Source organism: Chryseobacterium sp. PvR013, assembly GCF_017833095.1.
In the GTDB taxonomy this organism is placed as follows: Bacteria; Bacteroidota; Bacteroidia; order Flavobacteriales; family Weeksellaceae; genus Chryseobacterium; species Chryseobacterium culicis_A.
Genome location: NZ_JAFIBT010000001.1, coordinates 922,742 through 1,038,084, shown reverse-complemented (window position 1 = coordinate 1,038,084; position 115,343 = coordinate 922,742). Strand labels below are relative to the sequence as shown.

Below are 115,343 nucleotides of genomic sequence, written 5' to 3'. Positions count from 1 at the left end.
CTTGCACAGGGTGAAACGGTTACACTGGATGATCTTACTTATGAGATGATAAAAGATACAAAGGCTAAACATAAGTTCGTTACAGAAGATCTCTCTGCTGGAGATTCCATTATCATGTATGGGGTTTTGGTGGGAAAAGCCAGTCAACCCATCCAAAAAGGAGAGGTGATTACCACGGAAAATGTAAAACATCAGAGCGCAAAAGTAGAAGGCAAAACAGAAACTATTTCCTGGACAGCTCCGGATGTGGAGGAATGGAAGGATAAAACTTTCATGGGCTATCATAGGGAAGACGGGCAGGTAGGAACAGAAAATGTATGGCTGTTTTTTCCTTTGGTTTTTTGTGAAAACAGAAATGTAGAGATTTTAAAAGAGGTTTTTGAGAAAGAACTTTTATTTGAAAAAGTAACAAAACATCAGCTGTTGTTGAGATCTCTTATCAATAATTCAGAGGAAGAAGTTATCGCAGAAGAAGATCAGGACTCCAGGGTTTTTAAAAATATTGACGTTAAATTTATAACCCATCAGGGTGGTTGTGGCGGAATTCGTCAGGATGCAGAAGCATTGGGACGTTTGCTGGCAGGCTACGTTAATAATTCAAATGTGGCTGGAGCAACCGTTTTGAGCCTTGGTTGTCAGAATTTGCAGGTTCAGATTTTTAAAGATGCCCTTGAAAAGATCAGTCCCAACAATAAAAAACCGATTATCGTTTATGAACAGCAAAAATCGGGAACCGTGGATGAAATGCTGAGCGGGATCATTAAGGATTCCTATGAAGCCATTAAAAAAGCCAACGAAATCCAAAGAAAACCGGCATCTATTTCAAAGCTTATATTAGGATTGGAATGTGGTGGCTCAGACGGTTTTTCCGGAATTTCTGCCAATCCGGTTTTAGGCCGTCTGTCAGATTTAATGGCCGGAATTGGTGGTGCTACAATTCTTTCCGAATTCCCGGAATTATGCGGCGTAGAGCAGGAACTGGTAAACCGTTGTGTAAACGAGAAAGATGCAGAACGATTTTTACAATTGATGAAAGATTTTGAAGAATCAGTCGTTGCTGCAGGATCTGGCTTTGATATGAATCCGTCACCGGGGAATATTAAAGATGGGTTGATCACTGATGCCATGAAATCTGCAGGAGCGGCTAAAAAAGGAGGCTCATCTCCCATTAATGACGTCCTTGATTTCACCGAATATATTCAGAAACCCGGATTGAACTTACTATGTACTCCCGGAAACGATGTAGAATGCACCACTGCTTTGGTAGGTTCAGGCTCTAATGTCGTGTTGTTTACAACGGGTCTTGGAACTCCTACTGGAAATCCTGTCGTTCCTGTGGTAAAAATATCCTCCAATACTTCACTTTCCGAGAGAATGCCTGATATCATCGACTTCAATACCGGAGACGTGATTACAGGAGAAAAGACAATTGATGAGAAAGCAGAAGAACTGCTGGAGTTTATTATTAAAATAGCCAGTGGAGAAGTAAAAACAAAAGCTGCCATTTTAAATCAAAACGACTTTATTGCCTGGAGAAGAGGCGTTAGTTTATAAAATGTTTTTTGACTATAAATATTAATTAGGGATGAAAATGCTTTCTACTTTGTAGGAGGCATTTTCTTTTTATAATAATGAAATATCAGAGCGAGGAATATTTAGAGAAGTGAAACTTTCTCACGAGTAAAATGATCAAGTAATAGTAAAAATGTGATTCAATTGAAACAGGCTTTAGCCCGTTTAATAAAACAGAGATACGATCATTGGCTTTAGCCAAAACTTATAAATAGAGTGTAATTTAGATTTGTCCTTCTTCAGAATGACAAACAGGCTTTTGATGACTTCTGTCACGTAGTAATCTCAAGAGAAAAACTATTTTTTCTTTGACGACTTCCTGATATAAAGTTGCGGCGTAAGCACCACCTTTTTCTCAATAGAAACCCCGGAACCGTTTTCTTTTACACTTTCTAAAAATACCTGTCCTGCCATTTTCCCCATCAATACAGGAGTCTGATCTACCGAACTAATCGGAAGCTCCATAAACTGAGTGAATGGTTCATTGGAAAAACCGATAATGGCAACTTCCTCAGGAATTTTTATTTTTCTCTTTTTTAATTCCTGGCAGGCACCTAAAGCAGCAAAGTCACTGGATGAAAATATAGCATCCGGAACAGATTTTTTGCTCCAAAGCTTTTTGATGGCTTCTGTTCCTTCTTCAATAGAACTGCCCGTAAAGATAATATTGTCCTCTTTTACAGGAAGGTGATGATCTGCCAAAGCTTGTTTATAGCCATTAAGACGGTTCTGGTAAATTTCAAGATTAAGATCTCCTGCAAAATGGCAGATATTCTTATATCCCTCTTTGATAAGATGTTTCGTAGCCATGTAACCACCACGATAATCATCAATAGTCACCGTGCTGATTCCTGAGATATCTTTTTTACGGTCAAAGAAAATAACCGGTGTATTCGAAGTATCTATAATGCTTTGGATATGACTGATATCCGTTGTTGTTTTGGAAACAGACATAAAAATACCGTCTACCTGAGCATTCAGCAACGTGTTCAGCTGTCTTTTTTCAATATTCACATCTTCGTGGCTCTGGCAGATAATCACATGATAACCCAGTGGGGAAAGCTCTTCCTCAATTCCTCGGATTACTGACGAGAAAAAGTTGGTATTGATATACGGAACAATGATACCTACATTTTTGGTTTCACCGCTTTTTAAAGCTTTGGCAAGGTTATTTTGCTTGTAATTCATTTCCTTGGCCGTTTTACGAACCAGCTCTTTGGTAGCTTCACTTATTCGCGGGTGGTCATTCAATGCTCTCGAAACAGTTGCCACACTTACGTTGAGCTTATTGGAAATGTCATAAATAGTGGCATTTTTTTTATTCATACCTTTTTTTCTGAGCGTTTTTTAAGATGCCTGAATAAACAGACGTTATTGACGTAAATTTAATCAAATTATAGCTATTTAAAAGTAAAATGACTGTGTTTTACATTATTTATGAAGATATTAATTAAATAATTTGTTTTGAATCCCCTTAAATTGTTGTTTTTATATTAATTACCTTTTTTGGAGGTGCGGAAAAACTTTAAATTTATAAGGTAATAAAGGTATCTTATATCATTTTTTATTATAGCTATCTTGCCGTTTCAAACTACATTTGAGACTTAAAAAAGATTTTAAACAGTAATGATTTATTACAATGTCCTCAATAGAACTTTTACACATAGCTGATTAAAGGGATTACTTTTTCGGAAAAAATTAAAAGGCATATTCTTTTTTTCTATTTTAATTACTTAAATTTTCAATTAATTTTTATTAATTCTAATTAAAACTTCATGAGTTTGGACGGTATGCAATGGCATTTGTCAGCTTTTTATTCTTTCTGTATCGATCAGGTTTTCTTTTAAGAATATAGTTTGTAAACCTCCTCTCTTTATTGTAAATTATTCCTATTTCAACAGTAATGAATAAATCTGTCGCAAGTATTCTGATGATTTGCGGAGCTGTTCTCATCAATGGCCAAACTTCATCAGCCGAAAAAAAAGACTCTACAAATGTGCAATCGATTGCGGAAGTTGTTGTGACTTCTTCCTATGGAACCAAAAAGCTTAAAGAAGAAGTTGTGGGATCCATCGTAACACTTATAGAAAAAGATATTAATGTTTCCCAAGCTTATGAAAGTATAGATAAGATGATTGCAGGGATGGCTCCCGGAGTACAGATTGTAAATAATACAGAACTGGGAAAGCCTGTAAATATAAATATTAGAGGACTAGGCTCTCTGGTTCCGCTTTCAGCAGTTTTCGGAACTTCTACACAGCCACTCATCATATAGATGGTGTCATCATGAGAGAAGACAATCCCTTTGCTCAGACTTACTTTAATGGTGCAGAATCCAATTCCGAGATGAACATTAATCCACTGGCAAGGCTCAATACAGATAATATTGAAAGTATTAATATTCTGAAAGATGCAGCAGCAGTAGCACTTTACGGAGCTGAATCTGCCAATGGAGTGATCCTGATTACCACTAAAAAAGGACATAAAGGAAAACCGACTTATTCATTTACTACCCAATATGGAGTTTCTCAGAGTATTAATAAAATTAAATATCTGAGCGGACAGCAGTATGCTCAGCTTTATAATGATTATTCTAAAAACCTTCCCAAGCCTGTAGCTTATCCATGGAATGGCGTAGATGTCAACTGGTTTGATGTAATGAACAGGAATGGTGATTTTTACAGGACCAATTTTACCACCAGTGGTGGTGGACAATATTTCACTTACCGGGTAGGGTTGGATTATTCAAAAAATAATAATACATGGAAATATACAATTAGATTCTCAGAAATCTTCAATGTTGAAACCATTGGATCTTACCAATGAAGAAATAGCTCAACTGGAAGCATTCCTGGGAACACTCAATACTAAAAATCAAAGGATAACTCCGCCTAAATTACCAGAATAATCATTTACATGTTTTTTCAATGTATGGACTTTTAATTGGATGATCTTGCTTAGGTAGTTTTATTCATGTTCCTGACGATATGGTCTTCTGCAAAGGATATTAATATCTTTTATTTTGACTACCCTGTTAATCATAACAATTAAAAAGTAGAAGTCTTTATGGTCATTCTGCCATCAACAAACAATTTATAAAAATCATTTTGGTTTATTAATTTACTATTTAATAGTTTACTTATTACTGTTTATTTAAAGATCATATTGATTTTCTACCTCTTTTAAAGCACTTTTTTATCATTTCGGTTTAATTATCAAATAAAAACAAAATAAAGGTATATTTATATTCTAAAATTAGTACATTTGTGTACTAAATGTTTTATATGAATTTTGATCTTATAAAATCGGTTATAGAACTTGTTCAGCAATTCATGAAACAAAATGAGGGTAAATCCTTCTATAGTAATGACCTTAAAGGATTTATAAAATGGATTAATGTGTCCTGTAAAGATGGTTTTGAATCTCAAGACCCTGATTGGATAGGAAAAGAATTGGGACGAAGTTCTGATAGTGTTATCACTACTTTATTGATAAGAATGAATAGATATGCAAAATCTTACTCACGCTCTGTAATTAGCCATTCTACCTTTTCAAGTCAGGATGATTTCATATATCTTATAAACCTTAAGGTATTGGGAACCATGTCTAAAATGGAACTGATCAAACGCAATCTTCATGAAAAATCTTCGGGGATACTTATCATTAACCGTTTACTTCGTAATGGCTGGGCTGAACAGACTGTTGTTCAAAAAGACAAAAGAAGTAAGATGATTCAAATAACAGAGAAAGGACTGGCTGTATTAGCTGATAGCATGGAAGAGATCCGTATGGCTTCAAAGGTGGTGGCAGGAAACCTTACTCATTCTGAACAGATGTTGCTCATTGCTATACTTTCTAAACTGGATGAATTTCATCATTCTTTTTACCGGATGAATCTCGATGCAAGAGATCTTTTGGATGCTGCGTATAAAAAACTGAATTGAATAAATCGTAAAAAGTGTTGAATAAAACGACTCAATAACAATGAATGCCGATAACATAAGAAAGAGAATTGCGGTAATAGGTTCCGGCTTTTCCGGGCTTTCTGCAGCTGCATATGCTGCAAAGTCAGGACATGAAGTACATGTATTTGAAAAGCATGATCAGCCCGGAGGACGTGCAAGGCAATTTAAAACAGAGGAAGGATTTGTTTTTGATATGGGACCCAGCTGGTACTGGATGCCTGATATTATCGAAGGCTTTTTCAATGACTTTGGGTATAAAGCATCTGATTTCTTTACACTGATTTCCTTAGACCCACAGTTTGAAATGGTTTTTGCAAAAGAAAAAGTTTCAATACCTGAAAACAATGATGAAATCCGGGAGTTATTTGAAAAAACAGAGCCGGGAGCGGGTAATAGGTATGATCAGTTTATGAAATCAGCTCAGTTTAAATATGAGGTAGGAATGAAAGATTTTGTGACAAAGCCTTGTTATAACTGGTTAGAATTTGCTTCTTTAAAAATAGCAGGCAGCGCAATGAAACTTAATCTTTTGAGTGATTTCAGGAAATATGTTTCTGGCTATTTTTCTGATTCAAAACTCAGATCGCTAATGGAATTTCCGGTTATATTTCTTGGTGCTTCTCCTCAAAATATTCCTGCTCTATATAGTCTCATGAATTATGGAGGTTATGTTTTGGGAACAAAGTACCCAATGGGAGGGTTTTATCAGCTGGTTCTCGCCATGAAAGAAGTTGCAGAGAAACAAGGGGTAACTTTTCATTTTAGCCGTGAAGTACAGAAAATAAATACAGAAAAAGGAAGAGTAGTTTCAATCACAATAGACGGTGAAAATTATGAATTTGATGCCATAATTGCTTCATCAGATTATCATCATACAGAAACATTACTCCCTAAATCACTCAGAAATTACAAGGAAGAATATTGGAAAACAAGAACCTTTGCGCCCTCGTGCCTTATTTATTATCTTGGAATCAAGGGAAGAATTCCGCATTTAAAACATCATACCCTTTTTTTCGAAAATGAACTTGACAATCATATAGATTGTATTTATAAAAATAAGAAATGGCCTTCAAAACCTCTTTTTTATACGTGTTGTCCTTCAAAAACAGATTCGGATGTTGCTCCGGAAGGCTGTGAGAATCTTTTTCTGTTGCTGCCTCTTGCGCCTGGAATACATGATGAAGAAGCGGTAAGGGAAGAATACCTTATAAAAATGCTTCATAGAATTGAAATGCACACAGGAGAAAGCGATCTTGTTTCAAGAATTGAGTATAAAAAGAGTTATTGTGTAAGTGATTTTATTTCAGACTATAATGCTTATCAGGGTAATGCTTATGGATTGTCTAACACTTTGTCACAAACAGCTGTCCTGAAACCTAAAATCAAAAATAAACAAATCAAAAACCTTTTTTATACGGGACAGCTAACTGTTCCGGGACCGGGTGTTCCTCCTTCAATAATTTCCGGGAAAATAGTAGCAACTGAAGTCAGTAAACTAAAAATAAAATAATATGAAAAAATTGTTTGATGAATTGTCTTACGAAGTCAGTAAGTACACGACACAAAAATACAGCACCAGTTTTTCATTGGGGATACTGGCACTGAAGCCTTCCATCAGACCTGCTGTTTACGCTGTTTATGGTTATGTACGCCTGGCGGATGAAATTGTAGACAGCTTTCATGGTTATGATAAAGAAAAGCTCTTGAATAGATTAAAAACAGAAACCTATGAGGCGCTGGAAGATGGTATATCACTCAATCCCATTTTACAATCATTTCAGGAAACAGTGCGTCAGTATAATATTGATATACAATTGATCAGTCAGTTTTTGTACAGTATGGAGATGGATCTTCATACCATTGATTATAACTCGGAATTATATAAAGAATATATCTATGGGTCTGCTGAAGTGGTAGGTCTTATGTGTCTGCAGATATTTACTGAAGGTAATAAACAGCAATATGAAAAACTGAAACCCTTCGCTATGAAACTGGGATCTGCTTTTCAGAAAGTTAATTTTTTGAGAGATCTCAAAGATGACTTTCAGATTCTGGGCAGAACCTATTTCCCGTCTATGAATATGTCAGTATTTGATAATACATTAAAAGCCTGTATTGAAAAAGAGATTGAAGAAGAGTTTAAAGAAGCATTACTGGGAATTAAAAAATTACCGAATTCATCTATTTTCGGAGTTTATCTGGCATACAGATACTACTTGTCGCTGTTTGAAAAAATAAAAAAAACAAGTTCTCAAAAAATGCTGCAGCAAAGGATAAGAATTGCAAACTCGCAAAAACTGTTGGTAGCATTCAAGAGTTATATACGCTACAAATCTGCTTATTTCTAATGCTTAAATTGTAGTAGTGATTAATTTTTTTAAGGTTGTGAAACTATTCAAAAAAGAATAAATAATGTACAGATTATACAGAGAGCAACAGCTTAATTGCAATATTGAGGCAGCGTGGAATTTTTTTTCATCTCCTCATAACTTATCTGAAATAACCCCTAAAAGTATGAATTTTGTGGTTCTTTCAGAGATTAATGATGAACCTATCTTCGAAGGAATGGAGATTGATTACACAGTTTCTCCCGTATTGGGAATTCCAATGAAGTGGAAAACAGTGATCAATCAGGTAGAAAGCTATAAAAGCTTCACTGATTTTCAAAAAGAAGGTCCGTATAAATACTGGAATCATTTTCATGAATTTATTCCCAACGGTTCCGGAGTACTTATGAAAGATACTGTAGATTATGAACTTCCAATGGGAGTTTTAGGTAAAATAGCCCATCAGTTATTTGTAAAAGAAAAGCTCAGAAGCATTTTTGATTTCAGATACAGGGTTCTCAATGATCTTTTTAACAATAAACATAATTAAAATGAATATTCTGATCGTTTTGGGAGTATTTATTTCAATGGAAGGAGCAACATGGCTGATCCATCGGTATATTATGCACGGCTTTCTGTGGTTCCTGCACCGGGATCATCATGATCATAGCAATGATGGCAAGCTTGAAAGGAATGATTGGTTCTTTTTCATTTTTGCCAGCCCGGCTATTGCTTTATTATATCTGGGAGTAAAGCAGAATTTTAGTTATTGGTTTTTTATCGGTCTGGGAATAAGTCTTTACGGAATGGCTTATTTCTTTGTTCATGATATTTTTATCCATCAAAGAGCGAAAGTTTTTACCAAAACAAATAATCCGTATTTACTTGCAATAAGACGAGCACATAAACAACATCATAAGTATTTGGGGAAAGAAGATGGAGAATGTTTTGGATTTCTATGGGTTCCTGTAAAATATTTTAAAATGTATTTCAATAAAAAATGATGCACTACACTTATTTACTGATTAATTTTTTCACTGTCATTATCTGCTTTTTGGCTTCTTTTGACAGAAGGATACAATTCAATAAGCTTTTCGGAAAATTTTTGTTGTCATCTACTATTGTAGCCATTCCATTTATTCTCTGGGATATATGGTTTACGGCAAAAGGAGTATGGTGGTTTGATCTTCATTATACCCTTGGGATTAAAATTGCAGAACTTCCCATTGAAGAATGGCTGTTTTTTTACTGTATTCCATTTGCCTGTGTTTTTACTTACTACTGTCTGGAAAAGTTTTTTAAGATGGAATGGGTGGGTGTTTTTAATAATCTTATTGTTTTTACAGCAGTTATTGTTCTTAGTGTGGCAGGGCTTCTTTATTATGAGAAAATATATACTTTATTAACAGTAGTGGTAACGATCCTCACGCTTTGCTATCTGCATTTTATCGCTAAAAAAGACTGGATAGCCAAGGCTAGTTTTGTATATCTGATTCTGATGCCGGGCTTTTTTGCAGTAAATGGAATCCTGACAGGATCTTTAATTCCTTCGCCGGTTGTTAACTACAATCCTGATGAATTTTTAGGAGTAAGAATGGGAACAATTCCTATTGAGGATGCTGTTTATGGATACAGTCAGTTTTTATTAAATATTTATTTCTTTAAAAAAATAACTAAAAATGAAAAATAGAATAACTTTTATCTTGTTAATGAGCTTCGGATTATTAAATAGTCTGTCCTCTTGTACGTCTATGCCTGAAAATACTCAGCCTGTCAATCAGTTTGATGTCAACAGATATTTAGGAACATGGTATGAAATAGCAAGATTTGATTATCGGTTTGAAAAAGATCTTGATAATGCAATGGCTCAGTACAGTCTTAATGAGGACGGAAGCGTGAATGTCATGAACAGCGGGTATAATTTTAAAAAGAATAAATGGGTTTCAGTAAATGGTAAAGCTAAATTTAGAGGAGAAAAAAATATCGCAGCTCTGAAAGTGAGTTTTTTCTGGCCTTTTTATGCCGGATATAATGTAGTTGCCCTTGAGGATTATAAATATGCATTGGTTGCCGGAAAAAATTTAGACTATCTGTGGATTCTTTCCCGCGAAAAAAATATTCCTGAAAATATCAAACAACGTTTCATCAGCAAGGCTCAGGAGATCGGTTACGATACCTCAAAGCTCATATGGGTAAAACAGGATAAAAAAAGCCCGTTTGATAAATAGATGATCAATTAATTTTAAATTAAACTTATGCTTAAAATACAGGCGCAATCAAAAATCCCCACAGACTACGGAATCTTCAATGTATATGCATTTTCGGAAAGTGAAGAAGACTGGTCTCCTCATTTGGTTTGGGTGGCAGAGAATACAAATTTTACGAAAGTCGTAAACGTACGTTTTCATTCAGAATGTATTACAGGAGAAATTTTTCACTCCAGAAAATGTGAATGTGGACAACAGCTGGATACTGCCATGAAATATATCTCTAAAAATGGAGGAGTAATTGTCTATCTGCGTCAGGAAGGAAGAAATATCGGAATCATCAACAAACTGAGGGCTTATGAGCTTCAGGAACAGGGCTGGGATACCGTTGAAGCTAATTTAAAACTGGGGTTTCCTGCTGACGGAAGAAACTTTGATATCGCAGTTGAAATGTTGGATATCTTACATATAAAAGAGATCAACTTATTAACGAATAATCCCGATAAAATCAAATCTGTAGAGAATAGCGATATCATTCTCAACAGCAGAATTCCTTTGGAAATTGATTCTAATGAAGTGAATGAAAGTTATCTCGTTAAGAAAAAGAACTATTTCGGCCATCTCTTTGAAAAAATATAACAGGCTTAATAGCTGTAAAACAGGGATCTATGTATTGAAGTATTTTTTTTAAGATTTTTTTAACAGAATAATTGTTTTTTAGGCATGGTGATTGTTTATTTATATACCAATTACTAAAATATTATATTATGAACAATTCAGATTACAACAAAGCGGAAAATGCAGTAGACCAAACAAAAAATTCTTTAAAAAATGCAGCTGATGAGGCAAAATGGAAGATCAGCGACTTAGCGGATAAAGCTAAAGATTATATCAATGAAAAAAGAGATAACGATCAGGAAGCAACTCATGAAGACTGGCTGGATCGAGTAAAATCTAATGTTTCCGATGCTTGGGAAGATATTAAAGATAAGGCTGATGAAGCTTGGGAGAAGACGAAAGATGCCGCTGAAGATGTGAAAGCAGAATGGAAAAAGAAAACCAATTAAAGTTAGTTTAAAAAATGACCAGACCTTTTAAAGTTCTGGTCATTTTTTTATGATCACAAATGGATTTTGGTTTACTAATATTCTATATGGTTGATTTTACATAGATAATGTTCATATCAGAATGAATAGAGAATGTTTTCATCGGTATTCATCCGGTATATTGTTTTTTACAGGGTGTTTTTTCTGAAATTTTGAACGTTTTTCCTAAAATATGATCAACAATCCCAATCCCTGTGCAAGGGATTTTTTTTCATGTAAAATGTGGTATGGAATTCTTAAGGATTATCCTTTAAAAATTACTGCTTTTCGAAATATTGTGAGTATTTTTGAAGCTAAAGTATCCGTAACTAATTATTGATTTTAATTCCTATGATTTTAATTGTTGATGACAACCAAAGTAACCTTTATTCACTTCAAAAATTACTTGAATCTAAAGATTTTCAGGTAGAAACAGCCGGCTCTGGTGAAGAGGCTCTTGGTAAAGCACTGAAGAATGACTATGCCTTAATTATTTTAGATGTTCAGATGCCGGATATGGATGGCTTTGAAGTTGCGGAAACACTTGCAGATTACAGCAAAACTAAAGATGTTCCTATTATATTTTTATCCGCTGTCAATACAGATAAAAAATTTATAACCCAGGGTTACGCTTCGGGGGGTAAAGATTATGTAACCAAGCCGGTAGATCCTGAAATTCTTTTGCTTAAAGTAAAAACATTCTATAATCTTCAGGAGAAAAATCTTGAGATGAAAAAAACACAGCAGAATCTTGAACTTGAAGTGAAAGGAAGACGCGAATCTCAGGTTACTATGAAATCTCAGATAGATCATTTTCATCTGATGCTGGAGTCACTTCCTCAGATTGCATTTACACTTAATGAAGACGGAATCGTTGATTTTGTTAATGGTAAATGGTATCAGTATTCTGAAGAGGAAAAGGTTTTTCCTGAAACGCATCCTGATGATCATGATATCATAGAAGAATTGCAGCGATGTAGAAAAAAAGGAAAAGCTCTCGAATTAGAGATCAGAATTAAAAATATATTTTCAGGTAATTACCGTTATCATTTGCTGAGAATAACTCCGGTATATGATGAAAATCGTATCAAAAACTGGGTAGGAACCTTTACTGATATTGATGATCAGAAAAAAGTGGAAAAGGAAAAAGATGAATTTTTAAGCATTGCAAGCCATGAATTAAAAACTCCTTTAACCAGTATTAAAGCGTACGTTCAGCTATTGGAAAGAAAGCTGAAATTAGATAAAGAAAGTCCGGAAGCAGGATTTGTTACAAAAGTTCAGGGCCAGATTGAAAAGTTAAATACCCTTATCACTGATCTCCTGGACGTATCGAAGATTGAAAATGGAAAACTGAAGATTAATAAAAAGCCGGTTAATCTTGAAAGTGTAATCAGTAATGCGGTTGAAACAATATTACAGACCCATGATGAACGTGAGGTTAGAATTGATCGTCACGGAACAAAACCAGATATTTTAATTCCGTTGGATGAGATCCGTATCGAGCAGGTACTGATTAACTTTCTCACGAATGCTATTAAATATTCCCCGAAGAATAACCAGGTGATTGTGACCACCTTTGTAGATGATGAAGCCCAGGAAGTAAGAGTAAATGTGACTGATTTTGGAATTGGAATCCCCGATTTTAAACAGGATGCAGTATTCAAAAAATTCTATCGTGTAGAAGAATCTTCATTGCAGTTCCAGGGAATGGGAATCGGCCTGTTTATTTGCGCTGAAATCATTAAGCAGCATCATGGAAATGTTGGCGTTTCAAGTATTGTAGATGAGGGATCTACATTTTATTTTACCCTACCTTTAAATTAATTTTCATGCCGAAAAAAATTATACGAAATCTTCAATTTGGAATAGGTCTTTCACTTCTGATTTTAATAGCCAGCTCAGTGGCCTCATACTGGAGTATTCAGAATCAGATGAGCCATCGTGAAAGCCTTTCCCAAAGCAGACGTTCTGTAACAGCAGTTAAAGATGTCCTGGTAGCCCTGCTGGATGCGGAAACAGGAAACAGAGGGTATCAGCTTACCGGGAGGGAAGACTTTCTGGAGCCATACAAGCGTGGACTAAGAGAATATTCTAAAGCTTTGGTCCTGGCAGAATCACTTGTAGTAAAGGATAAGAACCAACAGGAAAGACTGACAGGATTAAAAATAGCAGTCGGCCAAGTGATTGATAATCTGGAAAATTTGGTGGAAAACAGACGAAGAGGAATTGTGATGACCCAGCAGCAGATTGTTACAGGTAAAGCTTATATGGACGAGTGCCGTAAAATTGTAAGAGATTTTGTACAATATGAAGAGAATCAGGTTGAAATCAAAAATAAAGATTTAGCACGTTCATCAGAAACAACAGTCTTGTTCATTGTTTTTTCTGCACTGGCAGCAGTGGTGGTAACTGCATTCTTCTATTTTAAAATGCGTGCAGATCTCATCCGGAGAGATGAACTTGAGAAAATGCTGAGAGATAAAGATCAGGAAATGACAAGGCGTGTAAGTGCTATTCAAAAAATAGCAAACAGAGTGGCCAATGGTGATTATAGTGAAAAAGCAGTAGATAATGCAGAGGATGATCTCGGAGACCTTGTGGAATCTCTTAATCACATGACCGAATCCCTTAAAATATCTTTTGATAAAATTAATAAAAGCGACTGGCGTCAGAAAGGACTTGCTTTAATGAATGAATCCCTTGTAGGAAATAAATCGGTAAAGGAAGTTTCTGATAAAGCTTTACATCAGTTGATTGAATATGGAAATTGCATCAATGGTTCATTATATCTTTTTGATGAAGGTGTTCTAAGGCTTAATAAAGCATTTGGGTTAGAAGCCAATATGAAAAGAACCTTTGATCCCGGAGAGGGAATGGTAGGGCAGGCTTTCATGAATGCTAAAACGCAGGTATACAATAATCTTCATGAAGATGATTTTGTAGTAACTTTTGCCAGCAGTACCATTAAGATCTATGGAATAGTTCTGATACCGGTTTTCGCAGACGGACATGCAATAGGAGTTATTGAACTGGGATCTACCTCTAATTTTGATGAAGACCGAATCAGCTATTTTGAAGATTGTTCTGTGAATATAGGAATTGCTCTGAATTCTGCGAAAGGAAGAGAAAAAGAACAACAGCTCCTGGAAGAAACCCAGGCACAGTCTGAAGAATTACAGGTACAGCACTCTGAACTTGAAAATCTCAATACTGAACTGGAAGCTCAGACCCAAAAACTTCAGGCCTCTGAAGAAGAATTAAAAGTACAGCAGGAAGAATTAATGCAGGCCAATGCGGAACTGGAAGAACGTTCACGATTGCTGGAAGAAAAAAATCATTTAATTGCAGAACGGAATAATGAGATTCAGAAAAAAGTAGAAGAGCTGGCACTCAGCACCAAGTACAAATCTGAATTTCTGGCCAATATGTCCCATGAATTACGTACCCCTCTTAATTCAATCCTTCTTTTATCAAGGTTAATGGCAGAAAATCCGGAGGAAAACCTTAATGAAGATCAGGTGGAATCTGCTAAAGTTATTCAAAGTTCAGGAACAAGTTTATTGACGTTAATAGATGAAATTCTTGACCTCGCAAAAATAGAATCCGGCAAAATGACCCTGGAATATCAGGAGGTGGTTGTTGAAGACATCGTAAAAGACCTGAAAAACCTTTTCAGTCCCGTATTTCAGGAGAAAATGCTGCCATTCAATATTCAGATAGATTCGAACGTTCAGAAAGTGATTGAAAGTGACCGTCTCCGAATTGATCAGGTTTTAAGAAATCTATTGTCTAATGCTTTAAAATTTACAACAAAAGGAAGCATCGATCTTCATATCAAAAAGCATTTGGAAAAGCCTGAATTTATTATATTTTCAGTAAAAGATACAGGTATCGGAATTGCAGAAGATAAACAAAAAATTATCTTTGAAGCTTTTCAGCAGGCTGATGGATCTACAAAAAGGAAATTTGGAGGTACCGGACTCGGACTTTCAATAAGTCGTGAAATTGCAAGGCTTTTAGGAGGTGAATTGGCTCTGAAAAGTGAAGTGAATAAAGGCAGTGAATTCAGTTTTACTATTCCTGTACTTCCAGTAACGGAAATTGCTCATTCCGAAACCGATCAGGATCTGGTAGAGATTATCCGTGAAGATGTTGAAGAAATTCAGAACATTCTTGATGAGGGGGAAGTTGTTCCGTTGAACACGCTGAAAATTCCTGATGATGTAGAGGATGACAGAGAGAATATTCAGGATGGGGATAAGGTTATCCTTATTATTGAAGATGATACTAATTTTGCAAAAGCTTTATTAAAATATGCTCATTTACAAGACTATAAAGGTATTGTGGTGGTAAGAGGAGATTATGCTCTTTCAGCAGCTCAGCAATATCACCCTCATGCCATTTTATTGGATGTTCAGCTTCCTGTAAAAGATGGTTGGGCAGTAATGGATGAATTGAAGTCGGATCCTTATGTGAAGCATATTCCGGTCCACATGATGTCTGCCCTGCATGTGAAAAAAGAAAGTCTTATGAAAGGAGCTGTTGATTTTATCAATAAGCCGGTAGCGATTGATAGAATGACAGATGTGTTCAGGAAAATTGAAGAAGCATTACAAAAAGGGCCTCAAAAAGTTTTGATTGTTGAAGAAAATGCCAAACATGCCAATGCATTATCCTATTTTCTGAGTAATTTTAATATTTCTTTATCCGTGGAACATACTGTTGAAGATAGTGTAAAAGCATTGACTTCAAACCTGGTTGATTGTGTAATTCTGGATGTTGGAAGTGCAAAAGGAAATGATTACCATATCATTGAGTCCATTAAAAGTTATGAAGGACTGGAGAATCTTCCGATCATTATCTTTACTGAACACCATTTATCTAAAGAAGAAGAGCTTAAAATAAAACAGTATGCCGATTCCATTGTCGTAAAAACAGCACATTCTTATCAGAGAGTGTTGGATGAAGTAGGGTTATTCTTACATCTGGTAGAAGAGAAAAATGGTTCAGCTGAAAATAACAGAGGCCGAATGCTGGGTTCTTTAACGGAAGTTTTGAGTGGTAAAAAAATATTGATTACTGATGATGATGTACGCAATATTTTTTCTTTAACCAAAGCCCTGGAAAAGTATAAAGTTGAAGTAATTGTGGCGATGGATGGGAAACACGCTCTGGAACAAATAAACCAGAATCCAGATGTAGATGTGGTTTTGATGGATATGATGATGCCGGAAATGGATGGTTATGAAACCATTAAGGAATTAAGAAAAATGCAGGCATTTAAAAAGCTGCCTATTATAGCCATTACTGCCAAATCTATGATTGGAGAACGTGAAAAATGCATTACAGCAGGAGCTTCAGACTATATCTCAAAACCAGTAGATATTGATCAGTTATTATCACTTCTTCGTGTTTGGTTGTATGAAAGTTAAACAGATAAAATTCTGATGAATAAGAAAATCTTAATCGTGGATGATGATCCACGCAATATATTTGCATTGAAATTAACTCTTAAAGCGCGTGGGTATACAGTTGAATCCTGTACAATGGCTCAGGAGGCTTTAGAAACCCTGAAATCTGGTCCCCAGTCTTATATTGTTCTGATGGACATGATGATGCCGGGAATAGATGGCTATGAAGCAGTCAGGATGATAAGAAATACTTCAGAAATCAAACATGTCCCTGTAATTGCGGTCACTGCACAGGCAATGCCTGAAGACCGTCAGAAATGCTTGGAAGCAGGAGCAGATGATTATATTTCAAAACCGATTGATGTAGATCTTTTAATAATGGCAATAGAAAAAATTTCATAGATGCTGGAACCAAGTATCGTAAAAGATGAAGAAATAGAATATCTCATCAGAGATGTTTATGATCTGTATGGCTATGACTTTTCTGGCTACAGCAGAGCTTCTTTTAAAAGAAGAGTTAACCGTATATGCCTCTTGGACAGGTTTACAAGCTTTGCAGAGCTCAGATACACCATTATAAATGATGTTGAATATTTAAAACGCTTTGTAGAGGAAGTTACAGTGAATGTTACGGAAATGTTCAGAGATCCCTCTTTTTTTAAAACCTTACGGGAGAAAATATTACCTCAGTTAGGCACTTATCCGTTAATCAGAATCTGGATTGCAGGCTGCTCAACTGGAGAGGAGGCTTATTCTATTGCTATTCTGCTCAAAGAAGCAGGTCTTTATAATAAGTCTTTGATTTATGGTACTGACCTTAATCCCGCAGTTCTTGAAACAGCAAGAGCAGGTATTTTTCCTTTACAGCAAATGAAACTTTATTCGGAAAACTATATGCTTTCCGGAGGTATAAAAGATTTTTCCGATTATTATACAGCCAATTACGATAGCGTAAGGTTTGATAAAAGCCTGCAGGAAAAATTAATTTTATCAACTCACAATCTTGTATCAGACAGTTCTTTTAATAGCTTTCAACTGATTGTATGCAGAAATGTCCTGATTTATTTTGACAGAGATCTTCAGGAAAGAGTATTCAGGCTTTTTGATAATAGCCTGGAGAATTTGGGCTTTCTTGCGCTGGGAGCAAAAGAGACCCTTCGGTTTTCTACTATTGACAAAAATTATCATCAGATGGAAGACCAGAAGATCTGGAAGAAAATTGACCACCATTAATTTACTGCGATGAACTCACAAACCAATATGAAATTAATTGTTATCGGAGGATCTGCGGGAAGTCTGCAGGTTATTATTGAAATGATTAAAAATCTGGATAATAAAATTCATATTCCCATAATATTGGTGATTCACCGTAAGGCACAATCTGGAGATATTCTTAGGACATTACTGCAGCAGTTTACCAGAATAGCTGTTGTGGAGGTTGAAGATAAAACAGAACTGGAAGAAAATAAAGTATATATTGTTCCTGCTGATTATCATTTATTGTTTGAGAATAATAAAAATATGTCATTAGATAGCTCCGAAAAAATGAATTATTCCCGTCCTTCTATAGATGTGACATTCAGATCTGCAGCAGAGATCTATGGCGAAAATGTGATTGGTATCCTTTTATCAGGGGCTAATGCTGATGGAGTGGAAGGGTTAGGATATATCAAAAAGCATAACGGAAAAGTCTGGATTCAGGATCCAAAAACCGCAGAAGTAGACTATATGCCCAGACATGCTATAGAAGAAATTGATTATGATTTAATTATCACGCCTGATACTTTAGCGAGTTATATAAAACAGTTATAATGTAAGAATATAAATAATATGAGTAAAAAGAAAATTTTAATTTTTGATGATGATACAGCTATTTTAGAAGTAATCACCATTATATTTGAAGAAAACGGATATGAAGTCAGAATTTCCGAAACATCACATGATATTCTTGAGAAAGTAGAAGATTATCAGCCAGATGTTATTTTGATGGATAACTGGATTCCAAAAATTGGAGGTGTAGAAGCTACAAAACTTCTTAAAAGTACAGAAGCATTTAAACACATTCCGGTAATTTATGTTACAGCGAATAATGATATTGTGGCTTTGGCATCAGAAGCCCGTGCCGATGATTATGTTTCAAAACCATTTAACCTGGATGATCTTGAAGCAATGGTAGCAAAACATATACAAGAACCTGCATAACAGATACCCAATAGTTCATCAATAAAATCTCTCAAAACAAAACGTTGAGAGATTTTTTATTTTTTTTCTAGTACTGTAATAATCTGTCTTTTCGTTAACGAACAGGTGTTGATTTGCTGAATTAAAGAAGATAATAAAAGATACAATGATGGATTTTCTATGGTGCTGTCCGAAAATGTTTTGACAAGAATTAATTTTTTTGAAACAATATTCTGAACCACTACATATTCAGTGCTGGCATTGACATCAATATTCAATTCCTTTTTAATAACCAAATTGAAATATTTATCAATTATTTTTTTATCGTTTTTTAAATGTAATGGTTGGCTTTCTATTCGGTCCATAACAATTATTATAATTATTTATTCTCAACAAGTTTTATGCCGTATAAAAGATTTTAAGAATTCAGAATAAGGAAATTATCATTCTGAATTCGTTGCAAAATTGTTCTTATTTTATATGATCAGGGAACAATTATAATCTAAAATTAGGTATATTTGTAAACTATTTTAATTAAAATGGATTACAAGCTTATTAAAGATTCTATTGACTTGCTGCAGGAATTTGAAACAGAAATTCGTACCTCTCCCGGTTTGTATCCGGAAACTATTCAGGGGTTTAAGGATTGGATTTCTAACAAGGAGAATGTTCATCGTGAAGAACATTTCGAAGAACCTTATTGGGAAGGTAAAGAGAACGGAAGAACAGCAGAAAGTGCCATAAGTACATTGCTTGTTCATCTTAACCGATATGCAAAAACCTACTCGAAATCAGCTATCTCAGATTCTGAATTTTCTACGCAGGAAGACTTTATTTATCTGATAAATCTTAAGGCTTTTGGAGAGATGACAAAAATGGCTCTTATCAAAAGAAATATCCATGATAAGCCTGTAGGTATGCTTATTATAGCCAGGCTTTTACGGCAGGGACTTGTGGAACAGACAGATTCTGAGTTAGACAAACGCAGTAAATTAATCCGTATTACCGGAAGAGGATTGCAGATCTTAGAAAATCAAATGGAAAAAATCCGGCAAGCTACCAATATCGTTGCAGGAAATCTCACTTATTATGAGAAGATGGATCTTATACGTATTCTTAATAAACTGGATCGTTTTCATTATCCCATTTTTTCAAGGAATATTAATTCTGACCAGCTTATCGATACGGTAAATGATGAGTATGTATTTATGGATTCTTAGTATTTAAATTAAGACATTCATGAAAGGTATCTCTATCTTTAAACGACTTAAATTATACCCATTTTTCAATATCTGCTGACAAATTTTTAAATTAATTTGTTAATATTATAAAATGACCTATTTTTAGTATTTTATTACAAAAATACTATTCAATGCCGAAAAAAATTATAAGAAATCTTCAAATAGGGGTAGTGATTTCTTTGATACTTCTGATTGCTAGTTCCATAGCATCTTACATAAGCATACATAAGCAGATGGAGAATAGGGAAGACTTCTTAAAAAGTAAGGAATCTATAAGCTTAGCAAAAGATATTTTAAACATTCTTCTAGATGCTGAAACGGGAAATCGGGGATATCAGCTTACCGGACGGGAAGATTTTCTTGAACCTTTCAATAAAAGTAGGGAGGAATATCCGCTGCTTGTTTCTGATAAAGATCGACTGAATCTTAGAAATAAAGATCAGATTAATGTCCTCAATGAATTGCTACATACTTCAGAAATGGTGATGAAGGAATATGTTTTATTTATTGAGAATCGGAAAAAGGGAATAGTAATGAGTCCGGAAGAACTTGTACAAAACAAGGAGGCTATGGACAGATGCCGTATGCTCGTTCAGAAATTTGTAAAACATGAGGAAGTTCAACTTGCCATAAAAAATGAAGATTTGAACAAGTCTTCCAATAGCACCGTGTTGTTCATCGTCTTTTCTGCCATTGCTGCTATTGGTGTAACTATTTTTGTTTATATACAACTAAAATCTGACCTTATCCGGCGCGGCAGGTTAGAAAAAGATCTGTTTTATACGAAGGAAATGCTTGAGGAAACAAGCTCAGTTGCCCAGGTGGGAGGATGGGAAGCCAATATGAAGACAGGAAAGCTCTTCTGGTCTCAAAGTACAAGAGAAATTCACAAACTAAAAGATGATCTCCAGCCTACTTTCGAAAGCGCCTTTGAATTTTACAAAGGAAAAAGCAGGGAGAGAATAAAATATCTTTTTAACAAGGCAATACAACAGGGAATTCCTTTTGATGAGGAGCTTCAGCTTCTGCGTAATGATGGGGTTACGATTTGGGTAAGAGTAAAAGGCATTCCCGAATTTGAAGATGATACCTGTAAAAGGGTTTTCGGAATCATTCAGGACATTGATGCCTTCAAAAAAATGTTTCTGGAGGCTACCCGGAAGGAGGCTATAATGAAGTCTTTTGCCACTGATGTGCCTGTTCCTTTGGCGATGTTTGATAAAGATCTTAACTATGTTGCTGTAAGCAGCAGATGGAGAGAGGAATTTAGTATGAATAATGTAGATCTTATCGGTAATAACCTTTTTGCGATATCACCTAGTATTCCCAAAGAACGACAAGATATCTATGACAATGCGCTTTTGGGAAAAACGTACATCAACAGTGACTTTATGCTAAAGGTGGAAGGAAAAGAAGAAATTCAGCATTACGATCTTAAAGTAGGTCCCTGGTATCTTACAAAAGATGAAGTAGGAGGTGTAATTATTTCCATCCAGAATATTACAAATGCTGTGCAGATAAATGAAGAACTGAAAAATGCCAAGGAAGCAGCAGATACAGCCAGCAAAGCAAAATCTGAATTTCTGGCCAATATGAGTCACGAGATCAGAACTCCTTTAAATGGAGTTATTGGTTTTTCAGATCTTCTCCTCACCACACCACTGAATGAAACACAGAAGCAATATCTGAATTACATCAATGAGTCAGGGGAAAACCTGCTTAGCATCATCAATGATATTTTGGATTTTTCTAAAATAGAATCCGGAAAATTGGAGCTTTTAATTGAAAAATGCGATGTTTATGATATGTTGAGCCAGGTAATCAATGTTATTATTTATCAATCTCAGAAAAAAGATATCGAACTTCTTCTCAATATCGAACTGGGTCTTCCAAAAATACTTTTTATGGATGAAGGAAGGTTAAAACAGATCCTGATCAATCTTCTGGGGAATGCTGTGAAATTCACAGAAAAAGGAGAGATCGAGCTAAAGGTGGAGAAATTGCGCATGGATGATAATACTATTGCTTTGCGCTTCTCGGTAAGAGATACGGGGATCGGTATCCCTGTTGAGAAACAAAAGTATATTTTTGATGCCTTTACTCAGGAAAACAGTTCAATCAGTAAACAATATGGTGGTACAGGTCTGGGCCTTACGATCTCGAACAATATCCTGGGATATATGGGAAGCCATTTGTCGCTGAGCAGCACAAAGGAAATAGGTTCTGTATTTTTCTTTGACATTGAGATTCCTTACGAGATCCCTCAATTGAGAGAGGAAGAGGAAATTAGTATTCAAACGGCCTTAGTGGTTGATGATAATGAAACCAACAGAATCATTCTTGAGCATATGCTTACCTATAAAAATATAAAGTCTACCTTGGCTTCTAATGGAATGGAAGCCTTAGAGATCCTGTTGAAAGGTGAGCGGTTCGATGTGATCCTGATGGATTATCATATGCCTCTTATGTCCGGATTGGAAACAATAGATAAAATAACAGGGTTGTTTAATGAGCGAAAAGAGACTTCCCCGTTTATAGTACTTTCTTCTTCTTCCGAAGAACTTAGCATCCTTAATTCAGTCAGGAAAATAGAAAATGCACATTTACTGTTGAAACCCATCAAATCACATGATCTATACAAAACTTTAAAAAAGGTAGACCAAAGTTTTGCAGTAGAAATTAATAAGGATCAGTCTGAGAAAGTTTCGCATTCATTTGCCTCAGAATTAGAAGTGCTTCTGGTTGATGATAACGTAGTGAATATGGTTCTGAATAATAGAATGATGAAGTCTCTTGCTCCCAATATACTTTTAACGGAAGCGGTCAATGGGCTGCAGGCTTTGGAGGAATGTAAGAAAAAGCAGTTTTCCATTATCATGATGGATGTGCAGATGCCGATAATGAGTGGTATTGATGCAACCCGAAATATCAGATTGCTGCCGGGATACGAACATATCCCTATCATAGGCGTTACAGCAGGAAATGTCCTGGGCGAAAAAGAAAAGTGCCTTGAAGCCGGAATGAATGATTTCCTTCCCAAACCTTTAAGAAAGACAGACCTTGTTGAAGTACTCAAAAAATATATTAGTATTTAGGACTCATGAAAAAAATAGGGCTCGATTTCTTCTGTTAATAATAGAGACAATATATTTTAAATGTATCAGATATAACCTTTATCTATATCAATACTATCCAAGTGGCCCAAAAGCTTCATCCAGAAATGAAAATTAAAGTTTACGAATTTATTTGAAAAATCTGAATTTTCTCGTTCAAAAAAATCCTGCAAAAATCTAATTTTGCAGGATTAATCAATTTTTAGCGCATTTTGAAGACTTTTCAAATACACCTAGTGGAGAATATCCTTCCTTTTGGATGACAAAAAGTTTACCTAAGGAGTAGGTCGTGGTTTTAAAAAAGGGCTTGAAGGAACATGGAAATTTCTTACCAGCGACATGTGGAAAGGTGAGACCTGGGAGGGACTGGGTATAGTGCCCATGAAAGAGCGGATTAATCTGACAATTAGATTAGTTCTTGATTCTTAGGAGTGTGGGGATGTTTTTTGTATAAGATAATAACCTGTTTTTCAGAAATTTACTAAAATATTGAAAATGTCTGGAAATATGTATTTGAAAAACAGGTTATTAATTTTTTTATGGCTCAAGTCCTGGGCCGCCACATGAACTGTACGGAACGCATGTTAATTTATCATTGATAAAACATAACCTGGTACAATCTGATCCGCCAACGATTGTTTTTAATTCTGCTTTTTTAAGCTTTTTTAAATTTTTCATATTAATATATTTTATTTTCATAACAAATCTCACAAATAATTATTATATACTAGTTGAAATTAACGAATTTTAACTTTCTGGTTGATTGGGTTTCAAAAGTGGGATGCTGTTGCAATGAATAGTTTAAATACTATGTATGATGTGATTTTTTATATGATAAAATAGCAATAACTTTGATGTCATTTAATTTGAAGAAGAACATGCAGGGAAGTGAACCTACTTATCAAATTTATTCTCCAGGATCGGTACTTAGGCTGTTTAGCAATGCATTAAAACTTAATGCAACCGTTAATCTTATTTATCTTAAGGGAAGATACTCTTTGGTGGTGGGAAGCGTATGGAAATTATTACTATAATAATTTGTTTTCAGAATCAGATACAATTTCTATTAGAGTCCGGGTTTCTGCATTACTGAGAAGTAAGATTGAAAACAATAAGATCTATACCTCAAAGTACTTATAGTCTTACATTTAAAAATTGGATACAGTCCTTCTATGGAAGCCTAATTTAGTTATAACACTCGTAGAAACGTTTTTTTCAATCAGTCAAAGTAATATTTTTATCCAAACGGCTTAATTTTTGCAATTTTTTTAACCGAATGAATGTTAATCATATGATGTAGTTAATGAATTAAAAAGATAGAGAATGGAAATATCTCTATTGTCAAAGTTCGGAATATAGTTTTTTTGAACCTCATCTTACAGTTTACCTGAATACCTGAAAACTGTTTTGAGGCTGTGTTGATAATCTAAAAGATATTGACTCAATTAACTGATTATAGAATACTATTATTTAACATCAAAAAATTACTGTTATGAACGTTAAACGCACATTTGGAACAATACTGACTGTTTTAGGAATCGCAGGTTTAATTTATACAGGATATGAATTGATTAATAAAAGCTCGGCTTATACAACATTAGGTGTAATCGGGGTTCTCGGACTGATATTCTTTTTTTCTGGGATAGGTCTTGTCAAAAATACCAAAGACGAAGCATAATTATTTTGTTATAAAGAAGATGAAAAGTAGCAGGTCAAAAAAATATTTTGACAGGAATATTTGTGCAATTTTTTAAAAAATGCAGACATGGATTTAAAAATATTATCAATCGTTTGGGGTGTAGTAGATCTGGATAGGGCAATTGCCTTTTGGAGTGAGGCATTAGATTATAAAATGAAATATGAACCCGAAGCAGACTTTGCCATTCTAGTACCGAAAGACGGTGATGGAATCCAGTTATCCATTAAAAGTAACAAGCTCTGAAGAACCCAAGAGACACCATATAGATCTGATAACCGATAACCAGAATAAGGAGGTGGAACGGCTTCTTGGTATTGGTGCTTCAAAGGTAAAAGGATGGAATTATGAACAGGATGCAGACTATGTTGTTCTTCTGGATCCTGAAGGTAATTCATTTTGTATTGTACAACGGAATCTAGCTGGAGGGTTTTAGTTTAATGTACTATCTTAGAAATCACTTATAGCTTTTATTTATAAGTAATTATTACAATGCCTTATTATATTAATCCCTATTTTTACAGTAGACTTTTAATTAAGTATATCTACATAGCAATCTTAAATCATTAAAATGATAAAGGAATTTTCATTCAAAAAATTTGGCAATTTAGAATTTAGCAAATCCTCCGCTCAAAACGATTCCCTCAGTAAAATTAACGAACATATCAAAGTCCTGTTTATTCCACAAAAAGCTATTATCCAAGTGGATTTCGAGGAGATTGAAATGAAAACAGACACCTTACTATTTATTAATCCCCATGTGATTTTAAAGCCCTGTGAAACTATTGGGGGGCAATTGATGCATTTTAACAAGGATTTTTATTGTGTGGAAATTCATGATCATGAAGTTGCATGCGATGGTATCCTGTATAACAATGTGTTTGAAATTCCATTCATAAATTTAAATAAAGAACAGTCTGCTGAGATCCAAAAGATCATCAGTGATATTCAGTTCGAATTGAAAAATGAAGATTCTGGCACAGAAGAAATGCTGAGGACATTGTTAAAACTGATCATTCTTAAATCTACGCGCATTTGGAAGCAGCATCATCACCTGGCGGACAATATACAGCAGGCCGATGTCCAATTTCTACGGAAATTCAGCAAATTGGTAGAACAGCATTTCAAGACTCTCCATACTGTAGCTGATTATGCTGATTTGCTTTGTATTACGCCAAAAAATCTAAGTAAAAAAATAAGTATGGTTAGTAAAGACACACCAAATGAAATTATAAAAAACCGTATTATACTTGAAAGTAAACGTCTTTTAGCACATACTACAATGAGTGTTAAAGAGATTGCCTACACATTGAATTACGAGGACGACGCCTATTTTGTCCGCTTTTTTACCAAACACACGGGAATGTCCCCAACCAGCTTTAGAAAGCAGTTTTAGAGCAGATATCTTTCTCATATCCAATACAAGCACAACCCCAATCGGTTGTGCTTTTTCATATTTACACCTTTATTATCCTAAAATATACTGTTCATAATGCTACTAATATCGGTTTGGGCAAAAAGTGCAATTCAAAGCGAAAACCATCCATTGATGTGCCTTCGAAATTACCCCAACTTTGCAACAACAAAAGAAAACAATAACAACAACAATTAAATAGTAAAGACATGAACAAGTTTACAGTAAAAGATGGAACAGAAATTTATTTCAAAGACTTAGGTGAAGGACAACCGATATTTTTTCACCATGGATGGCCATTGTCATCCGATGACTGGGATGCTCAGATGATGTTCTTTCTGGAAAAAGGATTTAGAGTTATTTCCCATGACAGAAGAGGGCACGGAAGATCGACTCAAACCTATAAGGGTAATGACATGGACACGTATGCAGCGGATGTTGCAGAATTGGTAGAGTACCTGGATCTAAAAGGTGTTATCCATGTAGGTCATTCAACTGGTGGTGGCGAAGCGATAAGATATGCTGCCCAATATGGGAAAAATCGCGTATCCAAAGTGGTTTTAATAAGTGCAATTACACCTTATATGATTGCAGATGTCAATAATCCTGACGGGGTACCGCTTGCAGTTTTTGACGATATCCGCTATAATACACTTCATAACAGACAGCAATTCTATCAGGATCTTACAGTGCCTTTCTACGGTTACAATAGAGAAGATGCTGTCATTAAAAAAGGAATACAGGGCAATTGGTGGAGACAGGGGATGATGGGTGGTATCAAGGCACAATATGACTGTATCAAAGTCTTTTCTGAAACCGATTTTACAGAAGACCTAAAAAGTATAGAAATACCTGTTTTGGTACTCCACGGTGATGATGATCAAATCGTGCCTTATCAAACGACGGCAGTAAAGGCTGCAGAACTTCTTAAAAATAGCCAACTGATCATTTATCCGGGTTATTCTCACGGTATGCCTACCATCAATGCTGACGTAATCAACCAGGACATTCTATCATTTATAAAAGAATAAAAATAACTGGGCAAAAAGTGCAATTCAAAGCGAAGAGTGTCCATTGTAAGGCCTGATGAATAAGAGCAACTTTGTACTATTAAAAAGAATAAACAATAATAATAAATATTTAAAAATTATGAAAAATTTAATTTTAGCAGTCGTATTATTTACAACATTAATTTCAAATACAGTTTTATCACAAACTAAAAGAACACCTGCATCCTTTGGGAGAGAAGAATATATTGAAGTAGAGAAAAATGTGAAACTTCACGTGACCGACCTTGGTGAGGGAGAGCCTATTGTTTTGATTCATGGGTGGCCATTGAGTGACGCCATGTATGAATATCAATATGCCGATTTTATTCAAAAAGGATATCGTGTGATTGGTATCACTTTAAGAGGATTCGGGTTATCTGATAAACCGGGAGGCAAATATAATTATGATGTATTCGCAGATGATATCAAGGTTGTTTTGGACAAATTGGATGTTAAAAATGCTACAATCGGTGGATTTTCAATGGGTGGGGCTACAGTGATTCACTATGTGGCCAAATACAATGCGGCCCACGTTTCAAAAATGGCTTTATTTGGGGCAGCAGCACCGATCTGGACAAAACGCGCAGACTTTAATTATGGTTTATGGACCAAGGAAGATGTCAATGGACTGATCAATCTAAACAACACCAACCGTCCGGAACTATTCGCCACATTTGGTAAGATATTTCCAGCCAATGAGACCAGCGTTTCCCAAGGCCATGGTGCATGGTTAGGAGGTATCCAGGCTCAGGCATCGCCTTATGCAATGGCTGAGGGATTGAAAACTCTGAGAGATAGCGATTTGCGTAACGATTTGAAAAAAATAACAATTCCTACTTTGATCTTGCACGGTAAGTTGGATAAAATCTGCTCTTACGATCTTGCGGAACAAATGAATATTTTGCTTAAAAACTCAACTTTAGTTCCTTTCGAAAAAAGCGGTCATGCGCTCTTTATCGAAGAATTGGAAAAATTTAATACCGAATTATTGAACTTCGTTAAAAAATAGATAATCATAGTATGAGGTTAGTCTAAAAAGCTAACCTCCTTTTATTTATATTAAATCAATTGAAATGCAGAGATTTATATTATTTTTTATAACCCTAACATTGTTTTCCTGTAGTACAACAAAACACATTGTAGCAGTAAAACATAACGGTTTACCAGAAGCAATAGGGCCATATAGTCATTCTACGAGTTATGGTAATTTGATTTTTGTTTCGGGGCAAATTGGCTTGGATCAAAAAACCAACACGTTAAAAAATGGAATTGAAGAACAAATGGTTCAGATCATGGAAAATCTAAAGATTATTTTAGAAAATAATCAATCCGATTTTCAGCATATTACCAAAACAACGATCTTTTTGGCAGATATAAAACAGTTTGAAACCGTCAATAAAATCTATAGCCAATATTTTCATACGAGTTTTCCATCTAGGAGTACAATTGAAGTAAGGTCTTTGCCACGGAATGCAGCTGTTGAGATTGAATGTATTGCTGTTAAAAGGTGACGAAAAATTACTGTCAAATGGGTGTTTCAAGCGTGAGAATGGATGAAAAGCTGTATTTATCCATCCATTGATCTATCAGTTGCAACTTTAACCGTAAAGAGTATATAAATTTTGTCTCAAAAAAACTGCAAATTCAGTTCACTAATCGCCTTTTTAATTGCTTAATTTTTCTATCAATATGGGATTAGTGTCATGGTTTTATGTTATTATCCATCCTAATTATTTTGCGCAGGGAAAATTTTTAATCATCGCAGATCAGTCAATTAAAAGATTGTCTAAACTCCAAAGGCGATATAGTTGTTTTTGACTTAAAAAGCTTACTGAACGATTGTGGATGCTCAAACCCCAACTCATAGGCAATTTCGCTTACGGAAAGGTTTGAGGTTGATAGCTTTTCTTTGGCTTTTTCTATAAGTTTTTCATGGATATGCTGTTGAGTGCTCTGTTTGGTTAAAATTTTTAATAAGCCGGTTAAATAGCTGGGGGAGACATTTAGCTTTTCAGCTACAAAGTGTACACTTGGTAATCCTTTGGTAATGAGATTTTCGTCGTTAAAATAATTGTTCAGAAGTTCTTCCAGGGCATCAAGAATTTTGTGATTTGAAATTTTTCGGGTGATAAACTGTCTTTGATAAAAACGTTCAGCATAATTTAATAAAGTTTCAATTTGTGAAATAATGATGTTTTGGCTGAATCTATCTATATTTGAATGATATTCCCGTTCAATATTTTCTGTGATCTGCTGAATGATTATTTCCTCCTTTTCCGATACAAATAAAGCTTCATTCACTGAATAGTCAAAAAAATCATAGGCCTTAATGTTTTTAGCTAAAGAAGTATTCCAAAGAAAATCCGGATGAATCAGCAAAATCCATCCCGCATGCTTTTCCCTTTTATTTTTGTCAGGATCTATAGTCACGCTAAAAACTTGCCCGGGAGCCATAAAAAACATCATTCCTTCGTCAAAATCATATTGTTGTTGGCCATATTTAATCTTAGAACCGGAAGTTCGCTTGATTGAAATTGAATAAAAATCAAGAATCCAGCTCAATTCATTCTGATCTACCTGATGATTGATCATGCCGTAATCAATCAGACTGACCAATGGATGTTGAGGTTTCGGAAGCCCTCTGAACTTATGGAATTCGCTTATGGTTTTTATTCTGACAGGCTGTTTCATGATACAACGAAGTTACTTATTTTACTGGAATAATTTATCTGCTCTGAAACAGCCTCTGGTTCCGCTCAGATTGAATATGACCGAAGTCAGAGGCTTTCTATTTTCAGAATGAATAAAAGTTAACTATTTTTATAAATTTCAGCGAAATCTTTCGCAAAATCCTGAACTTTAATTTTACCTAAAACTGGTCTGTTTCTATAATAATCTTCGTACAGGACATTTCCTCGCCTTGCCATATTCATCTCAACAAAACCTTTTGCAGTCTCAGGATTCATCCCGGCTTTCACTAAATTATTTAGTAGATCGTCATCAGAAATAACAATCCATTGTAAATCCGGTTTGCCTATGGCTTCGCCTAATGTCTGTGCTATTTTATTAGGAGAAATCTCTTCACTGGCAATGTAGCGGATTTCCCTTCCCATAAAAGGTTTCTCTACTTCCTCCACAATTACGGCTGCTATATCGAAAGGTGAAACCCATGGCTCTTTTTCATCTCCGCCATAGTTTTGGATGATGGCATTATCGGAATGTATAGTGGGAATAAATGCCAACATATTGTAATAAAACCCGACAGGACGCATAAATTTGATAGAAACATTTTCCGGCAGCGTATTTAGGATTTTCTCAACTTCATAATGGAAGGCGAGGATTCCATTTCCTTTGTCCATATGGGCTCCAATACTGCTAAGATGGACTATATTTTTAACATTTGATTTTTCAATGGCCTCTTTATAATTTTTAGCAATTTGAATATTAGTCTCAATAAAATCAATCTCATGATTAAAAAAAGCCTTACTATTGATGGCTTCCATTGCATAAATAACATCTGCTCCTTCGAAAGTCTCAGCAAGGAAATCTACATCTTCCAATGTTCCTATTGCTGCTTTTGCTCCTAAAGATTCGATTTCTGCTTGTCTTGCAAAACTGCTGCTGATAACCGTTACATCATGACCCTTACCGAGTAATTCTTCGGTTAATGGTCTACTGATATTTCCTAACGATCCTGTTACAATAATTTTCATTTTATTTAAATTTTTTATTGAAACAAATTTCAGTATTGCAAAAAAATCCTCTGTAGCCAAATCAACTTTTTGCGTAGCCAAAAATAGTTTGAAAGAGTAGAAAGAATGGTTTAACTGAAATACGAAATGGATACTGCGCCGTATGTCCTCTGAAAAGTTAGCTAATGCCAAAAGAACACTTGTTTGCCAGCAATAAATGCTTCTTATTTTAAAAGTGCCGATGTAATAATGACTATATGCAGAATCATAGTAAAAAAGCAGTTACTAGTCTTTAGAAAATATGGACAATGAGATTGTACTATTTGCAAATCCTCAATGAAATGAATACTGTTATAAACGGATAATTTATATACGACAGCTTTATAATAGAAATAACAGGAATTTATATACGCCCTTAACACTTCTAAGTGTTGAGGATTTTACTATTTAAGTCAAATCAATAAACCGTGTAGTGATTTTACTACATGAACTTCCGTTTTCCACTACAAAGAAACTTTTATGGCTGCTATAAATTTGCAGTATACAAAAGATAACAATTAAATAAAAATAACAATAAAATATTACTGCCATGACAAAACAAATTGTAATCACAGCCTTAACTTTTGGAGCAATCATATTAGGAACTAATAATGTTCAAGCCCAAAATACTACAGCAACCACAACGGTAAACATTACCCTGAACGATGTCATCTCTATCGACGCGGGAAGTACTGCCATTGGTAATACGGTTGATTTTAACTATGCTACTGCATCAGACTATAACTCTGATCAAACAATTACTAAAGCCAACTCCCTAAAAGTTACTTCAACGAAGAACTTTAATGTGAAAGTAAAAGCAGGAGGCGCTAATTTTATGAATGGAACCAACTTAATCCCTGTAAATGTTCTGACGATCAAAGCAGCTACAGCTGCTGGAACCATGGGTGGAACAAAAAGCGCAGTAGTTTTATCTGCAACGGATCAGACTTTAGTATCCAATGCTCCTCTTGGAAGTGCATTAACATTGAACCTGGACTACACTATTCCAGCGGCAAAATCCTCATCTTCTGATATTTTAGGTAAACCAGCCGGAACTTATACTCAAACAGTAACTTATACTGCAACAGCTTTATAGGTTATTTTTTCATATTAATATTTTGTGATTTGGTGTTTCGAAGGCTTCCTCAGGAGGCCTTTGATTTTATATGTATTGATAATGATAGAGAAAATTCATAATCCTGGAATAAGTATCTTTCAGCTGTTGGAGTTATTAACTTTGTTAGGACCACATGAAGCTTCAACCACATGAAAACCTGATAAATACACCGAAGAAACGCAAAAGTTCGATTTCCTAATTTCCTAATTACTTAATTTTATAAAATGACTGGGGAAATTATAAATTTTGAATTCGAAATAAAATATTTTAAATATATTATAGAACCTTTAAAACACAACATCGTAAAGAAGAATAGTTCTAATATGTGTGGATTCCGCATAAGGTAAAATTTTATAGATAATACCGCCTTTTTCTGTGTTCAGCCGATAAAATTATAAAATAACTTAAATGCTATAATTAGATTTGAATTATGTAATTTGTATAATCATTTCGTATGATGATTCTTTGAAACAAGATAAAAATCCATATCGGGTACTCATAAAAAAGTACTGTACAAGTACGTTCAAATCGTTTGGGAGCGGTTGGTTCATATACCTCCCTCTCCCTTATCTATTATTTAATAAATTATCTTTAAAATAGAATTAAAATTATTCTGTCATAGTTAGGATAACATAAGACAATTGCAGATAATTTATTTATTATTTTCCCAACAGCAGTAAATCCATCGTTTTTTTGATCCATAAATTTTTGACTTATGGAAACAATTACAAAACAAGATCTTGACTTGCTGCGAGCTCAGATAGTCCAAGATATAGAAGTTTTAATAAGCACTAAGAATAATCAAAATGAACTAGACGAGGATTTTGATTGGATACGTAGTAAGAAAATTAGAAAGTTGATGGACATTTCTCCTGCAACGCTTCAGAATTTTAGAATTTCCGGGAAAATAAGACACAAAAAGATCTTGGGCTCATATTATTACAATAAGCAGGATCTGCTAAATCTTTTTAAAGATGAATAGCAATATCAGGGAATATTGGTTGCATTATATGTCGAATGTTACTAAGGATCCTCGTTTAAATGTATGGCATATATCCCTTATTTATGCGATTGTCCACTTGCCCATAAGCAGGATGAAAGAGAAATAATACGGGTCAGTCGTAGCAAATTAATGAAACTATCTCATATTGCAACTTTTCCAACATATCACAAATATTTTCAACAATTGCAAGACCTCGACTATATTACCTATGAACCCTCATACCATCCTGGATTTCGCAGTATCGTCAAAATAACGAAATTTAAAGTTGGCTGATAATATAAACCTCAATACACGTATTGAGGTTTATTGTTTATTATTATTAAATAGCAAGTTTATTTTATCTATAATAGATTGAACCTTGACTATATTAACTTGATAATTACTGTCTTTGTTTAAAGCATCTATATTAACTATTGAGTAGAGTCCAGACTCTAATTCTTCTACCATTTTCTTCAACTCTTCCCTTTGATCACTACTTTTACCATTTCTTAGCCTAAATTCCAGTTCTTTCATTTCTCTACCTATAACTTCCTGTTCGGTGATAGCATAGTCTTCAGTCTGCTTTACAGAATAGTGACCTAACATTTCTTTAACAACATGAATTGGAACGCCATTATTGAGAGTGACAGTACTTGCAAATGTTCTACGGGCTTTATGAGTGTTGAGATTTGTTGTTATTTCACAAATTTCGGCGATTTCCTTCAGGTATTCATTCATTTTTTGATTTGATCTAACGGGAAGCACACTTTTCCGTTGTATACAAATAGGATCATTTTTATATTTTGCCATAATTTCGACGGCCTTAGGTAACAGTGGAATATCAGTTTGAGATTTTGATTTCTGTCTGCTGCTCATAATCCATAAACCTCCATCATTACCATCCTTAATATCTTCCCATTTAAGCTGGTAAACATCAATATATGCCAATCCAGTATAACATTGAAAGATAAATATATCTCTAACAACATCTAGTCTCTCTGAATCAAAGCTAAACTCCTCTAGTTTTTTAAGTTTCAATCTACTTAATGGCTGTTTTCTTAACTTCGTTTTTTTTCCAACAAAAAGTTTGAAAGGATCTTTAGTGATTAGATCTTTAGCAACAGCCCTAAGAATTATTTTTTTGAAATTACTGATGTATTTAATTGCCGTATTATTTGAGCAATTTCTAACGGTTCTCAGATACATGTAGTAGTTCTGAGCAAATTCATAGTTTAATGCAGTAAATTCAATATCTTCTCGCTGGAACTTCTCTTTTATAAAATCCCTGACATGAGATCTTGCAGTATCATAACGAGTATGAGTTCCTTTGGAATACTCTTTCTTTCTAACTAAAGCCTTTATTTCCTCGTTATGTTCAAAGAACTCTTCAAGAACTTTATTACGCTTTATTGAACGACCATTTACAAAATTAATCAGGTCTACAGAAGAAACAGGAATCCCTTTGTTAAATAGTTCTGTTTTAAAACTGTTGACTTTGGTTGTCAATGATTCAAGGAAAGTATTTAAAGTTTTTGCGTCTTCCTTGGTTCCAATGGCTTTACCTTCTTTCTGATCCCATCTGTTGATGTCCCATTGCCTTCTTGTTGAAACTTCTTTTGGTATACCATCTACTGTAATCCTTACATACACTGTACGAATTGTCTTGTTCTTTGCACTCTTTAAGAAATAAAAGAGGCCATAACTTTGCTCTAACATAATTCAACATTTTAAAGTTTATAAAAGTCGAACTAAAGATCTTTTGAGTCAAGTTGTTAAAGATTTTTACTAGTTGATAATCAGGTGATTAATTTAAAAATCAAGTCTTTTTTTAGAATTTAACAATTGCCACGATTTTGCCACAAACTTTACGGGTTTATTTAAAAAATCTGAATTTTCTCGTTCAAAAAAAATCCTGCAAAAAATTAAATTTTGCAGGATTAATCAGCTTTTAGCACATTTTGAAGACTTTTCAAATACACTCAGTGGAGAATACGGGATTCGAACCCGTGACCTTTTGACTGCCAGTCAAACGCGCTAGCCAACTGCGCCAATCCCCCGTCTTTTATTTTAAAGCGGTACAAAAGTAAGTATTTAAATGATATTTGCAAATATTTTGTTGATTTTATTAGGTGAAAATTAAAAGATAATAAGAACAGTTTTTGGATTTTAAAATATAAATCTGCTCTTAAGCAAAAGAATTCCAACAGAATACCTAGATTTGAAAAAAATAAAACATGGAATTTTCTCCTTTTAATCCAGTAATTAAGCTTTGTTTGCAAGGAATGAGCTTTGAAGAGAAAGAAATGCCTGAAGAAGCGGCTCAACTATTTTTGCAAGCCTGGGAAGAAGCTTCGGATGACCATGAAAAGTTTCTGGCAGCTCATTATGCATCACGTCATCAGAAAAGGGTAGAAGATAAGTTAAAGTGGCTTGAAATTTCTTTAGATTTTGCCTTAAAAATTAATGATGATACTGTTAAAAGTGCCTTGCCTTCTCTTTATCTGAATATTTCCCAATGCTATCAGAACTTAGGCGATCGTGAAAATTCAAAAAAGAATGCTGAGTTGTCGGAACTGTTTAAAAACCATCCGTCTGACAAAGGTCCTTTTTACCACGGAACAAAAGCTGACTTGCAGATTGGAGATCTGTTGACCGCTGGCGGAAACTCAAATTATAAGTCAGAATTTAAAATGAATCATATTTACTTCACCGCTTTCACTCAAGGGGCAGGGCTTGCCGCAGCACTGGCAAAAGGGGATGGAGCAGAAAGGGTTTATATTGTAGAACCAACAGGGAATTTTGAAAATGATCCCAATGTAACAGATAAAAAATTTCCAGGAAATCCCACCCGTTCTTATCGTTCCGAAATGCCATTGAAAATCATAGGAGAGATCACAGAATGGAGCAGACCCAAGCCTGAAGATCTTCAGAAGTTTCGGGAAAAATTAGAAAATAGTAAGGGAGACATTATCAATTAATCTTTGTTTATCCGGTTAATTGGGAAAATGTTTCATTATGACTGTACTCATAAAACTCAGGATGAATATTTCATACATTTGGGAAAAGTTTTTCATTCATCCTATAGTTTTAGCCTCCGAATAGGGGGCGTTTCTGTTGGGTCATTTTAACTAAATGAGGTGACAGCGGATCGTTTGATATTGCCTAGAGAAAAGTTCCGGTGCGGCCTTCATTTCCAATAAGGATAAGATTCTATTGAAATTTCCTTTTAAATAAAAACCTCTATTGAGCTCCAGTGATTTTTTGCCATAATATACAGTACAGACTGGGGTTGAATATTTTCCAACGATTTTCATATCTATTCCTGTAATGTCAGTCCAGAGAAACTGATGCTGTTTCAAACCACCTGTAAAGCGGATTTCCGTATTTGAAATGATTAATTTTAGCCGGGTATACATCAGCATACTCACAGCAATCAGCAAAAGTAATGGCACCAAAAAAATAATCTCTTGTGGAAGATCTTTCTGCATGAGAAGACCGAATCCAGTCAAAACTAAGAGAGGACCGAAAAAATAACAGATTATTTTTAACCATTGTGGTGAGGAAAAAATTTCTTCAGTCAGTATCTGTTTCATAGTATAATAGTACGGTTTTTAAGTGATGTATTTCATTTTCATTCAAAAAAAACAGGATTGGTTGTTTACAGCTTAACATAAGAATTATTAAAGTCTTTGATTGAACATAGAAGTTAATACTCTTAAGTTAAATGGAAATCTTTAATTCTTAAATAAAAAACAGCCACAATTCAATTGTGGCTGCCTTTTTGAAATCAAATATCGACTATTATAAAGATCTGGAGCGGGCAATATTAATAAGGTACACAAGGTGTGCGTACATGCTTCGCTTTACAGACTCTATTTTTATATCTCCGGTCGTTTGGTTAATGGTGGTCACCAAATCGGTATTACATTGACCGGCAAAGTTTCCGCTTCCTAAATAGTTGACTGTATTAGTACTTGGATAAGAAATTCTGGGATAATCAGGAGCAGTCTGGTTAGCAACAGGAGCCGAGCCTGCAAATCCCTTATTATCAACATATCGGGCTGTCCATGTACCTAAAAACTGTCCGTTGCTGGTATTAATTCCTTGTCCTACAATAATCTGAGTATCTACAGGATTGCTGAACCCGGCGCAAGAGGTGTAATGATTGATGGAAACAGTGCAGGAAGAAGCATTGTCAACAGGCTGGAAACATTTTCCTTCATAAATAGTCAGCCTTTGCTCAGTAGCTGACATTGAAGTGTTTAATAATGCTTTCGGCGCAAAAATTTCTTCAGGAGAAATAAGCGTTAAAACTCCTTGTGCATCCGCTGCAACAATTTTTTTTTCAGCATTTGAAAGTCCTCTTATTCTTACTAGACCATTGACATCCAATGTATGAGAAGGAGTAGCTGTATTAATCCCAACCTGTGCTGTTAAACTCCCGCCAATAGCAAGTGCTGCCAAAAAGAATGTTTTTGTTTTCATGTTATTATTTGAAAAGGTTAAATTTTTCACTAATATAGGAAATAACTTTAAAATAGGGAGAAAAAACCTCTGAAATCTGATATAAAGTAATTGTAAACGAATATTGAATTTAATAATACCAAGTTTTACGTATATTTTTAAAATAACTCAAAATTTACACAGCTTGTATTTGTTTGAAAAATATTTGTATTTTAGCCGAAATATGTTGTTTTTTAATAAACATATTGGGTGCTAATTAAAATTCAGATAATTTGAATGAAAAAATTAGTAGATTTGCACGGAACAAAAAATAATACATATTAAAAAATATTCTCTGTGACTGGATTTTTAAGAGGAAAGTACATGAGAATAACAGGATTTTAGGTTATAAAACTACTGAAACTATGAAGAAACTTTTTTTACTTTTATTAACGGCGTTTTTATTTATCGGTTGCAGCTCTGATGATGATACTATTTATGATTATGTAGGAACATGGTCTGGTTCTTATGAAGGGAGTGATAAGGGAGTTTGGAACTTTGTGGTAGACGAGAGTGGTAAAGTAGTAGGAACAATGCATTCCGATGTGAATAATGAAAATTACAGCATTACCGGAAATTTAAGTGAGACAGGAGATCTGAACGCCAGAGTAGGACTTCCATCACAAGGAGATTTCAAAGGAACGTTAACGACAGAGAAAAAAGGAAACGGAAACTGGTCCAACTCACTTCCAACCCCTGCGATATCAGGAAGTTGGAAAGGAGAAAAGAAATAAAAACAAGAAAGTCTGCAGAATCTACTGCAGACTTTTTTATTTAAACAAATCCCATATGGGTAATCTCGTCTTTCTCATTCTTCAATACTACAAAATAAAGTAGAAAATCATCTTCGGAGAAATATTTTTTAAAAGACTTTTCCTGCTGCTGGCTCCAGCTTATTATTTCTTCATGAGTTTCTATGGTGTAACTTTCAGAATCTAATCGTAAGGTTAAGACGATTCCTTCATCTGTGGTACAACCTTTATTCTTATATAAAACCTGGTTTTGACTTCTGATACAATCTGAAACAGTATGGATTGTACCCAGCTGAAATGCTCTCAATAGCTTCCTTCCTTCTTCAGTCTTTAAACCGTTTTCAACCGTTCTTTTTCCTCTTTCGGAAATGATATCCAAATCCTTGATGGCTGTCATCACCTTTGCAAACTTCTGGTAGAGCAGGGGATCACCCGATTCTTTAATATACAGCTCAAGGCTCTTCCGGATAATCTTCCCGATTTTTGAACAGTGCCCGAATTCCGAACTGTTCTGTCTTACTTTCTCATATGACGGATTTTTTTTAAACGCAGCTTTATTGAACCCGCTTTTCTTCCGAACTACATTTTTGCCGTTCAGAGTATAAAATACCAGATCGCCCACTGCTCCTGTAATCTTAATTACACTTTCATATGTCGCCATATCTTCAAAATAGAAATCAAATATACCAATAAATAATGGAAAACAAAATTTTAACATATATTTATCATATAGTTGTAGTATAGTTATATTATAATTAAAATATAAAATGTATATTTGTCATGAATTAGTTAATTAAGTATAAATCAGATGAATATGGGATTGGGATTATTTGAACAAAGAATAAGGATAAAGCAGCTGTCTGTTTTACTGATGGCATCTGCTTTTGTAGTTTCCTGCGGATCTTCGAAAAGTGCTTCTGCCAGTAAGAAATCAAATACAAAGAACGTAGCGAAAGCTGAAAATCTCAGAAAGCTGGATTCAAAATTTAATGGGAATGTTTCCAGATCAATCAATGATATTCTGAAAGATGCAGAAAAATACATCGGGACACCCTATAAATTCGGAGGAAATACTTCTTCAGGTTTTGACTGTTCCGGATTTACAGTAAAAGTATTCGAAGAAAATGACTTCAGTCTTCCCAGACGATCTTCTGATCAGGCTGATGCAGGAAAGAATATTGATATCAAAGATGTGAAGCCCGGAGATCTTTTATTTTTCGCAACAGCAGGGGGAAGCAGAGTATCCCACGTAGGAATAGTTCATGATATTGGTCCTGACGGAGAAGTGAAATTTATTCATGCTTCTACTTCAAAAGGTGTAATCATTTCTTCCCTGAACGAAAAATACTGGAATAAGGCCTACCTTCATGCCCAAAGGGTTCTGTAAAAATAGTAAAATGATAGAGAACCCTACATTTGCCTTCATTAAAACAGATAAGAAGCTGATTAAGATTTTCTTAAAAGATATCAGTATGATCAAAGGGCTCGGAAATTATGTGGAAGTTCACACTATCGACAACAAGAGATATATTTACTACAAAACACTTAAAGATCTGATTGAAAGCCTGCCGGACGAATTTATGCGGGTTCATAATTCATATATTATCAATCTGATGAATATTGAATCTTTCGAAGACAATCACTTAATTTGTGGTGACTTAAAAATTACTGTAGCCAAAAGCTATAAAGAATGTCTGCAAACCGCTCTCGGTAAAATGATGCTTTAAAAACTCGTCTGCATCAGAAAATGATCCAACGACATCAGATTTTTGATCTCATGTATAAATAAATTTTCATTCCTCTTTTCATGTTTTAGTTTTACTGAAAAATTAAAACAATGAACAAAGACACTGCATTAGATTACATTCAAAACAATACGATTATCGGAATAAAAGCCGGAAATCAAAGACCTGAATTCCTGGAAATATGGATGGTTGTGGTACAGAACAGAATATTTGCAAGATCCTGGGGACTCGCCAGAAGAAGTTGGTATAATACCTTTTTAGAAAACTCAGCAGGTGAAATCCTATGTGGCGAAACAACATATGCGATAAAAGCTCTCGTTCCGGAAGATATCAGTGACCTTACTGAAGAAATTAATCAGGCGTATCTGACAAAATATAATACCGGCCATAATATTAAGTATTCACAGGGAATTGTTCAGGAAAAGCATATTGCCAGAACAATGGAGTTTATTATTTGGGATTAAAAATTCAATAGGAACGGGCTTTAGCCCGTTTATCGAAAAATAAAAACTTCAACCGGCTTTAGCCAAAACTTATAATTAACCACCCCGTCAAAAATTCTTTGAATTTTTGCCACCCCTCCGGAGAAGGGGAATTTCTGGAATCCCGATAAAATCTCTGTCATTGCAATAGTATTGCATCATGAAAATCAGGAAATTTGCCCAAAACTATTATCATATGGCAGATTTCATCAGATTCTTTATTCCTTTATATTTCATCGTATTCTTTACCATTTCCTTTGTCGGAATCAGTTATAAAGTGGCAAAACAGATCGGTAAAAACCCAAATGTTCTTCCCAAAGACGATTCTGTCTACGGACTTGTAGGATTCTATTTTAAGATGACTTTGTGTGTCCTTTTTATTTATACAATGCTTTTACTCTTTTTACCAGAAAAGATTTTTAATGCTTTTAAAATTACCATGCTGGAATATATTCCATTGCAATATACTGGAGTGGTGATCATGATTTCAGCACTGATTTGGGTTATAATAGCTCAGCTGCAAATGAAAAATTCATGGCGGATCGGGGTTGATAGCACAACAAAAACAGAACTTATTACTCATGGATTATTCAGGTTCTCAAGAAATCCCATATTTCTGGGGATGACCATCAGTCTTGCAGGATTTTTTCTTGTTTTTCCAACGGTAATTACTTTTTCTTTTCTTTTGATTGGAAGTATTTTGATGCAGATTCAAATCCGGATTGAAGAAGACTATCTGTTAAAACAGCATGGACCAATATATCTTACATATAAAAAGAGGGTTGCAAGGATGTTTGGCCTTCATTAAAAGCATCATCTTAAAAACCATTTTGCTGAACTTTTTTGTATCTTTGGCTGGTATAATTTTTCAAACTAATTTAAATAAGAAACATGTCGTTACAACAAACTATTGAAAATATTTGGGATAATAGAGAACTATTACAAAATGAAGACAGCCAGAAGGCGATCAGAGAGGTTATTTCTTTAGTTGATAAAGGTGAACTTCGTACTGCTGAACCTACTGAAAACGGGTGGCAGGTAAATGAATGGGTGAAAAAAGCTGTCGTAATGTATTTCCCGATCCAAAAAATGGAAACGATTGAAGTCGGCCCGTTTGAATTTCATGATAAAATGCCTTTGAAGAGAGGTTATGCTGAAAAAGGGGTGAGAGTTGTACCACATGCAGTAGCGAGAGAAGGAGCTTATATTGCTCCGGGAGTTATTTTAATGCCATCTTATGTAAATATTGGAGCTTATGTAGATTCCGGAACAATGGTAGATACTTGGGCGACCGTAGGAAGCTGTGCGCAGATCGGTAAAAACGTTCACCTGAGTGGTGGTGTAGGTATCGGTGGAGTATTGGAGCCTTTACAAGCTGCTCCGGTAATCATTGAAGATGATTGCTTTATCGGTTCAAGATGTATCGTTGTAGAAGGAGTTCACGTGGAAAAAGAAGCTGTATTAGGTGCAAACGTAGTATTGACCGCTTCTACAAAAATTATCGATGTTACAGGAGATACTCCTATCGAAATTAAAGGAAGAGTTCCTGCCCGTTCAGTAGTCATTCCTGGAAGCTATACAAAACAGTATCCGGCTGGAGAATATCAGGTTCCATGTGCACTGATCATTGGTCAGAGAAAGGAATCTACAGATAAGAAAACGTCTCTGAATGATGCATTGAGAGATAATAATGTAGCTGTTTAAGATTAATACTTTAAGCTAATATCACAATCTTGAAAGAAAAATTTCTTAAAATATTATTAAACCCTAAATATATATTTGGGGTTTATCTTATTATATCCGTTGTTACAGCTATTTCAAAATATCTGAGAGGAGATTATGCGATCAATAATTATCTGATTTTTAAAAACGTATTCTTTAATACCATTCATCAGAAAAATCTGTTTATCCATTATCCGGATCTCTATTTTGACCTGAATCATTATGGCGTATTTTTCAGTGCATTGATTGCTCCTTTTGCCATGATGCCGGATTGGCTGGGAATTTCACTTTGGAATATTGCCAACACCTTTATCTTTATCTACGGAATTTATAAACTGCCGTTTTCAGACAGCAAGAAAGCTATTTTCGGATTGCTTTGCCTTCAGGAATATATTACAGCAGCTTTAAGTCTGCAGTTCAATGTAGCACTGACAGGACTTTTGCTGTTATCTGCAGTATACATTTACGAAAGAAAAGAAGTGAAATCGGTAACTGCCATTTTAATCGGAATATTTGTAAAAATCTACGGAATAGTAGGATTAACGCAGTTTTTCTTTATTAAAAATAAGACTAAATTTATTCTTTCAGGAGTAGGCATTGCCATCCTATTTTTCGTACTTCCAATGGCCTATTCAAGTCCGCAGTTTGTGATTCAGTGTTACTCAGACTGGTTTCAGTCTATCGTAGAAAAAAATAATGAAAACCAGGTGCTGGGAAATATGCAGGATATCTCATTAATGGGCTTTGTAAGAAGAATTTTGGGGGATGCCTCCATTTCCAATCTTGTATTTTTAGCAGGCGGATTACCGCTTTTTGCGTTGCCTTATATCAGAATTAAGCAATACAAGCACTATGCTTTTCAACTGATGATTCTGGCTTCAACATTACTGTTTCTGGTCCTGTTCAGCTCCAGTTCAGAATCTCCAACATACATTATTGCTGTGGTAGGAGTGCTGATATGGTTTTTCCTTCAGAAAGAAAGAACACCGCTTATTATTGGATTGCTAGTTTTTGTCATTATTTTCACTTGTTTCTCCACTTCGGATCTATTCCCGAAATTTGTAAAAGAAAATTATATCATCAAATATTCATTAAAAGCAGTACCTTGTATTGTGATCTGGTTGAGAGTAACTTATGAACTCCTGACTAAAGATTTTGAGAAAAATTATAGCTTGAATTAATAAATATGAAGAAAATTTCAATTGTAATTCCCGCCTATAACGAAGAAGGTAACGTTGCCATGATCCATCAGAAAATTAAAGAAGTTTTTGATGGTTTGAATAACTATGACTTTGAAATCATATTTGTGAATGATGGCAGCAGAGACAATACGCAACAAAAATTAGAAGAACTTTCCAGTCAGTATGATGAAGTAAAATTCATTGAATTCTCCCGTAATTTTGGACATCAGCCCGCTGTAAAAGCAGGAATAGATAATGCCCACGGAAATGCAGTCATTTCTATGGACGGAGACCTTCAGCATCCGCCGGAGCTTATCCCGGAGATGATTAAGAAATGGGAAGAAGGTAATGATGTCGTTTTTACCTTTAGAACGTATCCCAAAGAGATTTCTTTTTTTAAAAGAAAAACATCAGACTTATTTTACAAGCTTTTATCAAGCCTGTCAGATGTTAATTTAACGAAAGGTGGTGGCTCAGATTTCAGACTGTTGGATGCAGGCGCTGTTGAAGTCATGAGAAATTTTAATGAAGACGATCTGTTTCTGAGAGGATTAACGAGTTGGATGGGCTTCAAACAAACGGGAATCGACTTTACAGCAGCAGAAAGGCTTTCAGGAAAAAGCAGTTACAATCTTAAGAAAATGTTTACTTTTGCCTTCACGGGAATCACAGCTTTCAGTGTAAAACCTCTTTATTTAGCCGCATATCTTGGGTTCTTATTTTCAGCACTTTCAGTAATCGGATACGGTACCTATGTGATTCATTCTTTCATTGCAAAGACGGAGATATCAGGTTGGGCATCATTAATTATGACCATTGTTTTCTTCGGAGGGCTTCAGTTAATCATCCTCGGAATCATGGGGATTTATTTAGGAAAAATATTTAAACAGGTGAAAGACAGACCTAATTATATTATTAAAAACAAAAATTTTTAAAATGGTTTTATTGAGTTTTGATATTGAAGAATTTGATATGCCATTAGAATATAAGGGTGAAATTCCCTTTGAAAAGCAGATTTCAATTTCACAAACAGGATTAGAGAGAATTCTTGATATCCTTAAAAAACATAATGCCAAAGCTACTTTCTTTTCTACAGTAGTTTTTGCAGAAAACAGCAAACCTCTTATTGAAAGGTTATTAAACGAAGGTCATGAACTGGCTTCTCATACATGGTTTCATTCAGAATTTGAAGACAAACACCTGAAGGAATCAAGGGAAAAGCTGGAAGAACTATTTTCCACAAAGGTAACAGGGTTGAGAATGCCAAGAATGATGCCTGTAGACGACAAAGAAGTGGAAAAAGCAGGCTATTCATACAATTCATCTATTAATCCCACATTTTTGCCGGGAAGATATAATAATTTAAAAGTATCCAGAACTTATTTTAAAGAAGGAAATGTAACCCAGGTTCCGGCTTCGGTTTCTCCTAATTTCAGGGTTCCTTTGTTTTGGTTGAGCTTTCACAATTTTCCCTTATTTTTCTACAAAAAACTGGCTTCGGACTGCTTAAAAAAAGATCAATATCTGAATATTTATTTCCATCCGTGGGAATTTGGAGAGATCAAAGACGAAGCATTTAAACTGCCTGGATTTACGGTAAAGAACTCCGGAAAAGATATGGTGGAAAGATTTGATGCGTTTGTAAGCTGGCTGAAAGAAAAAGGACATACATTCGGTACATTCCAGGAATTTCAAAAACAGATACAACGATGAAGATTGCCTTTGATGCAAAACGGTTTTTCCATAATACATCCGGATTAGGAAATTACTCGAGAGATCTTGTAAGGATACTTTCCGAGTATGAACCGGAAAACGAATATCTGTTACTCAACAAAAATAAATCGGAGAGAGGAAAAGATATCCTGGAGCACCCGAATGTTCATTTTATTGAAACTTCAAAAGGAAACTTTTCCCGTCAGCTTAAAATGGGTAAAGATGCCCAGAAGCAAAACGCTGATATTTTTCATGGATTGTCCGGTGAACTTCCCTTAAAATGGGACTCAAAACCTATTAAAAAGGTCGTTACCATTCATGATCTGATCTTTGTAAGATATCCGCAGTATTATTCTTTTTTTGACAGGAGAATTCACTTCTGGAAATTTAAAAAAGCTGCTGAAATGGCCGATAAGATCATTGCTATTTCAGAACAGACCAAAAGAGATATCATCCAATATTTAAAAGTTCCTGAGACTAAGATTGAAGTCATTTATCAGGGATGTCATCAGGCTTTTAAAGAACAGCAGTCTCCGGAACTGATGCAGGAGGTAAAAGAGAAGTTCAGGCTTCCGGAAAGGTTTATACTCAACGTAGGAACTATCGAAGACCGAAAAAATCTTTTGAACATTGTAAAAGCAGTCAATGGTACAGAAATCCCATTGGTGGTAGTAGGAAGGAAGACCAAATATTTCCAGAAAATAGAAAGATTTCTGAAAAAGAACAAAATGGAAAAGCAGGTGCTATTCCTTGAAGGTGTTTCCATGGATGAACTGGCCTGTCTTTATAAACTGGCAGATATTTTTGTTTATCCAAGTTTCTTTGAAGGCTTTGGAATCCCTGTCATAGAAGCGCTTTTCTCCAAAACAGTTGTGGTTACCAGCAATACAAGCTGCCTGCCGGAAGCGGGAGGAAAAGACTCCGTTTACATCAATCCGGATAATGATCTTGATATCCGGGCCAAAATCAAATTTCTCTGGGAAAATGAATCCGAGAGAAAACGACGTGAGGAAAGGGGTTTCGAGTTTGTTCAGAAGTTTAATGACGAACCTATTGCAAAGCAGCTGATGAATTTTTATCAAAAATTAATCTGAAAAAACTTTGCATTTTAAAAATAAATCCTACATTTGCATCATAATTCAAACAATGAAACCAATATTTTTAGCATTACATCATTATCATCATCATCTCTGTTAGGCGGAATTGATTGATATAAGTATGTGCTAAAATCAAAAATAATTAAAACCGTCTGAGTAAATAGACGGTTTTTTTGTTTTCAGGATTCTCCTCAGAAATTTCATTAGATCAGTTTTATTTGCTCAGACCTCAAAAAAGGCAAAATGAGTAAATTAAAAATTGCAATCCAAAAAAGCGGCCGGTTGTACGAAGAATCCCTTCAGCTTCTCAAAGACTGTGGAATCTATGTCAATAACGGCAAAGACCAGCTCAAAGTTCCAGTAGATAACTTTCCGATGGAAATCATGTACCTTCGGAACTCAGATATCCCACAATACCTGGAAGACGGAGTGGTGGATATTGCCATTGTTGGCGAAAATCTTCTGATTGAAAAAAGTAAAAATATCAAAACAATTCAGAAGCTTGGGTTTTCAAAATGCCGTGTGTCACTGGCTGTTCCCAAAGAAGTTGAAACGGATGAACTCTCTTTTTTCCAGGGTAAAAAAATTGCAACCTCTTACCCTAATACCCTCAAAAATTTTTTAGAAAAAGAAGGAATTACATCAGATATTCACGTGATTTCAGGATCTGTTGAAATAGCTCCTAATATCGGTCTTGCAGATGGGATATGTGATATTGTCAGTTCCGGAAGTACCTTATTCAAAAACGGATTGCGCGAGACTGTCACTTTGCTGAAATCAGAGGCTGTTTTAGCTCAAACTCCTCAATTATCATCTGAAAAAGAAGCTATTCTTGAGAAATTTGTGTTCAGAATCAAGGCAGTTTTAAAAGCAAAAAATTCAAAATACATTCTGATGAATGTTCCCAACGAAAAAATTCAAAAAGTATCTGAAGTTCTTCCCGTGTTGAAAAGCCCTACGGTTATTCCTCTTGCAGAAAAAGGCTGGAGCAGTATTCATTCTGTTATTGATGAAGTGCGTTTCTGGGAAGTGATTGATGAACTGAAAGACAATGGAGCCCAGGATATTTTAATCATCCCGATTGATAAAATGGTTATTTAATATATTGACTATTAAGATGGTTAATATTGGTTAACGCAAAGGCGCAATGAAAATGAAATTAATACTGTTTTAAGGCGCAAGGATTTTATCTCCGATAAAATTGAATGCTGCTTTAAGTAAAAAAATATAATTCAAACACTTGCTGAAAATCTTCGATTTTCTTGCGCCCTAAAAAAGTAAAAGATTAGAAAAAACTTTGCGTCTTTGCGTTTATCAAAAAAAATAGCAATTAAGATAGCTGAATAATATAGCTTCAGCTATGATCTTAATGAAACTTAACAACTTAAAAGAATCTTAATGGTTCAAAAAAAACTTTCAAAATAATACAATGAAAATATACAGATATCCCACAAAAAATACCTGGAAAGAGCTAGTAAAACGCCCGGTTCTTGAGCAGAAAGAGATTTCAGGTCTGATTACAGAAATATTCACGGAAGTTGAAAAAAACGGAGATAAAGCTTTAATAGAATTCAACAGGAAATTTGATAAAGCCGAAACGGTGAGTATTAAAGTATCTGATGTAGAAATTCAAGAGGCAGAAAAGCAGATTGATGATGAATTGAAACAGGCAATTCAGCAGGCAAAAGAAAATATTTCTACATTTCACGCTTCTCAAAAGCAGGAGATTCAAAAAATAGAGACGACAAAAGGAGTGGTTTGCTGGCGTGAAAACCGTGCTGTAGAGAGAGTTGGGATTTATATTCCCGGAGGAACGGCTCCTTTATTTTCCACAGTACTGATGCTTGCTGTTCCTGCAAATCTGGCAGGTTGTAAAGAAATTGTATTGTGTACTCCGCCGGATAAGAATGGGAATATCAATCCTGCGATTCTGTATGCTGCTAAACTTTGTGGAGTTTCGGAAATCTTTAAAATTGGTGGAGCACAAGCTGTTGCCGCTATGGCTTTAGGGACAAAAAGTATTCCTGGAGTGAATAAGATTTTTGGCCCCGGAAATCAGTTTGTAGTAGCAGCCAAAGAATATGCACAACGTTACGGAGTTGCCATTGATATGCCTGCCGGACCAAGTGAAGTTCTTGTCATAGCAGATGAGCAGGCTGTTCCTGAATTTTGTGCTGCAGATCTTCTTTCACAGGCAGAGCACGGCAGTGACAGTCAGGTTGTTTTTATTACCACAGAACTTAAAGTGTTTGACGAAACTATAGAGGCTGTTGAGCAGCAGCTCAGAGACTTACCCAGAAATGAGTTTGCTGGTCAGGCTTTGGAGAACAGCTCTTTTATTTTAGTGAACTCCCTGGATGAAGCCCTGGAGTTTAGTAACCTTTATGCTCCTGAACACCTTATTCTGGCGATCAAGGATTTTGAAAAATATATTCCTGAGATTCAGAATGCAGGCTCGGTTTTCCTCGGAAACTATTCCTGTGAGAGCGCAGGAGATTATGCCAGCGGAACCAATCACACGCTTCCTACCAATGCTTATGCAAAGAATTACAGTGGAGTATCGCTGGATAGTTTTGTAAAGAAAATAACATTTCAGCATCTTTCAAAGGAAGGTCTTCAGAATTTAGGAAAAACGATAGAGCTTATGGCAGAAGCAGAAGGTCTGTTTGCTCACAAAAATGCAGTATCCATCAGATTAAAATAATAAACGTTGGAAAACGCAAAGACGCAAAATAATATTGTAAAATAAATTTTTTAGGACGCAAAGATTTTATCTCCGATAAAATTGATTAATGTAGATAAAACCACAAAACAAAGCCCATACCCTTGCTGAAAATCTTCGATTTTCTTGCGCCTTAAAAAAGTGTTACAGAATTAAAAAACTTTGCGCCCTCGCGTTTATCAAAAAACTTGAACCATTAAGAAAATGAAGCTTTTAAGTAATGTTAAGATTTAATTCATTTGAATTTAGCTTACTGCTTAATGAAGATCTGAAGATATTTTCTTCACTATTCTTAATAACTCAATTCATCTTAATGGTTTAAAAACAATTTTTATATTGAATCATTTTTTAAGAAAATCAATACAATGAAAAATAACAGTATCAATACTTTAGTAAGAAAAAATATATTAGAACTACAGCCTTATGTAAGTTTCAGGGATCACAATGAATTTAATGCTCCGGTAATGCTGGATGCCAATGAAAGTCCTTTCGGGGAATGCAACCGTTACCCTGATTCTACCCAGAAAACGCTTAGAAAAAGGCTTGCGGAACTTAAAAATGTTTCTCCCTCACAGATTGCCATAGGAAACGGAAGTGATGAACTGATAGACCTTATCATTAAAATCTTCTGTGAGCCTAAAAAAGATGCCATTCTGATGATGAATCCGTCATTTGCCATGTATGGTTTCTATGCGGCAATCAATGAAAATAAGGTTTTGAAACTGGATTTGGATGACAATTTTGAAATTATTAAAAATGATTTTTTAGAAACTGCTGCAGATCCGTCCCTGAAAGTTTTCTTTTTATGCTCACCTAACAACCCTACAGGAAACAGTATTGACGATATTGAGTTTTATCTTCAGAACTTCAATGGAATTGTTGTTGTTGACGAAGCTTATATTGAATTTTCGGGTAAAAAATCAAGTTTGGAGCTATTGGATCAATATTCTAACTTAATTGTACTGCAAACTTTTTCCAAAGCTTGGGGATTTGCCGGAGCAAGAGTAGGTATGGCATATGCATCATCAGAGATTATCGGCTTTATCAACACGGTAAAAGCACCTTATAATGTGAATGTTTTAAGCCAGGAATTGATCATAAAGACATTGAATGATGAAAAGAGGCTTCAGGAAAATGTAAGCCGAATTCTGGAAGAAAGGACATGGCTGCAGCAGCAGTTTGAAGGAATTGCATGTATTTCGAAAGTGTTTTCAACAGATGCCAATTTCTTTCTGATTAAAATGGAAAATGTTGATTCAGTGTATACAAGAATGCTCGAGGAAGAAATTTTAACCAGCAGAAGAGATCCTGCCATTCCCGGATGCATCAGAATCAATGTAGGAAACCGTGAAGAGAATGAAAAATTAATTAACCTTTTAAAAGGAATATAATATAGCTTGTTAAAATATAAACCATTAAGAGAAACGAAGATAATAAGCAAAGTTAAGATTCATCAGGATGAATAAAATGCAAAGCTAAATTAATAGCTTCAACTATGTTCTTACTACTTCTTAATCACTTAAAAAAAGCATAATGGTTAAAAACAATTTGATAAAAACATATGAAAAAAGTACTCTTTATAGACCGTGACGGAACCCTTATTATTGAACCGCCAACTGATTTTCAGGTTGATTCTCTTGAAAAACTTGAGTTTTATCCCGGAGTCTTCCAAAATCTATCAAAAATTGTCAATGAACTGGATTATGAACTGGTTATGGTGACGAATCAGGATGGTTTGGGGACTGAAAGTTTTCCTGAAGAAGATTTCATAAAACCCCACGCAAAAATGCTCCAGGCGTTTGAAAATGAAGGGATCGTTTTTAGTGAAATTTTAATTGATAAAAGTTTTGAATCTGAGAATCTTCCCACCAGAAAACCAGGAATCGGAATGCTGGGAAAATACATCTATGGCAATTATGATCTGGAAAATTCCTATGTAATTGGTGATCGAAATACCGACGTTCAACTCGCTAAAAACCTTAAGTCTAAAGCTATTTATCTTAATCAAAACTTAAATAGCGAAGCTGAGCTTTCTGCAACAAGCTGGTCAGAGATTTATCAGTTTTTAAAATCCGGAATGAGGAAAGCTAAAGTCTCCCGCAAAACCAATGAAACAGCTATAGAAATTGAAGTGAATCTTGACGGAAACGGTCGGTCAGATATTTCAACCGGACTTCATTTTTTTGATCACATGCTGGATCAGATTGCAAGACACGGAAATATGGATCTTACCATAAAAGTAAACGGAGATCTTGCTGTAGATGAACACCACACCATTGAAGATACCGGGATTGTATTGGGAGAAGCTATTTTAAAAGCTTTAGGAAAGAAAAAAGGGATTGAAAGATATGGTTTCCTGCTTCCAATGGATGATTGTCTTTCTCAGGTGGCTATTGACTTTGGCGGCAGACCCTGGTTAGTATGGGATGCTCCGTTTAAAAGAGAAAAGATAGGGGATATGCCTACCGAAATGTTTTATCACTTTTTTAAGTCCTTTACGGATGCCTCAAAATCCAATCTGAATATCAAAGCAGAAGGAGATAATGAACACCACAAAATTGAATCTATCTTTAAAGCATTTGCAAAAGCCGTTAAAATGGCGGTAAACCAAACAGATACTAACTTCAGCCTGCCTTCCACAAAAGGAAGTTTATAAATATGATTGCCATAATAAAATACAACGGAGGAAATGTAAACTCTGTTCAGAATGCCCTCAACAGGCTGAATATTGATTCTGTGATTACGGATGATCCTGAACAGATCTTAAAAGCAGATAAAGTTATCTTTCCGGGCGTAGGAGAAGCCTCATCCACCATGAAACTGCTGAAAGAAAAAGAACTCGATCTATTGATTCCAGCTCTAAAACAGCCTGTTTTGGGAATATGCCTGGGGATGCAGCTGATGTGTAAAGGAAATGAAGAGGGCGATACTGAAGGAATGGGAATTTTTGATATTAAGGTCAGAAAATTTCCATCCAGAGATATTGTTCCGCATATGGGCTGGAATACGGTTTCAGGACAGACCTCACCACTGTTTGCTGGAATTGAAAAGAGTAGTGACGTTTATTTTGTTCACAGTTATTATTGTGAGCTTTCAGACTTTACAACGTCTGTTTGTGATTATATACTGCCTTTCAGTGCTTCCTTGCAGAAAGATAATTTTTATGCAGTACAGTTTCACCCTGAAAAATCAGGAATCGTGGGAAGCCAGATCGTTAAAAACTTTATAAATTTATAATGATGAAAATAATTCCGGCTATTGATATTATCGACGGGAAATGTGTCCGTTTGTCAAAAGGAGATTACAATACAAAGAAAATATACAATGAAGATCCTGTGGAAGTGGCTAAAGAATTTGAAAGCTTTGGTATTCAGTTTCTTCATTTGGTAGATCTTGATGGAGCGAAATCAAAACATATTGTCAATCAAAAAGTTCTTGAAAACACTGCGGCATCTACTTCGTTACACATTGACTTTGGTGGCGGATTAAAAACTCAGGAAGATATTGAAACAGCTTTTAATTCAGGTGCGAAGCAGATTACTTTAGGAAGTATTGCGGTTCAGAATCCTGAGTTCTGTTTTGAAATGATCAGCAAATATGGCCCTGAGAAAATTATTTTGGGAGCAGACTGTGAAAACCGGAAAATTAAAACCTCCGGCTGGCTCGAAGAAAGTGATAATGACATCATAGACTTTATTATTCAGTATCAGGAAAAAGGAATACAAAATACGATATGTACTGATATTGCAAAAGATGGAATGCTGGAAGGCCCATCAACAGGACTGTATATTGAAATTTTATATAAAACGTCGGTTCAGCTGGTAGCAAGCGGAGGGATTTCAGGGATTGCTGATGTCTATAAAATGAAAGATATAGGATGCTCAGGAACAATCATCGGAAAGGCAATTTATGAGGGAAAAATAAGCTTACAACAACTTCAAAATTTTATTGAAAATGCTTAAGAAAAGAATTATTCCATGTTTGGATATTAAAGATGGAGCTACGGTGAAAGGGATCAATTTTGAAGATCTTAAAAATGCAGGAGATCCTGTAGAGCTTGCTAAAAAATATGAGAAAGAAGGAGCTGATGAACTTGTTTTTCTGGATATTACCGCCACTATTGAAAACAGAAAGACGTTTATAGAACTGGTAAAAGATATTGCAAAAGAACTCAGTATTCCCTTTACTGTAGGAGGAGGAATTTCTTCGGTAGAAGATGTGAGAAAGCTTTTGGAAGCAGGGGCAGATAAAATCAGTATCAATTCTTCAGCGGTGAAAAATCCCACTCTTATTTCCGATTTGGCCAAAGAATTTGGAAGTCAGTGTATTGTGGTAGCGATTGACACAAGACAAGTTGGAGATCTGGATCTCGTCCATATTAAAGGTGGAAGAGAAGCAACTGAACTTCTTACCGTAGAATGGGCGAAACAAGCAGAGTCTCTGGGCGCAGGAGAAATTCTGCTGACTTCCATGGATGGTGATGGCACAAAAAACGGTTTTGATCTCCGTATTACAAAGCTGGTTTCAGAAAATATAAGCATTCCGGTCATTGCTTCCGGAGGAGCAGGTAAGGTAGATGACTTTGTTAAAGTATTTAATGAAACAAAAGCTACAGGAGGATTGGCTGCCAGTATTTTCCATTTTAATGAAATAGGCGTTCAGGATTTAAAACAACAATTAAAAACTCAAAAAATAGAAGTACGATGAAAATAGATTTTAATAAAGATAATGGACTTGTTCCCGTGGTGATTCAGGATAACAGAACACTACAGGTACTGATGTTGGGTTATATGAATGAAGAAGCTTTTGAAAAAACAGAAAAGGAGGGAATCGTTACTTTTTTCAGTCGTTCCAAAAACAGACTCTGGACAAAAGGGGAAGAATCGGGTAATTTTTTAACGGTAAAAAGCATTGATATAGACTGTGATCAGGATACGCTATTAATTAAAGTTATTCCTAAAAATGTGGTGTGCCACACAGGAAGTTTCAGCTGTTTCGGAGAAAAGAATGCCAAGGGGTTTTTATATGAGCTGGAACAGAAAATAGCTCAGAGAATAGATAACAAAACAGAGGATTCTTATACTTATTCGCTCTACCAAAGAGGAATTAATAAAATGGCTCAAAAAGTAGGTGAAGAAGCCGTAGAATTGGTGATAGAAGCAAAAGACAATAACGAAGAACTTTTTAAAAATGAAGCTGCAGACCTGCTGTACCACTTTTTGATATTATTAAAAGCAAAAGGATTTACGCTGGAAGAAATTGAAGAAATTCTTAAAAACAGGAATAAATAAAACCTTTGAAAGAATTCAAAGGTCTTCTTGTTTAAAAGGTATGCTTACTTCAAAGAAAGATATTAAAAATAAACAATTGTTATTATGTTGGTTTTTTTTAGTATTGGTTGATATTGTGTAAATATGATAAATTAGTACGGTATTAAAAACTAATTGTGAAAAATAAAGAAATATGTATGAGAAAATCAGTATCATATTGCCTGTTGTTTTTTTTCTGTTTTAAACTGTGAATACTTTATATTTAATGATGTCAGCTAAAAACAAACATTAAAATGCCTATGAGAATAAGAGTTATATACTTTCTATTAATGCTTTTTGTTACTATATCTTGTAGCAATCAGAATGTCAAGTTATTTTACTATAATGGTTTAGATTATAATCAAAATGATACATTGGGATCATCACTGCATATTTTCTTTGAGAAAGACAATGATATGAATAGTGTTTTAATACAGAACAAAGAACTGAAAAATAATTTATTAATAATTAAAGAAAAAATTGTTTCAACTCATCATATAATAGTCCCTGATGATGGAAATTATACATTCGCATTTATCAGTAAGAAAGATACATTATTTGCTGATAACAGATTGGAATTCTGGAGATATGGAAATTTAGGTGTTTATTTTAAAATAAAAGATGATGTCAAGAAAAGTGTGCTGGAACATTACAAATTAAATCCCAATCAATTCTAATAAGTTCTTGTTTTATGAACCAGATTTACATTATATGATTAATGAATTACAGGAAGCTAAAACGCTAATCTTCTACAAATAAAAACAGCAGGAAAATTACTCCTGCTGTTTCTTATTATGAATCTATTGATCTTTTATCTTTCAATCATAATATTCTTCACAAGTGTCTCTTCACCCACTTTCAAAACTCCAATATACACTCCGTTCTGAAGCCCTGAAACATTAATTTTCCTTTCATTATTCACTTTCAGCATGGATCTTCCCATAGTATTGCTGATTTCAAAACTGAAATTCAACTCTTTAGACTCTGGTAAATCAATATTGAGAATATTATTGGCAGGGTTAGGGTATATTTTTATGGCTTCCATTGCGTTTTTAGAAGCAGGCTTGCTCATGGTAGTAGAAGCGGTTGCAAAATGCTGTAATGCTCCCACAGTTGCTTTTCCAATCTTGTATACATACACAGGATCCATATTGGTGAAAGTATCCTTAGAGCTGTGAGGGTAGCTGCTTCTTATCCTTTCAAAAAAACCGGTAATCACTTCACCTTTCTGTTCAAAAGGGATATAATCCGTATCTGCAGCAGGATCTACGGCAGTCAGAAGAGGAGAGTAGAGTGCTGTACAGTTTCTCAACTGCTGGGTAACCGCTGCGGAAGCTGCATTATTGCTGGAAACTCCTCCCTGATCTTCATCACAATATACGGTTGTGTTGTTATTTCCTTTCACACCACCCACCTGATCCAGATTGAAGACCAGTTTGATATCCAATTTACGGACACCTCCCTGATACACTACATTATTTACATAATGGCTGCTTCCTTTTAATCCCTGTTCCTCCCCGGAAAAATGGATGAATTTTATAGAGTATTCAGTGGGAACATTTCTAAGTATTCTCGCTGCTTCAAGAATAATGGAAGTTCCGCTGCCGTTATCATTCACGCCCGGACCATAAATGGTGTCGAAATGCCCGCAAATAATGACAAATTTGTTAGGATAAAGGGTTCCTGTTTTGGTAATGATTAAATTTTTGGAACTGGTGCTTCCGAAAGTAAAAGGGCTTTCTTCTATCTGACTGGCCGTATAGCCGTAAGAAAGATATTTATTCTTAATCCAGTTCAGGGTATTGGTATTGGCTACTGAACCAGTAGTTTTTACTCCCAGATTACTAAACTCTTGAAGATTTGCAGTGATATTGGTTTGAGTAACCATATCCGCTCTGTCTTTGTAAGCCTGAATAAAAGTTTGAGCTCCAATGGACTGCATCATAAAGGCAGCACATAAAAGTGTTGTGATTTTTTTCATATTAAAATATTATTTTGGTAACACGAATGTAGTAAATAAATCACAATAATGTGTTTAATATTTTAAAACAAATGTAAATTTATTATGAATATCATATCAATATACTACAGGGCTTTGTAAATATTATAATTCTTTTAATGCTGTGAAAAATAAAACCTTTGAACTGCTTCAAAGGTTTTTATATCAATAAGGTCTTATGATAATGTAAATTATTTTTCAATCATAACTTTTCTTACGACCTTTTGGTCTCCAACTTTTAAAATTCCAATATAAGCTCCGTTTTCAAGCCCGGAAACATTGATTTTTGTTTCATTGGTTCTCTTGAATAGAGAACGCCCCTGAAAATCCGTAATTTCAAAAGTAAAATTTTTAATTCTGGAATCAGGAAGCTCAATATTGAGGATGTCTTTTGCTGGGTTAGGATAGATTTTTACCGTTTCCAAAGTGTTTTTTACATCAGTTTCATGAGTTCCCAATGTACCGGTAGCAACCGCAAAATGCTGCAGCGCTCCAACAGATGCTTTTCCTATCTTGTAAATATATACAGGATCGGTATTGGCAAAAGTATCATTAACGGTATGTGGGTAGGTACTTCTGATTCTTTCAAAGAAACCTGTGATCACTTCACCTTTCTGTTCAAAAGGAATATAATCTGTATCTGCAGCCGGATCTACTGCGGTTAAAAGAGGAGAGTAAAGTGCTGTACAGTTTCTCAGCTCCTGGGTTACAGCAGCGGAAGCCGCATTATTTGAAGAAAGTCCACCTTGATCTTCATCACAGTAAACCGTATTATTATTGTTTCCCATTACACCACCTACCTGATCCAGATTAAAGACCAGTTTAATATCCAGAACACGGGTTCCACTCTGATAAGCTACATTGTTTACATAATGTTTGCTTCCCAAAAGTCCCTGTTCTTCCCCGGAAAAATGGATGAATTTTATAGAATATTCTGTAGGGACATCTTTCAGAATCCTCGCTGCTTCAAGGATAATAGATGTTCCGCTCCCGTTATCATTGATTCCCAGGCCGGTAATACTATCGAAGTGCCCACAGATGATTACATATTTATTAGGATATACTGTCCCGGTTTTGGTAATTACCAGATTTTTAGAATTATAACTGCCTGCTGTAAAAGGATCTTCTACAATTTGACTGGCTGTATATCCATAGGAAATGTATTTATTTTTAAGCCAGGTCAGCGCATTGGCATTAGCAGGTGAGCCTGTAGTTTTTACCCCTAAATTGGCAAATTCCTGAAGGTAGGTTGTAATATTGGTCTGGTTCACCATATTTGCTCTGTCCTGATAAGCTTGAATAAAACTTTGGGCTCCAATATTTTGAATGATAACAGAGGCAAATAAAAAAGTAGCGATTTTCTTCATTTTATAGTAGTAATATCGGATATCCCTTGAATACAAACCTAATTCTGAATATCCAGCCTGACATTATTTATTAATGATTATTTTTTTGGTTGTATTTCCTTTATCAGTTTTAATCGTAAAGGTATAGAGTCCGTTTTCTAACGCTGAGGTATTTATTTTTTCCTGATTTTCAAGACTTAAAACAGTGTTTCCCGCCATATCATTTACTTCAACTTTGAATTCTTTTACTTTTTGCTGAAATTCCACTGTTACAAGATCTTTCGCCGGATTGGGATAAATTCTGATGGTTTCACCGGATTTTTGTAAAGAGGTATCGTTTGTACTTAACAGGTTACTGGCTGTAGAGGCAACAGCAAAATGTTGCAAAGCTCCCACAGCTGCTTTTCCTACATTGAAAATATATACAGGATCCAGATTGGCAAAAGTGTCATTTACCGTATGTTCGTTTTCACTTCTCAGGTATTCATAGAAACCGGTAATGGTATATCCTTTGGCTTCAAAAGGCATATAATCGGAGCTGTAGGCGTAAGAAAGATGAGTCTGAAGAGGAGAATAAAGAGTTGTACAGTTCATCAGTTCCTGTGTTACAGCGTTAGAGGCTGTATTATTGGATGATACACCGCCTGTGTCTCTTTCGCAGGTAATGGTATTGTTATTATTTCCAAGAAGTCCACCCACCTGGTCAATATTTAAAACCAGTTTTATATCCAGAACCTGGCTGCCATTCTGATAAGCTACATTATTTACATAATGGCTGCTTCCCACAAGGCCTTGTTCTTCACCGGAAAAATGAATAAACTTGATGGAGTATTCTGTCGGAATATTTTTCAATATTCTTGCTGCTTCCAGAATAATGGAAGTTCCGCTGCCATTGTCACTTACTCCGGGGCCTACAATGGTATCATAATGTCCGCAGATGATAACATATTTGTTGGGGTATACCGTTCCTGTCTTGGTAATGATTAAATTTTTTGAAGTGCTGCTCCCATAGGTGAAAGTATCTTCAGACATATTACTTGCAGTATATCCATAGGACAGGTATTTGTTTTTAAGCCAGTCTAATGCATTGGTGTTTGCTGTTGTACCTGTTTTTTTTACCCCAAACCCTGCAAATTCCTGAAGGTTGGTCGTAATATTGGCTTGGGTAACCATATCTGCCCGGTCTTTATACGCTTGAATAAAACTCTGTGCACCCATATTCTGCAGGGCAATGGAAGTGAGCAATAAAGCTGCAACTTTTTTCATTTTGATACTTTCTTTAGAGATTGCTAATATAATAATAAATCATCATTTATTATTAATAATCATAAGTATCAATGTTTATTTGCTTAATTTTTTGATAAAAATATGTCTTTTTATGTAATTTATCATTATGTTATATTAAAATTCATTTAATGAATGAGATATATTTATATTTTTCGTTTGTTTTGCGTGTTTTGATTTAAATATTTTACACGCTGAGAATTTCTATCCACCAAGTAGGGCTGTTGATATGGTAATTACCCTGAAATGTATATGCTGCCAGCTGGATTTTGAACAGCAATCAAAAAAATGAAAAGTATCTAACAAAAAAATCCCGGGAAATCCCGGGACTATATTGATAACAAAATCTATTCTACATTATTTTACTTGATCTACAACAGCTTTGAAAGCTTCAGGGTGATTCATTGCTAAATCTGCTAAAACTTTTCTGTTAAGTTCGATGTTGTTCTTTTTAAGAGCTCCCATAAATTGAGAGTAAGACATTCCGTGCTCTCTAGTTCCCGCATTGATACGAGTGATCCAAAGTGCTCTGAAATTTCTCTTTTTCTCTTTTCTACCACGGTAAGCATATTGCATTGCTTTTTCTACCGCGTTTTTAGCTACCGTCCAAACGTTCTTTCTTCTTCCGAAGAAACCTTTAGCTTGCTTAAAAATTTTCTTTCTGCGAGCTCTTGAAGCTACGGCATTTACTGATCTTGGCATAATTTAAATTGTTTTTTTGAAAAGGGCGGCAACGGATGTTACTCTTATTTGCACCGTTTCAGGGTTAAATTGTTGAATTTGTTTTGAATTCTTATAAACCGAATATAGATTTATAAAAACTACTTAATTGCTAATTGACGTTGAACGCTTTTCTCGTCCACTTTAGCTACGTAAGAAGTAGTAGTAAGATTTCTCTTCTGCTTAGTTTCTTTCTTAGTTAAGATGTGGCTTTTGTAAGCATTTTTTCTTTTGATCTTACCAGAACCGGTAAGAGCAAAACGCTTTTTAGCACCTGATTTCGTTTTTAATTTTGGCATTGTTTTGCTTTTTTATTGTTTTTGTTATCAATATCTGTTTTGGTTACCCCTAAGGACATTAGGAATAATAGTCTGCAAAATTAAGAAAAAAAAGTGAGACATGAAAGGATTTTTTAATATGCTTAAACAGGATGAACAATGATCTGTAAATTGAAAAGGCAGACCTGCATGGAAACAGGTCTGCCTTTTATAAGTAAGCGCTTTACAATAAGCCTGATCTGTTAAGATTTGAAGAATGCCAAAAGGTCTCTGTTGATCGTTTCTGCTTCTGTTGTCGGCATACCATGAGGGAAACCTGGATAAGAGATGAGTTGCCCGTTTTTAAGCAGGGTAGCAGCCACTTTACCAGTGGTTTCAAAAGGAACAATCTGATCATCTTCACCATGCATTACCAATACCGGTACATCCACGCTTTTAAGATCTTCTGTAAAATCTGTTTCAGAGAAAGCCTTTACACAATCATAATGAGCTTTAATAGAACCACTCATTCCTTGTCTCCACCAGTTTCTCTGGATTCCTTCAGATACTTTAGCCCCCTCTCTGTTGTAGCCGTAAAAAGGGAAGGTAATATCAATGAAGAATTGTTGTCTGTGTTTCGCTGTATTATTTCGGATATCATCAAAAACAGAAATAGGAACTCCATTCGGATTATTCTCATTTTGTACCATAATAGGAGTTACAGCACTTACCAGAACAGCTTTTGCTACTCTTCCGTTACCATGTTTCGCTACATATCGGATCACTTCGCCACCTCCTGTAGAATGTCCTACATGGATGACATCTTTTAAATCCAATGCTGAAACAATTTCCGCAACATCAGAAGCGTAAGTGTCCATATCGTGTCCGTAAGGAGTCTGTTCTGATCTTCCGTGTCCTCTTCTGTCATGAGCAATTACTCTGTAGCCTTGTTCTAAAAAGAAGAACATTTGGGCATCCCAGTCGTCACTTGATAATGGCCATCCGTGGTGAAAGAAAATTGGTTGGCCTTTTCCCCAGTCTTTGTAATAAATTTCTGTTCCGTCTTTTAATGTAAGTGTGCTCATTGTTTCTCTTTTAATGATTAATAATTAGTGAATTTGTCTTTTCTGCATTCACAAATGTAGATAGAAAATCTTTATTATACATTGATCTAAGATAATATTTGATTAATAATTTTTAAATAATAATAAGATATAAATAACATTAATTAAAAGACAAATGAGCTGAAAATCTTTATTTTATGACGAGCTACTCGTAAAAAAGCTCAGCATTACTTTTAAACAGTCTCTGAATGATGACGTATATGATGAAATATAGCTGATAACAGGGATTGCAGTAGTGTTCAATTCTCTCTACTATTGATGGATGATTTTTTAAATTTCTTTCTTAGAGAATCTCCACTTAATGTATTCACACTTAAAGTTTTAATTTAAAATATGCTTTCATCTGCAGATTTACATATAGAACGAGCCTTGTTTCTTGCTGTTTTGATTTTATTTTTCGGAGCAGGATTTTTAGTTACGCTCATTACTTTTATAATTAACTCATTGCTAAAGAAAAATAAAAAAGCGCGGTATTATTTTTTTGTATTTCTGATTTCGGGCATCATCGGAGTGGCTTTGGCAGTGTTCTATTGTTATATGATATTTTTATGACAGGTTGAATACAATATTCCCTAACTATAAATAATTTAAAAAACCACCAGTATCAGGGATATTTTTATGGAACCTCTTTTATTACCTTCGTTCCGGAATTCATTAAAAATAATATTGTGAAAAATTGATGAATTATCAGCAATAGAGAACAATAGTTAATGATAATGACTGACAGACATTTCTCTTAGATAGATATTGATTTTATGACTTTTATAGCTTTCTTTTTCACCCATAATTAAATGATAAATTCTTATTTCGAACTAAGATTACAATCACAAAGCGTGGGTAAAAACAATAACAAAATGGAGTGAAGGAGAAGCTGTAAAAGGAATGAATGTCTCAAAATGAAGTATTCCTGAAGCGGAAAAATGGGAAAGACGAAAAACAAATAGTAATTTTAAAGAATGGCACACCGGATTTATTTATATAATTACGATCAGAAAACGAATCAATCATTTAATACTCATCTGGGAGAGTGGAACTATGAAATACCGCTATTGCTGTATCCTCTCATTGCGGAAAATAGTAAAGTGGAGGGTGTTGAGTTTATTTCTGACAAAGAACAGGGAATCGTCCAGCTGCGTTATTTTTTTAATTTACTGGCAGACACCTATCAGCTGCATTACAAAAAAGCCTACTACGAACCAGTCAACACTATGTTTGAGTTCCTGGAAGCGCTGCCCTACGATTCTTTCGTATTGAATGCTACAGATGTTTTCTATATGAACGAAGAAAAGCACAAAGTTCAGGCAAAAGAATGGTTAGTCGAGATTCAGCAGAAAAGAAAGTTATACAAGAAGGCTGTTGAAACCCAAAATCTCTCTTTGCTGGATTCTTTATTTTCATACACAGGTTACTCCTCATTTCTTGAGATTTTACAAACCGACTGGATTAATTACGGACTGGGATATTTTGAAGAACTTGCCTATAAAAAGGTAGCATCTTCAATATTTGAAAAGGATGGGAAATTTGGACTGAAGGATGCAAAGGGGGTTATTTTGGCGCCACCTGTTTATGACGAGATTTTTGAGGCGGACTATCATCATAATATATCAGTGATTCAAAAAGACGGATTGTTCGGTTACCTGCAAAGTGATGGGAAAGAACTGATTCCTCCCGTTTATGAAGAGGCCTTTGATGTGTTTGACTTTGCTCTGGAGCCATTTGGTGAAGTAAAAGTGAATGGAAAGTCGGGTATTTTAAAAATTTACTCAAATACCTGGTTGGTTCCTCCTGATTATGATGCCGTTGAAAGGCTAGCGTATGGATTTTTAGGTGTAGAAATCGCCGGAAGATTTGGCGTTTACTGCGATGAAAACGGATTGATTATTCCTGTGGAAAGCGAAAATACCTATGAATATGATTATTTTCCGGAGCTGTTTTTTAGCAGACAGAAAGGAACCGGTAAGCGTAGATATTATACAAAAGAAGGGAATTATCTGGGCGATTTTGTGGAAGACAGCCTTTTAAAAACCAGCACCTGTTTCTGGGTGAAACCCAATAAATTCAATAAAAAAGGAAAACTGATAGATGAAAATGGTAATATTATAATAGACGAAGCAGATCAGTTGATTTTAATAGATAATTTTGATACACTGGCAGTTCGTAAAGATAAAAGCTGGAAGCTCTATGACACTTCAAAACACCAGTTCTTATTAGAAAATGAAAGGATTACTAAAGTGAAAGCAATATCCAATGTCGGATATAAAAGCAATGTCTTTACTCTGGAAACTCAAAATGGATCAGGACTTTTCGATGCAGAACATGATATCTGGCTCATTGCTCCTCAATTTGAAATTAAGCAGATTCATTATTTGGAAAATGGATTTTTATCGGTTCAAAAAAATAACGGTTATCAATTGTATGATTTCGAAAAGGGTTTATCAGCTGAAAAGTATGAATACATCTCTAATCCTTTGAATTATAGAACAGAAGAAGGTCTTTTGTTTTTGTATAAAGGAGAAAGCATGTTGAGAATGAATGAAGATAAATCTATTCAGCAGGTAGAAACTTCCGGGTATGGGACGATTTATTTGGATAGGTATTCCTTTAGAGGAAAAGATCTGGAACACTTTATTTCCTTTTATAATCGATGGAAAAATCAGGCAGGTAGAAATTCTGAACAATTTCTGGAGACAGAAGTCATTAAAAAACTGGCTTTTGATGCAAAGGAAAATCAAAATTATGAGGAGGCATTGCGTCTGTTTCAGCTTTCTGCTCAAAAAAATGATGTGGATAGTTGGGTAGAATTGGGCATTTTACATACAGATCCTGACATTGAAATGCTGTTTGATCCGCAAAAAGGCATTATGTATTATGAAAAAGCTGCCCAGTACAACCATCCTGTGGCATGGAACAATATCGGAACCTTATATCATAATGGAATAGGATATTCTTTTAATATCAAAAAAGCCATTCAGGCATATGAAAAAGGCGCTGAACTAGGAGATGGAATGGCTCTTACCAATTTAGGTGATTTGTATTATTTTGGAGAACATGTAATACAGGATTATGATAAAGCTTTGGCTTTTTATCAGAAGGCAGAGAAAAAGTATTACTACAATTACGATAAAATTTCAGAAATCTATTATCAGTTAAGAGATTATAAAAATCTTTTAGAGTATTTAAAGAAGGACTATGATCAATCTTATTCAGGCATCTATTATGGGATTATCTATGAACACGGGATGGGAGTGAAAATTGATTTGAAGAAAGCGGTTAAATACTACGAACAGGCCAATGCTTACAATGCCTACGAATATGCTACCCAACGTTTGCTGTATTACTATGGTAATGATTCCACCTTTAAAAATGAAAAGAAATTCCAGAAATGGAAATCTTTTGCTGAAGAAAATGGCTTTGAAACCAATTAACCGTATTTACCTATATTTGCGTTCTTTAGAATATGACAACTTAATAAAGATAAGGGTTTGATGCACAGGTTATTATTGATATTTACTTTACTTGTTTTTCCGTTTTTTGTTCAGGCACAGGATGTTTTAAGCAAGTTAGAAAGGGAATACGGCCATGCCTCAAACAATACGGCTGAACAGCTTAATCTGGCTCCCAAATATGCGACTGCCTTATTTTTTCATAACCTCAAACCTAAGTCTTACCAGATTTTAGCCACCAACATTTCCCTTGCTGCAAAGCAGGCAGATGGAAAATATGCTACCATTTTATACGCGGTACAAGCCATGAACTATCGGCTGGATAATAAAACAGCAGAGTCTTCAAAAAGTCTTGACATGGCAAAGGCATATAGTTTAAAAACGAATAATAATGAGGCTAAAGGCTATTTTAACTACGCTAAAGGCTGGATTCTGATCCGCAATAATAAAACAACTGATGCCGTTGCTGCTTATTTAAAAGCGATCGAATATTATGAAAATGCTCCTACAACCTCTACATTATATGGTAGATTTGGTAATGTAGCGAAAGAATTGTCCACTATTTATTCCAACCTCAATGAGTATCAGCTGGAAGAGAAATACAGCAAACAGTTTTTGTTGTTAGCATCGAAACAAAATGATCCCAACCTTATCTTCGATGCCTATATGAGAATGGGCTATGTGTATGAACAAAAATATACACAAAACCCGTCCAATACGGAGCTGAGAGATAAAACAGAACAATATTATTTGCAGGCTATCACGACTTTCAATAAAAATAAAGACAGGATGCTTAACAGGAGTAGTCTTTCTTATGCAGCGATCAATTTAGCCAATCTGTATACTGGTTTCGACAGTGATAAGGCAATGCATTATGCCCAGTTAGCTAATAAAGTGAGCCTGGAAACTGGCGATGCTATTCATATTGCTTCTTCATTCGGGATTCTGGCAGAGCTGGCCATACAGAATAAAAATTATGATTTAGCGAAGTCTTATTTTCTAAAAGCCTCTATGGAAATTGGGAAAAGTCCGGTGCGTGATCATAATATTGAACTATCTATTCTTGAATCATTATCCAGAATTAGTGAAGAGCAGGGGAATTACCAGGAAGCACTCACTTATTATAAAAGTTATGTGGATAAATACAAAAGTGTTTATGACCAGGAAAAACTGGATATTACCAAAAGATTAGAATCCCAGTTTGATAAAGAACGTCAGGAACAGAAATATATCAAGTTACAGCTGGAAAGCGACAAAAAAGCACAGGAAATTAAGTTGATCAACATTCTTCGTGCACAGCGCGAGCAGGTATATAACAACTTAAAACTGGTGGAAGAAAACCAACGTGAACGACTGAAGTTTTCAGAACTTGAATCCGAGAAAAAGGAACAGCAGCTTCGGTTGGCAAAACTGGAAACCCAACAGAAGAACAACGATATTAATACCTTTAAAAAGTTACTGGCATTCAAAGAGAAGATCAATACTTATTACATCTTCTTTATCATCTTCTTTATTATTTTGATCCTCTTATTGCTGTACGCTTATAAACAACGTGCAAAATCTATTAAGAGAAGAGATGAACTGCATGCTTTAGCTATGGAACAAGAGAAGCAAAACTCAAAAATATCTACGCTTACCGCATTGCTTGAAGGGCAGGAACAGGAGCGTGGCCGTCTTGCCCGTGATCTTCATGACGGATTAGGAGGCCTGCTTTCAGGAACGAAACATCAATTGTCTTATTTAAATCCTCATCAGTCCGAAAATATAGAGGAGGGAATTTCAAAATCAATTGATCAGATTGATGGCGCTGTAGAAGAGCTAAGAAGGGTTGCCCATAATTTAATGCCTGATTTATTAATGAAGTATGGTTTGGAAGTTGCGATTAAGGAATTTGCTTCCCGTATATCCAATAATGCATTAGACATTCACACTGAGTTTATCAATTACAGTAATTCCATTTCGAAGGAAAAGCAATTGATTATTTACAGGATCATTCAGGAATTGGTCAATAATGCTATAAAACATGCCAATACATCTGAAATTATTATTCAGATCAGCGAAGAAGAAAATCTATTAAACCTTACCGTAGAAGACAATGGTAAAGGTTTTGATCCTGCAGGATTAAATGCCAGAAAAACAGCTGGTTTTCATAATATAGAACTAAGAGTCCAATTTCTAAAAGGAACCATGAATATCACTTCTGAATTGAATATTGGTACCAGCATAGAACTTCAAATCCCTATTTATTAAACATGATAAAAGTAGCCATAACAGATGATCACCCACTTCTATTAGAAGGGTTGAAGAATATTTTAGGAAATAGTGATACAATAGATGTAGTAGATTGCTTCAGAAACGTTTCTGAGATGAATGCAGGTCTTGCAAAACAAAAGGTCGACATTTTATTGCTGGACATCAATCTGGTAGATACCAACAGCATTGAACTGATTAAACCCTTAAAGAAAAAGTACGGCAACCTCCAGATTATTATCCTGAGTGTTCATAATGAACTGCCCGTAATCAACAGTACCCTGGCTGAAGGAGCGTTGGGATATATTCAAAAGAATGCCTCAGTTTCCGAAATTCTGGAAGGAATTACTACTGTATATGCCGGGAACAGGTTTTTATGCTCTCAAACCAAGTCTGTTTTGGAGAAAAAATCAACGGATGGATTAAACCATGTTCCGAAATTAACGCGAAGAGAAAAAGAAATTCTGGCTGAAGCCTCAAAGGGCCTAACAACCAATCAAATGGCGGAAAAGCTTTTCATCAGTCCGCATACCGTAGAAAGCCACAGAAAGAATCTTATTGAAAAATTTCAGACTTCTAACCTGAGTTCAGCCATAAAATTAGCCATAGAATACGGCTTAATTATCGAATAAATATTCAACCAGCAAAAAGGTCTGCTTACATCGCAAAGCAGACCTTTTTTATATAAATTTAAAATTGGTGTAATCATTAATCTTTGAATTTGAGTGCAGCCTGGAACAGGTTTTTCTTTCCTATTAAATCATACTCATCATTATATTCGGGCTGATACATTAATAGGAAAACCCTGCCGTCAAAATCCTTCAGATTGATAGGTTGATCCACCATAATATCATAAAACCTTGTAATAGTGCGGGTAGCCGTCCATTGTTTTGCGTTGCCTTTAGGATTTTTATCAAATCTATGGTCTTTTGCATCTGTATAATACCAGTAAGAAGGCGCAGAATCCATTAAAAACATTTCTTTGTCCTTATTATACAATTCCTCCGCCATGCCTGTATTCTGAAACCACGGAACCTCAGTGTTCAAAAGTCCCAGAGCTCCGGCATAAATATCTTTATTTGTGGTAGCTCCCACTAAAAAACCTTCCAGATTGTTAGAGGTAATCTCGAACAGGAAAGGGGACTTTTTCAGTTCATAAACATCATTGACAGGCTGAATTACTTTTCCGTCCTGTTTAATCACAACTTTTAACGATTGTGCGAAAGTCATAAAACTTAATAAACTAAAAAGGAGGGTCAAACTTAATTTTTTCATTGTATCTCTTTAAATAATTGCAGCAAAGATATCGGACTTTATTTCCATATGCACTGGCTGATTTCAGGGGTTTTTGATCTTATTCCAAACTTCAGTTACATTCTTGTTTTTCAAAAAATATTTTCTAAAACAGATCAGCTTTCAACTGTATTTTTATATAAGCCGTTTTTTGCTTTTTACCATTGGCTGAAGCGGAATTAAGAGGATAGACTTAAAAAACTGTATAGAATCTAGCTTGGTGAATAATTGAAAGGGTACATCCAGAACATTATCAACGCCTTTTATTTTTTTGAAATCAGCGAGTATTATTTTTTTTGCTTAATTTCAGTTATTGTTTTATCTGTGTCCGATGTTTTTATTCTGTTGATTACATCCTGCAAGAACTAGCACGGATGATATAAAGATTGGAAAGATTTTCATTTTATATTTTTCCGCAAATGTATCTGTATTCAGGTCTGTAGCCAACAAAACCTTCTGATATAGGGAATAAATGGCTGAAAACAGGGATATATTGAACGGTAGATTTTGGAGAATTTTACAAAAATGATAACCCAGATAGTATTAATTATTTTAAAAAAAGATGAAAAACGTAATAACCAACTTTTCAATGGTGATGATGTTGTTAGTTTCCTGTTCACCTTCAACAGAAAAAAAAGTGAACAAGGCAGATTCTGCAAATGCAAAAATACATCAGATTTCTACAGTTGATCCGGCAAAGAATAAAGTCGTTGAATCAGAGATTCCCAATGATTTTTCAACATTAGTTCCTATTGATGTATTGAATAGCAAGAGTACAGAGGTGTATGAAAAATTTGGTATAGAGTTCTCGGGGAACTGTTACTCATGTGATTTGGCAAGCCTGTCCATCACAAAGAAGCAGATAATATGGACCAATGTTTGTGATGAAAAGGATATCTTTCAAATTAATGATTTCTCATTCTCCAGGGACGGAAATAAAGCCATTTTTAAAACATCAGAAAGAACTTATATTTTAACCCAAATAGATCAAGCACCTGTTTACGAACTGTCTGTAGAAGGGCAGAAACTGGATTTAAAAAACAAAAGAATATCCAAATATTTTACCACCCAAAAAGCTTTACCTCTTTTTACAGAGCATGATTGTGGTGATTTTGAAGGATAACAAAACTCTGTAAATTTCTTTCTTAAAAATGATTGTTGATCCAGCCAGTAGAGTAGTCTGAATCAACAATCATTAAATATTTTCCCCTAAAAATAAGAACACAAAAAAACCTCAAAGTAATTTGAGGTTTTATATGTAAAATAATGATTTAATTATTTTGCTGGTTTTTTAGGACTCATCATCATAATCATCCTTTTTCCTTCAAGTTTAGGAAGCTGGTCTACTTTACCAACGTGCTCTAATTCCTGAGCAAGTTTTAAAAGCAAAATTTCTCCCTGATCCTTAAAGATAATTGAACGTCCTTTAAAAAATACGTAGGTTTTTAATTTAGAACCTTCTTCAAGGAATTTTTCAGCATGCTTCTTCTTGAATTCGTAATCGTGGTCATCAGTCTGAGGTCCGAAACGGATCTCTTTTACTACCACTTTTACCTGTTTAGCTTTAAGTTCCTTTTGTTTTTTCTTTTGCTCGTATAAGAATTTTTTATATTCCAATACTCTCGCAATAAATGGTTCTGCCTTGTCAGAAATCACTACTAAATCCAATTCTTGTTCCGCAGCAATCTGTCTTGCTTTGTCAATTGGATAGATTCCTGGCTCTACGTTATCGCCCACTAAACGAAGCTCTCTCACACGAATTTTATCGTTGATCAAGTGTAAGTCCTCTTGTACCGGACGTCTCTGTGGGCCCCTGTTGTTAAATCTTTGTGCTATTGTATTATAATTTTATTGGTTAATTACTTAATTTAATTGATTCAAATATTTAAAAATTGAAGGATTCTGTTAATTTTTAAATCCTTCAATCTTTTAATTTTAAATTTATATGGCTGCTTCTTTTTTAAAGTAAGCAACGAAATCCTCCAGCTTCATCACTCCAAGATCTCCTTCTCCACGTCTTCTTACAGAAATCGTGCCTTCATTTTCTTCATTTTCTCCTACTACAAGCATGAAAGGAATTTTATTCAATTCAGCATCACGGATCTTTTTACCTGTCTTCTCGTTTCTGTCATCAATCTGACCGCTAATATCGTGATTTTCCAAAAATTGTGAAACTTTTTTTGAATAATCTACATATTTTTCACTGATCGGTAGAATAATAAACTGATCCGGGCTCAGCCATAATGGGAAATCTCCTGCTGTATTTTCTAACAAAATAGCAATGAAACGTTCCATAGAACCGAAAGGAGCTCTGTGAATCATTACCGGTCTGTGCTTTTCATTATCATTTCCAATATAATGAAGATCAAATCTTTCCGGTAAGTTATAATCCACCTGGATAGTTCCCAGCTGCCATTTTCTTCCTAAAGCATCTTTCACCATGAAGTCAAGTTTAGGACCATAGAATGCTGCTTCTCCGTATTCTACTACTGTTTTTAAGCCTTTCTTCTGAGCTGCATTGATGATTGCACTTTCTGCTTTCTCCCAGTTTTCATCAGAACCGATATATTTTTGTTTGTTTTCAGGATCTCTCAAGGATACCTGAGTTACAAAATCTTCAAAACCTAAAGATTTGAAAACATAAAGGGTAAGGTCAATTACATTTTCAAATTCTTCAGAAAGCTGATCCGGAGTACAGAAAAGGTGAGCATCATCCTGAGTAAATCCACGAACTCTGGTTAATCCGTGAAGCTCTCCACTTTGCTCATATCTGTAAACAGTACCGAATTCTGCATATCTCTTAGGCAAATCTCTGTAGCTCCATTGTGAAGTTTTGTAAATTTCACAGTGGTGAGGACAGTTCATTGGTTTCAGCAAGAATTCTTCTCCTTCATTAGGAGTTTTAATCGGCTGGAAGCTGTCTTCCCCATACTTATCCCAGTGTCCTGAAGTGACATATAATTCTTTCGCTCCGATGTGTGGAGACATTACAAATTCATAACCTCCTTTTTTCTGAGCATCAGAAAGGAAATTTTCCAGTTTTCTTCTTAAAGCAGTACCTTTTGGCAACCAAAGTGGTAACCCTGCACCTACTTTTTCAGAGAATGCGAAAATTCCAAGCTCTTTACCTAATTTTCTGTGGTCTCTTCTTTTAGCTTCTTCCAATCTTTCAAGATATTCAGTAAGATCTTTCTGTTTAGGGAAAGAAATACCATATACTCTTGTCAATTGAGGGTTCTTTTCATTACCTCTCCAGTAAGCTCCTGCTGCATTTAATATCTTAACCGCTTTTACGATTCCTGTATTTGGAATGTGACCACCACGGCATAAGTCTGTAAAGTTATCATGCGTTACAAAAGTGATTTCTCCATCATTAAGATTTGAGATCAATTCAACTTTGTAAGGGTTATCGGCATAGGTTTTTAAAGCATCTTCTTTTGAAACCGGATATAAAGAGAATGTAGAACCTTTCTTTGCATTTTCAAGGATCTTTTTCTCAATCTTTTCAAAATCTTTTTCAGATAAGCTTTCATCCCCGAAATCCACATCATAGTAGAATCCGCTTTCAATGGCAGGACCGATCGTCAACTTAGCATTAGGATAAAACTCAAGGATTGCCTGTGCCAAAAGGTGGGCAGAAGAGTGCCAGAAAGCCTTCTTTCCAAGATCATCATTCCAGGTCAAAAGCTGTACCGTAGAATCCGTGGTTATAGGTGTGGTTATTTCTACTTGTTGGTCATTAACGATTGCGGAAATGGTATTTCTAGCCAATCCCTCGCTTATAGATTTTGCCACATCTAGAGCAGTAACTGCTCCTTCGAATTCTTTGACACTATTGTCTGGAAGTGTAATTTTTATCATTGTTTACTAAGAAATTTTAAGAGGCAAAAATACGGAATTTTTAGATAAAATACTATATTAGCATATATTTAGAATGAGAATTAATATTAAAAATGAAAAAGATGAGGGTGGTTTTTGTCTCATTGAATTCCATATTCACTTTATCCCAGAAAAATACTTCAGAATTTTCGGGTATTTATTTTCTTAGTAGTAAAGCTCATTTTCTTTTCGAAAGTATTTAAAAACAAACCAATTACAATTCAATATGAATACTATAAATGTAGATTTGCACTGCGACTTATTATGTTATTTACTTGAGCCGGGCTCAGTAATTGATGATAAAGAACTTGGTTGCTCACTTCCTTATTTAAAAGAAGGAAATGTGAAGCTTCAGGTGATGGCTATATACTCAGCAACAGGTGAAAATAGTACTGTGTACGGCGCAAAACAGAGTGAAATATTTTCAAATCTTCTGCAAAATGAAAATTTTTTCTTGTTTGAAGGGGAGAACTATAAAAATACCGATAATACAGGCAAAGTAGGGGTTATTGCTTCTATTGAAAACGCATCTGGCTTTTGTAGTGAAGATGAAACCTTAGAATCTGGCTTTAAAAATCTGGAAGCGATCATTGAAAAAACACAGCGAATTCTTTATCTGGGAATAACCCATCATACTGAAAACCGCTTTGGAGGAGGAAATAATTCTGATGTTGGACTGAAAGAGGACGGAAAAGTTCTGCTTGATTACTTTTCAGAAAAAAATATTGCCATTGATCTGGCCCATACAAGTGATCAGCTTGCCTATGGAATTCTTAATTATATAGACCAAAAGAATTATAAGATCCCTATTATGGCAAGCCATTCTAACTACAGACCTATACATGACAAAAAAAGAAACCTTCCTGATGAACTGGCAAAAGAAGTTATTAAAAGAAAAGGATTAATAGGCCTCAATTTTATCCGTAACTGTATTGATGAGAAGAATCCTGAGGTACTATATGAACATATTCAGCATGGCCTTGATTTAGGTGGAGAAGATTTTATTGCCTATGGTGCTGATTTTTTCTTTTGCAAAAACCATCCGGACAAATCCCGTCATCCTTTCTTTTTTGAAGGATATGATGATGCATCCGCTTTCAATTCCATCAACAGAGAAATTGAAAAGCGCTTTTCTTCCGAATTGGTAAAAAAGATCAGCCATAAAAATGCTTTGAATTTTATAGAGAATATGTATAAATAAACTATTCTTGTTTGATTACATCAAAGCATAATTAACAGGTCGCTCCTCGGGAGCTTTATTTTCACGGGGCTTCATGATGTCTATTAACAGAAGATCCCGATGGGATCAACCAGCTCCAATAGGAGCTAACTGTTAATAGAAAGTATTTGGTTTTAAAATTAGAGCTCCGGAGGAGTGACCTGTTAATACCTAATGATAAGATAAAAAATGTTTTTTATACGTTTTATTTTAGATTAAATAAAGCATTTTAAAATATTATAATATAGTATATTACGTGTTTTTATTTAATGTTTTCTTTTGTACTTTACTTTCTGCTTGATAATCTCAATCACGTCAACATTTTGTACTTTAGATTTAATCCATCCATGGATATCAATATAGAATAACGAACGACGGTAATATTCATTATTGGAAAACTCTTCCAGCTTTTTATCAAAGCTTTCAAATGCTTTCTGTCTTTGATCCGGCACCTGATTATTAAGGTTCTTAAAAAACTGAATGCTTTCAAAATGGAACTCTTCCGGCTTTTTCATTTTCTTGGCAAACTTTAAAGTAGAAGCAATAAATTCATCATAGTCTTCATCATTTCCCGACTCATATTTGGCCATTAAAATCAGAATCCGCGTATGAAACAATAGATCTTCCTGTACATTTCCCTTAGATTCTATAACTCTCATGGAATATTCAATCGATTTGTCAAACATTTTACTGCCGAAGAACATAGCGGCCATTTTCAGATAGAGAATCATGAAATGGTGCTCATCAATCCTTTCTCTGAGTTTTTCCATTTTTAATTCTACCTCAGGAATAAGCTTTGTTCCGGTAAAAAATTCCCCTTTTACAAAGTGAATATTCATCAGCGTATTATAATGGGTAAGGAAAATAAGAGATTGAAGGTTTTCATTCTGTACAAAATTCTCTGCATGTACCATTGTATTAAAATTCTTAAAATGCTCTTCCAGAATATCAATATTTCCATACAGAAACAGAATCTTTAGCAGATAAGTATTTCCTTTAATATACCAGACAGGATGACTGTAGATCATCTCTGGCTTTTTATGAAAAAGATCTACCCATTGATAGGCATATTTCAGTGTGTATTTGTAGTCCTGTAAAAGTTGGTTTTTCCAGACATGGGCTTTGTAATACCATAGTTTTTCTGTGAAATTCAGTTTCTCAGGGTTTATATTTTTAATCTGGGCATTAAAAACATCCATCACTTCCTGCCGGTCTGCATCATTTTTTACATAACCGTGAGTCAGCATTTCACTGTATAATTTCAGCGAAAGATTAGATAGTTTTGTAGTATAGCGGTTTTGTTTACTAATCTCCTGAGACTGTTTGATTAATTCTTCGGCACGGCCTTCAATACTTCGTGTAATAAATTGTGATTCAATTACTTTTTCAAGGTCAATAATTTCAGAAGCAATACTTTTTTCATCCAGTTCCAGTGCGGATTGTTTGGTTTTGTCTAATATTTTTAAAGCCTGTTTGTAAAGTCCTTTCTGATAAAGGATATTGGCAAAATCTAATTGCTCCCGAAGCTGGATTCTGTAGTTCTGATGACTCGGGTTCATGCGGAGACTCACCAGGATTTGTTTATAAAGATGGGCTTTAAGGTTGGAAAGCTGCTGTTTTGTGGAAATTTTTTTCTCAATAATCACACTTTCATCATATTCCTTCATTTTATCCATCTCGGAAAATAATAAAAGAAATTTGGCATCTACATTAATTCCGAGACGGTTTACGTAGAGCTTAAACTGTCTTTTTTCAGAGGTGGTCAATGACTTTACCAATACAAACAAAAAATCTTTCTGCAATTCTGCCATTGTATATTTTTAGAAATTAAATTATTGATTAACAAATAAATACGGCTATTTTTTCAGCTATTGAATATTGTAATTTTCAGAAAAAGTGAAAATGAAAAAATATTGCAAGCTGTAGTTTTGAGCCAAAATTAAGTAAAAAACTTCACTTATGAATTCCGAAAAAATTGAAATTTTTGATACAACACTGAGAGATGGGGAGCAGGTTCCGGGGTGCAAACTGAATACGGAACAAAAGCTGATTATTGCTGAAAGGCTTGATGAATTAGGAATTGATATCATTGAAGCAGGATTTCCAATTTCCAGTCCTGGAGATTTTGAATCTGTTTCAGAAATTTCAAAACTGGTAAGAAATGCTAAGGTTTGCGGACTGACGAGAGCGAATAAAAAGGATATTGATACAGCAGCAGAGGCACTGAAGTTTGCAAAGAGACCAAGAATACATACCGGGATCGGTACTTCTGATTCTCATATTAAATACAAATTCAACTCAACAAGAGAGGATATTATTGAAAGAGCTGCCGAAGCGGTAAGATATGCCAAAACGTATGTGGAAGATGTAGAATTTTATGCGGAAGATGCCGGAAGAACAGACAATGAATATCTGGCGCAGGTTTGCGAGGCCGTTATCAAAGCAGGAGCAACCGTCTTAAATATTCCTGATACAACAGGGTATTGTCTGCCTGAAGAATATGGTCAGAAAATAAAATACCTGAGAGAAAATGTAAAAGGGATTGAAAAAGCAGTACTTTCTTGTCATTGTCATAATGACCTTGGGCTGGCTACTGCGAATTCCATTGCGGGAGCGATTAACGGAGCCCGCCAGATTGAATGTACGATCAATGGATTGGGAGAAAGAGCAGGTAATACGGCTTTGGAAGAAGTGGTTATGATTTTAAAACAGCATAAAGATTTGCATCTTCATACCGATGTGAATTCCAGAATGCTGAATGAAATGAGTACAATGGTGTCTGATCTGATGGGAATGTCTGTACAGCCAAACAAAGCTATTGTAGGAGCCAATGCCTTTGCTCACAGCTCAGGAATTCATCAGGATGGTGTGATTAAAAACAGAGAAACTTATGAAATCATTGATCCTGCAGAAGTAGGGGTAAATGCTTCTTCAATCATCCTTACTGCCAGAAGCGGCCGTTCAGCCTTGGCTTACCGTTTCAAACATATCGGATATGAGGTTACCAAAAATGAATTGGATTATCTGTATCAGGAGTTTTTAAAAATTGCAGATCTTAAAAAGGAAATAGGAAATGATGATCTGAGCATGATGATGGATTCTTTCAGCAGAAAAATAGGATAGGTTTGATTTAAATCAAGATAAAAGTAAAATGAACAACAGTAAAAAGACACTTTTTGATAAAGTATGGGACGCTCACGTGGTAGAAACCATTCCGGACGGGCCTCAGATCATTTATATAGACAAACATCTTATTCATGAGGTAACCAGCCCTCAGGCTTTTGCAGAACTTGAATCCAGAAATCTGGAAATTTTCAGACCGGAACAGATTGTAGCCACTGCGGATCACAATGTACCTACATTGCATCAGGAACAGCCTATTAAAGATGAACTTTCAAGAAATCAGGTAGAGCAGCTTACAGAAAACTGTAATAAAAACAATATTGAACTTTTCGGATTGGGACATCAATACCAGGGAATTGTTCATATCATCGCTCCGGAATTAGGGATTACCCAGCCGGGAATGAGTATTGTCTGCGGAGACAGCCATACCTCTACCCATGGAGCATTTGGATCTATTGCTTTTGGAATCGGAACAAGTCAGGTTGCTCAGGTATTTGCAAGCCAGTGTTTGTTGCTTAACAAGCCAAAATCCATGAGAATAACCGTTAATGGTACACTGAATGAAAATGTTCAGCCTAAAGATGTTATTCTTTATATCATTTCAAAAATAGGAACCGATGGCGGAACAGGATATTTCTGTGAATATGCAGGGAATGTGTTCGAAGAAATGTCGATGGAAGGAAGAATGACTGTTTGCAATATGAGTATTGAAATGGGTGCCAGAGGCGGAATGATTGCGCCTGATGAAACTACTTTTGAATATGTAAAAGGGAGAAAATTTGCTCCCAAAGGAGAAGACTGGAATGAAAAAGTAGCCTATTGGAGCACTCTGAAAACAGATGAAGGAGCTGCATTTGATGAGGAACTTAGCTTTGATGCTTCAGATATCTATCCAATGATTACTTATGGAACCAACCCGGGAATGGGAATTTCAATCCGTGAAGTGATTCCGGCTCCTCAAAACGAATCGGAAGAGAAAGCTTTGAAATATATGGGGCTGGAAGCCGGACAGGCTGTGAACAGCATCAAGGTTAATTATGTTTTCATAGGAAGCTGTACCAATGCGAGAATAGAGGATTTCCGTTCTGCGGCTCAATATATCAAAGGAAAAAGCAAATCTGAGGCTGTAAAAGCTCTGATTGTTCCCGGATCTCAGCAGGTTGTTAAACAGATTTATGAAGAAGGATTGGATAAAATATTCAATGAGGCAGGGTTTCAGATTCGTCAGCCGGGATGTTCAGCATGTCTGGCGATGAATGATGATAAAATTCCGGAAGGGGAATATTGTGTTTCCACTTCCAACAGAAACTTTGAAGGCAGGCAGGGACAAGGTGCGAGAACGATTCTTGCCAGTCCGCTTACTGCAGCAAAAGCAGCCATAGAAGGTAAAATTTCAGCTTTTGAAAGTGTAAACTAAAAGTAATTTTAAATTATGTTTAAGCCACAAAGACACAAAAGGTTGTAATGCGAATTTCTTATATGGGTTCTTTTTATCCTTTCTTAAGTAAACTGAAGTGAAAAAACTTTTGTGGTTCAAAGTCTAACAATGTAGAATACATGCAAAAATTAGTTGTTTTAAAATCCCGCGCAGTTCCGTTGCCGGCAGAAAATATAGATACAGACCAGATTATTCCGGCTAGATTCCTAAAAAGTATAGACAGAAAAGGTTTCGGAGAAAATCTGTTCAGAGACTGGAGGTTCAATATTCATACAGGAGAACCAAATCCTGATTTTGTTTTGAATAATCCTAAATTCAGTGGAGAAATTTTGGTGGCAGGAAACAATTTCGGATGTGGAAGCAGTCGTGAACATGCAGCATGGTCATTAACTGATTATGGTTTCAAAGTAATTATTTCCAGCTATTTTGCGGATATTTTTAAAGGGAATGCCTTAAATAATGGCCTTCTTCCTGTAAAGGTTTCCGAAGAATTTTTAAAAGAAATCCTGGAAGGAATCAATGAAAATCCAGACAATGAAATTGCCATTGATGTGGAATTGCAGTCTGTAAGCTTTAAAGATACCACTGAAACTTTCGAAATTGATTCTTACAAAAAAATATGCCTGTTAAACGGCTATGACGATATTGATTTTCTAATCAGCAGAAAACAAACCATCACAGAATTTGAATTAAAAACACAAAAAGCAAATGAGTAACAATTATTTTAAAATCGCAGTTCTTCCCGGAGATGGGATTGGCCCGGAAATTATCAGTGAAAGCATTAAAATATTAGATGTTATTGCGGAAGCTTTTCAATGTAAATTCCATTTTGACTATGGATTGATCGGGGCAGAAGCTATTTTTAAGACAGGAAATCCTTTACCTGAGGAGACGTTGAAAATATGTAAGGAATCTGATGCAGTACTTTTCGGAGCTATCGGGGATCCTGTTTTTGATAACAATCCGGAAGCAAAAGTGAGACCGGAACAAGGATTATTGAAACTACGTAAAGAATTGGGGTTGTTTGCTAATATCCGTCCTTTGAAAACGTATGCATCATTAATTGATAAAAGTCCGCTTAAAAGAGAAATTATCGAAGGAGCTGATATCCAGATTTTCAGAGAACTGGTAAGTGGAATTTATTTTGGTGAAAAATTTACAGACCCGGAAGGAGCGTATGCTTATGATGTCTGCAAATACAGCCGTGAAGATATTATTCCTATCACTCATATGGCATTTCAGGAAGCTCAGAAAAGAAAGAAAAAGCTTACCCTTATTGATAAAGCTAATGTTCTGGATACTTCAAGATTGTGGAGAAAAACATGTCAGGAAATTGCCCCTGAATATCCGGATGTACAGCTTGATTATATGTTTGTAGATAATGCAGCCATGCAGCTGATTCTTAATCCTAAACATTTTGATGTTATTTTGACCGAAAATATGTTTGGCGATATTATTTCTGATGAAGCCAGTGTGATTGGCGGTTCTATCGGACTGCTGCCATCTGCTTCAGTAGGAGAGAAGAATGCTTTATTTGAGCCTATCCATGGATCTTACCCGCAGGCCAAAGGGAAAGGAATAGCGAATCCTATTGCTTCTATTTTAAGTGTAGCCATGATGCTGGACCATCTGAATTTACAGGCAGCAGCAGATAAGTTGAGACAATCTGTAGAACATGCTATTGAAAACAAGTATGTTACCATTGATCTTAATACCAAACAATATTATTCAACGAGTGAAGTGGGAAGTTTTATTGCAGACCATATCAGATATTCCGAGAAATCATATTACAATTTTGAAAATATCAAGATCGGAAAATCTACCATTGTATAAAAACAAAAAGTTCAGTTAGATAGTTAGAAAGAAAAGTTCCGCCTCATATGAGACGGAACTTTTCAATTTTTTAAACCTGTAAGGGATATTATTCTTATTTTTTGGTATTATCCGTTTTTCCTGATTTATTTTTTGAAGACTTTTGAACATCTTCTTTATCAATATCAGGCGGATTGGTCTTTTTTGATGCCGCAGGAATATTGGGGAAATCCTGGTTTTGCTTTTGGGTTTCTGCGGTATTGGCAGATTCATTCTTTTTGGTGTTTCCTTTTGTATTCATGACTTTGAATTTTAAATTTCAACAATATGATGGTATCATTCAAAGGGTTTGCCAAACGGAAATATTTTACCTTAAAGTCCTAAAATACCAATTTTTCCTGTTTTATCTTCTATTTCATAATTTAAAGCCTTAGCTAAAACAAAGATATTATTAAGATTTTCTATCAGCTGTTTACGGCCTTCACTTCTCAGCTGATTCTGATCAATTGATTTTTCGGCTGTTTCTTTAGCTTTCTGGGTAACATTTTTAATATCTTTTTCTGAAATTCTGTTAATAAAAGAATCATCCAAAGACTGAATTTCAACGCTTGGCGTAATTCTTATGTCGGCATCAGGAAGCTCGGTGATAATCAATTTTTTATTGATAGAATCTACTTCGATCTTCATTTTGTTAAGGTCATAAGAAACCTGTGCATTGGTCTTTGTATAAGTTATAATGCTGTTGCTGGAGACTTCCTTCCCGAATACTTCATAGCCCATCTTGGTTTTCTGCATGCTGGAAGTATTCTGCTCCATCACCACCATTTTATTCATCTTGGAAATCTGATTGGTCAGGATATAATAATCAGACTTTTCAGTTTTATTTCCAAGGTTCAGGCAGGACTTCAGTCCAAAAAACAGAAGAAACATGGCACCGGCACCGGCTGCAAAGGATAATATTGTTCTATAATTTCTCAAAATCTATTTAAAAATTTCTTTGATGACAGACGAATCATTCTTTTTAAGAATTTCAACTAAATCCCTCTCGATATATCCTGTAGTAGGCATTTCTATAATTCTTCCCACTTCTTTTCCATATCTTTTCAGGATAATGGTAGGAACTTTTTGAAGATTGTAAAGACTTTCATCTCCGGTTGGAGATTCTTTCTTACGGTTTACTGCTATGATATTCAATTTATTTTCCGGATAGCTTACGGCTTCCAATATTTTCATCAGTCTTGGAAAATCTCTGTGGCTGTCTTCACACCAGGTTCCCATGAATACAATAATATCATAAGTCCCGATTTTCTCTTTTTTTAATTCACTGACGGCTTTTTGGTCAAGAACATACTCATCATGTTCTTTTACATACCAATCTGCATAAGGAGCTTTTAAAAACTGCTCTTTCAGTTGGTTTCCTAAAAGCATTTTGCCATCTTTCTGAGTTTCAACTTCACGGTTTACTACTACTTTTTGAGCATTAACCTGTTGTGCAGCTAAAAATAAACTTGAAAAGGCAATAATATTGGTAATAAATTTTTTCATATGTTATTTTTCAATAATTGATTTTAAATCAGCAGGAGAGTAGTATTTGTTTTTTAATACTTTATGATCTGCCTGTCTGTAAACATTGAATTTTTCTCCGGACTTTTCATAAAAAGATTCTACTTCCTTCTCTTTGTAAAATTCAACAGTTTCCTTTGCCTGTTCTTCATTGTCACATGCTTTCGACATATTGGAGCGCTGAACTTCGTTGAATAGCTCTACAAATTTGTTGCCAAGTCCGAATTCCAGTACAGCTCCACTCAAAACATACTGAAGATCACACAATGCATCTGCAATTTCTACAATATTATTATCTGCAATGGCTTGTTTCAGTTCGTTCAATTCTTCCTGTAAAAGCTCCACTCTAAGATTGCATCTTTCCGGAGAAGGAATTTGTGGGGTATCTAAAATAGGGGCTTTGAAAGTAGTATGGAATTCTGCTACTTGGTTCAGACTATCAATTTTATCCATGAATTTTTTTATTTTCCACAAAGATAGAAAAGGATTTGTAAAATGTGAAATGTACACGAGTAAAATATGAGACTCAAAAGCGCAGGCTGTCTATTGTTTTTATTTTATTCCTGCGAATTAAAGTTAATTGGCATTCTAAACCATGATTTTACTGGTGTTCCATTCTTTTTTGCTGGACTCCACTTCCCTTTTATTTTTTTCAGAGCAAATTTTACATCCTCAAGAAGAATTTTATTGTTTTCTACTTTGGGCTCAAGATCTACATTGGTGATGTCTCCATTTTCATCTATTGAAAAGGATATAAGAAATGTTCCTTTTGGGTTGTAAGTTTCCCAATCCAAATAATTATTTAAGCTTTCAAGAACATCTTTTCTAAATGCTTTCATCCCTCCGGGCATGGCAGCAGACTGATATGATTTAACAATATCGTAATCGGGTTTGTAATTTTCAAAAAAATCTTTGGGTTGAAACATAAAATCGAAATAAGCGGCAACTTTCTGTCCGTTTTGTTCTGCAGGCTGCCAGTTTTTTAAGCTTCCTAAAGATTTGACAACAAGAGTAAAAGCGCATTTGTTCTTTTCTATAATAGGATCATCGCTCTTTTTCTTTACTAAAGCAGGCTTACCATTCTCATCAATCTTTAGGCTTACAAAATACATCTCATTTTGATCACATGGTTTTGAGCCGCTTTTCAGGAAATAGTTCTGCATGTCTGAAAATAATTGGATGGAACCTCCTTGGTATGGAAACTGGCCGTCCGGATATTGAGCTAATGTTTTTTGTGAAAATGCTGAGCCAAAGTATAGGGTAAAAAGAAACAGTGTTATTTTTTTCATTTTTAGATGTGCTTCACGGGTTAAATTAGTTTGTTCGCTAAATTAAGAAAAAGTCTACAACTTTCAGGCTGTAGACTTTTATTGTATGGGTAGAAATGATTTCAGTTATTCATATTTCCAAACGCCGGATATATTTAATATCATCAATCCCGGCTGTTTCTCTCCAAAGCTGAATACACAGATGTATTTTGAATGACAGGAAGTACAGTCTGTGCCAAAATATAATGTTGGTTGATCATTGACGGTCAATTCTCCAAAGTGAAGCATTCTCTGAGAGGTTTTGTTTACTATTCCGTGTTTTAATAATTCTTCTCTTGAAAGTACTTTATTTTCATTATATACTTGAAAGATAGGAAATCCTGATTCATAGGGAACGATTTCAACTGTATTTTTGTGGCGGCAATGGCCGCAGCTGAAAGTTATTATGGCTGATGGAAGAGCTTCATCATTGATAAAGCTGTTTTTTTCAACAGAAGCTTTTTCGGTAATGTTTATTTTTTCTGATATTGAATACATCTGGGTAGATTTATGGCTGAATAACTGTGCCTACTAAGTTAGGATATTTTCCACTAGGGCTTTTCTTAATGGTAACTTTTATATAACCTTCTTCTGCCAGCTTATTCCAAGTTTTCTGGTATCCTGTATTGATATCAACAGGGATTTTCCACATGGTTTGTTTTCCTTTTCCTGCCTGGCCGAACCAAGGAATGATGTCTGCGGTCTGGGTTTTAAACTGCATGGAGTTATTCAAAACATCAATTTCATAATAGAAATCGTATTTGTCTTCAGGCTGATTTAACGCTCTTTGAGTAAATGTATAGGTATATCCATTGATAATTGGGCTTGTGAAACTTCCTCCTAATGTAGGAACCCCGGTACCGTTGTAGCTGCCTACAGCGCCGCTGTATCTGTCAAACTTTTGCCCAACCTGTAAAGCAACATCATCCACGATATTATACCCTCCGTTTGCAGGCGGCCAGCTGCCATTTAAATTATTTGCTTTAAAAAGAGATTCCAGTTCACTCCATTTGCCTCTTTTGTAAAGATCATATGCCTGATTTCTGATTGCCTGACTTACCGAATTATTGGGGTCATATGTTACCGCCAGTTCATCAGCGTTTTTGTAGAAGACAGAAGTAACGTCAGGATTGATATCTATTACGTCATCATTGTCCGAACTACAGGCAACCGAGAAAGAAGTGATTGCTAAAAAAAAAATGTACTTAAATAAATGTTTCATATAAAAAATTTTAAATTATTTTAAAATTATTGAGGTATTAGAGGGAGTACCTTTTTGAAACATTATTTTTACAGAAATCTTAAATGGAAATACTGATATGGTAGTATTACTATTTTTCCAGTCAATAACAGAATTTTTTGAGTGCCGGAATTTAATTTAATAATATACTTTTCTGGCTATAAATTGCTGGAAATACCAATTTATATCAAAATAGAGTCAAAAAAAGCAACTGCATCAGACGTCAAAAAACGGCTTGTAGCTCCCTTAAATACAATCTGGGTAAACGGCACAATGAAATATTGCTATGTGATAAATTTAAATTAAAAAACTTAAATATTAGTTATTTTGTTTTAAATAAAACATTATTGTAAAATTTAATTAAATAATAAACGTATTTGAATTTATATTTTCATTTTGACTAGTCCTAAATAAGCGTTACATATTAATAGGATAAAAATACTAATATTTATTATATAGTTGTTGGGTTTTCCCGACAACTATATTTGTTTTTATACGTTCTTATTTTTACACTATTTTGTTTGTGCATCTGCTCCGGTGTTTTCATATAACACGACCAATGTGGTCTTTTGGTATTATAAATGTGAACTGCATCTTCTACCAATAGCTTCATTGTCTGTATATTTACCTGATAATCTTCTAATAAGAACTCTTGCTTGAGTATTCCGTTTACTCTTTCTGCAATAGCATTTGCATAAGGATCATAGCTTTCAGTCATTGAGGGTCTGATATTTTTCTTTTTCAATATTTTTTGATAAACATGACTGCAATATTGTAAGCCTCTGTCGGAATGATGAATTAAGCTTTTTTTATAATTTCTTCTCTTTATAGCCATATTCAGGGCCCGCAGAGATCCCTCAGTTGCCAAACTATTAGAAAGGTCATATCCCATTATTTTCTTAGAATAAGCATCTGTAACCAAAGCCAGATAGCAATTCCTGTCTCGCCCTCCAATATAAGTGATATCTGAAACCCATACTTGTTCCGGCTGTTCCAATGGCATATTTTCTATTAGATTCTTATGCTTTCTGAATCGATGATGGGAATTGGTGGTTATTCGATAGTTTCTTTTGGGTTTTATGAGCATATGATTGGCTCTGAGTATGCTGAAAAGTTTATCTCGTCCCACATGTAATGTATGCAGAGAGTCCGCCAGCATATGATAGATCTTTCTTGTACCCACACGAGGCATCATCAAACGCAGGTTATTGACCAGTGTAATCACTTGGTCAGCCCGGGCTTGTTTTTGATCTCTAAGCCAAAAGCTTCGATAATAGTGCTGTCGGTTGATCCCGACCAATCTACAAAGATAACTTATCGTTTTTTTTGTTTCTTTGCTGAGATGCTGGATTGATCGGGAAAGGAGTTTTTTCTTACCGGAATCAAATATTCTTCCTCCGCCAGGTCTATCAATTTATCCAAAATAGCGGCTTTGTCTTCCGATTCCGTTAAACGGGTTTCAAGATATTCGTTATGACGTTCCAGACGTTTTAACTTCTCTTCCAGCTCTTTAATCTTTTGTTCAGGTGTTTGCATAGCTTTATGTTGGGAGCGGTTGTCTATATCAAAGGTACCATATTTTCTTCGCCATTCCGTTATAGTGCCGTGACCTTGAATACCATACTTACGCATTGCTGCACGATTGCCAATACTGCCACTCTCTACTTCTTTTACTACCGCCAATTTAAAGGAGACGCTGTAATCCTTTTGGCTACGTTTTACATACTGATTGTGAAATGATTCCATAAAATTACTTTTTTTGTGTAACGCTATGTTAGGACGAGACATTTTATCAAATAAAAAAAGCTACCCGAATGAGCAGCTTTCTGATTGAAATATATTTTTGTTACTTTTTAATGAATTGTTTTGCAAATCCTCCCACCTGGATTACATAGGTTCCATTGGTTAGTTTATTGACATTTACTGTTCCGCTTTCAAGATTCCCTGCGCTGACAAGTCTTCCGGACATGTCATAGATTTTATATTCTTCATTGCTTGTATTGGTAAGAGTAAGAATATCCTTTACGGGATTAGGATACATTTTGATTTCTGTAGATGATGAATTTGCATCTGTTGATTTGTCGTCAGAAGTTTTTACAGAAATATTGGCATTATTGATATCAAAGAAAATATGATTGCTTCCTTTGATCATTATTCTTCCAGAACTGGTTAAAGTATCAGGGATTGTAATGGCTTCTGACCCGTCATTAGGGGTTGCTGTCAATAATGTTGTCCACGTAATTCCATTATCTGTTGACCATAGAATATCTACATTGGCTGTATTCACTCCATTGGCTGTAGTTCCTGCTACATCCCATGTTACTGTTTGCGAGCTCCCTTTTACGTAGGAAACTGCTGTGTTTTGCGAGGTTATGGCAAATGGCCCTGCTACTGGATTAACAGTGATCTTAGTGTCATCCGAATTATTTCCACCACCTCCGGCTTTGTTATCGCGAACAGTGAGTCTGAAATTTAAAGTTCTGGCAACAGCGGGAAGAGCTTCAACATCTATTTCCGTCCCTGTTGTCTTAAGAGCGCCTGCTAAAATAGAAGACATTATTGGAAAATATCTTACAGGAGAACTTGAAGGAGTCCATGATCTGAATATAGGGCCTGCAATTTTTGTTTCTTTTGCTGCAGAATTAGCTCCTGTTTCAGAAGAAGTTCCTTTATCCATTTGTTCCCAGATATAGGTGAGCGGATCTCCGTCTGCATCAGTTCCGGATCCGGTAAGCATAAAAGGCGTGCTTTTAGGAATAATATAATCAAGCCCTGCATTTGCTGCAGGAATTGAGTTTCCTGTATTGGTATTTTCAGAACAGGTTTTTGTTTTGATATTATCGGTAATCTGTTCAATACTTAAAGCGTGAAAAAACGGATCTGAATTTTTCTGAACATCATAATTAGTGACCCCAGCGTATCCCATGATGGTAGATCCTGAACCTGGTTCTACGGGTTTTAATCCAGATTGTGGTTCGTATGACCATGTGTGGTTTCCTCCGAACTGATGTCCCATTTCATGAGCTACAAAATCAATGTCAAAAGTATCTCCTGAAGGATTGCCGTTTGCCGGAGAGGTGTATCCACTTCCTTTGTAGCTGCTGGGATAGGTTATCCCCTGATCCTGATAAGTGGACATATCATTATCACAAATACATCCGATACAACCTGCATTGCCACCGCCTCCATCTCTTCCGAAAAGGTGACCAATATCAAAATTATTATTTCCGATAGAAGTGTTTAAATTCTTCATGAGCTCCAAATTCCAATTCTTCATTTGTGAAGATGGAGAGTAGGGATCTGTGGATGCATTTGTATAAATGATATCGTCATTATTGGCAATAAGAACCATTCTTGCTGAAAAATCGTTTTCAAAAATACCATTTACGCGGGTCATTGTATTGTTCATAGCTGCTAAAGCCTGAGCTTTTGTTCCCCCAAAATAAGAGGTATATTCTCCTGTGCAAGAAAGAGCAAGCCTGAAAGTTCTTAATATGGCATCATCTGCATTTTTATTTGATACGGCCTTGAGATTTCCTTTTTGAGCTCCCTCTAAAACTTTACATTCAAGTTTATTCAGATTGTCTTTACTATCTGACTTTCTATAAATGATATAAGTTGAAAGATCTTTGGTATAAGGTTGAATAAAAACAGAGGACTTGTCACCATATACTTCCATAGAAGAAAGTCCCAGCGAAGAAATGCTGAAATAAACCTTTGATGCAGGATCTTCCACACCTACACCTATATAAGATTTGATATCTGGATATTTAGCAGCCAGCTCAGGTTCAAAATTAGAATTTTCTGCTACCTTGAAATTTTCCATTTTCCCAGCTGAATTGGGAAAAGAGATAATTGTTTCAGATTTCTGTGTTGATCTTTTTGGGGCTTTAGCCAATGCATTTTTTAATCCGCTTATATTCAGATGATAAAGCTGGGGATTTTCAAAACGTGACATGCTTTCTAAAATCGGTAAAGATACTTTTGAGGAACGCGAGGTCCATAAACGATCTGTCTGTGCGAATGTAATACCCGACAATGCGAGCATCGCTATCATCAATAATTGTTTTTTCACGCAAATGTATTTTTATCAAAAATAGTAAAAAAAATGCCTAAAAATATATTTTATCTGTATACTTTTTGTCAGTATTCCCTTAAACAGAAGGGGGTGTTAAAAATATTTTATAAAATTCAATAAAAAAGAAAAACTGTTCTATACAGAACAGTTTTTCACATCGTTTAATTTTAAAAGTCTATTAGTTGCTAATTTTTAATGAATCTCTTAGCTGATTCTCCGATTTGAATCATATAAGCCCCTTTGATAAGGTTGCTGACATTCACGGATCCTCTTTGAAGTTTTCCTGAGTCAATTAGTTTTCCACCCATATCGAAGATTCTGTAGTCTTCTGAAGTTGTATTTGAAATATAAAGGATATCTCTTACAGGGTTTGGATACAATTTCACATCTGTAATCAGGTCTTTTGTATTCTGAAGATCTCCTTTTCCTGAAGAAACAATATTAAGAGTATAGTCTTCAACCTGTCCATAAGTGAATGCTTCACATGAAGAAGTAGGGATTGAGCTATACTTCATCATGACTCTCATTCTTGTAGATCCAACTGTAGCAGTAGCCGGGATGGTAATAGATCCTGTAACCGGGCTGGTTGTAGAACCTGCTTTTGTCCAAGCTAATTCTCCGCTGTCTGTAAAGTCTCCATCGCCGTTGTAATCAATATAAACAGCATATGCTTCGCTATACTTTGTAGAAGTCCAAACCGGAGTAATGGAAATCGTATAAGCACTTCCTCTTGTAACATTTGTAGAAACTGAAGTGAAGTTTTCATACCCTGCAGTTCCTGTAGATGTATTGTTAATTGATCCAAATGTTACGTTTCCAATTCTTTCATCAGCAGTGTTGGAAGCCGAAGAAGAACAATAGGTAACGGTTCCACCGGAAAGAGTAGTAACACTTACAGTATTGCTGGAAACAGAAGCATTTCCTGCAGCATCTTTTGCTTTAACAGAGAAAGAATAAGTTGTTGCCGGAGTAAGCCCTGTTACAGTATAGGTAGCAGAAGCTGTAGAACCGATTAAGGAAGCACCTTGGTATACATCATATCCGGTTACCGCTACATTGTCTGTAGCACCTGACCATGAAAGATTGGTTGTAGTAGCAGTAGTTCCTGAAGCAGCAAGGGTAGGAGCTGTAGGAGCAACCGTGTCAGGAGTTCCGGAACCTGCATTTACAGAGATGTTGGCATTGTTGACATCAAAGAAAATGTGATTTGATCCTTTTACCATAATTCTTCCTGTAGTTGTAGTAGAATTAGGAATTGTCACAGCTTGTGAACCATCATTTGGAGTTCCTGCTAACAGGGTAGTCCAGGTATTTCCGCTGTCTGTTGACCAAAGGATATCTACATTGGCTGCATTCACTCCGTTTGCTGTAGTTCCTGCTACGTTCCATGTAATAGTTTGAGAACTTCCTCCAGCGTAAGTCGTTGCTGAATTTTGTGAAGTGATATTGAATGGTCCTGCAGTTCCATTAACTGTGATTACCGCATCGTCAGAATTGTTTCCTGAACCTCCTGCTTTATTGTCACGAACAGTAAATCTGAAATTTAATGTTCTCGCAACAGAAGAAAGAGCTTCTACGGTAATTTCAGAACCTGCAGTAGTGGTTGCACCTGTTAAAACAGAAGCCATTCTTGGGAAATATCTTACAGGTGCAGTGGTAGGAGTCCATGATCTGAAGTTAGGGCCTGAAGTTTTTGTAGCACTGGCCGCTGAGCTTGCTCCTGTCTGAGAAGAAGAAGCATTGTCCATTTGTTCCCAGATATAGGTTAAAGAATCTCCGTCGGCATCCGTTCCTGTTCCTGTCAGTACGAATGGAGTTCCTTTTGGAATGGTATAATCTAAGCCTGCGCTGGCTGTAGGAATTGAATTTCCTGTATTGGTATTAACAGAGCAGGTTTTAGCTTTAATATTATTAGTGATCTGCTGAATGCTTACCGCATGGAAGAAGGCATCAGAATGAGGTTGGATATCTTGGCTGGTAATTCCGGCATATCCCATAATTGTTGATCCAGATCCCGGTTCCATATTGACGCCTGTTCCTTCATTGCTCATAGAGAAAGTATGGTTTCCACCAAACTGATGTCCCATTTCGTGAGCCACATAGTCGATATCAAAATTATCTCCTGAAGGAATAGCATCTGCCGGAGAAGTATAACCGCTTCCTTTAGATCCGTTTGTACAGATACAGCCAATACATCCTGCATTTCCACCACCTCCGGAAGCTCCGAACAAGTGTCCGATGTCATAATTAGCTTCGCCAATTACCGAAGTTAAAGTACTTTGTAATTGAGAATTCCAGCTGCTCATTCCTGAAGCTGCAGAATAAGGGTCTGTAGAAGCATTGGTGTAGATAACAGCGTCATTATTGGCGATCAAAACCATTCTTGCTGCGAAATCTTTTTCAAAAACACCATTTACACGGGTCATTGTGGTATTCATTGCAGCTAAAGCCTGAGCTTTTGTACCTCCAAAATAAGTGGTGTATTCTCCGGTACAAGATAATGCCAGTCTGAATGTTCTTAGTTTAGCATCGTCAGCGTTAGGTCTTGCCGCAAGAGCAGAGTTGGAAACTCCTTTTTGAGCAGCGTCAACGACTGTACATTCAAACTTATTAAGATCATCTTTTTTGTCGGACTTTCTGTACACTACATAAGAAGAAAGATCTTTAGTGTAAGGTTCGATGAATACTGCAGATTTATCTCCGTAAATTTCCATAGATGACAGTCCTAGTGGAGAAACACTGAAATAGACTGTGGAATTAGGATCATCCAGACCTTGTCCTACATAGGATTTGATATCCGGATATTTTGCTGCCAATTCAGGGGCAAAATTGGAATTCTCCCTCACTTTGAAACTTTCCATTCTGCCTTCAGAATTCGGAAAAGAAATAATGAGTTCTGATTTTTCGCCTGCAGCCAGTCTTTTGGGAGCTTTTGCCAGCATGTTTTTCAATCCGTTGATATCCAGATTGTATACCTTAGGATTGCTGATGCTGGTTTTGTTTTCAAAGATCTCTGATGAAGTTTTTCTGGAACCTTCAGACCAAAGACGGTCAGTCTGTGCGAAAGAAATACCCGAAATAAGGAGCATTCCAATCAGCGTTAATTGTTTTTTCATATTAAATATTAAATTTGATTGTGGAATATCAAAGCTAATGAAAAATATATTATCAAAAACAAAATTTTTTAAGAGAAATTTGGAATATCGCCTTAAAATGTTATGCAATACATTAAGTATAATTGAAAAAGCTTATTAATAAAAGAAAAGTAAAAGTGAAGAAATGAAATTTAATTTCAAAAAAAATAAAATAGAGGTATTTTTTTTATTAATTTATTAAAATGAGACAATGAAAATTACTAATTATTTAATTATGTGTAAATAATATTAGTAAGTTGAATTTTGGCAACTGTTGTTAAATGCTCTGCATCCTGACTATAAAAAAGCTGTTTCATATTGAAACAGCTTCGTATATTTATATAATCCCTACTTACATTTTATCATCAGCAGTAGGACCGTAAAGTCCAGGGACTTTGTTCCCGGTAGATCTTAAATAAACCACCAGTTCACCTCTGTGATGGTACAAATGATTATAAAGAAAGCCTCTTACCACCTGGATTCTTGGAGATGGCGGGAAAAGTACATTTCCGTTCATTTCCATTTTCCACTCATTAAAATAAGTATTTTCATCCGAGTTTTCCAGAACTTTCTGTGCGTTGGCAACATTTTCTTCAAATTTCGCGAGGATATTTTCCGCTTTGGAAATATCTCCTTTATCATACTTGTACGCTCCCATATCAAAAGTATCCTGATTGAAAGTGGATTCGTACCAATTGTATACTTCGGCAATGTGTGAAGCCAGCTGACCGGTTGTCCAGTTTTTTTCTGAGGGTTTCCAGTCTAATGCGCTGTCAGGGATTGCCTGTAAAATTTTTCTGGTGTTTTCAGCTTCGTGCAGAAACTCACCTAAAAGTGCCTGTTTAATCATTTGTATATGTTTTTAAAATTAAGGTTATTTTGTAATATCTCTTCCAATAACCAGTCTCTGGATTTCAGAAGTACCTTCACCGATTGTACAAAGCTTAGAGTCTCTATAGAACTTTTCAGCTGGGAAATCTTTTGTATAACCGTATCCTCCGAAGATCTGAACAGCATTGTTCGAGATTCTTACACAAGCCTCAGAAGCATATAGTTTTGCCATAGCTCCTTCTTTTGTCATTTTTTGTTTTGCATTTTTAAGAGTAGAAGCTCTTTGGATAAGAAGTTCAGCAGCATCAATTTCTGTAGCCATATCTGCTAGCATAAAGTTGATTGCCTGGAAATCTGCAATAGGTTTTCCAAACTGATGTCTTTCTTTTGCATATTTTAAAGCCGCTTTGTAAGCTCCTCTTGCAGTACCTAAGCTTAGGGCTGCGATAGAAATTCTACCACCATCCAATACTTTCATTGCCTGCTTGAAACCTTCACCTACCTCTCCTAAACGGTGAGAATCCGGTACACGTACATTATCAAAAATTAATTCTGCTGTTTCAGAAGCACGCATTCCTAATTTATTCTCTTTTTTTCCGGAAGTAAATCCAGGCATTCCTTTTTCTAAAACAAAGGCTGTAGAGTTGTTCTTAGCACCTATTTCTCCTGTTCTTGTCATCACTACGGCAATGTCTCCAGAAATAGCATGAGTAATAAAGTTTTTAGCTCCGTTGATAATCCACTCATCACCATCTCTTACAGCGGTAGTAGACATTCCTCCTGAATCAGAACCTGTATTGTGTTCTGTAAGTCCCCAGGCTCCGATTACTTTTCCGGATGCCAGCTGAGGAAGCCATCTGTGTCTTTGTTCTTCATTTCCAAATTCATAAATATGGTTGGTGCAAAGTGAGTTGTGTGCTGCTACAGAAAGACCAATAGATGGGTCAACCTGAGAAATTTCATCCAGAATAGTAACATACTCATGATAACCTAAGCCAGAACCTCCATATTGTTCAGGTACTACAATTCCCATAAAACCCATCTCACCCAATTGGTGGAATAAGTCTTTTGGAAATGTTTGGCTTTCATCCCATTCCATAATGTTCGGTCTAATGTTCTTTTCTGCAAATTCTCTAGCCGTTTCCGCTATCATTTTGATGTTGTCAATAGTCTCTGTATTCATATAATAATAGTTAGTTCCCAAAGATAACCAAATTGATGGAATGCTAAAGAAAAATTATTTTATTGACAACAGTAAGCGCTAATACATTTAATTTTCAAATTTTTATATTTTGAAAATTAATACTTTCTTAATAAAATATACAGTCTTTTACGTTTTTTATTTCACTATTTTAGGTTCCAATTTTTAAGGTATGAAAAAAATTCTACTTCCTATTATTTTGATTTCCTCTTATATTTCTGCTCAGGCTCCTGCGGGATATTATAATGGAACAGCTGGGCTTACGGGGTATGCCCTGAAATCAAAACTCCACGATATTATTTCAGAAAAAATGGTCAACTGGCATTATAACGATCTTAAAGTGTTATATGGGCAGACTGATCTTGATAAATATTATGATCACGATGCATCGAATACTCAATATCTGCTGGATATCTATTCCGAGATTCCTTTGGGACCGGATGCTTATGAATATACAGTGGATCAGATGGTAGCAGGAGTGAGTATGGAAGGTCAGGGATACAACAGGGAACATATGATGCCGCAAAGTACCTTCAGTACAAGTTCTTCAATCAGTGATTATCCTATGTATTCGGATCTTAACTTTATTATTCCTGTTGACGGATTTATCAACCAACGAAGGAGCAATTATCCTTATGGAATAGGAAACAACACGAATCATTATATCTTCAGCAATACTTCAAGGATCTCCAATGCGGCCATTCCGAATTATCCTTATATAGGAAGAGTTTATGAACCTATTAATGAATTCAAAGGTGATATCGCCAGGAGTTTGTTATATTTTGCGGTACGATATGAAGGAAAGTTAGGCTCATTCAATACGGCATATACCACATCAGTGAATCTTACTCCTGCTACAGACCAATGTCCGCTGGATGGAACTGAAGAAAGAGCGGTTGATCTTGCTTATATTGCCATGCTGAAACAGTGGAGTACGGCAGATCCGGTTTCACAAAGGGAAATCGACAGAAATAATGCCATCTATACAATACAAAAAAACAGAAACCCATTTATCGATCATCCTGAGTGGATTGATATGATCTGGTCTGAAACGCCTGATAGTATTGCCCCTACAGCTCCGGGAACGCTGGTTTCAACACAGCAGAATGCTTATTTTGTTAATTTAAACTGGACTGCTGCACCTGATGCTGATGTTTTAGGATACAGGATTTATATGAACGGATCCACAACACCTGTTGCTGTTACAAAGGGAACTTCTATAAGCATTGACCATCTGAATCCTTCAACAACTTATACGTTTACAGTGAAAGCTTTTGATAAAGCCTATCTGGAATCCCCGTTCAGTAATACAATTACCACTTCAACGATTGCTTCTGATTCGTATGCTCCGGATCTTATGATTACAAAATATATTTCGGGAACGAATACGGAATTCATTAAGAATAATTCACTGGAAATTGTTAATAAAACGGGACATGAAGTTAATTTAAATAATTACAGAATCAATATTCAGTTTAAAAACAATACTTCCGGAGCGATCTATAATGGAGATACTTATGAGTTAGAGGGCAAAGTAGGAAACAATGAAACGTTTGTGATTTTGAATCCAAAAGGTACTTTGTCATGTTTTACCAGTAATCAGGCGAAATTTGTAACGGCTTCTGATCCTTTGATGTTTGCAGGAGAAAATTATGTAGAGCTTGCTTATAATAAGACCGTAACTGTGGATGCTATCGGGGTAAAATATACCCTCAATAATAACGGAAATGTATCTTTGTACAGAAAGAGTAGCGTCAATCAGCCCACTGATACATTTAGTATAGGTGAATGGGATTCTTATCCGTCCAATTACTGCCAGAACCTGGGCGAAACATTGTCTACTGCAAAATTGATTGCTGAAAACAATGAGTTTACGATTTATCCGAACCCTGTTTCTGATCATCTGTATGTAAATGGAGAAAAGGAAAAAGTAAAAATGGCTCAGATCATAGATCTTTCCGGAAAAGTGATCTATTCGGAGAAAGATCCGTTCAGAAATAAGACAAATATTTCGGTGCAGGGGATTCCTGCGGGTATCTATTTTTTAAAACTTGATGAAAAAGCCCATCAGTTTATTAAAAGATAATACTATTAAAAGAGGAACAAAAAGTACTCTTACCAGATCTGAGATTGCTTCGCTTTGCTCGCAATGACTGTTTTAGCCCTGATAGAAGCGGTTACCCCGGAGCATAGGTGGAAGAGTTGGAGGGTTAAGTGGCTGGGATAGCTTGGTGCGAGGAGTATGAGTGGATAGCAGGAATAGCTTCTTGCCTAAAAAAAAGGTAAAAAAGTAGAGTTAAACTTAATGTAATAATAAAATTTTCAACTGATTTTTGTTTTTTCTTAATTTTGCCGTTTACTATAAACCCTTCAAAACCTTATGTTTACTACATCATTGATATAAGCTGATTCACTAATAATCAATATCTATAAGTGTTTCTGCTTATATTTTTTATATATAAGTAATTATGCTTATATTTGCAGTATGATAGCGGTCATTACCGGTGATATTGTAAATTCACAGCATGCGGATACTGAAGTTTGGATTACCAGGCTTAAACATCTTCTCGAAAAATGGGGAAGCGCTCCTGACACATGGGAAATCTACAGAGGAGATGAGTTTCAGTTCAAATGCAAAATTGATGACGTTTTCTGGCGTTTTCTAGCCATAAAATCTCTTATTAAAAGCCTGGAAAATTTAGATGTAAGGATGGCCATAGGTATTGGTGAAGAAAGTTTCTCTTCTGAGAAAATCACTGAATCTAATGGTACAGCTTATGTAAATTCCGGAAGATTGCTTAATGATCTTAAAAATGACGGGCATACCGTTGCCATTAAAACCTCCAGTGACCCGGTGGACAGAGATCTTAATATTCTGTTGAAATGGTCGTCTAAGGACTTTGATAACTGGACCATGGCTACAGCAGAGATTATTCATGAGATGATCATGAATCAGGATATTACTCAGGAAGATCTTGCTAAGAGATTTGCTATTTCACAGTCTTCGGTAAGCCAGAGACTGAAGCGAGCCAACTATGAGCTCATCGTGGAGACCAATCAGTATTTCAGAAAGAAAATCTCAGAATTGTAAGCATGATCTTTATCAAACTCATATTGGCACATCTACTTGGAGATTTTATACTTCAGCCAAATTCATGGGTTGCGGATAAGGAGAACTATAAACTAAAAAGTAAGTTTTTATACTTTCACATTCTGATTCACACGGGTTTAAGCCTTCTCTTTCTTTGGGATCTTCAGCTTTGGTGGGTCGCCGTTTTAGTAGGAGTTACTCACTTCATTATTGATGCAGCAAAACTTACATTTCAGAATGTAAAGACTAAAAAAAGATGGTTTTTTATTGATCAGCTGCTGCATGTTTTGGTGATTGCCGGAGTTTCTTTTTATTTTCAGGAATTCAGCTTCAGCTTTTTACAGAATCAGGAATTTTTAAAAATAATTATGGCAACATTGTTTCTGACAACACCTGCTTCTATTTTTATTAAAATCTTACTGTCATCCTGGACCCCTGCTCCGGATGGCGCCAACACTATTCAAACCGAATCTTTATCAAGTGCCGGAAAATATATCGGAATTTTAGAACGTCTGCTGGTTTTCACTTTTATTATGGTGAATCACTGGGAAGGCGTAGGTTTCATGGTAGCTGCCAAATCTGTTTTCAGGTTCAGCGACCTTGCACAGGCAAAACAGAGAAAACTTACAGAATATGTATTAATTGGCACACTGCTAAGTTTTGGACTGGCTGTCTTAACAGGAATAATAATAAAATAAATCAATAAATCTAACTACAATTTAGAAAGTAAAATTATGAGTCAAAAGAAAGAAATGTTGTACGAGGGGAAAGCAAAACAGGTATTTGCAACTGATAATCCTGATGAAGTAGTAGTACGTTTCAAAGACGATGCTACAGCATTTAACGCTCAAAAGAAAGGTCAGGTTGATCTGAAGGGTGAAATGAACAACGCGATCACAACCCTTATTTTTGAATACTTAAATGAAAAAGGAATCAAAACTCATTTCATCAAACAATTGGACGAAAGAGAGCAGTTGGTAAGAAAAGTATCTATCATTCCTTTGGAAATGGTAGTAAGAAACTACTCTGCAGGAAGCATGGCACAAAGATTAGGAGTGGAAGAAGGAATTAAATCTCCGGTAACCATCTTCGATATCTGCTATAAAAAAGACGAGTTGGGAGATCCGCTTATCAATGACCACCATGCCGTTTTCTTAGGAGCAGCTACTTATGAAGAGCTTGACGAAATGTATGAGCTGACTTCAGATATCAACGAAATCCTTATCGACCTGTTTGACAAAATCAATATCATCCTGGTAGATTTCAAAATCGAATTGGGTAAAACTTCAGACGGTGAAATTATCCTTGCTGATGAAATCTCTCCTGATACTTGCAGACTTTGGGATAAAGATACCATGAAGAAATTAGACAAAGACAGATTCAGAAGAGACTTAGGAGAAGTTACTGAGGCTTATGTTGAAATCTACAACCGATTGAAGAACTTACTTGCAAAATAATTTCAGAAATTAGAAGTTAGATATTAGAAATTAGTATGAAATCGCACCGGATAGAGGATTTGAAGGTTTGGAACAAATCAATGGCTTTAGTTAAAGAGGTTTATTTGATCTCAGCTGAATTACCCATGGAAGAAAAATTTGGACTACAATCTCAAATCAGAAGATGTGCTGTTTCAATACCGTCTAATATTGTGGAAGGAGCCGGAAGAAATAATAAAAACGAATTTTACCAGTTTCTCGGAATTGCGTTTGGTTCTACCTATGAACTTCAAACCCAACTTCAGTTATTGATTGATTTGAATTTTATTTCGGAAACTAAAATAGCTCCCTTAAAAGAACTTTTATCTGAAATTCAGAAAATGATCTATTCATTAAAAGCAAGTTTAAAATTATAATTGAAGTTAACTTAGACTAATTTCTAACATCTAATATCTAACTTCTAATCATTAGAAAAAATAGAAATGAAAAGTTTAGACATTCATAAAAGTGAATATTTAAAACAGTTTGAGACCCAGACTTACGGAAGGAATCTTTTCAGAACTCAGGAAGAGGAAAGACTGGATGCTCCTAATGAAGAGTGTGGGATCTTCGGATTGTATTCGGATAATGATCTGGATACTTTCTCTCTTTCACAATTCGGGCTTTTTGCTTTACAGCACAGAGGTCAGGAGGCTTGTGGGATTTCCGTTTTAAAAGATGGAAGAATCACAAACATGAAAGATGAAGGACTGGTTTTAGATGTTTATAAAGACATTCAGGAACCTGAAACTTTTATGGGAAATTCTGCAATCGGGCATACCCGTTATACTACTGCAGGAGATAAAAAGAAATATAACTTCCAGCCATTTTTCGCGAAAAACGAATATGACCAGATTATACTTTCTATAGCACACAACGGTAACCTTACCAATGCAAAAGAATTAAAAACAGAATTAGAGGCTGAAGGTGTAGTTTTCAGAGCTACTTCCGATTCTGAGGTGATCCTGAGACTGATCCAGAAAAACCTTGATTTAGGTCTTCGTGGAGCCATCAAAGCTACCATGGAAAAAATCGAAGGAGCTTATTCTGTTGTAGGGATGACAAGAAACAAATTCTTCGCATTCAGAGACTTCAACGGAATCCGTCCATTGGTGTTAGGAGCTATCGACGAAAGATCTTACGTGGTTGCTTCAGAATCTGTGGCACTGGATGCTGTAGGAGCTCAATATGTACGTGATATCCTTCCTGGTGAAATCATTTATACCAATGAAAACGAACCTGGAAAACTTCATTCTTATATGATGGATGAAGCGAAAGGAAAGCAGAGAATCTGTTCTTTTGAATATATTTATTTTGCAAGACCTGACTCTACATTAGAAAATATCAATGTATATGAAATCAGAGAAAAATCGGGTGAGAAAATCTGGGAACAGGCTCCTGTAGATGCTGATTTGGTTATCGGAGTTCCGGATTCCGGAGTTCCTGCAGCCATTGGTTTCTCTAAGGCTTCAGGAATACCTTTCCGTCCTGTTTTAATCAAAAACAGATACATCGGAAGAAGTTTCATCGTTCCTACACAGGAAATGAGAGAAAGGGTAGTGAACCTTAAGCTAAACCCAATTATCTCAGAGATGAAAGATAAGAGAGTGGTAATCATTGATGATTCTATCGTTCGTGGAACTACCTCTAAAAGACTGGTTAAAATTTTAAAAGATGCAGGGGTGAAAGAGATCCACTTCAGAAGTGTTTCTCCACCTATTATTGCACCATGTTATCTGGGGATTGATACGCCGTCTAAAGATGATCTGATCTCTGCAAATATGTCTACAGAACAACTTAAAAACTATCTGGGAGTAGATTCTTTAGAATTTTTAAGTATTGATAATCTGAAAACTATTTTAGGATCTGCTAATCATTGTTTCGGGTGCTTTACTGAAGAATATCCTGTAGGAAAAGGAGAAGAGGTAGATTTATTTAATTAATCTCTTTATTGAAATAGTAAAAATAGAAGACCTGGGTTAATAGCCCGGGTCTTTTGTTTTATAAATGTAGCAAAAGCTTAATATTCCTGTATTATACAGTATATAATGGAATTTTAATTTTGTCAGAATAAACGTCAGGATATGAAAAACGCATTTTTTACGGGTATTTTTCTGGTATTTGCCCAACTTTATTCTTCACAGTCATTCGATAAACAGGCACATCGTGGAGGAAAATCACTTTACCCGGAAAATACAATTCCGGCCATGAAGAATGCCTTAAAAATGAATGTCACAACCCTTGAAATGGATTTGGCTATTACCAAAGACAAAAAGGTTATTCTTTCTCATGATGCTTTTCTGTCTCCTGAACTCATTACAAAGCCAGATGGAACTTATATCCCCAAAGACTCAGGTTTTTACTACAAAATTTATGAAATGCCTTACGCAAAGATCAAAACATTTGATGCAGGCTTAAAAAAATTGAATAACTATCCGGACCAAAAGAAAATGAAGGTTCAAAAACCTCTTTTTTCGGATGTTATAGATGCTTGTGAAACCTATGCCCGCGAATTGAAGAGGCCACTGCCTTTTTATAATATAGAAACAAAAACACGCCCTTTCTCTGACAATATTTTCCATCCGGAACCACAAGAATTTGTAGATCTGATGATGAAGATTATCGTAGAAAAGAAGATTCAGGACAGAGTGATTATCCAGTCTTTTGATCCAAGAACTCTTGAAATTATTCATAAAGAATATCCTAAGGTGATGACTGCTTTACTGGTAGAAAAAGTAGATGATAAAAAGCTGGCTCAGCAACAGGCTTATTTTAAAAATATTCCTGTAGAAAAGTTCAAAATGTATCCCAATCATCTGAGTGGAGTAGCCGGAGATATGAAGTTTCTAAGTTTTACTCCAACCATTTATAGTCCGGATCACACCCTTGTTACGCCCAAATTGGTGCAGGAATGCCACTTATTAGGGATGAAAGTAATCCCATGGACTGTGAATACCAAAGAAAGGCTGAAAGAATTAAAAGATATGGGAATAGACGGCGTTATCAGCGATGATCCGAGAATATTCGAATAAAACCTTTTTTCAATATAAATAGCCGGAAGAAAAACTTCCGGCTATTTTATGCATGCAGATTACTCTGCACTTAGGGTTAAAAAATTGGTCGTTGATTAGAATTTATAATTCAGTCCTAACTGAAATACTCTGTTGTTGTTTTCAGCTGCAGACATGCTCTTATCAATCTTTGTTAAGCTGTTTACATATCTTGCATTGATACCGATGTTGGAAGTGATGTCATATCCTAAACCAAGGCCTAAACCAAAGTTGAATTTGTTGATCATATCTTTGTCGATATCTGTAGAGTGAGAACTTGAAGTGGTAGTTGTAATACCTCCTGTAGTACTTGCTACAGTAGATTCTCCTTTATTTTTCCCGTTGATGAAATAACTGAACTCAGGTCCTGCTTCGATATAAAACTTATCAGTAGGTCTCATCTGAACCATTAGCGGAACTGAAATGTAATCCATTTTTACTCTGCTCTGTACCTTAGTTTTTACATTCGTTACACCATTGTCAGTTTCTGTAGAATACATTACATCTTTTGCACCCATTTGGTTATACAATACCTCTGGCTGGAAGCTGAATTGTTTTGAAATTGGAATATTAACGAATACACCCGCGTGGAAACCTAGTTGTTGAGTGTTGATTCCGAACTTTTGCTGACTGAAATAAGCTGAGTTTCCTCCTGCTTTGATCCCAAATCTAACGGGCTGAACATCTTTTTTTAGTGGTGATGCACTTACTGTTTTTGTTTCTGTCTTAGTCTCTGTTTCCTGAGCGAAAGCTAATGCACCAGCAGTTAATGCTAATCCTAAAAATAACTTCTTCATAATTTTATTTTTTAATTTTACTATTTGTGTCGAATGATTTCCCAATCAGACTCGAATTATTTTGCAAATTGCTTGCCAAACTTGAAAAATGCCTATTTATAAAGGTTTTCGAGTGGTTTCGCTAAAGGTTTTTTTTAATCATTTATCCCTTTTTAATGAATAAATGTATTGCCAATCTCTATATTTTTGAAAAGAGTTTAATGTTAAAAATGCTTTCTTGTTGATAATTAAAATGATGAAAATTTAAAATCAGAAATGAGTTTTTAAGAAAATTTATAAGCTATCTGGACTATTTTTATGAGTAGAAGTAAAAATACCGGACTTTAAAAAGCCCGGTATCCGTTTTGAAAATAATAAATATCGCTATTTAAACTTATAAGCAACGCCAATCTGAATGGCATTATTTCTTACTTTGTCACCCTCATTGTATTTGTAAACCTCAGTAAGGCCCGCAGTAAATCTGGCGGTCACACCAAAACTTTTAGTAAAGTAATATCCGGCACCAATTCCTAGTCCCAGATTAAAACGATTAAAAAGGCTTGTTGAAATATTCTGTGAAATATGATCTGTATGATCAACAGTAATTGAATTTCCGGTAGTTTCAATAGTCGTTAAATCTCCTTTTGTTCTTCCTCCAAGCAGATATCCAAATTCAGGACCTGCTTCCACATAAAGCTGAGGAAGGATATTATATTGAACCATCACAGGAAGAGAAAGATAATTTAAGGTTGTACTATAATCATAGTGTTGTGTTCTTCTGTAGTTCCCAGAGCTTGTTCTGTAGTTATAATCTGATTTTGATCCCAGCTGGCTGAAAAGAAGTTCGGGCTGGATGCTGAATTTTTCAGAAACCGGAATATTAGCGAATACTCCTGCATGAAAACCTACTTTCATTTTCTCATTGTTGTCATATTCATAACCGTCTCCTCTGGTAAGGGTAGACCCATTCAATCCGGCTTTAACACCAAAAGTAACAGGAGACGAAGATTTTGACTGATTTTTTTCTTGTGCATTTGCGAAAAGGCTACCCGCAACTGCAAGGACTGCAAAGAGTTTTTTCATGGATTTAAAAGTTTAATTTAATTTTTCTTCATTGTGACAAAATATCTGCCATAAAGGGGAGAAGTGATAAAAATCATGCTAAAAGCGAAAAAGTCAGGCCTAAATTAATAAACCTGACTTTTTCTATTGAAATCAAAATGTATCTAAATTATGAAACAAAATACTTTCCGGTATTCTGCAATGCACTTTAAATGCCAGCCAATTTGTTGAAGTTCTCGTTAAAAATTAATGGTAATAGTTAGTTTCAGTCTTGAAAATCAATTGAATGATCAACTGAATCAATACCTATTCATTGTAAAAACAGGAACTGTAAATTGGAAATTCCGGAATAAAGTACAATTAATATTCAGTACGCAAATTTCTTGCCAAAATATCAATAAAATATAAAAGCCGGATTAAATATAATCCGGCTCTGTATTGAATAGAAAATTTACTTAGAATTTATAAGCTAAACCTAACTGGAATACTCCGTTTCTGGCAGCATCACCGTTATTGTTTTTAGGAACATCAGATAATCCTGCAGTATATCTTAGATTCACTCCGATATTTTGCGTGAAATAATATCCTGCTCCAAGACCTAATCCGAAATCAAAAGTTTTCAAATTGTCTTTAACGTCTACAGAAGCACCATTACCTTTTCCTTTAGCACTGATAAGGAACCCGAACTGAGGACCTGCTTCTACATATAGATTAGGAATCAGGTTGTACTGTAACATCACTGGTACTGCGATATAATCCATATTCAGTTTTATATCACTGTTAGTCTTTGCTTTACCACCCATACCACTATATAATACTTCTGGTTGTACAGAGAAGTCCTGTGCTACTGGAATGTTTGCAAAGACGCCACCGTAGAATCCAGCTTTTGAATTCAAATCACTATTAGAAATAGTAGAGATATTAAGACCTGCTTTTACCCCAAATCTAACTGGAGAAGATGAAGCAGTAGAAGTTGAAGTCTTCTGAGCGAAAGTGAAAGTACCTGCTACTAGCGCAAGGCCTAAAAAAATCTTTTTCATAAGTTTATATTTTAATAGTTTTTAAGTTTTATTTAACATTTCATTAAGAATCAAACGGCGTGCCAAAGTCAAACTATGCTGTAAATCTACTATTTACGTATATTATGAAGAATAATTTCCCATTGAAACTAAAAAAGCCGGATTAAAATTAATCCGGCTCCACTTTAATTATAAAAATTTAACAAAAAAGGTGATCGTGCTTTAGAATTTGTAATGTACTCCTACCTGGAATACACTGTTTCTTACAGATCCCGGTCTGCCATATCCATAAAGATATCGCTGTTGTTTTGCATTCACAATATCAGATAGCCCTGTAGTATATCTTACATTCACACCAATGTTTTTGGTAATATTATACCCAGCTCCCAGTCCGATTCCGAAATCGAAACTCTTGGTTGCGTTTTTAAGTTGCAAACTTCCGACATCATCTTTTAGTTCTGCCCCCATAAGGAAATTAAATTGAGGTCCGGCTTCTACATAAAAATTAGGAAGTGCTTTATACTGAAACATTACAGGAACGGAAATGTATTCTAAATTAAGTTTTGCATTACCGTCTCCTTTTTGTTTTGCCCCCACAGCACTATATAATACTTCCGGCTGGATAGCGAAATCTTTTGCCACAGGAATATTTACAAATACACCACCATAGAATCCTGTTTTTGCTTTCATATCCATATGAGAAAGAGCGGATACATTCAGACCTGCTTTTAAACCGAATTTGATTTTGGAAGAAGATGTAGATGGAGTAGCTGCATCAGTGGAAGTGGAAGTGCTTTGAGCAAAAGCAAAAGTACCTGCGACAAGTGCCAGGCCTAAAAAAATCTTTTTCATAGATTAGTTTTATTTTACATTGTTTAACGCTGGGTAAGCAACAAACAATATGCCGTTAAACCCCATGAATAAAGACTTTATATGTTTTTAACGAATGAAAAAATCAACTATATGGGATATATTTATGGTGAATTATTAACTCCATCTTATTTTAACATAAAAAAAGACCAGATTAAAAAATTAATCTGATCTTTTCTATTGAATATAAAATTTGTTAGTGAATGTATAGCTTATTTAAATTTATAAGCTAATCCAACCTGGAATACATTGTTTCTGACAGCATCAGCACCGCTAGGTCTGTTTTTTGCAATATCTGTTAAACCTGCAACATATCTTGCTGTAAGTCCAAGGTTCGGAGTGAAGTAATACCCAGCACCAAGACCAATACCAAAATTGAATGTATTGAAATTGTCTTTGTAATTGTCTGAAGTAGTAGAATCTCCGTTGGATTCATTTTTCAATTTGTTTTTAGCACTTACCATGAAACCAAATTCTGGTCCTGCCTCTACATAAAGATTAGGGATTAAATTATACTGGAACATCACTGGTACTGCAATATAATCTAACTTCGTAGAAGCTGAATATTTTGTTCCAAATGAAGTGAAATCTGATTTATTACCATACTGAGAATATAATACCTCCGGCTGAACGCTGAATGATGCTGCCAATGGAATATTAGCAAATACTCCTGCGTTGAATCCTATTTTAGATTTCTGGTCATCAAGACCACTGTCTTTTGAAAGTGAAGATACGTTCATTCCCCCTTTTACCCCAAATGTTACTGGATTGGAAGATGTATTTCCTGTCTGTTGAGCGAATGCGAATGTTCCTGCAGTTAACGCTAATCCTAAAATTAACTTTTTCATAACTTTAATTTTTTTAATTTTACTCTTTCTTAATTTTAAATTTTACTACTGTTCAGCATTTTCAGTTGAACGCAGAGTATCTTTCAAATTGCTTGCCAAAAATATTTTTTATGATTAAAATCAATAAAAAAATCACTTAGTGTTTAAGTGATTTTTGAAATATGTAATTGACTTACAGTAAATTATGAATTTAAATAAACATTTGTTTAGAAGAAATCTAAATTGACAATTTTGTCAAAAATAGCTTTTAAAGGGAATATGTTTCTCAAAAAAAACGTTAAGCATCATTTAATTTTCTATAAAAAGATAAAGATTCAAGGATATTTTCCTGGCTGCATTGATGATCATACGTACAAGAACCTATTCCTGAAAGCAGAGAAAAGTTGATTTTACTGTCTGTATTCTTTTTATCATTTAATAATAGTGCTGTGATATCTTCATCTTTGAAATCGCTGATATCAAGGTATGGATAATATCTCTGGATATTTTCAATGATCATTTTTGCGTCTTCTTCAGAAATAAGATTTTCAAGCCAGGCAAGATGCGCTTCTGCAATCATTCCCATAGCAACTGCTTCACCATGAAGGATAGGATTTTGCTGTTGTAAGCACAAACTTTCCACAGCATGGCCTATTGTATGACCGAAGTTGAGTGTTTTTCTGATGTTCTGCTCATGGAAGTCCTGATCTACCACATTCTGCTTGATATTCATTGAAGTCTGAATATGTGGGGTTACCGTTTCCACTTCCAGCTTACGGATCTGAATCAGCTGATCCCAATGATTTTTATCAGCAATTAATCCGTGCTTCAGCATTTCAGCAAAGCCACTTCTTAATTCTTTAAAAGGTAATGTTTCTAAGAATTTTGGGAAAATAAAGATCTGTTCAGGAAAAGCAAAAGTTCCCACCATATTTTTAAAGTGCATCAGATCAATCCCTGTTTTTCCTCCTATGGAAGCATCACACATGGATAAAAGGGTAGTAGGAATGTTGATAAACTGTATCCCTCTTTTATAAGTAGATGCAACAAATCCGCCCATATCCGTAATTACACCGCCACCAAGATTGATAACCAATGCTTTTCTATCCGCCTGCATCTCCGTAAGAATTTCCCAAAGCTGATTGGCTGTCTGGATATTTTTCATTTCTTCTCCGGCTTCAATCTCTAAAATTTCAAAACCAAGATCAGTTTCCATATTTCCTAAAAGAACAGGAAGGCAGTATTCATGGGTATTTTCATCTACAAGAATGAAAATTTTACTGAAAGATTTTTCGTGAAGAAACTCGTTTAGCTGTGAAAAATTATCGTTTAATATTGTTATCATCTTCAAATTTATGTAAAGTTAAAATGTAAACTATAGTGCAAAGTTATGATTCTTAATTTTTAACTCGTAACTAAATTACTATCTTTGCAGAAATTTTTAGAATGAGCAGAGATAATAATAATTCAGACAGACCAAAGAGACCAAGAATTTCAACCAAGAAAAGTTCTGATGATTCTCGTGCTTCCAGATCTGGAAATTCTTCAGGATCAAAGCCTTTTAAGAAACCGTTCTCTAAAGATGGGGGAAGAAAAGGGGCAGAACATCAGGGATCCACTTCAAGATTTGAAAAGAAACCTTTCAAAAGAAATACAGACAGCTCCGAAGGTTCCAGCGATGAGATGGGATCAAAATCTGAAAGAAAACCATACATCACGAACAAAAGTGAGAGTTATGAGAAAAAATCTTTCGGAAAACCAAAGAGAGGAGGAAAGAGCTTTGATGCAAGAGATAAATATGAAAGAGGTAGTCTGAAATATGGCAGAAGACCCTCTAATGGAGATGAAAGAGAAGACAGAGCAAAATCTTTTGTACAAAAAAGAAGGTTAAACAAAATTGACAAAGATGTTCATAAAGACACGATTCGTCTCAATAAGTATATTGCCAATTCAGGGATCTGCAGCAGGAGAGAAGCTGATGAGCTTATTACTCAGGGACTTGTAGAAGTAAACGGAAAGGTAGTCAATGAAATGGGCTATCAGGTACAGAAAACCGACAGAGTAGTTTTTGACGGACAAAGTATTACTCCGGAAAAACCTGTTTATGTACTTTTGAATAAACCAAAAGGCTACATTTCTACAACGAAAGATGACAAAGCCAGAAAAACAGTAATGGATCTTGTAGCGAATGCTTCTCCTTACAGAGTTTTCCCGGTTGGAAGATTAGACCGTTCTACAACGGGTGTTATTTTATTGACGAATGACGGACACATGACTAAAAAATTAACGCATCCATCTTTTGATGCTAAAAAGATTTATCATGTAACGTTAGATAAAAAACTTACGGGTGAAGATTTACGTCTTATTGCAGAAGGAATCCGTCTTGATGAAGGTGTAGCAGTTGTTGACCAGATTTCGTACATTGAAGGAAAGCCTAAAAATGAGATCGGAATTGAGATTCATATCGGATGGAATCGTGTTATCAGAAGAATATTCCAAAGATTAGGATACGAAGTGGAAGCTTTAGACAGAGTGATGTTTGCAGGATTAACGAAGAAGAATATCAAGAGAGGACACTGGAGAATCCTTACAGAACTGGAAGTGAATAACCTTAAAATGCTTTAGAATAATGATGAATTATGAGTTATAAATGATGAATGACAGGTTCAGTTTGTAACTTATTTCATTCTTTTAAACAGTACATTTAAGTGTAAAGAATAAAAAAGCGCAGAATTGTTTTCTGCGCTTTTTGTTTTATATGGTGATGAAGCCTATCATTAAAGTATTTCTTAATTCATAGCTCATCATTTATAATTCATCATTATCCTAACACGGTTACTCCTTTTTCAATCATGTCGTAGATGGCATCTCTTGCATTGTCAGGTTTTACGTTTACAGCACGTGTTCCGTTGAAATGAAGGCAGGTTACATATCCGTTGGCCACAGCATCCTGAGCCGTGAATTTAACGCAGTAATCTAATGCTAATCCTACGATTTCAACCAATTGAATGTCGTGGTATTTCAAGAAGTCATCCAATCCGGTTTTCATAAAATGATTATTATCCTGGAATCCGCTATAGCTGTCTATTTCAATATTTTTACCTTTTTGTATAATGTGGGTTACTTTATCTCTGTTCAGATCTTTGTGAAATTCTGCTCCGAAAGTTCCCTGAATACAGTGATCCGGCCACATAAACTGTGGAACACCATTCAAAATAATACTTTCTCCTACCTTTCTGCCATTGCTGCTTGCAAAACTTTTATGACCTGCAGGATGCCAGTCCTGCGTCAAAACCACCTGATCATATTCATTTTCCTCCATCAGAAGATTGATATAAGGAATAATTTCGTTGGCTCCAGGGACTGCAAGTGCTCCGCCTTCACAAAAATCATTCTGTACATCGACTATTATTAATGCTTTTTTCATATTTTGATTTCTCGAATTTTTGATAAATTTAAAAAAACTAAACCACAAAAATTTGTCCAAAAAAGAATTATCGGACAAATCGGCAATGTAAATTTTCAATACTCCCGAAATGAGTGGTTTACAATTAAAATAATTGTATTTTCTTTGAAAAGTATGGCATTTTTGGGATATACACCAAATATCAATAACGTATCTTTGCAGGAAATAAGTATTTTTTATGTCATTTGAGTCTTTAGGATTATCACACAATATTATTCGTTCTGTTAACAAATTGGGGTATTTAAAACCATTTCCAATTCAGGAGCAGGCCGTTCCCGTAATTTTACAAGGGAAAGATCTGATGGGAATTGCACAGACAGGTTCTGGTAAAACAGCTTGTTTTGTGATGCCGATTTTAGAAAAACTACAGAATTCGGAAGTTAAAAAAGACCGTAATGTTCAGGTTTTAATATTGGTTCCTACCCGTGAACTGGCTATTCAGATTGATGAAGTATTCAGAGCTTTTACAGAAAATCTGAAAAGAGAAGTCCGAACAATGGCTGTTTATGGAGGAGTTTCTATCAATCCGCAAATGAAAGGAATGTTTGGGGTGGAAGTTCTGATTGCAACTCCGGGGCGTTTATTAGACTTAATTGATCATAATGCCCTGAGTATTTCAGGAATTAAACATCTGGTGATTGACGAGGCAGATAAAATGTTTCAGCTTGGCTTTGGTGAAGAGATGAATAAGCTTTTTGCAATGATGCCGGTAGCCAAACAAACCACTTTATTTTCAGCAACTTTAAATGATAAAGTTTCTGAGATGAAAGAACGTCTGTCCATTAATCCTACCATTATTGAAATTAAAAAAGAAGAAGTTGAGATAGATAATATCGAACAGCTGGCCTATCATGTTTCTCCGGAAAATAAAGGTCCTTTTTTAAGATATTTAATTAAGGAAAAGAAAGTTGAAAAAGCTCTTATTTTTGTCTCGTCCACAAGATCTGCAGACAATTTGGTAGAGAAGCTTAAAAAGAATAAAATTAAAGCTGTGGCGATTCATAGTCAAAAGTCACAGGGTGCCCGTAGAAATAATCTGGAAGAATTTAAAGTAAATGGAGCTCAGATTCTGGTGGCTACAGATCTGATTGGCCGTGGAATTCATATTGAATCTCTGCCATGTGTTATCAACTACGAATTACCGCGTTCTCCTTTAGATTATATCCACCGCATTGGTAGAACAGGGCGTGCCAACGAAAAAGGAACAGCAATTAGCATTCTAACGGATGACGAATTACAGCATTTCAGGGTGATTCAAAAGAAAATGGGAAGAAAAGTAACCCTGCAAAGAACAGAAGGTATTGATTTACACGGTTATTAATACTTGATTTAAATAAAAAAAAGGCTTCAGTTGATACACTTGAAGCCTTTTTTAGTGAAAAATTGGTACCACAAAAATCATTATCTGTACAATTAATGCTTTATTCACCTTAGATTCTTGAATTTTTGATAAATTTACATCCAGTGATATTTGAAAAATTGTCTGAAAAGAAAATGATCGGACAAATCGGCAATATTTAAAAATTAAAACCCTTGAACAATGAGTGATTTAGAGAAAAAAAAGTTTCCAATAGGACCGTTTGAAGCTCCTGAAAGCATCTGTGACACCACCTTGGATACTTATATCAAAGTGATTAAAGACTTTCCCGGCAGGCTAAAAAATCTCATTGAACATTTTACAGACGACGAATTGGATACTCCTTACAGAGAAGGTGGCTGGACGGTAAGACAGCTTGTGAACCATCTTTCAGACAGTCATATGAACAGTTTTATCCGTTTTAAACTGGCTCTTACGGAAGATAATCCTACAATAAAACCCTATGATGAAGCGAAATGGGCAGAACTGCAGGACAGTTTCCATATGCCTGTAAAGCCGGCCATGAGAATGTTGAAAGGAACACACCAAAGATGGGTGGTACTTCTTAAAAGCCTTACCAATAAACAGTTTGAAAGAACTTTTCATCATCCTGAACACAATAAAAATTATGATTTAAGAGAAAGCCTTGCTTTGTACGCCTGGCATTGTAATCATCATTTTGCTCATATTGAAAATCTGAAGAAAGAAAAAGGTTGGTAAGAAAGCGTCTTGATAATCCCATATACTACAACGAAATTGTAAAGAGAATTTCTTTGTTATCTGAAAACTCCATAGGAAAATGGGGGAGAATGAGCGTATGCCAAATGGTAAAGCATTGTGATCTAGTTCTTCAGGTAGCCCTGCAAAAAATTGAACTTCCCCGTATTAATGTGGTATTCCAGACAATAGGAATCATTACAAAAGTAGAAATGTATGTTTTCAATAATGGAATTCCCAGAAACATGCCTACTTTTCAAAAACTAATCGTTAATTTTGAGTGTGATTTTGATGTATCAAAAACCAATCTGCTGAAAACGCTGGAAGAATTCCGGGAAGCTTGTGAAAAAAACAGGCTGCCGGATCATCACAGACTATTCGGTAAAATGACTGAAAAAGACTGGACATTTTTAGAATATAAACATCTTGATCACCATCTAAAACAATTTAATGTATGAGTTTTTTTGATAAAATATTTGGTGGAAAAAGCGAAACCCCTGATCAAAAATCATTCTGGAAAAAGATAGAGTCTGAGGAAGACCTTACAAAGGCTATAGAAGACTCTTTTCAGAATAAAATTGCTATATTCAAGCATTCAACAAGCTGTTTCATCAGTAAGACAGTACTGAAAAACTTTGAAAAGGAAGTGGAAAGTTCAGATCAGCCGGTTCATGTTTATTATCTGGATCTTCTGGCTCACCGATCTGTTTCTAATAAAATAGCCGCAGATTTTGAGATCAGACACGAAAGCCCGCAGCTCATTGTAATTGAGAACGGAAAGTCCATAAACAATGCTTCACACCAGGATATTTCTTTAAGCCAGATTGTATCATGAAGAATATAAATAATTATTTAGCTAAAGTTTTAAATGTTCCGCTTCAAAACGTGAACACCTGCAGCCTGCACTATGAGGTAAAGAAAATTCCTAAAAACCAGTTTCTTCTTCAGTATGGCGAAATATGCCGTCATATATTCTTTGTAGAAAAAGGACTGATAAAAATGTATTCTATTGATAAAAACGGAAAAGAACATATTATACAGTTTGCCCCGGAAAGCTGGCTTATTTCTGACCGAAGCAGTCTTTATTTCAATGAAAAATCCATTTATTATATAGAAGCAGTGGAAGATTCAGAGGTTCTGTTTTTACATCCTGATTTCTTTAATAAATTGGTGGAACAATTCCCAAACAGTATTGAGAGAAGTGATTTTCTGCTGCAGAAACATATCAGAAGTCTTCAAAACAGGATCAATTCTTTATTGGGAGAGACGGCAGAAGAAAGATACATGAAATTTATTAAAATGTATCCGGATTTACTGTTGAGAGTTCCACAATGGATGATTGCTTCTTATCTGGGGATTACTCCTGAGAGTCTTAGCCGTGTAAGAAAAGAACTGGCAAGAAAAAACTTCGTTCCTGATAATAAATAAAGAGGGCTGGAAGATGGGAGAGGGAAGCTTGAAGCTCTGGTAAACACAAAAGAACTTGACAGTTATTATTCAAACACCCTTAATAAGAATCGGCATAATCTATTCTTAAAACCATAATAACTTCCATCTTCCAGTCTCCTTACTTTAAATAAATTTTTTTAGCAAGATTTCCGACCTGTCTGAGCTTTGCCTGTGTATTTTCCGACCAGGGAAGCCCTATACAAAGTCTCATACAGTTTCCAAACTGCTCCTGAAAAGTAAACATTCTTCCGGGAGCTATACTGATGTTTTGCTTGATGGCCAGATCATATAATTCTGTTGTCCGGATTTTTTTATCAAATTCTACCCATAATGATAATCCTCCCTGTGGACGACTGGTTTTGGTGCCTTCAGGGAATGATTCTGCAATAGTCTGAACATAATTCTGATAGTTGAACTGTAAGGTTCTGCGAAGCTGCTGAAGGTGTTTTTCGTACTTCCCGGATTTCAGAAAGTTGGCAACAGCTTCATTCACAATAGAAATAGAAGATGTGGAATGCAGGAGTTTTAATTTCATGATCTTATCTTTGTATTTCCCAGGAGCAATCCAGCCAACTCGATAGCCGGGAGCTAGTGTTTTTGAAATTGAACTGCAGTACAGTACATTTCCGTCTTTATCGAAAGATTTGCAGCATTTTGGACGGCTGGAACCAAAATAAAGGTCTCCATACACATCATCTTCTATCAGCGGAATATTGTTTTCCGACAATATTTTTACAATTTCTTTTTTATTTTCATCAGGCATACAGCTTCCCAGCGGAGAATTGAAGTTGGGAATCAACAGACACAGATCTATTTTGGGAATTACTTTTTTTAAGGCTTCAATTTCTATTCCGGTAGTAGGATGGGTGGGAAGTTCCAGTACTTTTAGGCCTAATCCGTTTGCCAGCTGTAAAATACCCGGATAACAGGGACTTTCAATAGCAACGGTGTCTCCTGGTTTTCCCAGAGCCATTAAGCAGAAAGAAAGAGCATTCATTCCGCCATTGGTGGTAATCAAATCATTTTCGCTCAGGTTTCCTCCCCATTGCAAAGAACGTATAGCAATCATTCTTCTGAGCTTCAGATTTCCCTGAAGTTCTTCATAGTCAGTACCTCCGTCTTTTAATTCTCTGGTGGCATTCACTATTTCTTTTTTCAGTTTTGCCTGAGGTAAAAGATCTCCGGACGGAATACCGATAGAGAAAAAAGTAAGGTCCTTTTTGCCCATATTTTCATACACTTTACTGATCAGCTCATCCGGTTCATCATTATTGGCAATCAATGACGGACGGCTTACTTCGGGTAAAGGAAGTTTTGCAGAGAGCAGCTGGCTTACAAAATATCCCGACTGTGGTTTTGATTCTATCAAAGATTGTGATTCCAGTTCAAGGAAAACACGTTTAGCGGTGTTCATACTCACCTGATGTTCCTGGCATAGCATTCTTACCGAAGGAAGCTTGTCGCCGCTCTTTAAAATGCCATTTCTGATCTGCCCTGCAATTCCGTCTGCAATTTCTGTGTATAAAAATTCTTTGCTCATATTTTCAAACTGTGCTCATGCAAATATACAAAACTGATACTGTGTTTATCAAATTATCCTTTCTAATTTTGAACCATCAATTAAAACCTTTCTTACAATGATGACAAATCAGATAACAAAAGATGAAAATATAAGCGGATGGATCAATGGCTTCATTGGTGTTGTATTATTTAGTGGAGGGCTGCCCGCTACCAAATTAGCGGTAATGGAAATGAGCCCAACTTTTGTAACAGTAGTTCGTGCAGCTGTTGCCGGAGTATTGGCTTTAATCGTATTATGGGTGGGCAAAGAAAAGCGACCGGTGAAGGAACAATTCGTTCCTTTGCTTCTGGTTTCCCTTGGCTGTGTGGTAGGATTTCCGCTTCTTTCTGCATTGGCTCTTCAGTATCTTACTTCGGCTCACTCCATTGTATTTCTGGGAATGCTGCCTTTGGCAACCGCTATATTTGGAGTTTTCCGTGGGGGTGAGAGGCCTCATCCTATATTTTGGTTTTTTTCAATTGTAGGAAGTCTTTTAGTGATTGGATATGCTGTTTCACAAGGAATATCAGCGTCACCAATTGGCGATATTCTGATGTTGTTGGCAGTTATTTTATGCGGTATGGGCTATGCTGAAGGCGCAAAATTATCCAAAACATTAGGTGGCTGGCAGGTGATTTCCTGGGCTTTGGTACTGGCATTGCCTGTGATGATTCCTTTATTCTTTATTTATTTTCCTGAGGATATTGGCCATGTTAGTTTCCAGGGATGGTTTGGATTGGGCTATATTTCTCTTTTCAGTATGTTTATTGGATTTATATTCTGGTATAAAGGATTGGCACAAGGAGGAATTGCTACTGTGGGACAGCTGCAGCTGCTTCAGCCTTTCTTTGGTCTGGCATTGGCTGCCTGGCTTCTTCATGAGCAGGTGAGTATGGGAATGCTGGGGGTAACGGTAGGCGTGATCTTATGTGTTGCAGGAACTAAGAAATTTGCGAAATAATTAAAATATATTAAGAATAATACCCCAATAATCCTTTGGGAACTCCTTATAGAAAGCCTGGTTTCATACAGAAACCGGGCTTTTGCTTTAATAATCAAAATGTTGCGATGAATATCGGACTTTTTTTAATTGCAAAAAAATGCATATAAAGCGGATTCTTTGATAAGTTTAGAGCAATAAGCTTGAAAGTGATTGGAATTAACAATTTATTTAACTTTATTTAACATTCTGATCAATAATTAAGGTGCGGTTTTTGCATGCAACTTACAATCGATTGCCAATACTATTTTTACTGAGACTAAGAGGATAGGAAGAAGAAAACAATTCCAAAAAAGGCTATTATGGTTATCGACGAAAACATTTTGATTTCAGCGGGAGCAGAAACGAGATATTATAACCCTTCAGAAATTATATTCTGTGAAGGGGATATTCCTAATTATTATTATCAGATTGTTAAAGGGGAAGTAAAACTCAACAATTACAATGAGGAAGGGAAAGAATTTATTCAGAACATTTTATCTGACGGGGAAAGCTGTGGAGAATCCATTCTATTTATAGAAAAACCTTATCCTATGAATGCAGAAACTATTACAGAATGTAGTGTTCTCAGACTTCATAAATCTTCTTTTTTTAATCTGTTGAATCAATCTCCGGAATTATATATGGAGGTAAACAGCTTTCTTTCAGAACGCCTTTATTATAAATTCATTATGATGCAGAGTCTCTCCTCACAAAACCCTTCCATACGCTTGAGAGGATTGATGGATTATCTTAAAAGTTCTCAAAAGGATCTGAGCCCTT

114 protein-coding genes and 1 tRNA gene (2 of these 115 running past the window's edge) are annotated in these 115,343 nt (G+C 35.4%); 74 read left to right on the top strand and 41 right to left on the bottom strand.

Annotated features, from left to right (window positions below):
• Positions 1 to 1,554: the 3' portion of an altronate dehydratase family protein gene (locus JOE44_RS04840; protein ID WP_209784576.1), read on the top strand. 60 nt of this gene lie to the left of the window's left edge; only the last 1,554 of its 1,614 coding nucleotides appear in the window; its start codon lies off the left edge, out of view; the stop codon is at positions 1,552 to 1,554.
• 315 nt (positions 1,555 to 1,869) lie between these two features.
• On the opposite strand, the gene JOE44_RS04835 is transcribed toward JOE44_RS04840, so the two are convergent.
• Positions 1,870 to 2,898 (bottom strand): LacI family DNA-binding transcriptional regulator, encoded by a 1,029-nt coding sequence (locus JOE44_RS04835; RefSeq protein ID WP_209784575.1) that lies wholly within the window; start codon positions 2,896 to 2,898, stop codon positions 1,870 to 1,872.
• A gap of 577 nt (positions 2,899 to 3,475) precedes the next feature.
• Between JOE44_RS04835 and JOE44_RS04830 the strand changes: the two genes are divergently transcribed.
• From JOE44_RS04830 to JOE44_RS04750, 17 genes are all read left to right on the top strand, one after another.
• Entirely contained in the window at positions 3,476 to 3,847 is a 372-nt protein-coding gene (locus JOE44_RS04830) for a hypothetical protein (RefSeq protein WP_209784574.1), read from the top strand.
• A gap of 11 nt (positions 3,848 to 3,858) precedes the next feature.
• Positions 3,859 to 4,398 carry a TonB-dependent receptor plug domain-containing protein gene (locus tag JOE44_RS04825; protein WP_209784573.1) on the top strand — a complete coding sequence of 180 codons (540 nt, stop codon included), beginning with the start codon at positions 3,859 to 3,861 and terminating at the stop codon, positions 4,396 to 4,398.
• A 458-nt stretch (positions 4,399 to 4,856) separates the two neighbouring features.
• The gene (locus tag JOE44_RS04820) at positions 4,857 to 5,516 is read left to right on the top strand and encodes a MarR family winged helix-turn-helix transcriptional regulator (protein ID WP_209784572.1); all 660 of its coding nucleotides are present in this window, start codon (positions 4,857 to 4,859) and stop codon (positions 5,514 to 5,516) included.
• A 40-nt stretch (positions 5,517 to 5,556) separates the two neighbouring features.
• Positions 5,557 to 7,047 carry a phytoene desaturase family protein gene (crtI, locus tag JOE44_RS04815; RefSeq protein ID WP_209784571.1) on the top strand — a complete coding sequence of 497 codons (1,491 nt, stop codon included), beginning with the start codon at positions 5,557 to 5,559 and terminating at the stop codon, positions 7,045 to 7,047.
• Position 7,048: 1 nt separating this feature from the next.
• A complete protein-coding gene (locus tag JOE44_RS04810; RefSeq protein WP_209784570.1) occupies positions 7,049 to 7,885 on the top strand; it encodes a phytoene/squalene synthase family protein in 837 nt (278 codons plus the stop codon).
• A gap of 61 nt (positions 7,886 to 7,946) precedes the next feature.
• Positions 7,947 to 8,414, top strand: coding sequence for an SRPBCC family protein (locus JOE44_RS04805; protein WP_209789102.1), 468 nt, complete (start codon positions 7,947 to 7,949; stop codon positions 8,412 to 8,414).
• 1 nt (position 8,415) lies between these two features.
• Positions 8,416 to 8,868 (top strand): sterol desaturase family protein, encoded by a 453-nt coding sequence (locus JOE44_RS04800; RefSeq protein ID WP_209784569.1) that lies wholly within the window; start codon positions 8,416 to 8,418, stop codon positions 8,866 to 8,868.
• Positions 8,865 to 9,554, top strand: a complete 690-nt coding sequence (locus tag JOE44_RS04795; RefSeq protein WP_209784568.1) for a lycopene cyclase domain-containing protein — start codon at positions 8,865 to 8,867, stop codon at positions 9,552 to 9,554. Before JOE44_RS04800 ends, JOE44_RS04795 begins: the two co-directional genes overlap by 4 nt.
• Entirely contained in the window at positions 9,544 to 10,092 is a 549-nt protein-coding gene (locus JOE44_RS04790; protein ID WP_209784567.1) for a lipocalin family protein, read from the top strand. The genes JOE44_RS04795 and JOE44_RS04790 overlap by 11 nt, the downstream gene beginning before the upstream one ends.
• A gap of 27 nt (positions 10,093 to 10,119) precedes the next feature.
• Complete coding sequence (gene ribA, locus JOE44_RS04785; RefSeq protein WP_209784566.1) at positions 10,120 to 10,710, top strand: GTP cyclohydrolase II; 591 nt, start codon at positions 10,120 to 10,122, stop codon at positions 10,708 to 10,710.
• A 128-nt stretch (positions 10,711 to 10,838) separates the two neighbouring features.
• Positions 10,839 to 11,138 (top strand): hypothetical protein, encoded by a 300-nt coding sequence (locus JOE44_RS04780; protein ID WP_209784565.1) that lies wholly within the window; start codon positions 10,839 to 10,841, stop codon positions 11,136 to 11,138.
• 369 nt (positions 11,139 to 11,507) lie between these two features.
• Positions 11,508 to 12,983 carry a response regulator gene (locus JOE44_RS04775; protein WP_209784564.1) on the top strand — a complete coding sequence of 492 codons (1,476 nt, stop codon included), beginning with the start codon at positions 11,508 to 11,510 and terminating at the stop codon, positions 12,981 to 12,983.
• Positions 12,984 to 12,988: 5 nt separating this feature from the next.
• Complete coding sequence (locus JOE44_RS04770) at positions 12,989 to 16,591, top strand: response regulator (RefSeq protein ID WP_209784563.1); 3,603 nt, start codon at positions 12,989 to 12,991, stop codon at positions 16,589 to 16,591.
• A gap of 15 nt (positions 16,592 to 16,606) precedes the next feature.
• Positions 16,607 to 16,972, top strand: a complete 366-nt coding sequence (locus tag JOE44_RS04765; protein ID WP_209784562.1) for a response regulator — start codon at positions 16,607 to 16,609, stop codon at positions 16,970 to 16,972.
• The gene (locus tag JOE44_RS04760; RefSeq protein ID WP_209784561.1) at positions 16,973 to 17,803 is read left to right on the top strand and encodes a protein-glutamate O-methyltransferase CheR; all 831 of its coding nucleotides are present in this window, start codon (positions 16,973 to 16,975) and stop codon (positions 17,801 to 17,803) included.
• Positions 17,804 to 17,830: 27 nt separating this feature from the next.
• Positions 17,831 to 18,382, top strand: a complete 552-nt coding sequence (locus tag JOE44_RS04755) for a chemotaxis protein CheB (RefSeq protein WP_245169710.1) — start codon at positions 17,831 to 17,833, stop codon at positions 18,380 to 18,382.
• An 18-nt stretch (positions 18,383 to 18,400) separates the two neighbouring features.
• On the top strand, positions 18,401 to 18,772 hold the full coding sequence (locus JOE44_RS04750; RefSeq protein WP_209784559.1) for a response regulator: 372 nt from the start codon (positions 18,401 to 18,403) through the stop codon (positions 18,770 to 18,772).
• A 56-nt stretch (positions 18,773 to 18,828) separates the two neighbouring features.
• Here the strand turns inward: JOE44_RS04750 and JOE44_RS04745 are convergent, their stop codons facing one another.
• Complete coding sequence (locus JOE44_RS04745; RefSeq protein WP_209784558.1) at positions 18,829 to 19,116, bottom strand: hypothetical protein; 288 nt, start codon at positions 19,114 to 19,116, stop codon at positions 18,829 to 18,831.
• 174 nt (positions 19,117 to 19,290) lie between these two features.
• Between JOE44_RS04745 and JOE44_RS04740 the strand changes: the two genes are divergently transcribed.
• Positions 19,291 to 19,971 carry a MarR family transcriptional regulator gene (locus JOE44_RS04740; protein WP_209784557.1) on the top strand — a complete coding sequence of 227 codons (681 nt, stop codon included), beginning with the start codon at positions 19,291 to 19,293 and terminating at the stop codon, positions 19,969 to 19,971.
• A gap of 152 nt (positions 19,972 to 20,123) precedes the next feature.
• Entirely contained in the window at positions 20,124 to 23,087 is a 2,964-nt protein-coding gene (locus tag JOE44_RS04735; protein ID WP_245169709.1) for a response regulator, read from the top strand.
• A gap of 555 nt (positions 23,088 to 23,642) precedes the next feature.
• Here the strand turns inward: JOE44_RS04735 and JOE44_RS04730 are convergent.
• The gene (locus JOE44_RS04730; protein WP_209784556.1) at positions 23,643 to 23,783 is read right to left on the bottom strand and encodes a hypothetical protein; all 141 of its coding nucleotides are present in this window, start codon (positions 23,781 to 23,783) and stop codon (positions 23,643 to 23,645) included.
• A gap of 176 nt (positions 23,784 to 23,959) precedes the next feature.
• Between JOE44_RS04730 and JOE44_RS04725 the strand changes: the two genes are divergently transcribed.
• From JOE44_RS04725 to JOE44_RS04690, 8 genes are all read left to right on the top strand, one after another.
• Positions 23,960 to 24,139 (top strand): hypothetical protein, encoded by a 180-nt coding sequence (locus JOE44_RS04725; RefSeq protein WP_209784555.1) that lies wholly within the window; start codon positions 23,960 to 23,962, stop codon positions 24,137 to 24,139.
• Positions 24,140 to 24,597: 458 nt separating this feature from the next.
• Complete coding sequence (locus JOE44_RS04720) at positions 24,598 to 24,783, top strand: hypothetical protein (protein WP_047433500.1); 186 nt, start codon at positions 24,598 to 24,600, stop codon at positions 24,781 to 24,783.
• Between the two features lie 87 nt (positions 24,784 to 24,870).
• Entirely contained in the window at positions 24,871 to 25,047 is a 177-nt protein-coding gene (locus JOE44_RS04715; protein ID WP_209784554.1) for a hypothetical protein, read from the top strand.
• Positions 25,010 to 25,237, top strand: a complete 228-nt coding sequence (locus tag JOE44_RS04710; protein ID WP_209784553.1) for a VOC family protein — start codon at positions 25,010 to 25,012, stop codon at positions 25,235 to 25,237. The genes JOE44_RS04715 and JOE44_RS04710 overlap by 38 nt, the downstream gene beginning before the upstream one ends.
• 135 nt (positions 25,238 to 25,372) lie before the next feature.
• Positions 25,373 to 26,197, top strand: coding sequence for a helix-turn-helix domain-containing protein (locus JOE44_RS04705; RefSeq protein WP_209784552.1), 825 nt, complete (start codon positions 25,373 to 25,375; stop codon positions 26,195 to 26,197).
• A gap of 227 nt (positions 26,198 to 26,424) precedes the next feature.
• On the top strand, positions 26,425 to 27,246 hold the full coding sequence (locus JOE44_RS04700; RefSeq protein WP_209784551.1) for an alpha/beta hydrolase: 822 nt from the start codon (positions 26,425 to 26,427) through the stop codon (positions 27,244 to 27,246).
• Positions 27,247 to 27,364: 118 nt separating this feature from the next.
• Entirely contained in the window at positions 27,365 to 28,273 is a 909-nt protein-coding gene (locus tag JOE44_RS04695; RefSeq protein ID WP_209784550.1) for an alpha/beta hydrolase, read from the top strand.
• A 64-nt stretch (positions 28,274 to 28,337) separates the two neighbouring features.
• The gene (locus JOE44_RS04690; protein WP_209784549.1) at positions 28,338 to 28,775 is read left to right on the top strand and encodes a Rid family detoxifying hydrolase; all 438 of its coding nucleotides are present in this window, start codon (positions 28,338 to 28,340) and stop codon (positions 28,773 to 28,775) included.
• A 259-nt stretch (positions 28,776 to 29,034) separates the two neighbouring features.
• Here JOE44_RS04690 and JOE44_RS04685 read toward each other — a convergent pair whose 3' ends face one another.
• Together JOE44_RS04685 and JOE44_RS04680 are read right to left on the bottom strand one after the other, a co-directional pair.
• Positions 29,035 to 29,955: an AraC family transcriptional regulator gene (locus JOE44_RS04685; RefSeq protein WP_209784548.1), complete on the bottom strand. Its 921-nt coding sequence runs from the start codon at positions 29,953 to 29,955 to the stop codon at positions 29,035 to 29,037.
• 119 nt (positions 29,956 to 30,074) lie between these two features.
• A complete protein-coding gene (locus tag JOE44_RS04680) occupies positions 30,075 to 30,977 on the bottom strand; it encodes an NAD(P)H-binding protein (RefSeq protein WP_209784547.1) in 903 nt (300 codons plus the stop codon).
• A 568-nt stretch (positions 30,978 to 31,545) separates the two neighbouring features.
• On the opposite strand from JOE44_RS04680, the gene JOE44_RS04675 reads away from it, so the two are divergent.
• Together JOE44_RS04675 and JOE44_RS04670 are read left to right on the top strand one after the other, a co-directional pair.
• Positions 31,546 to 32,091, top strand: a complete 546-nt coding sequence (locus tag JOE44_RS04675; RefSeq protein ID WP_209784546.1) for a peptidoglycan-binding protein LysM — start codon at positions 31,546 to 31,548, stop codon at positions 32,089 to 32,091.
• Positions 32,092 to 32,827: 736 nt separating this feature from the next.
• Complete coding sequence (locus JOE44_RS04670; protein ID WP_209784545.1) at positions 32,828 to 33,094, top strand: DNA-binding protein; 267 nt, start codon at positions 32,828 to 32,830, stop codon at positions 33,092 to 33,094.
• Between the two features lie 324 nt (positions 33,095 to 33,418).
• Here JOE44_RS04670 and JOE44_RS04665 read toward each other — a convergent pair whose 3' ends face one another.
• Entirely contained in the window at positions 33,419 to 34,810 is a 1,392-nt protein-coding gene (locus JOE44_RS04665) for a site-specific integrase (RefSeq protein WP_209784544.1), read from the bottom strand.
• A gap of 267 nt (positions 34,811 to 35,077) precedes the next feature.
• Positions 35,078 to 35,151: transfer RNA gene (locus JOE44_RS04660), tRNA-Ala, on the bottom strand.
• Positions 35,152 to 35,328: 177 nt separating this feature from the next.
• Between JOE44_RS04660 and arr the strand changes: the two genes are divergently transcribed.
• Positions 35,329 to 36,072 (top strand): NAD(+)--rifampin ADP-ribosyltransferase, encoded by a 744-nt coding sequence (gene arr, locus JOE44_RS04655; RefSeq protein WP_209784543.1) that lies wholly within the window; start codon positions 35,329 to 35,331, stop codon positions 36,070 to 36,072.
• A gap of 150 nt (positions 36,073 to 36,222) precedes the next feature.
• Here the strand turns inward: arr and JOE44_RS04650 are convergent, their stop codons facing one another.
• Positions 36,223 to 36,687 carry a hypothetical protein gene (locus JOE44_RS04650; RefSeq protein ID WP_209784542.1) on the bottom strand — a complete coding sequence of 155 codons (465 nt, stop codon included), beginning with the start codon at positions 36,685 to 36,687 and terminating at the stop codon, positions 36,223 to 36,225.
• Between the two features lie 208 nt (positions 36,688 to 36,895).
• On the bottom strand, positions 36,896 to 37,579 hold the full coding sequence (locus JOE44_RS04645; RefSeq protein WP_209784541.1) for a hypothetical protein: 684 nt from the start codon (positions 37,577 to 37,579) through the stop codon (positions 36,896 to 36,898).
• Positions 37,580 to 37,962: 383 nt separating this feature from the next.
• On the opposite strand from JOE44_RS04645, the gene JOE44_RS04640 reads away from it, so the two are divergent.
• Complete coding sequence (locus JOE44_RS04640) at positions 37,963 to 38,331, top strand: hypothetical protein (RefSeq protein ID WP_105682437.1); 369 nt, start codon at positions 37,963 to 37,965, stop codon at positions 38,329 to 38,331.
• 40 nt (positions 38,332 to 38,371) lie between these two features.
• On the opposite strand, the gene JOE44_RS04635 is transcribed toward JOE44_RS04640, so the two are convergent.
• On the bottom strand, positions 38,372 to 39,010 hold the full coding sequence (locus tag JOE44_RS04635) for a hypothetical protein (RefSeq protein WP_209784540.1): 639 nt from the start codon (positions 39,008 to 39,010) through the stop codon (positions 38,372 to 38,374).
• Positions 39,011 to 39,163: 153 nt separating this feature from the next.
• Between JOE44_RS04635 and JOE44_RS04630 the strand changes: the two genes are divergently transcribed.
• The 18 genes from JOE44_RS04630 to JOE44_RS04545 all read left to right on the top strand — a co-directional run bounded on the left by JOE44_RS04630 (position 39,164) and on the right by JOE44_RS04545 (position 54,997).
• Positions 39,164 to 39,736 carry a C40 family peptidase gene (locus JOE44_RS04630; RefSeq protein WP_209784539.1) on the top strand — a complete coding sequence of 191 codons (573 nt, stop codon included), beginning with the start codon at positions 39,164 to 39,166 and terminating at the stop codon, positions 39,734 to 39,736.
• A gap of 10 nt (positions 39,737 to 39,746) precedes the next feature.
• Positions 39,747 to 40,076 (top strand): LytTR family DNA-binding domain-containing protein, encoded by a 330-nt coding sequence (locus JOE44_RS04625; protein WP_209784538.1) that lies wholly within the window; start codon positions 39,747 to 39,749, stop codon positions 40,074 to 40,076.
• Between the two features lie 110 nt (positions 40,077 to 40,186).
• Positions 40,187 to 40,558: a DUF2255 family protein gene (locus JOE44_RS04620; protein ID WP_209784537.1), complete on the top strand. Its 372-nt coding sequence runs from the start codon at positions 40,187 to 40,189 to the stop codon at positions 40,556 to 40,558.
• Positions 40,559 to 40,736: 178 nt separating this feature from the next.
• Positions 40,737 to 41,384 carry an isoprenylcysteine carboxylmethyltransferase family protein gene (locus JOE44_RS04615; protein ID WP_245169708.1) on the top strand — a complete coding sequence of 216 codons (648 nt, stop codon included), beginning with the start codon at positions 40,737 to 40,739 and terminating at the stop codon, positions 41,382 to 41,384.
• Between the two features lie 83 nt (positions 41,385 to 41,467).
• Positions 41,468 to 42,280, top strand: a complete 813-nt coding sequence (locus JOE44_RS04610; protein ID WP_209784536.1) for a 2,3,4,5-tetrahydropyridine-2,6-dicarboxylate N-succinyltransferase — start codon at positions 41,468 to 41,470, stop codon at positions 42,278 to 42,280.
• Between the two features lie 29 nt (positions 42,281 to 42,309).
• Positions 42,310 to 43,479 carry a glycosyltransferase family 87 protein gene (locus tag JOE44_RS04605; protein WP_209784535.1) on the top strand — a complete coding sequence of 390 codons (1,170 nt, stop codon included), beginning with the start codon at positions 42,310 to 42,312 and terminating at the stop codon, positions 43,477 to 43,479.
• 5 nt (positions 43,480 to 43,484) lie between these two features.
• The gene (locus JOE44_RS04600) at positions 43,485 to 44,414 is read left to right on the top strand and encodes a glycosyltransferase family 2 protein (protein WP_209784534.1); all 930 of its coding nucleotides are present in this window, start codon (positions 43,485 to 43,487) and stop codon (positions 44,412 to 44,414) included.
• A gap of 1 nt (position 44,415) precedes the next feature.
• Entirely contained in the window at positions 44,416 to 45,192 is a 777-nt protein-coding gene (locus JOE44_RS04595; protein WP_209784533.1) for a polysaccharide deacetylase family protein, read from the top strand.
• Positions 45,189 to 46,286, top strand: coding sequence for a glycosyltransferase family 1 protein (locus JOE44_RS04590; protein ID WP_209784532.1), 1,098 nt, complete (start codon positions 45,189 to 45,191; stop codon positions 46,284 to 46,286). Before JOE44_RS04595 ends, JOE44_RS04590 begins: the two co-directional genes overlap by 4 nt.
• Positions 46,287 to 46,532: 246 nt before the next feature.
• Positions 46,533 to 47,390 (top strand): ATP phosphoribosyltransferase, encoded by an 858-nt coding sequence (hisG, locus tag JOE44_RS04585; protein WP_209784531.1) that lies wholly within the window; start codon positions 46,533 to 46,535, stop codon positions 47,388 to 47,390.
• 328 nt (positions 47,391 to 47,718) lie between these two features.
• Positions 47,719 to 48,993 (top strand): histidinol dehydrogenase, encoded by a 1,275-nt coding sequence (gene hisD, locus JOE44_RS04580; protein WP_209784530.1) that lies wholly within the window; start codon positions 47,719 to 47,721, stop codon positions 48,991 to 48,993.
• 383 nt (positions 48,994 to 49,376) lie between these two features.
• Positions 49,377 to 50,402, top strand: coding sequence for a histidinol-phosphate transaminase (gene hisC, locus JOE44_RS04575; protein WP_209784529.1), 1,026 nt, complete (start codon positions 49,377 to 49,379; stop codon positions 50,400 to 50,402).
• A 170-nt stretch (positions 50,403 to 50,572) separates the two neighbouring features.
• Positions 50,573 to 51,667: a bifunctional histidinol-phosphatase/imidazoleglycerol-phosphate dehydratase HisB gene (gene hisB, locus JOE44_RS04570; protein ID WP_209784528.1), complete on the top strand. Its 1,095-nt coding sequence runs from the start codon at positions 50,573 to 50,575 to the stop codon at positions 51,665 to 51,667.
• A 2-nt stretch (positions 51,668 to 51,669) separates the two neighbouring features.
• Complete coding sequence (gene hisH, locus JOE44_RS04565; RefSeq protein WP_209784527.1) at positions 51,670 to 52,248, top strand: imidazole glycerol phosphate synthase subunit HisH; 579 nt, start codon at positions 51,670 to 51,672, stop codon at positions 52,246 to 52,248.
• A 2-nt stretch (positions 52,249 to 52,250) separates the two neighbouring features.
• Positions 52,251 to 52,973, top strand: a complete 723-nt coding sequence (gene hisA / locus JOE44_RS04560; RefSeq protein ID WP_209789098.1) for a 1-(5-phosphoribosyl)-5-[(5-phosphoribosylamino)methylideneamino]imidazole-4-carboxamide isomerase — start codon at positions 52,251 to 52,253, stop codon at positions 52,971 to 52,973.
• Entirely contained in the window at positions 52,966 to 53,718 is a 753-nt protein-coding gene (hisF, locus tag JOE44_RS04555; RefSeq protein ID WP_209784526.1) for an imidazole glycerol phosphate synthase subunit HisF, read from the top strand. The genes hisA and hisF overlap by 8 nt, the downstream gene beginning before the upstream one ends.
• Positions 53,715 to 54,302, top strand: a complete 588-nt coding sequence (gene hisIE / locus JOE44_RS04550) for a bifunctional phosphoribosyl-AMP cyclohydrolase/phosphoribosyl-ATP diphosphatase HisIE (protein ID WP_209784525.1) — start codon at positions 53,715 to 53,717, stop codon at positions 54,300 to 54,302. The genes hisF and hisIE overlap by 4 nt, the downstream gene beginning before the upstream one ends.
• Before the next feature lie 308 nt (positions 54,303 to 54,610).
• Entirely contained in the window at positions 54,611 to 54,997 is a 387-nt protein-coding gene (locus JOE44_RS04545) for a hypothetical protein (protein ID WP_209784524.1), read from the top strand.
• A gap of 134 nt (positions 54,998 to 55,131) precedes the next feature.
• Here JOE44_RS04545 and JOE44_RS04540 read toward each other — a convergent pair whose 3' ends face one another.
• From JOE44_RS04540 to JOE44_RS04515, 6 genes are all read right to left on the bottom strand, one after another.
• Positions 55,132 to 56,301, bottom strand: a complete 1,170-nt coding sequence (locus JOE44_RS04540) for a M20/M25/M40 family metallo-hydrolase (RefSeq protein ID WP_209784523.1) — start codon at positions 56,299 to 56,301, stop codon at positions 55,132 to 55,134.
• Between the two features lie 209 nt (positions 56,302 to 56,510).
• Complete coding sequence (locus JOE44_RS04535; protein ID WP_209784522.1) at positions 56,511 to 57,686, bottom strand: M28 family peptidase; 1,176 nt, start codon at positions 57,684 to 57,686, stop codon at positions 56,511 to 56,513.
• A gap of 63 nt (positions 57,687 to 57,749) precedes the next feature.
• Positions 57,750 to 58,931: a M28 family peptidase gene (locus JOE44_RS04530; protein WP_209784521.1), complete on the bottom strand. Its 1,182-nt coding sequence runs from the start codon at positions 58,929 to 58,931 to the stop codon at positions 57,750 to 57,752.
• Positions 58,932 to 59,306: 375 nt separating this feature from the next.
• Positions 59,307 to 59,651, bottom strand: coding sequence for a 50S ribosomal protein L20 (gene rplT / locus JOE44_RS04525; protein ID WP_034694451.1), 345 nt, complete (start codon positions 59,649 to 59,651; stop codon positions 59,307 to 59,309).
• Between the two features lie 119 nt (positions 59,652 to 59,770).
• Positions 59,771 to 59,968, bottom strand: a complete 198-nt coding sequence (gene rpmI / locus JOE44_RS04520) for a 50S ribosomal protein L35 (RefSeq protein ID WP_002979658.1) — start codon at positions 59,966 to 59,968, stop codon at positions 59,771 to 59,773.
• Between the two features lie 221 nt (positions 59,969 to 60,189).
• Positions 60,190 to 61,011 carry an alpha/beta hydrolase gene (locus JOE44_RS04515; RefSeq protein WP_209784520.1) on the bottom strand — a complete coding sequence of 274 codons (822 nt, stop codon included), beginning with the start codon at positions 61,009 to 61,011 and terminating at the stop codon, positions 60,190 to 60,192.
• 995 nt (positions 61,012 to 62,006) lie between these two features.
• On the opposite strand from JOE44_RS04515, the gene JOE44_RS04510 reads away from it, so the two are divergent.
• From JOE44_RS04510 to JOE44_RS04500, 3 genes are read left to right on the top strand one after another with little or no spacing between them, the layout of a single operon-like run.
• The gene (locus JOE44_RS04510) at positions 62,007 to 64,475 is read left to right on the top strand and encodes a tetratricopeptide repeat protein (RefSeq protein WP_209784519.1); all 2,469 of its coding nucleotides are present in this window, start codon (positions 62,007 to 62,009) and stop codon (positions 64,473 to 64,475) included.
• 60 nt (positions 64,476 to 64,535) lie between these two features.
• Positions 64,536 to 66,743 (top strand): tetratricopeptide repeat-containing sensor histidine kinase, encoded by a 2,208-nt coding sequence (locus JOE44_RS04505; RefSeq protein ID WP_209784518.1) that lies wholly within the window; start codon positions 64,536 to 64,538, stop codon positions 66,741 to 66,743.
• A 2-nt stretch (positions 66,744 to 66,745) separates the two neighbouring features.
• Positions 66,746 to 67,375: a response regulator transcription factor gene (locus JOE44_RS04500; protein ID WP_209784517.1), complete on the top strand. Its 630-nt coding sequence runs from the start codon at positions 66,746 to 66,748 to the stop codon at positions 67,373 to 67,375.
• 76 nt (positions 67,376 to 67,451) lie between these two features.
• Here the strand turns inward: JOE44_RS04500 and JOE44_RS04495 are convergent, their stop codons facing one another.
• Positions 67,452 to 68,018 (bottom strand): hypothetical protein, encoded by a 567-nt coding sequence (locus JOE44_RS04495; RefSeq protein ID WP_209784516.1) that lies wholly within the window; start codon positions 68,016 to 68,018, stop codon positions 67,452 to 67,454.
• A gap of 580 nt (positions 68,019 to 68,598) precedes the next feature.
• On the opposite strand from JOE44_RS04495, the gene JOE44_RS04490 reads away from it, so the two are divergent.
• Complete coding sequence (locus JOE44_RS04490) at positions 68,599 to 69,159, top strand: hypothetical protein (RefSeq protein ID WP_209784515.1); 561 nt, start codon at positions 68,599 to 68,601, stop codon at positions 69,157 to 69,159.
• A 152-nt stretch (positions 69,160 to 69,311) separates the two neighbouring features.
• Here JOE44_RS04490 and infC read toward each other — a convergent pair whose 3' ends face one another.
• Positions 69,312 to 69,812, bottom strand: a complete 501-nt coding sequence (infC, locus tag JOE44_RS04485; RefSeq protein WP_027372223.1) for a translation initiation factor IF-3 — start codon at positions 69,810 to 69,812, stop codon at positions 69,312 to 69,314.
• A gap of 165 nt (positions 69,813 to 69,977) precedes the next feature.
• Positions 69,978 to 71,897, bottom strand: coding sequence for a threonine--tRNA ligase (gene thrS, locus JOE44_RS04480; RefSeq protein ID WP_209784514.1), 1,920 nt, complete (start codon positions 71,895 to 71,897; stop codon positions 69,978 to 69,980).
• A gap of 244 nt (positions 71,898 to 72,141) precedes the next feature.
• Here thrS and JOE44_RS04475 point away from each other — a divergent pair, with 244 nt between their 5' ends.
• Positions 72,142 to 73,116: a membrane dipeptidase gene (locus tag JOE44_RS04475; RefSeq protein ID WP_209784513.1), complete on the top strand. Its 975-nt coding sequence runs from the start codon at positions 72,142 to 72,144 to the stop codon at positions 73,114 to 73,116.
• A 284-nt stretch (positions 73,117 to 73,400) separates the two neighbouring features.
• Here JOE44_RS04475 and JOE44_RS04470 read toward each other — a convergent pair whose 3' ends face one another.
• Positions 73,401 to 74,945: a hypothetical protein gene (locus tag JOE44_RS04470; protein WP_209784512.1), complete on the bottom strand. Its 1,545-nt coding sequence runs from the start codon at positions 74,943 to 74,945 to the stop codon at positions 73,401 to 73,403.
• A 148-nt stretch (positions 74,946 to 75,093) separates the two neighbouring features.
• On the opposite strand from JOE44_RS04470, the gene JOE44_RS04465 reads away from it, so the two are divergent.
• The 4 genes from JOE44_RS04465 (at position 75,094) to leuB (ending at position 79,528) form a co-directional block, all read left to right on the top strand.
• On the top strand, positions 75,094 to 76,257 hold the full coding sequence (locus tag JOE44_RS04465; protein ID WP_209784511.1) for a 2-isopropylmalate synthase: 1,164 nt from the start codon (positions 75,094 to 75,096) through the stop codon (positions 76,255 to 76,257).
• Between the two features lie 28 nt (positions 76,258 to 76,285).
• Complete coding sequence (gene leuC / locus JOE44_RS04460; protein ID WP_209784510.1) at positions 76,286 to 77,674, top strand: 3-isopropylmalate dehydratase large subunit; 1,389 nt, start codon at positions 76,286 to 76,288, stop codon at positions 77,672 to 77,674.
• A 140-nt stretch (positions 77,675 to 77,814) separates the two neighbouring features.
• On the top strand, positions 77,815 to 78,411 hold the full coding sequence (leuD, locus tag JOE44_RS04455) for a 3-isopropylmalate dehydratase small subunit (RefSeq protein WP_209784509.1): 597 nt from the start codon (positions 77,815 to 77,817) through the stop codon (positions 78,409 to 78,411).
• The gene (leuB, locus tag JOE44_RS04450; RefSeq protein ID WP_209784508.1) at positions 78,404 to 79,528 is read left to right on the top strand and encodes a 3-isopropylmalate dehydrogenase; all 1,125 of its coding nucleotides are present in this window, start codon (positions 78,404 to 78,406) and stop codon (positions 79,526 to 79,528) included. Before leuD ends, leuB begins: the two co-directional genes overlap by 8 nt.
• A gap of 94 nt (positions 79,529 to 79,622) precedes the next feature.
• Here the strand turns inward: leuB and JOE44_RS04445 are convergent, their stop codons facing one another.
• From JOE44_RS04445 to JOE44_RS04385, 13 genes are all read right to left on the bottom strand, one after another.
• Positions 79,623 to 79,808, bottom strand: a complete 186-nt coding sequence (locus JOE44_RS04445; protein WP_209784507.1) for a hypothetical protein — start codon at positions 79,806 to 79,808, stop codon at positions 79,623 to 79,625.
• A gap of 71 nt (positions 79,809 to 79,879) precedes the next feature.
• A complete protein-coding gene (locus JOE44_RS04440; protein ID WP_209784506.1) occupies positions 79,880 to 80,485 on the bottom strand; it encodes a DUF4230 domain-containing protein in 606 nt (201 codons plus the stop codon).
• 3 nt (positions 80,486 to 80,488) lie between these two features.
• Positions 80,489 to 81,052, bottom strand: a complete 564-nt coding sequence (locus tag JOE44_RS04435) for a thioredoxin family protein (RefSeq protein WP_209784505.1) — start codon at positions 81,050 to 81,052, stop codon at positions 80,489 to 80,491.
• Between the two features lie 3 nt (positions 81,053 to 81,055).
• Positions 81,056 to 81,523 carry a nucleoside triphosphate pyrophosphohydrolase family protein gene (locus tag JOE44_RS04430; protein ID WP_034694493.1) on the bottom strand — a complete coding sequence of 156 codons (468 nt, stop codon included), beginning with the start codon at positions 81,521 to 81,523 and terminating at the stop codon, positions 81,056 to 81,058.
• Positions 81,524 to 81,627: 104 nt separating this feature from the next.
• Positions 81,628 to 82,359 (bottom strand): energy transducer TonB, encoded by a 732-nt coding sequence (locus tag JOE44_RS04425; protein WP_079241613.1) that lies wholly within the window; start codon positions 82,357 to 82,359, stop codon positions 81,628 to 81,630.
• Positions 82,360 to 82,464: 105 nt separating this feature from the next.
• On the bottom strand, positions 82,465 to 82,875 hold the full coding sequence (locus JOE44_RS04420) for a hypothetical protein (RefSeq protein ID WP_209784504.1): 411 nt from the start codon (positions 82,873 to 82,875) through the stop codon (positions 82,465 to 82,467).
• A gap of 10 nt (positions 82,876 to 82,885) precedes the next feature.
• The gene (locus JOE44_RS04415; protein ID WP_209784503.1) at positions 82,886 to 83,599 is read right to left on the bottom strand and encodes a glycohydrolase toxin TNT-related protein; all 714 of its coding nucleotides are present in this window, start codon (positions 83,597 to 83,599) and stop codon (positions 82,886 to 82,888) included.
• Between the two features lie 469 nt (positions 83,600 to 84,068).
• Positions 84,069 to 84,917 (bottom strand): IS3 family transposase, encoded by an 849-nt coding sequence (locus JOE44_RS04410; protein ID WP_209785203.1) that lies wholly within the window; start codon positions 84,915 to 84,917, stop codon positions 84,069 to 84,071.
• A 14-nt stretch (positions 84,918 to 84,931) separates the two neighbouring features.
• Complete coding sequence (locus tag JOE44_RS04405) at positions 84,932 to 85,363, bottom strand: transposase (protein WP_209784502.1); 432 nt, start codon at positions 85,361 to 85,363, stop codon at positions 84,932 to 84,934.
• A gap of 100 nt (positions 85,364 to 85,463) precedes the next feature.
• Positions 85,464 to 87,692 carry a zinc-dependent metalloprotease gene (locus JOE44_RS04400; protein WP_209784501.1) on the bottom strand — a complete coding sequence of 743 codons (2,229 nt, stop codon included), beginning with the start codon at positions 87,690 to 87,692 and terminating at the stop codon, positions 85,464 to 85,466.
• 188 nt (positions 87,693 to 87,880) lie between these two features.
• Complete coding sequence (locus JOE44_RS04395) at positions 87,881 to 90,811, bottom strand: reprolysin-like metallopeptidase (protein ID WP_209784500.1); 2,931 nt, start codon at positions 90,809 to 90,811, stop codon at positions 87,881 to 87,883.
• 370 nt (positions 90,812 to 91,181) lie between these two features.
• Positions 91,182 to 91,679 carry a DinB family protein gene (locus tag JOE44_RS04390; RefSeq protein WP_079241617.1) on the bottom strand — a complete coding sequence of 166 codons (498 nt, stop codon included), beginning with the start codon at positions 91,677 to 91,679 and terminating at the stop codon, positions 91,182 to 91,184.
• Between the two features lie 24 nt (positions 91,680 to 91,703).
• Positions 91,704 to 92,843, bottom strand: coding sequence for an acyl-CoA dehydrogenase family protein (locus tag JOE44_RS04385; RefSeq protein ID WP_209784499.1), 1,140 nt, complete (start codon positions 92,841 to 92,843; stop codon positions 91,704 to 91,706).
• A gap of 190 nt (positions 92,844 to 93,033) precedes the next feature.
• On the opposite strand from JOE44_RS04385, the gene JOE44_RS04380 reads away from it, so the two are divergent.
• The 7 genes from JOE44_RS04380 to JOE44_RS04350 all read left to right on the top strand — a co-directional run bounded on the left by JOE44_RS04380 (position 93,034) and on the right by JOE44_RS04350 (position 100,459).
• Positions 93,034 to 94,947, top strand: a complete 1,914-nt coding sequence (locus JOE44_RS04380; protein ID WP_209784498.1) for an endonuclease — start codon at positions 93,034 to 93,036, stop codon at positions 94,945 to 94,947.
• Between the two features lie 399 nt (positions 94,948 to 95,346).
• On the top strand, positions 95,347 to 95,952 hold the full coding sequence (locus JOE44_RS04375; RefSeq protein WP_209784497.1) for a SatD family protein: 606 nt from the start codon (positions 95,347 to 95,349) through the stop codon (positions 95,950 to 95,952).
• Between the two features lie 2 nt (positions 95,953 to 95,954).
• Entirely contained in the window at positions 95,955 to 96,650 is a 696-nt protein-coding gene (locus tag JOE44_RS04370) for a DUF3307 domain-containing protein (RefSeq protein WP_209784496.1), read from the top strand.
• Positions 96,651 to 96,686: 36 nt separating this feature from the next.
• Positions 96,687 to 97,409, top strand: a complete 723-nt coding sequence (gene purC, locus JOE44_RS04365; protein ID WP_065397805.1) for a phosphoribosylaminoimidazolesuccinocarboxamide synthase — start codon at positions 96,687 to 96,689, stop codon at positions 97,407 to 97,409.
• A 35-nt stretch (positions 97,410 to 97,444) separates the two neighbouring features.
• Positions 97,445 to 97,804, top strand: a complete 360-nt coding sequence (locus JOE44_RS04360; RefSeq protein ID WP_209784495.1) for a four helix bundle protein — start codon at positions 97,445 to 97,447, stop codon at positions 97,802 to 97,804.
• Positions 97,805 to 97,870: 66 nt separating this feature from the next.
• Positions 97,871 to 99,370 (top strand): amidophosphoribosyltransferase, encoded by a 1,500-nt coding sequence (gene purF / locus JOE44_RS04355; protein WP_209784494.1) that lies wholly within the window; start codon positions 97,871 to 97,873, stop codon positions 99,368 to 99,370.
• Between the two features lie 141 nt (positions 99,371 to 99,511).
• The gene (locus tag JOE44_RS04350; RefSeq protein WP_209784493.1) at positions 99,512 to 100,459 is read left to right on the top strand and encodes a glycerophosphodiester phosphodiesterase family protein; all 948 of its coding nucleotides are present in this window, start codon (positions 99,512 to 99,514) and stop codon (positions 100,457 to 100,459) included.
• 95 nt (positions 100,460 to 100,554) lie between these two features.
• Here the strand turns inward: JOE44_RS04350 and JOE44_RS04345 are convergent, their stop codons facing one another.
• The 6 genes from JOE44_RS04345 to aroB all read right to left on the bottom strand — a co-directional run bounded on the left by JOE44_RS04345 (position 100,555) and on the right by aroB (position 106,376).
• Positions 100,555 to 101,274 carry a porin family protein gene (locus tag JOE44_RS04345; RefSeq protein ID WP_209784492.1) on the bottom strand — a complete coding sequence of 240 codons (720 nt, stop codon included), beginning with the start codon at positions 101,272 to 101,274 and terminating at the stop codon, positions 100,555 to 100,557.
• Between the two features lie 363 nt (positions 101,275 to 101,637).
• A complete protein-coding gene (locus JOE44_RS04340; RefSeq protein ID WP_209784491.1) occupies positions 101,638 to 102,336 on the bottom strand; it encodes a porin family protein in 699 nt (232 codons plus the stop codon).
• A gap of 434 nt (positions 102,337 to 102,770) precedes the next feature.
• Positions 102,771 to 103,355, bottom strand: a complete 585-nt coding sequence (locus JOE44_RS04335) for a porin family protein (RefSeq protein WP_209784490.1) — start codon at positions 103,353 to 103,355, stop codon at positions 102,771 to 102,773.
• Positions 103,356 to 103,556: 201 nt separating this feature from the next.
• The gene (locus JOE44_RS04330; RefSeq protein ID WP_209784489.1) at positions 103,557 to 104,186 is read right to left on the bottom strand and encodes a porin family protein; all 630 of its coding nucleotides are present in this window, start codon (positions 104,184 to 104,186) and stop codon (positions 103,557 to 103,559) included.
• A gap of 230 nt (positions 104,187 to 104,416) precedes the next feature.
• Complete coding sequence (locus JOE44_RS04325; protein WP_209784488.1) at positions 104,417 to 105,052, bottom strand: porin family protein; 636 nt, start codon at positions 105,050 to 105,052, stop codon at positions 104,417 to 104,419.
• A gap of 277 nt (positions 105,053 to 105,329) precedes the next feature.
• Positions 105,330 to 106,376 (bottom strand): 3-dehydroquinate synthase, encoded by a 1,047-nt coding sequence (gene aroB, locus JOE44_RS04320; protein WP_209784487.1) that lies wholly within the window; start codon positions 106,374 to 106,376, stop codon positions 105,330 to 105,332.
• 338 nt (positions 106,377 to 106,714) lie between these two features.
• Here aroB and JOE44_RS04315 point away from each other — a divergent pair, with 338 nt between their 5' ends.
• Positions 106,715 to 107,656 (top strand): pseudouridine synthase, encoded by a 942-nt coding sequence (locus JOE44_RS04315; protein ID WP_105682780.1) that lies wholly within the window; start codon positions 106,715 to 106,717, stop codon positions 107,654 to 107,656.
• Between the two features lie 196 nt (positions 107,657 to 107,852).
• Here the strand turns inward: JOE44_RS04315 and pncA are convergent, their stop codons facing one another.
• The gene (pncA, locus tag JOE44_RS04310) at positions 107,853 to 108,458 is read right to left on the bottom strand and encodes a bifunctional nicotinamidase/pyrazinamidase (protein WP_105682388.1); all 606 of its coding nucleotides are present in this window, start codon (positions 108,456 to 108,458) and stop codon (positions 107,853 to 107,855) included.
• A 217-nt stretch (positions 108,459 to 108,675) separates the two neighbouring features.
• On the opposite strand from pncA, the gene JOE44_RS04305 reads away from it, so the two are divergent.
• From JOE44_RS04305 to JOE44_RS04285, 5 genes are all read left to right on the top strand, one after another.
• On the top strand, positions 108,676 to 109,818 hold the full coding sequence (locus tag JOE44_RS04305) for a DEAD/DEAH box helicase (protein WP_209784486.1): 1,143 nt from the start codon (positions 108,676 to 108,678) through the stop codon (positions 109,816 to 109,818).
• 219 nt (positions 109,819 to 110,037) lie between these two features.
• Positions 110,038 to 110,574 carry a YfiT family bacillithiol transferase gene (locus JOE44_RS04300; protein ID WP_209784485.1) on the top strand — a complete coding sequence of 179 codons (537 nt, stop codon included), beginning with the start codon at positions 110,038 to 110,040 and terminating at the stop codon, positions 110,572 to 110,574.
• Positions 110,568 to 111,029 carry a DUF1569 domain-containing protein gene (locus JOE44_RS04295; protein WP_280893504.1) on the top strand — a complete coding sequence of 154 codons (462 nt, stop codon included), beginning with the start codon at positions 110,568 to 110,570 and terminating at the stop codon, positions 111,027 to 111,029. The genes JOE44_RS04300 and JOE44_RS04295 overlap by 7 nt, the downstream gene beginning before the upstream one ends.
• Entirely contained in the window at positions 111,026 to 111,406 is a 381-nt protein-coding gene (gene ytxJ / locus JOE44_RS04290) for a bacillithiol system redox-active protein YtxJ (RefSeq protein WP_209784484.1), read from the top strand. Before JOE44_RS04295 ends, ytxJ begins: the two co-directional genes overlap by 4 nt.
• Positions 111,403 to 111,999 carry a Crp/Fnr family transcriptional regulator gene (locus JOE44_RS04285; RefSeq protein WP_089691886.1) on the top strand — a complete coding sequence of 199 codons (597 nt, stop codon included), beginning with the start codon at positions 111,403 to 111,405 and terminating at the stop codon, positions 111,997 to 111,999. Before ytxJ ends, JOE44_RS04285 begins: the two co-directional genes overlap by 4 nt.
• Positions 112,000 to 112,138: 139 nt before the next feature.
• On the opposite strand, the gene JOE44_RS04280 is transcribed toward JOE44_RS04285, so the two are convergent.
• Positions 112,139 to 113,560, bottom strand: a complete 1,422-nt coding sequence (locus tag JOE44_RS04280; protein ID WP_209784483.1) for a PLP-dependent aminotransferase family protein — start codon at positions 113,558 to 113,560, stop codon at positions 112,139 to 112,141.
• A 97-nt stretch (positions 113,561 to 113,657) separates the two neighbouring features.
• Here JOE44_RS04280 and JOE44_RS04275 point away from each other — a divergent pair, with 97 nt between their 5' ends.
• The gene (locus tag JOE44_RS04275) at positions 113,658 to 114,542 is read left to right on the top strand and encodes a DMT family transporter (protein WP_209784482.1); all 885 of its coding nucleotides are present in this window, start codon (positions 113,658 to 113,660) and stop codon (positions 114,540 to 114,542) included.
• A 341-nt stretch (positions 114,543 to 114,883) separates the two neighbouring features.
• On the top strand, positions 114,884 to 115,343 hold the 5' portion of the coding sequence (locus tag JOE44_RS04270; protein ID WP_209784481.1) for a Crp/Fnr family transcriptional regulator. Its footprint extends 137 nt past the window's final position; the window shows 460 of its 597 coding nt (coding positions 1-460); it begins with the start codon at positions 114,884 to 114,886; the stop codon falls past the right edge of the window.

Bases quoted from the DNA above. Each gene is read 5' to 3' on its own strand.
- JOE44_RS04795 (WP_209784568.1), top strand. From the start codon at position 8,865: ATGATGCACTACACTTATTTACTGATTAATTTTTTCACTGTCATTATC.
- JOE44_RS04740 (WP_209784557.1), top strand. From the start codon at position 19,291: ATGGATTACAAGCTTATTAAAGATTCTATTGACTTGCTGCAGGAATTT.
- JOE44_RS04315 (WP_105682780.1), top strand. From the start codon at position 106,715: ATGGGATCAAAATCTGAAAGAAAACCATACATCACGAACAAAAGTGAG.
- JOE44_RS04745 (WP_209784558.1), bottom strand. From the start codon at position 19,116: ATGGACCGAATAGAAAGCCAACCATTACATTTAAAAAACGATAAAAAA.
- JOE44_RS04675 (WP_209784546.1), top strand. From the start codon at position 31,546: ATGACAAAACAAATTGTAATCACAGCCTTAACTTTTGGAGCAATCATA.
- hisA (WP_209789098.1), top strand. From the start codon at position 52,251: ATGAAAATAATTCCGGCTATTGATATTATCGACGGGAAATGTGTCCGT.
- JOE44_RS04760 (WP_209784561.1), top strand. From the start codon at position 16,973: ATGCTGGAACCAAGTATCGTAAAAGATGAAGAAATAGAATATCTCATC.
- JOE44_RS04280 (WP_209784483.1), bottom strand. From the start codon at position 113,560: ATGAGCAAAGAATTTTTATACACAGAAATTGCAGACGGAATTGCAGGG.
- JOE44_RS04600 (WP_209784534.1), top strand. From the start codon at position 43,485: ATGAAGAAAATTTCAATTGTAATTCCCGCCTATAACGAAGAAGGTAAC.
- hisIE (WP_209784525.1), top strand. From the start codon at position 53,715: ATGAAAATAGATTTTAATAAAGATAATGGACTTGTTCCCGTGGTGATT.
- JOE44_RS04415 (WP_209784503.1), bottom strand. From the start codon at position 83,599: ATGAAACATTTATTTAAGTACATTTTTTTTTTAGCAATCACTTCTTTC.
- rplT (WP_034694451.1), bottom strand. From the start codon at position 59,651: ATGCCAAGATCAGTAAATGCCGTAGCTTCAAGAGCTCGCAGAAAGAAA.
- rpmI (WP_002979658.1), bottom strand. From the start codon at position 59,968: ATGCCAAAATTAAAAACGAAATCAGGTGCTAAAAAGCGTTTTGCTCTT.
- JOE44_RS04420 (WP_209784504.1), bottom strand. From the start codon at position 82,875: ATGTATTCAATATCAGAAAAAATAAACATTACCGAAAAAGCTTCTGTT.
- JOE44_RS04395 (WP_209784500.1), bottom strand. From the start codon at position 90,811: ATGAAAAAACAATTAACGCTGATTGGAATGCTCCTTATTTCGGGTATT.
- JOE44_RS04665 (WP_209784544.1), bottom strand. From the start codon at position 34,810: ATGTTAGAGCAAAGTTATGGCCTCTTTTATTTCTTAAAGAGTGCAAAG.
- JOE44_RS04610 (WP_209784536.1), top strand. From the start codon at position 41,468: ATGTCGTTACAACAAACTATTGAAAATATTTGGGATAATAGAGAACTA.
- JOE44_RS04690 (WP_209784549.1), top strand. From the start codon at position 28,338: ATGCAGAGATTTATATTATTTTTTATAACCCTAACATTGTTTTCCTGT.
- JOE44_RS04540 (WP_209784523.1), bottom strand. From the start codon at position 56,301: ATGAAAAAAATCACAACACTTTTATGTGCTGCCTTTATGATGCAGTCC.
- arr (WP_209784543.1), top strand. From the start codon at position 35,329: ATGGAATTTTCTCCTTTTAATCCAGTAATTAAGCTTTGTTTGCAAGGA.
- JOE44_RS04730 (WP_209784556.1), bottom strand. From the start codon at position 23,783: ATGAAAAATTTAAAAAAGCTTAAAAAAGCAGAATTAAAAACAATCGTT.
- JOE44_RS04625 (WP_209784538.1), top strand. From the start codon at position 39,747: ATGATAGAGAACCCTACATTTGCCTTCATTAAAACAGATAAGAAGCTG.
- leuB (WP_209784508.1), top strand. From the start codon at position 78,404: ATGAGTAACAATTATTTTAAAATCGCAGTTCTTCCCGGAGATGGGATT.
- JOE44_RS04325 (WP_209784488.1), bottom strand. From the start codon at position 105,052: ATGAAAAAGTTAATTTTAGGATTAGCGTTAACTGCAGGAACATTCGCA.
- JOE44_RS04710 (WP_209784553.1), top strand. From the start codon at position 25,010: ATGGAATCCAGTTATCCATTAAAAGTAACAAGCTCTGAAGAACCCAAG.
- JOE44_RS04715 (WP_209784554.1), top strand. From the start codon at position 24,871: ATGGATTTAAAAATATTATCAATCGTTTGGGGTGTAGTAGATCTGGAT.
- ribA (WP_209784566.1), top strand. From the start codon at position 10,120: ATGCTTAAAATACAGGCGCAATCAAAAATCCCCACAGACTACGGAATC.
- JOE44_RS04825 (WP_209784573.1), top strand. From the start codon at position 3,859: ATGAGAGAAGACAATCCCTTTGCTCAGACTTACTTTAATGGTGCAGAA.
- JOE44_RS04835 (WP_209784575.1), bottom strand. From the start codon at position 2,898: ATGAATAAAAAAAATGCCACTATTTATGACATTTCCAATAAGCTCAAC.
- JOE44_RS04680 (WP_209784547.1), bottom strand. From the start codon at position 30,977: ATGAAAATTATTGTAACAGGATCGTTAGGAAATATCAGTAGACCATTA.
- crtI (WP_209784571.1), top strand. From the start codon at position 5,557: ATGAATGCCGATAACATAAGAAAGAGAATTGCGGTAATAGGTTCCGGC.
- JOE44_RS04380 (WP_209784498.1), top strand. From the start codon at position 93,034: ATGAAAAAAATTCTACTTCCTATTATTTTGATTTCCTCTTATATTTCT.
- aroB (WP_209784487.1), bottom strand. From the start codon at position 106,376: ATGATAACAATATTAAACGATAATTTTTCACAGCTAAACGAGTTTCTT.
- JOE44_RS04430 (WP_034694493.1), bottom strand. From the start codon at position 81,523: ATGGATAAAATTGATAGTCTGAACCAAGTAGCAGAATTCCATACTACT.
- JOE44_RS04750 (WP_209784559.1), top strand. From the start codon at position 18,401: ATGAGTAAAAAGAAAATTTTAATTTTTGATGATGATACAGCTATTTTA.
- JOE44_RS04670 (WP_209784545.1), top strand. From the start codon at position 32,828: ATGGAAACAATTACAAAACAAGATCTTGACTTGCTGCGAGCTCAGATA.
- pncA (WP_105682388.1), bottom strand. From the start codon at position 108,458: ATGAAAAAAGCATTAATAATAGTCGATGTACAGAATGATTTTTGTGAA.
- JOE44_RS04595 (WP_209784533.1), top strand. From the start codon at position 44,416: ATGGTTTTATTGAGTTTTGATATTGAAGAATTTGATATGCCATTAGAA.
- JOE44_RS04530 (WP_209784521.1), bottom strand. From the start codon at position 58,931: ATGAAAAAAGTTGCAGCTTTATTGCTCACTTCCATTGCCCTGCAGAAT.
- JOE44_RS04445 (WP_209784507.1), bottom strand. From the start codon at position 79,808: ATGAATACAAAAGGAAACACCAAAAAGAATGAATCTGCCAATACCGCA.
- JOE44_RS04385 (WP_209784499.1), bottom strand. From the start codon at position 92,843: ATGAATACAGAGACTATTGACAACATCAAAATGATAGCGGAAACGGCT.
- ytxJ (WP_209784484.1), top strand. From the start codon at position 111,026: ATGAGTTTTTTTGATAAAATATTTGGTGGAAAAAGCGAAACCCCTGAT.
- leuD (WP_209784509.1), top strand. From the start codon at position 77,815: ATGCAAAAATTAGTTGTTTTAAAATCCCGCGCAGTTCCGTTGCCGGCA.
- JOE44_RS04275 (WP_209784482.1), top strand. From the start codon at position 113,658: ATGATGACAAATCAGATAACAAAAGATGAAAATATAAGCGGATGGATC.
- JOE44_RS04810 (WP_209784570.1), top strand. From the start codon at position 7,049: ATGAAAAAATTGTTTGATGAATTGTCTTACGAAGTCAGTAAGTACACG.
- JOE44_RS04635 (WP_209784540.1), bottom strand. From the start codon at position 39,010: ATGGCGACATATGAAAGTGTAATTAAGATTACAGGAGCAGTGGGCGAT.
- JOE44_RS04640 (WP_105682437.1), top strand. From the start codon at position 37,963: ATGAAGAAACTTTTTTTACTTTTATTAACGGCGTTTTTATTTATCGGT.
- JOE44_RS04700 (WP_209784551.1), top strand. From the start codon at position 26,425: ATGAACAAGTTTACAGTAAAAGATGGAACAGAAATTTATTTCAAAGAC.
- JOE44_RS04510 (WP_209784519.1), top strand. From the start codon at position 62,007: ATGGCACACCGGATTTATTTATATAATTACGATCAGAAAACGAATCAA.
- purF (WP_209784494.1), top strand. From the start codon at position 97,871: ATGAAAAGTTTAGACATTCATAAAAGTGAATATTTAAAACAGTTTGAG.
- hisH (WP_209784527.1), top strand. From the start codon at position 51,670: ATGATTGCCATAATAAAATACAACGGAGGAAATGTAAACTCTGTTCAG.
- JOE44_RS04630 (WP_209784539.1), top strand. From the start codon at position 39,164: ATGGGATTGGGATTATTTGAACAAAGAATAAGGATAAAGCAGCTGTCT.
- JOE44_RS04590 (WP_209784532.1), top strand. From the start codon at position 45,189: ATGAAGATTGCCTTTGATGCAAAACGGTTTTTCCATAATACATCCGGA.
- JOE44_RS04830 (WP_209784574.1), top strand. From the start codon at position 3,476: ATGAATAAATCTGTCGCAAGTATTCTGATGATTTGCGGAGCTGTTCTC.
- JOE44_RS04705 (WP_209784552.1), top strand. From the start codon at position 25,373: ATGATAAAGGAATTTTCATTCAAAAAATTTGGCAATTTAGAATTTAGC.
- JOE44_RS04330 (WP_209784489.1), bottom strand. From the start codon at position 104,186: ATGAAAAAGATTTTTTTAGGCCTGGCACTTGTCGCAGGTACTTTTGCT.
- hisF (WP_209784526.1), top strand. From the start codon at position 52,966: ATGCTTAAGAAAAGAATTATTCCATGTTTGGATATTAAAGATGGAGCT.
- JOE44_RS04770 (WP_209784563.1), top strand. From the start codon at position 12,989: ATGCCGAAAAAAATTATACGAAATCTTCAATTTGGAATAGGTCTTTCA.
- thrS (WP_209784514.1), bottom strand. From the start codon at position 71,897: ATGATAAAAATTACACTTCCAGACAATAGTGTCAAAGAATTCGAAGGA.
- JOE44_RS04285 (WP_089691886.1), top strand. From the start codon at position 111,403: ATGAAGAATATAAATAATTATTTAGCTAAAGTTTTAAATGTTCCGCTT.
- hisG (WP_209784531.1), top strand. From the start codon at position 46,533: ATGAGTAAATTAAAAATTGCAATCCAAAAAAGCGGCCGGTTGTACGAA.
- JOE44_RS04800 (WP_209784569.1), top strand. From the start codon at position 8,416: ATGAATATTCTGATCGTTTTGGGAGTATTTATTTCAATGGAAGGAGCA.
- JOE44_RS04720 (WP_047433500.1), top strand. From the start codon at position 24,598: ATGAACGTTAAACGCACATTTGGAACAATACTGACTGTTTTAGGAATC.
- JOE44_RS04360 (WP_209784495.1), top strand. From the start codon at position 97,445: ATGAAATCGCACCGGATAGAGGATTTGAAGGTTTGGAACAAATCAATG.
- purC (WP_065397805.1), top strand. From the start codon at position 96,687: ATGAGTCAAAAGAAAGAAATGTTGTACGAGGGGAAAGCAAAACAGGTA.
- JOE44_RS04725 (WP_209784555.1), top strand. From the start codon at position 23,960: ATGTCATTTAATTTGAAGAAGAACATGCAGGGAAGTGAACCTACTTAT.
- JOE44_RS04620 (WP_209784537.1), top strand. From the start codon at position 40,187: ATGAACAAAGACACTGCATTAGATTACATTCAAAACAATACGATTATC.
- JOE44_RS04515 (WP_209784520.1), bottom strand. From the start codon at position 61,011: ATGAGCACACTTACATTAAAAGACGGAACAGAAATTTATTACAAAGAC.
- JOE44_RS04335 (WP_209784490.1), bottom strand. From the start codon at position 103,355: ATGAAAAAGATTTTTTTAGGCCTTGCGCTAGTAGCAGGTACTTTCACT.
- JOE44_RS04390 (WP_079241617.1), bottom strand. From the start codon at position 91,679: ATGATTAAACAGGCACTTTTAGGTGAGTTTCTGCACGAAGCTGAAAAC.
- JOE44_RS04470 (WP_209784512.1), bottom strand. From the start codon at position 74,945: ATGGCAGAATTGCAGAAAGATTTTTTGTTTGTATTGGTAAAGTCATTG.
- hisB (WP_209784528.1), top strand. From the start codon at position 50,573: ATGAAAAAAGTACTCTTTATAGACCGTGACGGAACCCTTATTATTGAA.
- JOE44_RS04340 (WP_209784491.1), bottom strand. From the start codon at position 102,336: ATGAAAAAACTCTTTGCAGTCCTTGCAGTTGCGGGTAGCCTTTTCGCA.
- hisD (WP_209784530.1), top strand. From the start codon at position 47,719: ATGAAAATATACAGATATCCCACAAAAAATACCTGGAAAGAGCTAGTA.
- JOE44_RS04375 (WP_209784497.1), top strand. From the start codon at position 95,347: ATGATAGCGGTCATTACCGGTGATATTGTAAATTCACAGCATGCGGAT.
- JOE44_RS04500 (WP_209784517.1), top strand. From the start codon at position 66,746: ATGATAAAAGTAGCCATAACAGATGATCACCCACTTCTATTAGAAGGG.
- JOE44_RS04305 (WP_209784486.1), top strand. From the start codon at position 108,676: ATGTCATTTGAGTCTTTAGGATTATCACACAATATTATTCGTTCTGTT.
- JOE44_RS04695 (WP_209784550.1), top strand. From the start codon at position 27,365: ATGAAAAATTTAATTTTAGCAGTCGTATTATTTACAACATTAATTTCA.
- JOE44_RS04370 (WP_209784496.1), top strand. From the start codon at position 95,955: ATGATCTTTATCAAACTCATATTGGCACATCTACTTGGAGATTTTATA.
- JOE44_RS04425 (WP_079241613.1), bottom strand. From the start codon at position 82,359: ATGAAAAAAATAACACTGTTTCTTTTTACCCTATACTTTGGCTCAGCA.
- JOE44_RS04790 (WP_209784567.1), top strand. From the start codon at position 9,544: ATGAAAAATAGAATAACTTTTATCTTGTTAATGAGCTTCGGATTATTA.
- JOE44_RS04405 (WP_209784502.1), bottom strand. From the start codon at position 85,363: ATGGAATCATTTCACAATCAGTATGTAAAACGTAGCCAAAAGGATTAC.
- JOE44_RS04490 (WP_209784515.1), top strand. From the start codon at position 68,599: ATGAAAAACGTAATAACCAACTTTTCAATGGTGATGATGTTGTTAGTT.
- JOE44_RS04465 (WP_209784511.1), top strand. From the start codon at position 75,094: ATGAATTCCGAAAAAATTGAAATTTTTGATACAACACTGAGAGATGGG.
- JOE44_RS04775 (WP_209784564.1), top strand. From the start codon at position 11,508: ATGATTTTAATTGTTGATGACAACCAAAGTAACCTTTATTCACTTCAA.
- JOE44_RS04645 (WP_209784541.1), bottom strand. From the start codon at position 37,579: ATGAAAACAAAAACATTCTTTTTGGCAGCACTTGCTATTGGCGGGAGT.
- JOE44_RS04820 (WP_209784572.1), top strand. From the start codon at position 4,857: ATGAATTTTGATCTTATAAAATCGGTTATAGAACTTGTTCAGCAATTC.
- JOE44_RS04685 (WP_209784548.1), bottom strand. From the start codon at position 29,955: ATGAAACAGCCTGTCAGAATAAAAACCATAAGCGAATTCCATAAGTTC.
- JOE44_RS04350 (WP_209784493.1), top strand. From the start codon at position 99,512: ATGAAAAACGCATTTTTTACGGGTATTTTTCTGGTATTTGCCCAACTT.
- JOE44_RS04495 (WP_209784516.1), bottom strand. From the start codon at position 68,018: ATGAAAAAATTAAGTTTGACCCTCCTTTTTAGTTTATTAAGTTTTATG.
- JOE44_RS04545 (WP_209784524.1), top strand. From the start codon at position 54,611: ATGCTTTTTGTTACTATATCTTGTAGCAATCAGAATGTCAAGTTATTT.
- JOE44_RS04780 (WP_209784565.1), top strand. From the start codon at position 10,839: ATGAACAATTCAGATTACAACAAAGCGGAAAATGCAGTAGACCAAACA.
- leuC (WP_209784510.1), top strand. From the start codon at position 76,286: ATGAACAACAGTAAAAAGACACTTTTTGATAAAGTATGGGACGCTCAC.
- JOE44_RS04650 (WP_209784542.1), bottom strand. From the start codon at position 36,687: ATGAAACAGATACTGACTGAAGAAATTTTTTCCTCACCACAATGGTTA.
- JOE44_RS04300 (WP_209784485.1), top strand. From the start codon at position 110,038: ATGAGTGATTTAGAGAAAAAAAAGTTTCCAATAGGACCGTTTGAAGCT.
- JOE44_RS04615 (WP_245169708.1), top strand. From the start codon at position 40,737: ATGAAAATCAGGAAATTTGCCCAAAACTATTATCATATGGCAGATTTC.
- JOE44_RS04475 (WP_209784513.1), top strand. From the start codon at position 72,142: ATGAATACTATAAATGTAGATTTGCACTGCGACTTATTATGTTATTTA.
- hisC (WP_209784529.1), top strand. From the start codon at position 49,377: ATGAAAAATAACAGTATCAATACTTTAGTAAGAAAAAATATATTAGAA.
- JOE44_RS04435 (WP_209784505.1), bottom strand. From the start codon at position 81,052: ATGAAAAAATTTATTACCAATATTATTGCCTTTTCAAGTTTATTTTTA.
- JOE44_RS04755 (WP_245169710.1), top strand. From the start codon at position 17,831: ATGAAATTAATTGTTATCGGAGGATCTGCGGGAAGTCTGCAGGTTATT.
- JOE44_RS04345 (WP_209784492.1), bottom strand. From the start codon at position 101,274: ATGAAGAAGTTATTTTTAGGATTAGCATTAACTGCTGGTGCATTAGCT.
- JOE44_RS04765 (WP_209784562.1), top strand. From the start codon at position 16,607: ATGAATAAGAAAATCTTAATCGTGGATGATGATCCACGCAATATATTT.
- JOE44_RS04535 (WP_209784522.1), bottom strand. From the start codon at position 57,686: ATGAAGAAAATCGCTACTTTTTTATTTGCCTCTGTTATCATTCAAAAT.
- JOE44_RS04505 (WP_209784518.1), top strand. From the start codon at position 64,536: ATGCACAGGTTATTATTGATATTTACTTTACTTGTTTTTCCGTTTTTT.
- JOE44_RS04735 (WP_245169709.1), top strand. From the start codon at position 20,124: ATGCCGAAAAAAATTATAAGAAATCTTCAAATAGGGGTAGTGATTTCT.